A 115,343-nucleotide genomic window follows, 5' to 3' on the forward strand; every position below is an offset into this window, starting at 1 on the left:
AGGTGATGAAATGTTCAGTGCTTTGACCTCCGTTTGTACCCACTCCAGTTGCTCCGATAATTGGAAATTTCAAAGTAGTCAGTTTGTTTGTGGCTGTCATGGATCCCGGTTTGCTACGGACGGATCAGTTGCGAACGGTCCAGCTAATTCTCCATTGACTTCCTATTCGACCATGCTGCAGGATGATATTTTAACGATCATGAAATAATCCTATCATGAAAAAGCTCTTTATCATATTCTATTTGGCCTTTTTAGGAAGTACGCAAAAAGCCTTTTGCCAAGAATTTACTACTGAAAACGGTTATGCAGAGTTTCTTTCCCAAGCTTCGCTGAATGAATTTACGGGAAAGTCAGACCAGCTCAATGGCTTGGTAGACCTGGATAAAAACTTGGTGGACTTTTATATAGATCTGAATACCTTGAAAACGGGGATAGGATTGAGAGATAGACATATGAGAGAGAATTACCTGGAAACCAAAGATTTTCCCTATGCAGAGTTTACAGGAAAAATTAAGGAGTTGGATGAAAAAATGATCAGTTCATTTGAAAAGGGGCAAAAAGTAACAGCGGTGGGGAAATTTAAAATTCACGGAGTGGAAAGGGAGATGGAAATCAAAGGGGAAATCATGCACGATGAGGAAAAAAACACCATGCATTTGAGCGCAAAATTTGAAGTCCTGCTAGGGGACCATGATATAGCGATTCCGAAGGTGATGTTTTATGAGTTGTCAGAAAAACAAATAGTGACCATTAATGCCCGTCTAAAGAAATAATCAGAATCATGAAAACTTTATTGTTAATATTATCCTTATTGTTAGCAACTTTTACAGCTAAAGCCCAGCTGGAAAGAAAACCTGCTGAAGCAAACAAGGACGTGGACCTCATCTTTCATGCCCCCAGACATATAAACTTGCTGACTGTTGAGCCCATAGAGAAAAAAGGTTTGCATCTGGCCATAATGCATACTTTTGGGACATTGGATGGAGGTTTCCAAAACTTTTTTGGCCTTGACTATGGTGCCAATATCATGATTGGTTTTGAATATGGAATGACTGATAAATTCTCCTTGGGACTCTCTAGGTCGAGTTTGGATAAAGTATATGATTTATATGGTCGCTATCATTTGATAAGTCAAAGCTATGATAACAGTCGACCCATTTCGATAAGCCTGATGGCAGGTGCAGGAGTTAACACTTCTGATTATAGTTATATAGAAGATACTGAAGTTTCATTCGCAGATAGAACCAGTTATAAGGCTCAGATAATGTTTGCCAGAAAGTTCAATGACTGCTTTAGTTTCCAGTTAAGCCCAATGATGGCTTATTTCATCAGTCCATATGAGTTCTATCAATTAGAAGGAGATGAAAATTTGTATTTGTCTATAGGGCTTAGTGCCAAATATAAGGTGACAGGAAAATCCTCCTTGACATTGCAGTATATTCCTAATTTGAATAATGATTTAAAAAGTAATTTAGGTATTGGGATAGATGTGGAAGCCGGCGGTCATGTCTTTCAAATGTACTTCGTTACCAGTCAAGCACTGAATGAACAGTATTTATTGGCTGGAGGCAATGGAAGTCCTGGAGAACAATTTAGACTTGGATTCAATGTTAATCGCATATTCGCCCTTGGGAAGCGGTGATAAAGGATTGATTTTTTCAAACCCGACAATATGTAGCCATTCGTCTTCCCGGCTTTCAGTTTCAATATAATTATTTTGCCTGGCAAATTCCCTTACCTTTTGGAGAAGAGAAGTTTGATTGGGGTAGGCATGTTGGCTGTACTTGTATATGAACAAAGTGAAATTTTGGGGGGCATTCAAATAGGGTTGGGCCTTAAATTCTTCTAAACTCATTGCCCTTTTTTTTGGGGATAGTTCTCCTAGGATGACTTCTTGGCTATCACAAATAAATTGATGGCTGATCAAAGGTGAATTATGATCGCTATTTTCAATATTTTGGATAAATGCTTCTTTAAAGTGAGGGTAGTTTTTTAGGTCAGATTGATTATTAGCTGCCAGGAAAACAGGGGAAATCATCAAAAGCACCAAGCCCACCAATCGAAATCTGGATTCCAGAAAAGCCAGGCAAGAAGCGAAAAGGAAATAATAAATCGCAATATTCCACTCCATTAACGAAAGCGCGACAAATCCCCCGAAAGCTATCCATAATGAACAGAATTTGTTCCAGAAAAAATTATCCAACCAACGGTAGTTTTCAAAAGCGATATTTGCCGATAGCAAAGGGATCAGAACGATCAAATGCCTAGGGTTAAGGTGAAGGGGATTATAATAAGAGAAACTGGTGCTCATAAACCAAAAACCAACAACCATGCAGATGGTACATAGGGAAAAGATGATAGGTAAGTCTCTTTTCGTTAAGAATGCTCTGACGATTGAAGGGGTGGATAGGATGATCCAAATCCAATAGGTGCGTTCTACAAAGGTGGTAATAGGGATGAAAGTTAACCGCTCCAACATTATTAGCCAGCTTTTATCAAAATAGCTATAGGGAGAGACATAGTGTCCTTCTTGAATACTTCGAAATCTAAAAAAGGCATCCTCAAACTTCCACTCAAAGTATCCTAAATATAAAATGGCAAATAAGGCCATGAAACTGAAAAAGTATATATAAAAGCTTTTACCATTATCCTTTATATAATCAAATAACATCAACATAAAGGGAAATGGTGCTAGGTAAATAATGGTTTCCTTGGTGCAAAATCCCACAAAGAAGGCCAGTGCCATTAATAATCCTGATTCAAGAGGGCGTTTAAATCTGGAGTAAGCTGAGAAGGGAATTAATGCGGTCCAAAATAAAAGTGGGGAATCTGGGTACACTTTGGGGAGGAAATGCAACAAATATATATTGGAAATAAAGAATAATACCAACCAAAATTTTGCGGATGGCTTTGGCATAATGCTCCATAGAAGGATCAAAGCTCCTATACAATAGATCAGGCTGGACAGTGAAGCAATCCGATCATTGAAACCAAAAATAAAAGTGAGGAGTCCTGATAATAGGTATGCGCCCCATCTGAAAGTGAAATGCTCTCCAGTTAGCACATCATTTCCCATCCAGAAATTTTGACCATAAATGATATAAGCCACATCATCACTGAAAGTAATTCCATCATAAGCGAAAAACCAATAGCCTATCAAAAGAAGGATACCTACAATAAGGTAAGTGTTAGGCTGGTGGAGCTTTATACTTTTTTCCATAAACTTTTAAACCCTCATTACTTTGAGGATCACTTCTTGGTGAAAAATTGACAATTTGTGTCTTTAATGTGTGGAGTTGAAATCTTAGACGTAAATTGCTTTCTGAAATTTAACTTGTCATGGCTAAAACAAAAAGTGTTGAGCAACAAAAAATACTAAGGGTTTTCAAATTAATCAATTTACTACGGTCCAATATAGGTAAACCTGTTGGCCGGCTTGCAGAATCCTTGGGTACGGATAAAAGAACAATCTATCGCTATTTCAAATTATTGGAAGAACTGGGGTTTCAGGTAGAAAAGGAGTTTGGCAAGTTTAAGATCGTTGATAGAGTGGATCAGCATAAGGATAGTTTTTATGGTACCTTTACTGATGATGAAACTGCTTTTATAGCTGATTTGTTGAGCAAAAATGGAAAGAAGAACCTTTTGAGGGATTCTATTCTTCAAAAGGTCCACCACCGGTCTGATTTTCAACAAGGGGTCAGCAAGCTGTTTAATGCCCATTTGGGGACTTTTGTGGATGAATTGGGGGAGGCCATAAAAAACAAGTTTCAGGTGCTGTTGAAAGATTATTATTCCCTAAGCAGTGATTCAGTGAGTGATAGGCTGGTAGAGCCTGTGGCATTTACCAGCAACTTTGAATCCGTTTATGCTTTTGAAGTTTCGAGCAAGGAGATGAAGCTTTTTAAACTGGAAAGGATCAGTGAAGTAAGGATTAGTTCGCGGAAGCATGTTTATGAGGTTTTACATGAATCTTTGGAGCAGGGATTATTTGGGTTCACCGGAAAAGATCGCTTCCATGTAAAACTTAAACTTTCGAAAAAGGCCTATCAATTGCTTATGGAGGAACATCCTGATGCCAAACCATATACTTATTTAAAGGAAAGAAATCAGTATTATTTCGAATCAGAAATACCAGAATTGCCCGGAATTGCCAGGTTTATTCTTGGATTGCCTGGTGAAGTTGTGGTGGAAGAAGGAGAGGAGCTAGCTCATTACCTTCGAGAGCAATTAAAAAAGGCTGAAAATATTTTCTCAGCCTTTGAATTGAAATAAACTGTGGTAGTTTATTTTAGTTGGATCAGTTTAATCGTTTTATTATCAACATGTCGGAAGACGCCACCCACATTTGCATTGGTATTTAGTGCAAGACTCAGATCGTCACATAAGGTGGTACACTCGATGTCTATTTCTCCCAACAAATTATAACCAATATCTTCATTGCCAAGAACCAGGTTGGCAGGGTTGAAGTCAGTAGATTTTAATGGAAGTTCAAAGGTTGTGCCAATACCAATAGGCTCCTTCGAATTTTCTGAAATAAATGTGTATTTGATATAGTGTAAACCGGTGTCGGAATTAAAAGCTTCTTCCTTTCGAATTCTTAAATCATAATTATAACCTAATTCATAGTCAAAACCTGAAATGGCATCCATAGGGATAGCGGTCCATTCATCAGTCGCTGCTTGATCACTGAATTGTACTCTTAGCCATAATGTGGGATTATCCGCTTCATTGTTTTGAATGATGGGGAAGTGTTGGACCTTAACATTTTCTTCCTTGATGGGCGTCTCGTCCAGGCAGGAAGTAAACAGCAGTGTACAAATCACCATCAGGCAGGCTGTAATTATACTGTTTTGACGTATTAGGGTGAAAAAACTAATCATAATAAATAAATGAGTTGGTTTAATAAAAGAAGTGTTTTTTGATAATTCGCTTTTCTACAATAAAAATGCCATTAAATCGAAACTGAGTTTATTAATAAAAAGCTTTTACCCCTGAAAGTGTTTTTTGACCATCGCCTAGAATGTTTTTCAATTGACTATGATAAATTTTTATCTTCGGTCCTTAATCAATTAGTTTTTATGAAAAGACCAATCACTTTCATTTTAGCATTGCTGTGCATGTGTGGATCATTAACTGCACAGGAGCTTTTAAATTCAGACTCTACTTCTACTTCTAAACATCAATTAAGCATCAAGGGTAAAAATGTTCCCTACACTGCTACGGTTGGAACTCAGCCTGTTTGGGATAAAGAAGGCAAAGAAGTGGCTTATTTGTTTTATACTTATTATGAACGCACTGATATTCAAGATAAGACCAAAAGACCGTTGGTTATTTCCTTTAATGGCGGCCCAGGTTCAGCTTCCATTTGGATGCATATCGCCTATACTGGTCCAGTTCTTTTGAATATTGATGATGAGGGTAATCCTGTTCAACCTTATGGAGTGAAAGACAACCCTCATTCTATATTGGATGTGGCAGATATTGTTTATATCGATCCTGTTAATACCGGTTATTCGAGAATCACTGATAAAGAAGCCGATCGTGCGCAGTTTTTTGGAGTGAATTCAGATGTTAACTACTTAGCCGATTGGGTAAGGACCTTTGTGAGTAGAAATAACAGATGGGCATCTCCAAAGTACCTGATTGGAGAGAGTTATGGCACCACCAGGGTGTCTGGATTAGTCAATAGGTTACAGAATAGTCAATGGATGTTTTTCAATGGAGTGGTGTTGGTTTCACCAACAGACTTGGGCATTGATAGAAGCGGTCCAGTAGCAGCTGCCAATTATTTACCTTATTATGCTGCCACAGCCTGGTACCATAAAGCATTGGAGCCAACTTTACAACAAAGAGATCTTGACGAACTATTGCCTGAAGTGGAAGAATTTACCGTAAATGAGTTAATTCCTGCCATGGTAAAGGGCGGCTTTCTTGAGATGGAAGAAAAGAAGGCTCTAGCGAAGAAAATGTCCAAGTATTCTGGATTAAGTGAGAAAGTATTGTTAGAGCATAATTTGGCTGTTCCTACCCAGTTTTTCTGGAAAGAACTCCTTCGTGATCAAGGATTAACTGTGGGCCGTTTGGATAGTAGGTATAAGGGGATTGATGGGTCCGATGCTGGAAGCAGTTTTGATCACGACCCTGCCTTAACCGCCTGGAACCATGCTTTTGCACCTGCTTTTAATCATTATATGATCAATGAACTTGATTTTAAAACTGATTTGAATTATTTCCTTTTTGGGCCAGTCCATCCGTGGGATAGAACAAGGGATAGAACAGGCGAAAATCTTCGTTCAGCGGTTGCGCAAAATCCATATTTGCATGTGATGATTCAATCAGGTTATTACGATGGTGGTACGGACTATTTCAATGCAAAATATTCAATGTGGCAAATGGACCCAAGTGGTAAATTAAAGAATAGGCTATCATGGAAAGGCTATAGAAGCGGGCATATGATGTATTTGAGGTCTGAAGATTTGGAAAAAGCCAATGAAGATATCAGGGAATTCATCAAAAAGTCTTTGCCAAAAGATGGAACGCCTGCTCGCTATTAGTGACCGTTTGAATCATTGATAAGACTGAATAGTTACAGAGAAGGAAAGGCCGGGAATTTACCCGGCTTTTTCATTATAAGCTTTTTCAAAATCTTGTAAACATAAAGTGGGTTCTTTAAACCCCATAAAATCACCTAGCATACGATAAATGTCGGCTTTGCTTTTCCCCGTCTTTCTTAGACCTTGAATGGATGTGGCGCCCTTGGATTTGGAAAGCTTTTTGTTTTCAGAATGCATGATCAATTGGTGGTGCATAAAAGTGATATCTGAGAAATTATTGGCTGGCAATAAGCTGGAGAGATAGGACTGGGCAAGACTGGAATCCAATAAGTCCTGGCCGCGAACAATTAGGTCGACACCAAAACTGATATCATCAATGACAGATGCTAGCTGATAGGCTGGCAAACTTGTCTTTTTCCTCACCACAAAATGGCGCATATTATCGGGAAGCAAGGAACTGTAAAATTCCGATTCGAGCGATTTAAACTTAATTGAATGTCCGTTGGTGATCAAGCGCCAGTTAATATTTTCTGCTTTGAGATCTAATCCTCTTTTAAGGCATGTTCCGGGGTATTGGGCATTGGGACTGATTTTAGCAATTTGCTTTCTTGAACATTCACAGGCAAAAAGCAATTGTTTTTCATTTAACCACTCCAAGGCTTTTTGATAACTTTCCAAACGGTGAGTTTGGGAAAATTCTTGATAGAACTCTTTCTGGTTCTTCGGTCCTAGGTCCCAAGGTATTTCTAAGAAATTCAGCGTGGCAAAAATGTCTTCAATAAAATCTTGTCTTACTCGGCTTTGGTCAAGATCATCTATCCGCAACAGGATTTTGCTTTGGTGTTTTTTTGCAAGGGAAGAAGTTATCAAAAATGATAAAATATTGCCTAAATGTAGGTATCCACTAGGTGTGGGAGCAAGCCTTGTTAGCTGGTATGTTGCTTGGGTTTTGGGCATAGTAATGGTTACTAAAATAAGAAAGTATCCTTTATCCAACACGTTTAACCGATGAAATATTGAAGAATAAAAGCATAGTCAAATGAAATGGTAAAGGGTGGTTTTTTTATACGAAGCATGTTTTTTTATAATCCCTTTATTAATAAGTAGTTGCGGAAGGGGTTTGTCGTGGAATTATGATTAACTTCCTTTATCAATCATTTGCAAAGATTTCTACAAGTTCGATAAAGTAGTATATGGCAGAATAATTGTTGCTGGTTGAACATTGAACAATTCAATTTTTAGGAATCAACGATAGTTGAGAAAAAATAAATCATTTTAGAAATGGATAATGAACTTAATTTGGCCGTATTGATTGATGCGGATAATATACCCTCTTTTTATGTCAAAGAAATGATGGAGGAATTGGCCAAGTATGGTAATCCCACTATCAAAAGAATATATGGGGACTGGACGCAGCCCCAGTTGGCCAAATGGAAAGCTGTGTTATTGGAACATGCGATTACTCCCATGCAACAATACAGCTATACCTCAGGTAAAAATGCGACAGATTCGGCGATGATCATTGACGCAATGGATATCCTTTATACAGAAAAGGTGAAGGGTTTCTGCTTGGTATCCAGTGATAGTGACTTTACTAAATTGGCTACTAGGCTAAGGGAAGCGAACATGAAGGTTTTTGGAATCGGAGAGAAGAAAACTCCGACCCCTTTTATTGCTGCTTGTGACAAGTTCATTTATTTGGAAATACTTAAGCATCAGGAAAAAGAGGATAAAATCGAGGTGGCCAAAGAAAGCCTTGGGGTGGAGAAAATTACTCCAAAGGTTATTCGCTTGATAGCCAACACCATTTCCGACTGTTCCGAGGACGATGATGGTTGGGCTTTTATGGGAGATTTGGGGAACTTGCTTCAAAAAAAGCAGCCCAATTTTGACTCAAGAAATTATGGGTTTCAAAAACTCACACCAATGATCAGTTCAATCAGTAAATTTGAAATAGACCAAAGGGAAAGTGGTAGAGGGAAGCATAAATTGATATATGTCAGAAACAAAAAATAGAAATGACTTACTGTAATCAGTAAGCCATTTCCCTTTTGTAGGATTGTAAAACTAAACTAATTATTGATTCCTATATTGCCTTGTCCGACAATGGTGCCCAATTGATCCGCACTCAAGTGAACATTAACATACCCATCTATAGTCATCAAGTCTGAGTAATTCAATTCATCACCTGAATCCAGCATTTCTACATTTGTCATACTCATTCCCGTAGTGCCGTCCACAGGATTAAATGAGAAGATAATAGGTCCTCCTTCAGCTGCTGAATTAGCATGTATATGGGCTGGATGGCTTCCTCCATCAGGTGTTCCGTCCATTGAGATGGTAGCTAAAGCAAATCCATTGACCCTTTCAGCAAATGTAATGGATCCACTAATACCTGGTACATCTTTTTCATTTAGCATATAGACTTGGGTATTTCCAGTCAATTCGTTTTGCCCAATATCTCCTTGTGCAACGATGGTTCCAAGCTGGGCAGCACTTAGATGAACATTGACATATCCGTCCACATTTAAAATATCTGCATATGGCATTGGATCTCCGGCATCAGTTTGTCTGATGGTGGTCATGCTCATTCCTGTGGAGCCATCAACAGGATTGAATGATACGACAATTCCACCACCTTCAGCAGCTGTATTGGCATGAATATGTGCAGGGTGACTTCCCCCATCAGGAGTACCTTCTAAATTTATTGTTGCCAATGAAAGCCCATTTGCCCTTTCCTGAAACTTGATAGATCCGCTGATTCCAGGAACAATTTTTTCTCCAAGACTGTAGGTCTTTTCATTTCCGGTTAATTCATTTTGTCCAATATCTCCTTGAGCGACAATGGTCCCAAGCTGATCAGCACTGAGATGAACATTTACATAACCATCATAATTTAGTATGTCATCGTACTGCAGGTCATTACCGTCATCAGTTTGTCTGATGGTGGTCATGCTCATTCCTGTCGTTCCATCTACAGGATTGAAACTCACGGCTATTCCACCGCCTTCTGCAGCTGTATTATAATGAATATGAGCTGGATGACTTCCGCCATCAGGAGTGCCGTCTAATTGAATAGTAGCCAAGGTATAACCACTGATCCTTTTCTTGAAAGTAATGCTACCACTTATTCCAGGGACTGCTTTTTCTCCCAAACTGTAAATTTTAAATTGGTCGGTTAATTCATTGATACCTATATCTGATTGTGCTACAATAGTTCCAAGATCTCCTGAAGAAAGGTGGACATTAACGTAACCATCCATATTGATAATTTCTTCATATGATACAGGCATTCCTTGATCATTTTCCTCGATGACGGTGGTGCTTAAGCCTGTACTTCCATCCACTGGGTTGAATGAAATAGCAATTGGGCCACCCTCCGCAGCAGAGTTAGAATGTATATGCGCTGGATGACTTCCCCCATCTGGCGTCCCATCAAGGCTTATGGTCGCCAAAGTGGAACCATTTACTCTTTTCTGGAAGGTAATGGTTCCTGATATCCCTGGAACGGCCTTTTCTAATAAATTGTAGGTTTTAGAATCACCCGCTAAAGCATTTCCTCCCATATCTCCTTGGGCAACTATGGTACCTAACTCACCATAACTCAGATGTACATTAATGTATCCATCAAAATTGATTAAAGAGTTATAATTGATGGATTGACCATCATCACGCTTATTTACCAAAGTAGTACTTACACCAGATTCCCCATCTACGGGATTTAGCGAAATAGCAATATCACCACCTTCAGCAGCAGAGTTAAAGTGTATATGTGAGGGGTGAACCCCGTTTGCAGGGGTGCCATTTAGGACTAAAGTTACTTTGGTGTAACCATCCTCACCTTCTTCAAAAATTGCAGAGCCGGTTACTCCGGAATTGCCAATTTCCAAAAGTGGGTAGGTCATTTTTTGACCTGTCAGTTCCAGTGCTTCTATGGGACTTGTATCATCGACACAAGAAAAAAGTCCTGTCAAACCTAATATCATTATCCATTTAAAAAGATGTAGCGGGATGCGCTTTTTCATTTTTGTATTGGTTTTGGTTAAAAGAATATATGTTGTAATAAATTAATAACATATGGAAATGGTATTTGTTTAGTTTTGATGTTTTTAAACTTAAAATGATCCATTAAATTGCAGAAATTTTAATGGTGAATAGGGAGAGAAATATTAGTTTGACCGTTAATTGGCATCTTTTTTGGGAAATTTTATACGAACAATTTTAAATCAATATGTTGAAGAGAATATCAATTTTGCTTTTGGCAGGAGTAGTTTTATATGGATGTGCTACAGTGCCACTAAGTGGTAGAAAGCAATTAAGTCTAGTAAGCAATGAAGAGGTCTTACCGATGGCTTTCCAACAATACAATGAAGTAAAAACAGAAAGCAAACTGCTAACCAATACAAGTGATGGTGCGAAGGTTCAAAGGGTAGGAAAACGTATCGCTGCTGCAGTGGAAACCTATCTTAATGATAATGGTTACGGAGATATCGTGGAAGGTTTCGAATGGGAATTTAACCTTATTCAAGATGATCAGGTAAATGCTTGGTGTATGCCAGGTGGTAAAGTGGCATTTTATACGGGAATCATGCCTATTTGCCAAGATGAAACAGGGGTTGCAGTTGTTATGGGGCACGAGGTGGCACACGCTATCGCCAGTCATGCTAGGGAAAGAATGTCTCAGGGGTTAGTTGCTAATGGATTACTGGGAGGTATGCAAGTCGCCATGGGGCAAAACCCAACCTTGACCGAAGCGATTTTTATGCAAGCAGTGGGTATGGGGAGTCAAGTCGGTATGCTTAAATTTTCGCGTGACCAGGAACTTGAATCGGATCAATTGGGGTTGATCTTTATGGCAATGGCAGGTTATGACCCTAGAGAGGCGCCTGTTTTCTGGAAAAGGATGGAAGCAAAATCTTCTGGTGCTGCACCACCTGAGTTTTTGTCTACTCACCCAGGCCCAGACAGAAGGATTGATGAATTGAATAAACAAATGCCCGAGGCATTAAAGTATTATAAACGGTAATTTTAGGATAAATTTTGATTGAAAAGACTGTAACCTGAATTTAGGTTACAGTCTTTTTTTATGATAAATTTTAGTTGTTGACCAACTCTTTACATTCGGATCCAAGCTATTAAAAAAAATCAGCACTAATTTTTAGGTTAAAATCTATTGATTTATGAAGTGAATGATAAGGTGTTTTATATTGATGATTTTGTGTATAAATGAATGTTTTTATTTTTAAAGTAATATTATTAATGATAAAACATGGTTTTTTTTGTGAAAAAAATAGAATAAAATTATTTATTATTATATTATTTTTAGTTAATTTTTTTATAGTTAAAACATGACAAAAGTCTTGTTTTCAGTTTCTTTTTCTCATGTTTTTACTTATGCATGGGATGTACATTTGTTTAGTATTTAAGCAATAGACGTTTTCAACACCATAACAATTTTATTATGAAGACAGCGAAATCAGTGATCCTACTTGCATTATTTCTGGTGGTAGGACTTCAGGTAAGGGCTCAGGATAGTTATACTTTGTCTGGACCTCAGGAATTTAAGGTCGAGGGTACTTCTACCATTCATGATTGGGAAATGGTTGCCAAAGATGGCTTAAAGGGAAGTATGGATGCCACGGTAAATGGATCCGAAATAGCTTCTATCTCATCATTGAAAATAAGTCTTCCGGTTGAAAGTTTGAAGAGTGGAAAGTCAGGAATGGATAAGAATGCTTATGAAAGTTTAGATAAGAAAAAGAATCCAACTATTCTCTATGAATTAACCAGCGTGGATCAAATTGACAATGGTAAAATAAAAGCTAAGGGCAAATTGATTATTGCGGGAAGTTCTAAGGAAATAATGATGGAAGTGAATTATAAAGTGAATAATGGGACAGTAGCCTTTGACGGTGCACAGGATATCACTTTCGCTGATTTTAATATTGATCCTCCAACCGCCATGTTTAATACCATTAAAACAGGTAATGAGTTGAAGTTATCATTTAAAGCTCAATTTCAACCTAATTGATAAATCAACAAACACATATCAAAGCAAAAAGCCATGAATACTATGACAAAAAGCATTAATTATGCTATTCTATTCTTTGCGGTATTATTTTCAGGTACCTCTTTGGTACAGGCCCAAAAGTCTTTACAGTATTATAGACCAGATAATAGCTACGGACTCCATGTTTTTGAGACCAGTAAAGATTCAGTTTCTACATTTGAAGGACTGAGAGTGAAAGTGGGCGGTGATTTTGCCCTACAATTTCAGGGGATTAATCAGGAAAATAGCCTAGACAACTTGGTAGACCTTGGGTCTAACCTTAACCTTCCTACCGCTAATTTAAACTTAGATGTTCAATTGGAAGATGGTGTTAGGATGCATCTGAGGACTTATCTTTCTGCAAGACACCACTCAGAGGCCTGGGTAAAAGGAGGTTATTTGCAATTAGATAAACTAGACTTTGTTTCTGAAGGATTTCTTGAGGGATTGATGAAATATGCTACAATCAAAGTAGGTATGGATGAGATCAACTATGGTGATGCGCACTTTAGGAGAACGGATAATGCCAGGGCTATTTTCAACCCATTTGTAGGGAATTATATTATGGATTCCTTTACTACAGAGGCTTTTGCAGAGGTGATGTTGCAAAATAGTGGATTCCTTGCCGTTGTTGCCATTTCCAATGGTAAGCTTAATCAATCGGTGGTAGTCAATGACAATTCTGACAATAAACTTTCGTTTTATGGTAAGGTAGGTTATGATAATTATCTTACTGAGGATTTGAGATTTAGATTGACTGGTTCATGGTATACCAACCAAGGGATGACTACTGGTAATTCGCTATATGGAGGTGACCGTGCGGGTTCTAGGTATTACAGTGTTCTGCATACTGTTGAGGATGGTGGATCTGATTTTGAGGGTCGTTTTAATCCGAGATTTAATCAACTCACTGCTATACAAGTTAACCCATTTGTTAAATTCAAAGGTTTGGAGTTTTTCGGAATTTATGAACTAGCTATGAACAGTGAGGATGAAGGTGACGGCCAGTTTACTCAGCTTGCGGGAGAATTGTTATACAGATTTGGTTCCCGAGAACAATTGTACTTCGGTGGAAGATATAATAAAGTGAAAGGAGAATCAAATGCCAATGATCCAACTATATCTATAGAAAGATTCAATATTGGAGGAGGATGGTATATGACCAAAAATATTGTTGCTAAAATTGAATATGTGAATCAGAAATATGACGGATTTGCAGCAGATTCTAAATATAATGGTGCAAAATTCGATGGTTTAAATATTGAGGCAGCGATAAGCTTCTAATCATTTATGATCTGATAAATATAGGAAGGGTATCGGGTAGGCCGGTACTCTTCTTTTGTGTTGGTAATGGTTGGAATTAATTAAACACGGTGTATCATGTTTAAATTACTTGCATTTATTGGTGTTCTTCTTTTGGTTGCCGCACCTAAGGAACCAAAAGTAATCATGTGGAATATCCTTGAGGAAAGTGAATTGGGTATTGCAGGAACTACCAATGTCAATAGCTACTATTGCATGTCAGAAAATTATTTCGGAGATGATAAAATTTATGAAAGATATTCAAATGAAGGTCAGGTCAGCTGGAGCGGAAAGATAAGAGTTCCAGCAAGAAGTTTTGATTGTGCGAATAATATTATGACCAAGGATTTTCAAAGTACCATTAAGGCTGATCAGCACCCATATATTGGAATGGAGTTTCTTCATCTTGAAAAAGTAAAAGGAGAGGATAGTGCTATTAGTGGTGAGGCAATTGTTACCTTGGTTAAGGTGCAACAAAAAATTAAAATTGATTGTAAGATGGAAAAGTTGGATAATGGGGTTTTGAAACTGGAAGGGGATCACACATTTTTGTTCTCTGATTTCGGTCTTGAGGCGCCCAAAAAGTTTTTTGGGGCTATTAAAGTAAAAGATCAAGTAACCGTTGAATTCAAATTATTTTTAGAATCTGAGTCTTCGAACACCATTAAAGGGAACTTATTATGATAAAAGTCATCTTTTTTTAATAGGTTTATAATATAGCTTTGTGATGTTAATTAATTTTTAGGTTCATGACAATAAAGAATACACCATGTGAATTATGCTTAAGCCGTAAATTTTCCATGTTTTCAGGTTTATCTGATGAACATTTATGCAATTTATCGGACAGCAAAAATTTGATTTCCCATAAAAAAGGCCAAATGCTGTTTTATGAGGGTACTAAACCTTTGGGGGTTTTTTGTGTAAGCTCAGGCATTGTAAAAGTGTTTAAAACGGCATCTAATGGTAAAGAGCAAATTATCCGATTAGTCCAGAAAGGAGACTTTCTTGGTTATACATCGTTGTTGGGTGAAGAAGCTTATTTGAATTCAGCTACCATTGTTGAAGATGCAAAAATCTGTTTTATTCCCAAGGAAACTTTTCTTAAGCTCATCGCTGAGGACAACAATTTTCACAGAAGGTTGACCAAGGCGGTTTGTCAAAATCTGGGATTAATGGAAGAGAAGCTAACTGATGCTACCCAGAAGACCATTAGGGAAAGGTTGGCTTTTACCTTGATTAAATTGTCTGACTCTTATGGTGTAGATGGTGGTGAGAGCAGAAAAATTGATCTGGTATTAACTAGAGAGGAAATAGCCGGTTTGGTAGGTACTGCTACTGAAACGGTAATTAGGTTGCTTTCTGAATTTAAGAAGGACAGTCTGATTAAGTTTGAAGGCAAAAAGATCATCGTTTTAGATAGAAAAGGATTGGCCAGGTTATCTGATTTTTATAATAATTGATCAAATCATTCCGTATTTATCAAAAACAAAAGCCCAAACAGACGTTTGGGCTTTTGTTTTTATATGATTTTTATCAGGTTTTGGCTTTTTAAATGTCATAATTCCTCAGCCAGAAGCGGTATAAATTTGTCTTAAATCTATAATTGATTACAGATGAAAGGCAACATTCATAATTACCTGGAAATACCTACTGATATATTGGCTCCTATATATGACCAAAAGATTCAGGGGGACTTTTTTGACCGTAGATTGATAGAGGGAGTTTTGAATCAAGAAGAGAAAGACATTTATATGATAATGGCCAATTTGCCAAAAGTCTTGGATTGGTTGCATGGACAAGATCAACCACAGGTCCTCGAGAAAAGACCCTGCGCTATTCCATTATTATTGTTTGACCAAGATCTGTCATTTGATAAACTCCTCTTTCATTATGATGGAACTCCTGATTCTGCCGATATCATACAAGGGTTTTTGGAAAAATTCGAACTGCATATAAAGAGCAGTCAAGCCACCATCATTTCTCCAAGTTTTATTCCTAAATCAAAACTTCAAGAAGAGCAAGCCTTGATTCAACTCATAAGAAACTATACTGGTGAAACCAGTTTTATAAAATTCAATTTTAGGAAAATTGGTGACTTCTGGTCTTATGCTACCAAAAACAAATCCACCATGCTAGTAACTTCCAAAGCTTATCAAGCTGATTTGGCTAAAGTCTTATTTCATTTTTATAAAGGTGGATTTTGGTATGATAACTTATCATTTTATCTGGCTTAAAAATATAAAATATTATATACTAATATTTTAAAATAGGATTCATTATAGTTAAATTGATACAGAACCACCAATGAACATGAAGGAAGTTAAACAAAAGGATCGTACTTTGTGCTTCCACTGTGGAGAACAGTGTTTGGATGAATCCCTTCGCTATGATGAAAAGGATTTTTGTTGTCCAGGCTGTAAGCTGGTTTATGAAGTATTGAATGAAAATGGCCTTAGCAGTTATTATGAGTATGGTGAAAAGCCTGGCGTAAAAAACGACAACAATAATAAATCAGCCAATCGATTTGATTACTTAGAAGAACCTGAAGTAATCCAAAAATTAATAGACTTTCAAAACGAAAAGGAAACTCATATTTCCTTTGATATTCCAGCAATACATTGTGCCTCCTGTGTGTGGTTATTGGAAAACCTTCATAGACTTAATTCGAATATTTTTGAATCTCGGGTGGATTATGTAAAAAAAGAGGTACACATCAAATTCGTACATAATGCTCTAAGTCTGAAAGAGCTGGTGAGGCTATTGGCTAAGATAGGTTATGAGCCGAGTATTCAACTAGATGCATTGGAAGAAAAACCCAAAAGAAGGGTAGACAGGAAACTGATTTATAAGTTGGCAGTAGCTGGATTTTGCTTTGGCAATATGATGTTTTTCAGTTTGCCTGAGTATTTCAGTGAAGTGTCATTATTGGAAGAGAATTTTAGAGGCCTTTTTGTCCAGCTCAATTTAGCCTTGTCACTTCCTGTTATATTTTATTCAGCAACAGATTACTATAGGTCTGCATGGTACTCTCTGCGTTCTGGTCGTGTTAATATGGATGTTCCCATAGTCATGGGGATAATTTCTCTGTTTGTTTATAGTCTATACGAAGTAATTGAGCTGGGGGAAAGCGGTTATTTCGATTCTATAGGGGGGCTATTGTTTTTTCTATTGATCGGGAAATATTTTCAGCAAAAAACCTATGACCGTCTTGCTTTTGACAGGGATTATAAGTCCTACTTCCCATTGGCTGTAACCCGGTTGGGGAATAAAGGGGAAGAAGTTGTTTCGCTTCCTAAAATAAAAGTAGGGGATACCTTGAAGATTCGTCATGGTGAGTTGATTCCAGCGGATAGTTTGTTACTGGAAGGGGAAGCCCGAATTGATTATAGTTTTGTGACAGGGGAGGAAGTGCCTGTTTTTGTAAAGAAGGGTTCTTTAATTTATGCAGGAGGTAGGCAGCAGGCAGGAGCCTTGCTCCTAAATGTGCAGAAAGCCCCTTCCCAAGGTTATTTAACTGATTTGTGGAACCAAGATAGTTTCCAGCTTGGAAAGCCCAAGGAACTGGAATCATTGGCCAATGCCATTAGTGGAAAATTCACATTGGTGGTGCTGATGGTGGCTTTTGGTGCACTAGCTTTTTGGATTCAAACGGATGTTTCCATGGCGGTGAAAACTTTTACCAGCGTTTTAATTGTGGCCTGCCCATGTGCATTGGCGATGTCCACCCCTTTTACCTTAGGTAATACTTTGAGGGTTTTTGGTAATAGGAAATTTTATTTAAAAAACAGCCATGTGGTAGAGCAACTGGCAAAAGCAGATACCTATATTTTTGATAAGACAGGAACGCTTACAGATCCAGCTGCAGCAACAGTAAACTATATCGGATTTTGCTTGGATGAAGAGAATAAATCAGTAATCAAAGGCATGGTCCAGCATTCCATGCATGCCTTAAGCAGTCGGATCAATGTATGGTTGGGGGAGATCAAGCCTGCTTATGTGGAGGGAATAGGGGAGCTTCCTGGAAAGGGTATTGAAGCTATTTATAATGGAAAGATAGTGCGAATAGGTTCGGCCAAGTGGTTGGGGATTGGCAATATTAGAACCAAAGATTTTGGTAATAGGATTTACATCTCCTTTGATGGAGAAGTAAAGGGATATTTTCATATCCAAAGTGGATTGAGGAAGGGTGTGGAAAGATCCATGGATCAATTGAAAGATATGGGCCAAGTTCACTTACTGTCCGGTGATCAGGACCATGATCGTGAAAATCTTCAAAAGGTATTTGGGGCAGCGGTGGAGATGAATTTTAACCAAAGCCCAAAAGAAAAGTTGCAATACATCAAATCATTGAACGATAGAGGGAATAAAACGGTGATGGTTGGAGATGGATTGAATGATGCAGGTGCCTTGCAAGAAAGCAGGGTGGGGATTGCAGTAACCAGTCAATCCACTCATTTTTCTCCTGCAAGTGATGCTATTATGGATGCCGATGTAATTGGCCAGTTACCTCAGTTTATAGCGTTGGCAAAGGAAAGCAGGAATGTGATCAAGGCAAGTTTTGTGCTCAGCTTTCTGTACAATATTGTTGGGATCAGTTTGGCTGTTCAAGGCCTGCTTAGTCCTGTTATTTGTGCGATTTTGATGCCACTGAGTAGTATTTCGGTGGTGGTATTTACTACAGTGATGATCAATTATCTAGCGATGAGAAAAGGAAGTAAAAATAATTATTCATGGAAGTAATATTCATTTTGATCGGGGTGAGTTTGGTTTTGGCTTCTAGCTTTTTGTTCCTGTTTTTCAGGGCCATGAAGAAAGGCCAGTTTGACGATACTTATACCCCTTCGGTAAGAATTCTATTTGATTCACATAAAAACAAAAAAACGGTTAAGCCTAAACCGTCACCTAAAACCAAATAAAGTATGTCAGATGTAATACTAGAAAAGTTCAGTTACGATAATAAAATCGTAAAGTACTTTGGAGCAGCCACAATAGTTTGGGGCTTAGTCGGAATGCTGGTTGGGATATTGGCAGCCATCCAGCTTTTTCTTCCCGAAGCCAATATGGGAAACCCTTATACCACATTTGGGAGGATTAGACCGCTACACACCAATGCGGTAATATTTGCCTTTGTGGGAAATGCCATTTTCGCCGGAGTGTACTATTCCATGCCTCGATTGCTGAAGGCCAGGATGTGGAGTGATGCACTTAGCTGGATCAATTTCTGGGGCTGGCAGTTAATTATCCTTGCTGCTGCGATTACCCTACCATTGGGCTTGACCACTTCAAAGGAATATGCCGAATTGGAATGGCCTATTGATATTGGGATTGCTGTAGTGTGGGTAGCTTTTGGTGCCAATATGATCGGTACATTGCTTAAGCGAAGGGAAAGACATATGTATGTAGCCATTTGGTTTTATTTGGCCTCGTTTGTAACCGTGGCGGTTTTACATATATTTAATTCTTTGGCCTTGCCAGTTTCGTTTTTCAAAAGTTATTCGGCATATGCAGGTGTTCAAGACGCCTTGGTTCAATGGTGGTATGGCCACAATGCGGTGGCTTTCTTCTTGACTACACCTTATTTGGGATTGATGTATTATTTCCTTCCCAAAGCAGCCAATAGGCCAGTTTATTCTTATAAGCTTTCTATCGTTCACTTCTGGTCCTTGATCTTTCTGTATATCTGGGCTGGGCCTCACCACCTTTTGTATACTGCTTTGCCCAACTGGGCGCAGGTTCTCGGGGTAGCTTTCTCGGTGATGTTAATTGCTCCATCTTGGGGCGGTATGGTCAATGGACTATTAACGCTAAGAGGTGCTTGGGACAAAGTAAGAGTTGACCCAGTACTTAAGTTTATGGTTGTGGCGGTTACAGCCTACGGTATGGCCACCTTCGAAGGTCCTATGCTATCATTGAAAAATGTGAACGCCATCGCGCACTATACTGATTGGATCGTTGCACACGTGCATATTGGCGCCTTGGGCTGGAATGGCTTCTTGACCTTTGGTATGCTTTATTGGTTATGGCCTAAGATGTGGAAAACAAAATTGTATTCTACTAAATTAGCAAACACCCACTTCTGGTTGGGTACTTTGGGGATTGTTTTCTATGCCTTGCCTATGTATGTGGCTGCCTTGACCCAAAGCTTGATGTGGAAAGAGTTCAATGAGATGGGAAGATTGGCTTATCCTAATTTCCTTGAAACAGTTCTTGAAATTGTTCCAATGTATATGTTGAGGGCATTCGGTGGTGTGCTTTACTTGGCCGGGGCCATAGTGATGGTTTATAACCTTGTCAAAACATCTAAAATCGGCGTTTTCCAAGCAGAAGAGCCAGATGAGGCACCTGCGCTTAGCAAGTTTGTACCTAAGAAAGGTGAATACTGGCACCATGCATGGGAGAGAAAACCAATCTTCTTTACCATCTTGGCTACAGTGGCCATTCTTATTGGAGCGGTGATAGAAATTGTGCCCACCTTGTTGGTGAAATCGAATGTGCCAACCATCAGTAGTGTCCAACCATATACTCCGCTGGAATTGCAGGGTAGGGACCTCTATATTTCACATGGTTGTGTGGGATGTCACTCACAGATGATTCGGCCTTTCAGATCTGAAACTGAGCGTTATGGAGAATATTCCAAAGCTGGTGAATTCGTTTATGACAGGCCATTCCTTTGGGGATCAAAACGAACTGGGCCTGATTTGCACAGGGTAGGAAAGAAATATCCAGATAGCTGGCATTATCACCATATGTTAGATCCAAGAACGATGTCTCCTGGCTCTACCATGCCTGCTTACCCATGGATGATTACCAATACCATGGACCATTTAGATGTTCCGGATAAAATTAGAACCATGCAGCAACTCGGGGTACCATATCCAGAAGGTTATGCTGATGAACAGGCCTTGAAAGATCTGCACGAACAAGCCCAGGGAATCGCTTCCGGACTTTCAGATGCAGGTGTAGAAGTAAGGCCAGATGCTGAGATTGTGGCCCTGATCGCCTATTTGCAGAGATTAGGAACGGATATTAAGAAAACGGATGCCCCGACATCAGAAGAAAGTATCGCCAAATAACCCCGAAAAGTCATGAAAAAGGAAATTTTAACTTCTATAGAGAACGTGGAGATTTATCCCATTTTGTCTTTGCTCATTTTTGTGCTGTTTTTTATCGGTGTTGCTTGGTGGGTGGTGAAGGCAGATAAGCAGTATATAGATCATATGAAATCCCTTCCAATGGAGGATGATAACCCAAATTTTGCGAGCCATGAAAAAAACTAAAATAGTATTATTGGTGTCTTTGTTGGCACTTAGTTCTCAAACAGTAATGGCCCAGGAGGCTGAGAAGGGATTATTTGAGACCTTAGGGGATATGGATAGCAGTCAGCTGACCTTGTTGATCATCATTATGGTGGTTCTTGGATTGATGGTGCTCCTGATGATTCTACTGATCTATCTGACCAGCTTTATAGTTGCTTTGCTTAACAAGGAAAATCCTGAAATGGCCAATGAGCCAAGCTGGTGGGATAATTTTAAAGAGAAATTTGTTACAGGAAAACTCAAGCCAATTGAGGATGAAGAGGAAATATTATTGGATCATAGCTACGATGGTATTGTAGAGTTGGACAATTTTATGCCACCTTGGTTAAAGTATGTGTTTTACGGAACCATATTATTTGCGGTTGTTTATTTGGTGAACAATACCAATGTAGGATTTGGTAAATCACCTACAGAAGAATACCAGGTTGAATTGGAAGAGGAAGCGATTGCAGCTGAAGAGCGAAAAGCTTTAGCATTGGCTTCGATTGATGAAACCAATGTAGCTCTTGACCAATCGCAGACCATATTGGAAATGGGTGGGACCATATTTCAGAATAACTGTGTCGCCTGTCATGCTTCAGATGGAGGTGGTGGTGTAGGGCCAAACTTAACAGACGAATTTTGGCTGCATGGTGGAAGCATTTCAGATGTGTTTACCGTTATTAAATATGGAGTTCCAGAAAAAGGGATGATTCCTTGGCAGGATCAGTTAAGTCCGGAAGAAATTCAGCAAGTAGCGAATTTTATTCTCTCTCTGGAAGGAACGACTCCGACCAACCCTAAAGAGCCTCAAGGTGAAAAATATGTCCGTGAAGCCGAAGGTGAAACTGGAGGAGAGGAGACTGCTTCAGATAGCTTACAAGTTAATGGCTAAATAATAACAGGGGCAGTTGATACTGCCCCTTACAAAAAACAGAACGATGTCTCAGGATCAGCAAAATAAATCAGAAGCTTTTAGAGATTCCCTTTCCACGGTAAAGGATGATGGGGGAAGGAATTGGGTATATCCCAAAAAAGTGAGCGGTTTTTTTTACAAATGGAGAACTTATGTTTCCTGGTTGCTATTGGCCATTTTATTTGCCGGTCCATTTCTAAAGATTGGTGGAAAGCCATTTCTTTTACTGAATATTTTCGAAAGGAAATTCATCATATTTGGACAAGTCTTTTGGCCTCAGGATACCCATATTTTGTTGTTCCTGTTGCTAATATTTTTTGTCTTTATCATACTGTTTACCGTAGTTTTTGGAAGGGTGTTTTGTGGCTGGGCATGTCCTCAGACCCTGTTTATGGAGATGGTGTTCCGTAAAATTGAGTATTGGATTGAAGGGGATGCCAATCAGCAAAAACGTTTGAATGCCCTGCCTTGGAACCAGGAAAAAATATTGAAAAAGGGAGGGAAGATGACTTTATTCTTGATCATCTCCCTTTTGATTTCTCATTTGGTTATGGCCTATCTTATAGGAGTGGATCGAACCTTGGAAATAATAAGTAGTCCACCTTCAGCTCATTTGGCTGGCTTCATAGGTTTAATGGCCTTTACAGGGATCTTTCTCTTTGTGTTTTCTTGGTTTAGGGAGCAAGCTTGTACGGTGGTTTGTCCTTATGGAAGACTACAAGGAGTTTTACTGGATACCAATTCAATTAATGTTTCCTATGATTATCTTAGAGGAGAGCCAAGGGGGAAAATAAATAAAAAGGAACCTGAGAAATCAGCTAAAGGTGATTGTGTAGATTGTAGTTTATGTGTTCAGGTGTGTCCTACAGGGATAGATATTAGGAACGGTGTGCAAATGGAATGTGTCAACTGCACAGCATGTATAGATGCCTGTGATGAAGTGATGGTGAAGGTGGATAGGCCCAAGGGCTTGATTAGGTATGCTTCTGAAAATAGTATAAAGGAAGGACATCAAAAGCTGATTACTCCGAGAGTGATTGGTTACGTAGCTGTTTTGTTGATTCTGGTAGTGGCTTTTGTAGGTTTGCTTATGACCAGAACAGAAATGTCAGCTACTGTCACGCGTTTTAGAGGGATGACCTATCAACAAAGAACCGATGGTCAAATAAGCAATCTTTATGAGGTCACTTTCATTAATAAGACCTTCGATGCTCAAAATGTGCAGATAAAATCATCCAATGATAAATTTATTGTGGAGGCCAATGATGAGGGTAATTGGACATTGGATGGTCAATCTAAAGTTGAAGGAAGGTTCTTTCTGGTGATCGATGCCAATGAGGTAACTGAAATTAATCAGGAAGTGGAATTATTATTACTTCAAAATGGTGAAGTAATCGATGAAATCAAAACGAATTTTATGGCGCCAATGCCAAAATAGGATTATTTAAAATCATAAGATTATGAACTGGGGAAATTCGATTGTATTGGTATTTGTTTTATTTGCAGCCATTGTTTTTACCATGGTGGGGATTTGCATCAAACAGGATGATATCCATTTGGTCACGGAACAGTATTATGAGGCTGAGATCAAGTATCAGGAACAAATAGAAAAGGTTTCCAATGCTGCATTGTTATCTGAAAAAGCAATGAACTTTGATCCCTCAGAAAAATCGTTGAATATCCACTTGGAAGATGGGGTGAAAGGTACGGTTTGGCTTTTTAGACCTTCCGATGCACGCTTGGATCAGAAAATAGATTTTGAAATTGATCAGACGGATAATAAGAAGATTAGCCTGAGTAAATTGGAGCGAGGCTACTGGAAAGCAAAAGTCGCTTGGTCCAATGCTGGAAAGGAATATTTTGAGGAGCTAAAAATCACGCTATAATGATTTGGACAGCATTTCTTTTGGGATTTTTGGGTTCTTTTCATTGTCTTGGAATGTGTGGCCCGATTGCCTTGGCAGTATCAAGCTCCGATAAGCAAAAGGCTGTTATGAAAAAAGTTTGGTACAACCTAGGGCGAACAGGTACTTATGCCATTTTAGGATTGCTAGCTGGTACTATCGGTTTGGGCTTGGAGTTGGCAGGATTTCAACAATGGGTTTCTATTGGTCTTGGAGTTTTGATAATTCTTTTTGCGTTTATGTATAAAAAAAGCGAAAGAGCTTTGGCAAAAGGAGGGGCTTATCAGTTTGTGGCCAAGGTCAAAAGCGCTTTGGGATATTGGCTGAAAAAAGGAGGTTCGAAGGCCTTTTTTATGACCGGCTTGGTCAATGGCTTTTTGCCCTGTGGAATGGTGTATATAGCCGTATTAGGGTCTATGGCCATGGCAGGACCAGTAGAAGGTGCTATTTATATGGCTAGTTTTGGAATGGGCACTATTCCTTTATTAATGGCTTTGATGCTAAGTGGAAATCTATTCAGTGCAAATTGGAGAATAAGGCTGTTTCGGTTTATGCCTTATTTTGCCATATTCATAGGTTTATTGTTTGTTATAAGAGGCTTGGGTTTGGGAATTCATTTTTTAAGTCCTGCATTAGAGGTCTTCGACCCTTCAAGTGGAATTCCCGCAAGTATGACCATTTGCAAATAATACGTTGTATTGGTTTTACAGCAATAGGCTGTCGATTCTTTTAATAGCTTTTACCGATAGATTTTTATTTGGATATTGTTTTTATTTTTTTGATGTCAATCCTTTTAGTGGAAATATTTTGTGTTTAATAGTTTTTTATTTCATAGTAAGGATATGTGTCTATTTTTCGGTATATAATCGTTTAATTATTATAAAGGGTGAAATATTTAAATGTTGACGCAACCCTTTCAGAGTATGTCTTGTATAGGCAAATGAACCATTTCTGTTGTGAACTACGAACCGGACCAAAGGCTGATTAAGGGACTCCTGAAAAATGATAGAAAGTCCCAAGAACTGTTGTATAAGCAGTTTTACAGTTATGGTATGAGTGTTTGTCTACGTTATACGAGTAATAGAAATGACGCGGTGGAGGTATTGAATGATAGCTTCATGAAGGTATTTACCAAAATCCAGCAATATGATGAGCAATACGCTTTTAAGACTTGGTTCAGGAGAATTTTGATCAATTCATCCATTAATCACAATAAAAGCAAATTAAATAACCATCATGCTTTGAGCTTGGATGAGGTAGTGGAAGTAGAAGACAAGCAGAGCAGTATCATTAATGAACTCTCTTATGAAGAGTTGATAAAACTTATACAAAGCTTGTCTCCAATGTACAGGACTGTATTCAGTTTGTATGTAATTGAAGGCTACTCGCATCTTGAAATAGCGGAATTATTGGGAATTAGTGAAGGAGCTTCGAAGTCCAACCTTTCTAGGGCAAGATTGAATTTAAGGGAATTACTAAAAAGGAATCATGAAAAAAGACTGGCTAAATATGAGCGATAAGGAGCTGGATGATTTCTTTAGAAAGGGCTTGGATGAGCCTGAGATTCCTTTTGTAAAGGAGGACTGGGACAAGATGCAAGAAAAGATGATGCACTTGCCCGGAAATAGGAAAGCGGGAGGATTCTATCGAAATAAGTGGCTTTTAGTTGGCTTGGGATTGGCGTTGATTGGTGCATTGAGTTGGTGGGGGATTGGTGCTTTTGATAAGTCCTATCCACAAGGAAATTCCAATGAAATTGAACAGGAGGAGAATCAGGTAATACTAGAAAATCCTTCCGGTACAGAAAAGATGACTTCCAAGCAGGATCAGGGAATTACGAATGCTGATGAAAACAAGGAAGATGGTGGATCTGACCCAATAGACCATAGTGGAAATTCAAATGGAATTTCAAGCTTGCAAACTAAAAGCTCTATCCATGAAATGGACAGATCAAAAGTAGCAACAGATGAACCAGATGATTCATATTCTCGAAGGAATAATGGGGATTTGATTGTGGGTTCTATAAATAAGTCATTGCCAGTATTTGAGCAGGATAAAGAATTGGAACTGGTATTTGATATGGAGGATGATGGGGTAGTACCTGTCAAGAAGTCAAAAAGTAAGATTTCACAGAGATGGAGTTTTTCATTATTACTTTCTCCTGATGTCAGTGCCTTAAAGCTGAAAGAAGTAAGGGGAGTGGGGACCAGTGCGGGAATAAATATTGAATATTATTTTCTGCCTAAATGGAGTCTAAACTTGGGTGCTTTGTATGCTTTTAAGACCTATGAGACCAGTGATGGCTATCAATTTTCCTATCCAAGTTCAAAGCCCATCACCTGGCTGGAAGGAGATTGTTATGTGTTGGATATACCTCTTAATATCAGGTATTATGCAATAAATAGCCCAATGGACAGATGGTATATCAGTTCTGGATTGTCCTCTTATCTAATGCTGAAGGAGAAATATCAGCTGGTAAATGGTTACAGTTCCTACTATCCAAATTATGAAAACCTGGAAATTAGAAACAAAAACCAGCATTATTTTCAGGTCCTCAATATAAGTATGGGGTATGAAAGAAGACTTTCGGAAAAGCTATCTATACAGGTTGAGCCCTATTTGAAATTACCTCTAAAAGGGGTGGGCGAAGGGCAGGTAAGTCTTAAGAGTGCAGGAGCACTGATAGGCTTAAAATATAATTGGTAGTGTATTAATAGATAATTGGTTTTAGAAAAATGGTGACTTGCCTTTTACCCCAAAAAATGAGGGAAAATGGCAGGGTGGAAAAGTATTGCCTAATAGTTATTGAAAATATTTAAAAATAAAGTCATGGAAAAGTATATGAAGTTTTGGTTGTTGGGGATGATATTACTGCTTGCTGCAGGAATGGTTGCATGTAATGATGATGATGATGACCCAATCCCACAAGTGCAGAAAAAAGTCTATAATTTAAATGCTGTAGGAGAGTCTGGGGTGTCAGGTACAGTTACTTTCACCAGGCAAACTGATGGATTTACCCTAATAGAAATTGACTTGTCTGGTACTGCTGCGGGAAATTCTCATCCCTCACATATACATGCCAATTCAGCAAGTGAAGGTGGTGGTATAGTGATAGATTTGATGAATGTAGATGGTGCCACAGGAGAAAGCAGTACTACTGTCACAGAAAGAAATGATGGAACGGAGATTACTTATGAGGAATTGATTGCATTTGACGGATACGTGAATGTTCATCTAAGCGCTTCAGAGTTGTCTACATTAGTTGCCCAAGGGGATATTGGCAGTAATGCAACCGGGACATCCAATAATGGAAATGGTGGAGGTGTCCCTTACTAGCCGATAGTATGAGGGGGCAGTAAGGGTGCATTTCTGTCCCCTCTCTTTTTAGAATCAATATTTAATATAAAATCCATTAAAATGAAAAGTTCAAAAATCTTATTAATTAGCTGCATGTTATTGGGAATGTTGGCTTGTGGAAGTGAAAATGAAGATGATATCATGCCTAATAATCCAAGTGCAGACCGATGTGATGATAATGAGGCGACCTTATCAGGTGAAGTATCTACAATAATTGAAAATAATTGTGCCATTTCAGGATGCCATGTGGCAGGAACTGGTAGGGTGGATTTAACTGTAACATCCAATATTATTCAAAATGCTACTCAAATCAGGAGTTATACAGAAAGTGGCTTTATGCCAGAAGCAAGTTCCGGTTTGACATTGACACAGACCCAAAAGGATGATATATATTGTTGGGTGGCCAATGGAGCTAATAACAACTAAAGAAATTTGTCATGAAAGCTTATTTAATTGCCTTAATGCTTTGGTTGATTGCCTCTCCACTATGCGGTCAATCATTTCGAACGGTATCTTCTGAGGTGAGCTTTTTTTCGAGTGCTCCTTTGGAAGATATTAAGGCTAATAATGAAGAAGTTATTGGAGTGTTCAATGCTGACAAAGGTGCCATTGCCTTTGTAGTTCAGATCAAGGGTTTTCAATTTGCTAAGTCATTGATGCAAGAACATTTTAATGAAAACTTTATGGAGTCAGAAAAGTATCCCCGGGCTACTTTTGAAGGTAAAGTGTTGGACTATAATTTAACTGAATCTGGTGAGCAACAAGCTAGGGTTGAGGGGACAATGACTATCCATGGAGAAAGTCAAGAGATGGAAGCAACGGGGACATTTGAAAAAAGAGTGGATGAAATTATTATGAAAGCTATTTTTCCAATAAGCCTTGAAGATTATAATATTTCCATACCTAAAATCCTGTTTCAAAAAATTGCAGAGGAAGTGGAGGTCACCGTTCAATTTAAATTCAAAGAAGGATGAAAATTTTGAAAGTAGTAATTTTAGTTCTAGTTACGGTTTTTTTAAGTTTTTTTGATCAAATGGCCTCTGTAATGGCGCAGGATAGTTTGTTGGACCAGTTAAAGCAAGATGTCCAGCCAATGGACAATGTTGTGTTAGGGACATTTAAGGGAACCCGATTGATCAATGGCCACACTATAATGACCAGGGGGGCTGGGAATCTTGATTTTATGATATCCCATCGTTTCGGTAGGTTGAATTCTGGAGCCTATAATTTTTTCGGCTTGGATGAAGCGAATATTAGGTTGGGGCTGGAATATGCATTTACCGATCGTTTGACGATCGGTTTGGGAAGGAATTCGTTTCAAAAAGTCTATGATGGTTTTGCCAAATATAGTTTTCTCCGTCAGCAATCAGGTGTCAGGAAAATACCAGTTTCCTTGACGTGGTATTCCAGTACGGCTGTCAATACTTTTAAAAGGCCTGAATTACCTTTGAACTTTCAGAGAAGGCTTTCTTATGCTCACCAATTATTAATGGCCAGAAAGTTTTCTGAAAGGGTTGCATTCCAATTAATGCCAAGTTACGTACATCAAAACTTGGTGCCAACTGAGGAGGATAAAAATGACCTTTTTGCCTTAGGAGTGGGAGGGAGTCTCAAGCTAACTAAGCGGACCTCGTTGAATTTGGAGTATTATTACCGCGCAAACCCCAATGAGAATGACGGATTATACGATGTTTTTGCCATTGGTTTTGATATAGAAACTGGAGGACATGTTTTTCAACTCCATTTGACCAATGCTCAGGCCATGACAGAAACAGGCTTCATCCCTGGCAGCAGTGGTGATTTTTGGGATGGTGATATCCATTTTGGATTTAATATTTCTAGATCATTTCAGCTCAAAGAGAAGAACAAATCATGGTAGTTCCTAATGAATATTTGATTTGATATAAGAATCCAGATTATGTTTAGTAATTACTTCAAGGGGAAAGAGTTCTAGTTTTGGAGTCTCTTTTTTGAATAACAGGTGATTGGCCAAGTGATAAATCCCCCTGCTTACTTGTCTATTTGGATTTTGATTGATGAGAAAGTTAATCTGTTCGGATTTTAATAATTCTATATTTTCCTTCAACAAATCATACCCTACAATACAGATGTTAGGAAGTTTGTGTTTTTTGATAATATTGGCGGTTAGTTTGGCACCTGAGGAAGTCGGAATGAATAAGCCTTTGATATCATTGGATTTAATAGCTTCTATTAATTTCGATTCAAATGACTTCATATCATCACCCTCGATAATAATGGATATGACTTCCATCTTACTAGATTGGTTTTTACTAAAATAGTCCCTAAATCCCCTTTCTTTTTCAATAAAGTGAACAGAGTGCTGGACTTTTTCACTAATGTGCAGGATGGCAACTGTACCAGATTGTGCCTGTGTGCATAGGTCAATCAGTGAAGCTCCCAGCCTGCCACTTTGGTAGAGGTTTTGTCCAATAAAGGCTAATGGTGAAACTCCGTCAATCATGGTATTGAAGTGCACATAGGGTATTCCCTGTTTTTCAATTTCTTTAAAAAAATCCAAAGCTACATTGAGGAAAATAGGGGCGCTGATAATGGCATCAGGTTTGTTATCCAAAACATTATAGGCTGCTTTTTTAAATGACTCTTCATCATTTAATTTAAAGAAATGGGTTTCGATTTGCATTTGGTAGGGTTGCCATTCTTTCTTTGAGGCCTCCAGACTGTCCAAAGAAAGTTTCCAGTAAGGATCTTCATCTGGATGAGGAACCAGCACATCAATTCTATTGGTCTTATTTGAGCCTAGGGTTTTGGCGAGAAGATTTGGGGTGTAGTCGATTTCTTTCAAGATTTTCTCCACCTTTTTACGGGCTACATCAGAAACTTTGCCTCTTTTATGAATTACCCTGTCTACTGTTCCAACTGAAACACCAGATAATTTGGCAATGTCCTTAATCCGAATTGTTTTATTCTTCTCCATTTAAGTATAAAGCTGATTTGGAATATAATTAGCTATATCCCGAACAATTTAATGACTTTTTTCCAACTGACAGCAAAATAAATCGCCTGATAATAGGTATTACTGGAAGTTGAATTACTGAATTGTTAACAACAATTTTTATTTACAATCAAAAACTCAATCAAAAGGCTATAAAGATGAGTAATATTTAATAAATCTTAAAATAACGTGGTTTTCATATAATGTTAGTTTATTGTTTTTGTTTTAATGTGTGCGCAAACAAATATAGTGTGTGCGCAAACATTTTTAGAATTTTTTTTGAAACAATGAAATATATCTCTACTTTGGTGCTGTTAAAATATTTTAATAAGTGTTAAATGAAATGTTAAATTATTGTTTTTAAATAAGTAGTTAGGTTAGTATTTTGATAATCTAAAATCCTTATACAGACAATAATATGTGTTTCTGGTTACTGGTTTGTTCCAGTTTTAAAATCTTCATATCACACTATGGAGAGGAGTATTTAAAAGTAATTGATGCGTAATTGAGAATATCTCAATGGAAAACTCTTTCATCTAAACAATTAAATATGAAAAAAATAATTACCCACAAGGCAAAACCTAATTTGCTTTTTAAAAGGAAAGGCAAGCTCTTGGTAGCACAGACTATGCTATTAGGAGGTTTGGCGTTTTCTGGTTATGCTTCGGCGAGCGTATTAGAAAATGCTCCAATCTTTAATGATGCTATCGGTATCAACAAAGCTGATATCAAAGTAAAAGGGACAGTAACGGATAGCAATGGAGAACCATTGCCTGGTGCTGCCGTTACCATTCAAGGAAAGAGCGTTGGTACCATTACTGATTTAGATGGTAAATTCACCCTGGACGTACCTGCCAATTCTACTTTGGTGGTTTCTTTTCTAGGATTTACCTCGCAAACGATTGCAATCGGTAACCAAACCGAGTTTAATATTGTCCTAGAAGAGGAAGCTGCTGCTCTTGATGAATATGTAGTTACTGCCTTCGGTATGGCCAAGGAGCAGAAAGCGCTTGGTTATGCCACCACTACCATTAAATCAGATGAATTAGTTAAAGTAGGAACACCGAATTTAGCTACTGCTTTATATGGTAAAGCCCCAGGTGTTAGAATTTCTAGCGGTGCCGGTGGAGCTACTTCTGCGGTTAATATTCAAATCCGTGGTGTGAATTCAATAACCGGTAAAAATCAGCCTTTAATCGTATTGGATGGTGTGCCTATTCGAAATGAGGAGGTAAGAAATAATGACTATTGGAATGACCAGCGTTTGAGAGGTAATGGCCTATTGGACATCAACCCTGCTGATATTGATAATATCTCTATTTTGAAAGGTGCATCAGCAGCGGCTCTTTATGGTTCTGAGGCTGTAAACGGTGTTGTTTTGATTACTACCAAAAAGGGTAAAACAGGTGATAAAGGCATGAGTGTTGATTTTAGTGCCAATTATACAATGGATAAAATCGCCTATTTACCAAGGTATCAAAATGTAAGAGGACCAGGTATGCCGTCTCGTATTCAAGATCTAGGACAGTCAGAAGATGGTTTTAATTATACTGAGGATGGTCAGCGAACTGTTCCAAATACGACTACTAACTTCGGTCCCGAGTTTGACGGCAAGCCGATGCTAGCTTGGGATGGTATTTCTAGACCCTATGTTGCACAAGAGGACAATTATGCTGCTTTGTTTAATAATCCGGTGAGTTCTCAGGTGAACGTGGCTATTTCCAATGCTACAGATAAAGGAAACTTCCGTCTTTCCCTGACCCGTCAGGACAATGAGGCTTTGAGTTTGAATTCCAAGAACAGTAAGAATATTGTCAACCTTAATTCAAGCTATAAGGTAAGCAAGAAGGTTAAGACGGATTTGATGATTAATTATATTAATCAAAATACCAAAAACAGGCCTTACTCTATTGATCGTATGATCAATAACTTCAGCGGTATGATGAGTCGTTTTGATAATGGTGCTTGGTATTTAGATAAGTACCAGACAAGTAGGGGGTACCGTTTTGTCACAGGAAATGGTGATAGTGCAACTCCTGATGAAAATATTACAGGAAATGGATTTTTGGCTGATATTGCTGATTATGCATGGAGAGTTAATAGACATCAGTATTCAGAAAAAAGTAATCGTTTGATCGGAAGTTTGACTAATCATATCGATATCACGGAAGATTTGAACCTGAGAGCCCGTTTATCTACTGATTTAACGAGCCGTTATTCTGAAGATGCGCGAGCTACTGAGAGAGCTTTGGACTTTGGTCCTTCTGGTTCTTTTGGAATGGAGACAGAATTGTTTAGTATTCTTTATGGTGATGTGATGTTGAACTACCGTAAAAAACTGACAGAGGAAGTAACCTTACGCGCGATGGCAGGTTATACAGCCAGGACAGAAAGTTATAATAGTATCAGTAGAAGTACTAGTGGTGGTTTGACTACTGAAAATCTTTTTGATATTGTGGCTTCAGCCAATATTCCTAATAATAGTTCTACAAGGACTCGTAGAGTAATTGATGCGGCAATGGGTACGGTGAATTTGGATTATAAAGGTGTATGGTTTGTAGAAGGTACCATCCGTAGGGATAGGATTTCTACTATGAATCCAAACAATAACACTTTTGTGTATCCCTCTGTTAACTCCAGTTTTGCCATTTCAGATGCAATTACATTGCCTGAGTTTATTACCTTCTCTAAGTTGAGAGGTTCTTGGGGTATCGTGGGTAACTACCCTGATATTTATAGAGCGAATATAGCTTATAACCAAAACTCTTTGGGTGAGCAGCAACCAGGTGGTTCCAATGTTCTTTATACTATTATGCCTTCAGCTTTTGGTAATGATGAGATCAGACCGGAGCAAAAACATGAATTTGAATTTGGCTTGGATACAAGGTTCTTTAACAACCGTTTTGGATTAGATATCTCTTACTATAATGCGCAAATCCGTGACCAGATTTTGCCTTTGACCTTGCCTTCCTCTTCGGGTGCTCGTTCCATTTTGACCAATATTGGTACCTTAAGAAATACTGGAGTTGAGGTTTCCTTAAACGGTGCCATTGTTGAAACTAGGGATTTTGGCTGGAATGCGGTATTTAATATTGCCAAGAATGTTAATAAAGTAGAGAAGTTGGCCAATGGCGCTACTGAATTATTGCATGCAGACTATGACGGTAATGCGGCTCAACTTCGTTCTGTAGTTGGTAGACCAATGGGTGATTTCTATGCTCGTCCAATCGCAACTGATGACAATGGAAACAAAATCGTTCAGCCAAACGGTTTGTACAAAATTGATGATCAAAATTGGATTCAGGTAGGTAATGCAATGCCAGATGCCGTTGGTGGTTTTATAAATGATTTTAGGTATAAAAACTTCAACTTCTCAGCTGTAATGGATTTCCAGATTGGAGGTAGTGTAATGCCAACTGGTATCAACTGGATGATTAGCCGTGGTTTGACTGAGGAAAGTTTGAACTATATGAATGAAGAAAGAGGTGGTCTTGCTTATTATCAAGATGAAAATGGACAAGGTGTTCAAGTTCCTCATTCAATGGCGCAAGGACCTAATGGAGAGACAGTTTATCACGATGGTATGCTGATGGATGGAGTTACTGCCGATGGAGCTCCTAATAGCAATGTAGTTTCTCAGGCCTATTATTATTGGAATACCTATAACTGGGGAGGTCCTCAATATAGCCAGTCTAGATATGAATTATATATAAAAGATAATGATTATGTGAAAATGAGAGAGTTAAACATTGGTTATACATTGCCAAACCATATCACTTCGAAACTCGGTGCATCTAATGTGAACCTTTCCGTATTTGGAAGAAACTTATTCTTCTTGTATAGAAATATCAAAGATTTGGATCCAGAGGTGTTGACAGGTGGTTCCAGATGGGAGCAGACATTGACCAGTGCAGGAACTAACCCAGCTACCAGAACTTATGGTGTAATGTTAAGAGCTAAATTCTAAAGCTAGTCTAAACTATTTCATTAACAAAGACATGAATATCAATCGATTATTAATAGGAATATTTCTGATAGGCAGCATGGCAAGTTGTTCAATTTCAGATTTTGAAGATAATTATACAGATCCTTCCAAGGTTGCTGAGACTACAGTTGGGAAACAGTTTACTGGAATGATTTATTCAAACCGCTTATATGTATTGCCCGGATATAGGGATTACTTTGTGGTAAATAGAATCACTTCAAGTAGATATTCCCAAGCGATAGGTTGGGTGAATGGTGAAAACCAATATGTGCCGGGTTCTGCTGCAGTAGGTGAACGCTGGGATGTTTATTATGATTTTATGGCTCAGTATAGGGAACTCCAAAAGGTTTATGAAGATCTAATTGATACTGACAAAGAGAATAACCGTTTGTTTGTGATTGCGGCCACAACTTATTTTTATGATCGCACCCAACAGATGGTAGATCTGTACGGAGATATTCCATGGAGTGAAGCCGGTATGCTAAGTACTAAGGAGGGCGATTATCCTAATTCTTACCCTAGCTATGATAACGCAGAGGATATCTACACCAAAATGTTGGATGATTTAGCTGCTTTTGCAGATGAGTTACCCAACTTGGAGGTAAAAGATGCAATTAAAGGTGTGTTCAAGACCCAAGATTTGGTGAACCGTGGTGATATTAATCTTTGGGTGAAGTATATTAATTCATTAAGATTGAGAATGCTAACCAGGGTAAGCGGAAACAGTGCATTCAGTACAAGAGCTAATACAGAAATAGCAGAAATATTGTCCAATCCTTCAGACTATCCATTGGTAGATGATAATGATAGTAATATTCTTTTCAAAATCCACTCTTTGGGTACTTTGATGGGGGTAAATCAATTCCGAAACGGTTTGGAGAGCTGGAATGGAAATATTGCAGGCAAGGCCATTGTTGATCATATGGTGATTAATCAAGATCCAAGATTACCTTATGTGTTTGAGCCAGGAGAAAAAGCTGATGGGGAATATATTGGGCTTGATCCCTTAATGAATCCAACTGACCAGAATGCGGCAATTGAAACCTTGAGATTGTCTATTTATAATCGTTCTACGGTTAGTAGAAACCAATACTTTCCAGGTGTAATTGTTACTGCTGCCGAGGTGCATTTGATGGCTGCAGAATATTATCTCAAGGAAGGACAGGATGCAATGGCCAAATCTCATTATGAAGAGGCAATCAAGCAGTCAATTGGTTTTTATGAGTATTTAAGAAGTATTACAAACAACACAATCGCAGCTGCTCCGGTGGTTCCTACAGAAGAGTCAATTAACACTTATTTGGAAATGGAGCAGGTCTCTTGGGATGCAGCCACTAGCGTGGATGAAAAATTGACTTTGATTGCAGAGCAGAAGTGGTTACACTATAATGTGGTGCAGCCTAACGAAAACTGGACGGAAATCAGAAGACTTAAGAAACTTGATCTTGATTTCTGGGTAGATAACTCTAACCAGCAAAGCACTCCTCCAAGTCGCTGGATGTATCCGGGGTCTGAGCAGACGTATAATACAGACAATTATGCTAAAGTTCAAGGTGAGGATAAGCTAACGAACAATATATTCTGGGATGTAAACTAAGATAGTTTATCTCACTAATAATTTGAGTTAAAATTGTTTGGGAACAATTTAGGCCGTACTGACAGGTGAAACTGTTTGGTACGGCCTTTTTGTTTGAACATGTTTGAATAAATGCCTGAAAGGGTTGTTGCTTAATTTTATCGGTTGTTGTTAATTTATTCTTGGACTGGACAGGGTGTCAAAAAAAGCCGCTGGTTTTATCCGGCGGCTTTCTTTTAGGATTAAAAATTAAAAGTAAAGTATAATTACTTTGTTTGATTGAAAAAAGTGAAACAGTAAGACTAATGTACAATAAAATTTTAAAAAATAAAATACCGTGATTAGGGTATTTTTTGGATTAAACTGTAAATAAAATGCAGAAAAGTAGAATGGCTATGGATAAAAATTTTGGGTAAATTGCTATAACGTTTTACTTGTTCTTAAATAGGCCTAGAAAAATGGCAAGTTGTTGAATAAGAAATTGAGAATAAAAGAGCCATGCCTTCTAAAAAAATTAAATTATTGTATTTTTGCACTAAATAGAAGAATAAGACACATGTTTGATAATCTTAGTTATAAATTAGATAAAGCATTTAAGACCCTTAAAGGGACGGGTAAAATCACGGAGATCAATGTTGCCAGTACGGTAAAGGAGATCAGAAGAGCCTTGATTGATGCTGACGTTAACTATAAAGTAGCCAAGGAAGTTACCGATACTATTAAGACGGAAGCTTTAGGTAGGGATGTGTTGATCTCTGTTTCTCCAGGGCAATTATTAGTAAAGATCACTCAGGAAGAGCTGACCAAATTGATGGGAGGCAAAAAGGAGGATATCAACCTTAGTGGAGATCCTGGTGTTATATTGATTTCTGGTCTTCAGGGTTCAGGTAAAACTACCTTTTCTGGAAAATTGGCCAGCCACCTTAAAAAACAGGGAAGGCAAGTATTGTTGGTAGCCTGTGATATTTATAGACCTGCGGCGATTGAGCAGTTGAAAACTTTGGGTGAGCAAATAGGTGTAGAGGTATATGCTGAGCCGGAAAATAAAAATGCCTTGGACATTGCATCTAAGGCCATTGATTACGCAAAGAAAAACGGTAAGAAAACCGTAATCGTCGATACCGCTGGTCGTTTGGCAGTGGATGAGCAGATGATGAATGAGATCTCCGAATTAAAGGAGCATCTTAATCCGGCTGAAACCTTGTTTGTAGTTGACTCAATGACCGGTCAGGATGCTGTCAATACTGCAAAGACCTTTGATGAGCGATTGGACTTCAATGGGGTGGTCTTGACCAAATTGGATGGTGATACCCGTGGTGGTGCGGCCATTTCTATCCGTCACGTAGTAGATAAACCAATCAAGTTTATTTCTACTGGTGAGAAGATGGAAAACTTGGATGTCTTCTATCCTGACCGTATGGCTCAGAGAATCCTTGGTATGGGGGACGTTGTTTCATTGGTAGAGCGTGCCCAGCAGTCTTTTGATGAGGATGAAGCTAAAAGGATCAATGCTAAAATCCGTAAAAACCAGTTTAACTTTGATGACTTCCTTTCCCAACTAGAGCAGATCAAGAAAATGGGCAACTTGAAAGACTTGATGGGGATGATCCCTGGTATGGGCAAAGCAATCAAAGGATTGGATATTGATGATGATTCCTTCAAGCCAATTGAAGCTATTATTAGAAGTATGACACCTTTGGAACGTGAGAATCCAGATGTGATTGATGGAGGAAGAAGGAAAAGAATTGCTAAGGGTAGTGGAAGGTCTATCCAAGAAGTTAATAATTTGATGAAGCAGTTTTCTGATATGAGAAAATTGATGAAGCAAATGAATAAAATGGGTGGTGCCCAACGTGCCTTGGGTAATTTGATGCCTAAAGCTGGAGGAAGGAGATAAGTAAGAAAGAATATAGCAGATATAAAAAAACAGCCCATATAAGTGGGCTGTTTTTTTATGGATAATTATTTCCCATCTGGAAGAATATATCTTTAAGATAATAGCTAAATGATCTTTAGGAAAGGATTTTTAGATTACTTTAATGGATAACCTAGCGGTGTATTAAACAAAATCCGATTACCATTAGAAATAGCTTCTAATGGTAATCGGATTTAAAGTAAGTCTTAAGCTTCTACCTTTCCAGAAAGCTTGGCCACTTTCATGATTTCATGAAGATCATCATCAGTGATTTCCTTCTTGAGGTCCGCATGCTCCAAGAACAATTGATAAACTTCATCCAACTGTAATTTGGTCAAGGTGTAACCTATTTTGTGGGCACGGAATGCTAATGCAGCGCGACCACTTCTAGCGGTAAGTACAATCATTGATTCGTGAACACCTACTTCTTCCGGATCAATAATCTCATAGGTTTCTCTGTTTTTAATCACACCGTCTTGGTGGATTCCTGAAGAGTGGGCAAATGCATTAGAACCAACAATTGCTTTGTTCGGTTGCACGATCATTCCCATTCTTTCTGAAACCAATTTACTTACTGGGTTGAGCAGCTTTGAGTTGATATTGTTATATACGTCTAATCTTGGGTGTTGCTTCATGATCATGGCAACTTCTTCAAGGGAAGTATTGCCTGCTCTCTCGCCGATACCGTTGATAGTACATTCTATTTGTCTTGCTCCATTCATTACGGCGGAGATGGCATTGGCTGTAGCCAATCCAAGGTCATTGTGGCAATGGGCAGAAATGATTACATTTTCAATACCTACGACATTGTCGGAAAGGTATTTGATTTTTGCGCCATATTCATCTGGTAAGCAATAACCAGTGGTATCAGGGATATTAAGCACAGTAGCTCCTGCTTTGATTACAGCTTCGCAGACTCGGGCAAGGTATTCATTATCTGTTCTACCCGCGTCTTCAGCGTAGAATTCAACATCCTCTACGAACTTTTTGGCATGCTTTACCGCTGCCACAGCTCTTTCGAGGATTTGATCTGGAGTACTTTTGAATTTAAATTTTATATGTGAAGGTGAGGTTCCGATTCCCGTATGGATTCTTGGTCTTTTAGCGTATTTAAGGGCTTCAGCGGCCACTTCTATATCCTTTTGAACACCTCTTGAAAGTCCGCAAATGATGGGTTCTGATACACTTTTAGAGATTTCCACAACTGATTTGAAATCCCCTGGACTGGAAATAGGAAAACCAGCCTCAATTACATCTACTCCGAGCTGCTCAAGTTTTTGGGCAATTTCGATTTTTTGAGGGGTGTTCAACTTACAGCCTGGGACTTGTTCTCCGTCCCTTAGGGTGGTGTCAAAGATCAGTACTTGTCGTTTATCCATAATGTGATGTTTTTATCTAAAATCTAAAGTAGAATCTAATGATTTGAATATAAATTGTATTAATTATATTTGTCCAATGTTCAATCTTGTAATATCTAACGTAATAAACTGAAAAACAGTTTGTTATATTGAAAAATGGTATGAAGTTAGAAAGAGGAAAAGATATTGTTTTTAATTTGATTAAATCTTTGAGCACTTCAGAGAAGCGTGGGTTCAAGCTTTATGCTAAACGCTTTGGAGCGAACGAAAATGCCAAATTTGTGAAACTGTTCGATATCATGGATAAATTGGAGGTCTATGATGAGGTTTACCTTCTGAAAAAAGCCCCCGTTACCAAGAAACAATTGGCCAATATGAAGGCGCATTTGTATAAGCAAATCTTGGTCAGTCTAAGGTTAATCTATGCTGATCAGAATGTGGAACTACAGTTGAATGAACAAATTGATTTTGCGAGAATTTTATACAATAAAGGGCTATACCAACAAAGTTTAAGGTTATTGGCCAAAGCCAAACATATAGCTGAAAAGTATTTTTTAGATACTATAATGTTAAGAATAGTGGAGTTGGAGAAGGTGATAGAGTCCCAACATATTACTAGAAGTATGAGAGATAGGGCAGAAGTTCTTGCAAATGAAGCAAAGAACTTGGTAAAAAGTGCCTCGCAGAAAAATTCATTTAGTAACCTTTCTTTGCAATTATATGGGCTTTATCTCAAGGTAGGACATGTAAAAGATGAATTCGATCGGAAGCTAGTGGAGGCTTATTACCTGAAAAATATGCCTGAATATGATCTGGAAGAGCTTAACTTTTATGAGAAACTTTATTTGTTTCAGGCGCAAGTTTGGTTTTACCATATTTTACAGGATTTTCCTTTGTGTTTTAGGGCCGCGCATCGCTGGGTCGGTCTGTATGATGAGCATCCCCATATGAAAAAGGTGGCTACTGGAAATTATCTAAAAGCCTATCATTATCTGTTGGATACCTTGTTCTATTTACAACATTATGATCGGTTTACAGAAGTCTTTGAACAGTTTAAAGACAGCTTAGAAAATGATGATTTCAAGATGGATGATAACTGTAGGGTTTTGGCATTTCTCTATTATTATTCCAATAGTATTAATTATCATTTTCTAACAGGTGATTTCAGTGCAGGGGTGAAATCAGTTATCCCTTCTCTTTTGAAAGAAATGAGTTTATTGGAGGATAAATTGGATGTACACCATGTCATTGTTTTACATTATAAGATAGCCTGTTTGTATTTTGGAGGGGGAGATAATATCAAAGCAATCTACCATCTAAATGAAGTGATAGACCATAAAGGTGATGGTTTAAGAGAGGATCTACAATGTTTTGCCCATATCCTAAAACTCATTGCCAGCTATGAGGAGGGAATGGATGATAATCTTGAGCATCAAATAAAAACTGTCTATAGGTTTTTGATAAAAATGCAGGATTTGCACTTGGTACAACAGGAGATGATCAACTTCGTCAGGAACCTTAATAGAATTTACGATTATCAGTTAAAGGCGGCTTTTGTTGAGCTTAGGGATAATTTGATCCAATATGAAAATCACCCCTATGAAAAACGCGCCTTCTTATATTTGGATATCATTTCATGGTTGGACAGTAAGATTCAGGGAAGGCCTGTTCAGGAAATAATCAAAGAAAAGTATCAACAGAAAATGGTGCGGGAAAAATAAGCTTAATTCCGAACGTAGCTAGGCTAGCTTATTTCTGTAGATCAAGCCAATTGGGGATAGTTTAAACTTTAGTGGGAATATACAATCCATTTGCCAAATGCTTTTTCATGTTGATAATATTTAGTGATATAATTCGGGTGAACCGTTTTGAGGTCTTTTTTCATGACCAATAGATAGGATTTTTGGTGCTTGGCAATTGAAATGAATCGTTTTTTGTCTTCTTTCTGATTGAGATTTAGAAGGTTTTGCTTCCAAAATTGGTCTTTCTCAAATTGGACTTCGCGGTCGGCTGTGTAATTCCCATTATTTAGGGTAATGATTCTGCCATGGAAATAAAAAGGAGCTGAATTCAATAGGTGGTTATACACCATTATTTCCTTTTTTTCACTAGGATCCTTGGACTCTATATATACCGCCAAATCTTTTATGGAGTTGATATTGGAGTTGTTTTTCTCCAACAGTAAAGAACTAACCAATAAAATAGAACAGCCAAAAATAAAGGCAAAAATGGCAGTTTTTTGACTTGAATCGGTTTTCCATTTAAGTTGGATAATTAAGAGTATTATTACAATTGAAAAGGTTATCAGAATTTCACTTGTTGGGATGATAAATGGAAAACCATTTTTTAAATAAAAATATAGTGTCAGGCTGGCCAATAACAAAATGATAAACCAAAAGGTAAAGTTGATATAATGGAGAATGACAGGCTTTGCCCTACTGATCATACTTGAAATCAATAATGCAATCATCCAAAAACAAGGAAGAATATATAAGGGTAATTTAGTTTGGAAGAGCGAAAATAAGAGGAATATGGTTGTTGCGCTAAAAGCAATTACTTTTGTGCCATTATTTTCTTTTTTCGGAGGCAAACTTTTATTCCTTTTAAAGATTAAAGGCAACCAAGGCAGTAAGACACCAATTAAAAAAGGAAGGTAATACCATATTGGCTGACCTCTGTGAAAAGTTTTCCTTATTGCCCTGTCCAATAATTGTCGGTTAAAATAGTAACTAATCAGTCCTTCTGTATCTCTTTGCACAATTAGAAACCAAGATACTGTAAGCATTATGAATAAGGCAAGTCCAATTATTAAATGTCGGTTGATCTTTAACTTTTTATTGTAGAATACATGATAGTATATCATGAAGGGAAATACAAATAGGATGGCGACGGGTTTGGTTTCCATAGCTATACCCAAAAAAAGAAAAGCAAGGTAAAGAGCCCAGACTTGTGTGTTTTTTGCTTCATAGACCAGCCAAAAAAAGATAGACGTCATGATGAAGGTGGTTAGGTAGGCATCAGTTGTTAGATTCCTTCCTGAAATCAAAACGATCGGAAAAGAAAAGTAGATCAGTACTGCAAAGAGGGCTTTTTTTTTGTCGAGAAGCAACATGTCACCAATTAAGTAAACCAATAGCATTTGGATGATAATGGCAATAGGAAGAAAAAATCGAGCTCCTATCTCTGAAATCCCAAAAATCTTATAGCCAAAGGTGGTAATATAATAGGTGACCGGAGGTTTGTGGTAATGATGGATACCTAGCAAATTGGGGTGGATATAATCCCGGGTTTCCACCATTTCTTTCCCAATTTCAGCATATCTGGCCTCACTGGTCTCCATTAATCCCCAGCTTCCTAAACGAAAATAAAGGAAGAATAGTGCTAGACAAAGAATTACCAAAAGCTTACTACTTTCAGCCATTTTACTAGTTGAAATAAAGGTTGTTTTATTGTTTTAATATAGTTATAAATATTTGAAAATTAATGTTTTATGATGTTTTGGTTAGGGCTGATGATGAGTGAAATTGTTATATGGGAAAATGAAGTTATATGATTTTATTCCCTGTTTCATGCCACTCACCAAATACCTTTATTGCATCTTCATTAGGGAGATGTTGCATTGGGATTTTTCTGTCCTGAGGAGGGAGTGGTAATTCTTGATAAATAAAGTCATCATCAAATCCGGCATCTGAGGCTTGTTGACGCGTGTTGGCATAAAAGACATGTTTGGGTTTGGCCCAGTAGATAGCACCTAAGCACATTGGACAGGGCTCACAGGAAGTATATATTTCGCAGCCCTCAAGTTGGAATGCCCTTAAATTTTCACAAGCTTCCCTAATGGCTACGACTTCTGCATGTGCAGTGGGGTCATAAGTGCTGAGTACTTGGTTGTTGCCTTTTCCAATGATAATGTCGTCTTTAACGATCACGCAACCAAAAGGACCTCCTTTACCACTGGTCATACCTTCTCTGGATAAATCAATGGCCACTTGCATAAAAGATTTTTGTTTCTCAGTCATGTGTATGGTATTAATAATCTGGATTTGTTTGTATAGTAAAATAACTTTAATCCTATAAGAAAAGAAATTCCTAAACCAAGATTAGTAATTTTATCCAATCCACTTGTTTACAAATTGCAGAAAGTTTTCTTTATAGTTTTCACTGACTGTAATTGTAGTATTATTGATGTTAACAGAGTTTTTTGTGATGGAGTGGATATGATCCAGAGAAATAATATAGGATCTATGGATTCTCATAAATTGATTTTCAGGAAGTATTTCTTCCATATTTTTAAGGCTGGTTAAAGAAAGCAATGGAGAGGATTTTTCTGCCAAATGAACCTTGACGTAATCCTTATACCCCTCAACGTATATGATGTCTTTTAGCATTACTTTCACCAGCTGATATTCCACCTTAATGAAAATGTAATTTTGTGGGGCATTTTCTATGGAGCCAACGGACTGCGATAATTTGGATTCAAAGAATTGGTAAGCTTTGGTGCATGCCTTTAAGAACTCTTCATAACTAAAAGGCTTTAAAAGATAATCCATAGCATCCACCTTATACCCCTCTATGGCAAACTGGTTATAGGCTGTTGTGAATATAATTCTAGGGCTATTATCATGTTGTTTACTGCTTAGGACCCTGGCCAATTCCATCCCAGAAAGATCAGGCATTTGTATGTCCAAGAAAATGAGATCAACTTCATGGCTGTGTACAAATGCAAGGGCATCAATGGCATTTTCAAATTTGGCTTCTAAAGACAAGAAACTGGTCTGTTCAATAAAGCTACAGATAAGATCAAGTGCCAATGGCTCATCATCTACCGCTATGCATTTGATTTTCATGCCAGATTGATTTTCAAGGTTACACGATATTCGTTTTCAGGATTTCGATCATCAATGGACAATTCATATTGTTTATTATAGAGCAAAGAAAGTCTCCTTTTAGTATTGTTTAGACCAATTCCATTAAGGTGGCTTTCAGGGCTATTGAGGTTTTTAGGGATGATTTTATTACAGGTTTTTAGAATGAGCTCATTCTTTAGTTGTTTTACACTGATATAGATCTGACTATCTTGCTTAGAGCTAATTCCATGCTTAAAACAATTCTCTACGAAAGGGAGGAATAACATAGGAGCAATTACTTTGTCTTCTACGGTCTCTTGGATGTCAAGCTCCACTTTTACTTTTTGTGAAATTCTTAATTTCATCAGCTCAATAAAATCTTTTATAAAGTTGATTTCCTTACTGAGCAATGTTTGGTCTTTTTCGGTCTCATAGAGTACATATCGCATCATTCTCGAGAGTTTGTGCAAGGCAATACGTGCTCTTTCTACATCAATATTGGTGAGTGAATAGATATTATTAAGGGTGTTGAAAAAGAAGTGGGGGTTTATCTGGGCCTTAAGGTAGGATAGCTCAGAATTAATCCTTTGCTGATCTAGTTGCCTCCTTAGCGCCTCGTCTGACTGCCATTTTTGTACAGCCGCAACACTGGTACTAATGCCCAAGCCAAGAAACAAAACCAATAGGATGAAAATATTGATAAACTCTTTCTTTTTTACATATGGTTTGCCATCGTCAGGATGGAAAGCCCTGTGCATTAATTCGGGAAGATTTATGCTATTTTCAAAATATTGGATCAAGTACATCAGTAGGAAACACAAACCGATGCTGAGAATAATAAATAATCCAATTTTACCATTGTAGAGTATTTTTGGGACTAGTACATCCATATTGAAATAAAATAGGCCTACCAAAAGGGTGAAAAACAATGCCTGTCGCCACCAGAACTCTGTAGGGAGTGTGGTACTCCATGAAAGGGGCCCCAATAAAAATAAGGTAGCAGCCACTACTGCCCAGACCAAAATATGGATTAGGAATGATATGTTTTTACGAAAAACGGGTAATTGATTCATGCATTTTGCTACTTTCTCTATCTAAACATAAAACAATCTTCTTAAAACATGAAATGCTAATCTGCCAATAAGAAGTATTTACCCATGAATATGTCCTTTTAGTCCATTAATTGATTATTGGGTTTTGGAATAAACCATTTATCTATTGAATTAGCCTATTTGTCGATAAAGTACCCTCTTCTATCTATCACTTTTTTTAATGCAAATATTTCAATCTACTTTAGTTTTGAATAGTGTCCATAAGATGCTCCCCAACCACCAATTATTGTTATACAACTTTACCATATAATCTTAATTTCATGAATTCTTTATTAAAAACTTTGGGTTTTTTAGGCTTGATTTTGATTTCAATCGGGCATTTAAGCCATGCACAAACTACCATTGATTCAAAAGAAACTAACTACCAGATCTCCGGAACAGTGGTGGAGGCATCATCTGGAAAACCGGTAGCCTATGCGACAGTGATGCTTTTGGAGTCAAATGCTGATAAAAACATTTCAGGTGGTGTTGCTGATGATGAAGGTAAATTCTTTATTACGGGGTTTAAACCAGGGGACTACAAGCTGAAAATTAATTTTGTAGGTTTTGCTCCATATATCCAGGAAAACTTGCAGGTGAAGCCTGGGCAAAAGTTGATCAATTTGGGAAATATCAATATGGAAGAGGAGTCGGTTTCTTTGGCCGAAGTAACCGTTCAGGGGCAACGTGAATTGATCACCGAAAAAGTGGACAGGACCATTTACAATGCTGAAAATGATAAAACCACAGTTGGTGGCGATGCTACAGATGTACTTAGAAGAGTTCCAATGTTGTCTGTTGATTTGGATGGGAATGTATCTATGAGAGGCAGTAATAACTTGGTGGTTTTGATTGACAATAAGCCGTCTACCATGTCTGCAAGTAGCATTGCTGATGCCTTGAAACAAATTCCAGCTGATGAAATCAAATCAGTGGAAGTCATCACTTCTCCCTCTGCAAAATATGACGCTGAGGGATCAGGAGGGGTGATCAATATTGTAACAAAGAAAAACAATTTACAAGGAGCCTCCCTAAGTATAAATACCAGTGCAGGAATGAGAGGCTCCAATTTAGGACTTAATGCGAGTGCCAGAAAAGGTAAGTGGGGATTTTCTTTAGGTGGGTTTGGCCGTACCGGGTATAACGTAAAAGGGGGATTTGAAAATACCCAGTCAGTGATCAATGCTGATGGATCCATCAATAAAACCATTCAGAGTTCCGATACTAGGAATAATATGTTGATGGGGAGATATAATTTCGGGGCCGACTATGAGATTGATAAGTACAATTGGTTGGCAGCATCGGTGAATTTTGGAATGTTTAACTTCAAAAGTAAGCAGGGGAATTTGTTGACCGAAAAGTATTTAGATGAGGCTTTGGAAAGTGCTTTGATGAGAAGGGTAAATACTGATAACTTATCCAATACGGTGGATGTGAGTTTGAATTATACCAGGACTTTTGAGAAGCCACAAAAGGAATTCAGTATTATGACCCTTTACAGCCGTAATAACCGAACCAACAATTTTATTCAATCTTTATTGGATGAGGATTTTGACTTGGTGGAGCAAAGGATTAAAAATGATAACCTCAGCAATAATCAGGAATTTACGGTGCAGGTAGATTATGTCACACCAATTGGAAGCGGAGATGATCAAATTCTGGAATATGGGGCAAAAAATATCATGAGGAAGGTGACGAGTGATTATGCCTATTTTGTGGCAGAGGGATCGGATGGCGAGTATGAAGAAAGTGATGATGCACAGTTTTCTAATGAGTTTAATTATGACCAAAATGTGTCGGCGGCCTATTTGTCCTATACTTTGGGCTTTTTGGAACACTATACAGTAAAGGCCGGTGCAAGGTATGAGTACACCACTATAAATGCAGATTTTAAGACAGGAGAAAATGTTGCCGAAATTCCTTCATACGGCGTATTGGTACCAAGTGTGAACCTAAGCCGAAAATTGACCAACGGGAATATGGTAAAGGCCGCTTATAATAGAAGGATTCAAAGGCCTTCATTAAGGTACTTAAATCCAAATATTCAAGGATCCAATCCAAGTCAAATTACGCAAGGTAATCCGCTTTTGAACCCTGAGTATACGGATAACTATGAATTGTCTTACAGTACCTACTTCAAAAGTGCAAGTGTCAATCTTTCCAGTTTCTTTAGAAATTCCAGTGGTTCCATTCAGCCCGTCCGTAGTGTTTTGGAGGATGGTGTAATCTATACTACCTATGAAAATATTGGTGTTGAGAAAGCCTATGGTTTGAGCTTGTTTTCAAACTTGAATATATCCAATAAGCTATCTTTCAATGGAAGTATCGATACCTATTATACAATTATAGATAATAATATTGATGATCCTCTCTATAGCGCCTCCAATGAAGGGTTTGTAGTTAGCGGAAGGTTGTTTGGTAATTTTAATATTACTGATACTTGGGTGGTACAGGCCTTTGGTTTTGCAAGAGGAAGAAGGGTGAATTTGCAAGGTTATAGCTCTGGATTTGGGATTTATGGCCTGAGCTTTAATAAGCAGTTCAATGAGAAAAAGGGAAGTATTGGATTTGGAGCGGAGAATTTCTTGACTCCTGAATTCAAGATGAACAATGAAATCAAGTCCAATACTATTTCTCAGCAAAGTACCAATATCATGCGTAATATGAACTTTAAAATTAATTTCAGTTACCGCATTGGAAAAATGAGTGTTAAAGATAAACGTAAGAAAAGATCTATAGAAAATGAGGACCTTAAAGGTGGTGGAGGTGATAATGGAGGAATGATGGGAACTCAATAAGATTATTATGTGGGTTTATTAAAAAGAAAAGCACATTGGATTCCAATGTGCTTTTTCTTTTATAAAGTATTTGATGCTTACCAGCCTGTATTTTGCGGCAGTAAGTTTTCATCTATATTAATTTCATTTTGAGGAACTGGCCACATTAGAAGCTTGGAGTCATAAACTCTCTCATGTCCAATGACGCTAGTGACATTTTCCATGGATGCTTGAAGATCTGCTGCTCCATATCTAAGGATGTCAAAATAGTAATGGCCTTCGAAAGCAAGCTCTAATCTTCTTTCCTTCTTGATGGCAATTCTCAATTGATCTTTGGTTAAACCGGCAGGAAGATCATCCAGTCCAGCCCTGTTGCGGATTTTGTTTACCGCATCATAAGCAACAGAAGTAGGGCCATTCAATTCGTTTTCAGCTTCAGCGAGGTTCAATAGAATTTCTGCATATCTAAATACAATGAAGTTGGCATCCCCATCATCTGTTATGGTAGGGTCTTCTATCACTCCTTTTATCAAGGCGAAACCAGTTTCAGATCTAATTGGATCGAAAGCCTCTCCTGCAAATGTTTGTCCTTCTTGGAGTATGGTAATGTCTTTTCTGATATCACCAGCTTCATATACATCTACTAATTCCTGAAGAGGAGAATATGGTGGAGTTCCAAATGCTGGTATTGCCCCAGAGCTAGCATTAAAAGCACTTCCTACCCCCCCAGTACCGGTTTTACCTAAGAATTGTACCTCAAAGATTGATTCCGTACTGTTGTTTTCCAATGCTGGCAAGAACATGTCTTTGTAGCTTCCTGTTGGCAATAGGTCATATCCTAAGGCGGTAACTTGGTTTGCAGCTTGTATGGCTTCACTATACTGTTTGTTGTATAGATGAACCCTTGATTTCAGTGCTATTGCTGCACCTTTTGTGGCTCTACCTAGATTAGAAGGACCATAAGAATCAGGCAGGTTATTTATAGCAACATCTATATCCGAAAGGATCTGAGTAAGTACCTCAGATTTTGGATTTCTACCTACAAGTGATTCTTCTACAGTTTGCTTTGTTAAAACCAATGGAACATCTCCGTAAAGGTTGGTCAAGTGGAAGTAAAACAAAGCCCTTAAGAAGGAAGCTTCACCCAAAATTCTGTTTTTGGTGTTTTCTTCCATTTGAATTTCTGGAACATTTAGCAAAACTTCATTGGCCCTAACAATGCCTTCATAAGACTTTCTCCAGAAATTGAGCGGCCAAACACTGGATGCGTCAAAGCCTCTACCTTCACTGATCTCTAGGTAATGGTTATAAGACCACTGTGAATAGGCATTATCAACCAATGCATCAGAATGTCTCATAAAGTCCCTATACATCTGATTATGGGCAAGGACATTGTAAACACCGTTGATAGCCAAAGTGGCATCATCGCTAGTTGCCCAAAATTCTGGAGCACCGATAGAGTTAAGCGGATAACGTTCTAAATCAGCACATCCCAGGCAAAGCGCAGTCAGAATAAATGCAATATATTTTTTCATCATTTTCACTTTTGAGATTTAGAAGGAAAGATTAACACCCATGGTAAAGGATTTAGCTTGCGGGTAGCTGTCATTAACGTTGTTAAAAGTAACCGCATCTTCAGGATCAAATCCATCCACAAACTTAGTGAATGTCAATAGGTTTTGTCCTGAGATATAAACCCTTGCATTGGAAAGACCGAATTTAGCAATGGTCTCAGTAGGTAGGGTGTAACCCAATTCAACGTGCTTCATTCTTAGGTATGAAGCATCTAAGATCGCAGCACTGATAGCTGGTCCAACAAATAATGAATTGTTGTATTTGTAACCCGTTGCTACTCTTGGTATATCAGTGTCAGTGTTTTCTGGCGTCCATCTGTCCAGAAATGCAGTTGTCAGGTTGCTGTAGCCTCTCAAGCCATCAGTTCCATAAACTCCATTCTCAACATCCCTACCCAATACGCCTTGGAATAAGACGCGGAAATTAAAGCCTTTATAATCGGCTGTTAAGGTCATACCAAATGTGTTTCTAATATTGGGGTTACCAATGATCACACGATCATCAGAGTTAACTACTCCATCTCCATTGGTATCTTCATAGATATAGTCACCAGCACTTACCAGAGAACCTCCAGGTTGGGTACCATAAGTTTCTGCGTCTTGTGCTTCTGCATCAGACTGGAAAATACCGGTAATGATGTGCCCATAGAAAGAGTTGATCGGATAACCTTCCTTGGTCAAAACCTTATTTGCTGAAAGGAATTCCTCGTCTAGTTTCAGAACTTTATTGTCATTGTGTGACCAGTTTCCAGAAATGGAATATTCGAATTCGCTGCCTATGGTTCCATAATAGTTTAGGGAAAATTCATAACCGCGGTTCTCCACTTCACCTTGGTTTTGAACCGGTGGAGCAAGGTTACCCAATGTGGCCACCACAGGAGGGCTTAATAGTACATCCAGGGATTTTCTTACATAGTAATCCGCTGTAAGGGAAAGTTTGTAATCAAACAATGTCGCATCTAATCCAATATCAGAAGTTTGTGTAGTTTCCCACTTGACATTTGGATTGGCCAAAGCCCTTGCTGCAGCTCCACCTACCAATGAATTTCCAAAGACGTAAGGTTGGTCAAGATTGATGGTAGCAATACTAGGGTAGTTACCAATGTTTTGGTTTCCAAGTTGTCCCCAGCTGGCTCTTAATTTTAACTCATTAACATCTTTTAGGCTAGCCATGAAATTTTCTTTGGCCATATTCCAACCAACGGAGAATGATGGGAAAGTACCGAATCTGTTGTTTTCACCGAATCGGGAAGAACCGTCATAGCGAATATTAAACTCAGCTAAATACTTTCCTTCATAGTCATAGTTTACACGACCAAAGAATGATTCCAGTGCCCATTCACTAGCATTACCAGCAACACTTGGGTTCAAAGAGGCAACGTCCAATTCTGTCAGAAGACTATTATTGTAGCCTTCATTAGATGCGGAAAGAAAGTCTTGTCTATATGCTTGGCTGGTATATCCTAACATTCCACCTATTGTTGATTTACCAAGTGTTTTGGTATATCTACCAGTTAGTTCAAAAGTTGAGGTAGTGCTCAACAAATCAGTTTCGCGGTATTCTCCAAGACCATTAGAGTTGAAGATGCTTTCGCCATCAGAAACGGTCATTTTGCTTCTGAAGAAACTTTGCTTTCTATCTTGTACATATACCGAACCATTGGCACGGAATACCATGTCTTTTACAGGTTCTAACTCAAAGTAAAGGTTAGGCGTAGCTCTATAATATTTGGTATTATTATTCCCCCCATATTTAGCTAAGCCAATAGGATGGATGCCACCATCAGTTCTTCCCGCTAATACTACGTTACCAGATGAGATATAGCCATTGTCATATCTAAGTGGGTTAAGAGGTGCCTTTCTGATCATATCTCGGATAAGCTGTGTAACCCCATAACCTGAATAATTTGGTTCATTGCTGTCGGTCAAACTCCCAGAAATATTGAAGCCGGTTCTTACCATATCAGAAATTTTCACATCCACATTGGACCTGAAGTTATATCTTTTTGAATCTGTTTCTATCACGACACCTTCTTGGTCCTGATATCCTGCAGAGAACATGTATTTTACATATTCAGTACCACCAGTTACCGAGAAATAGTGGTTTTGAAGTGGAGCACCTGTACGGTATCCATCTTCAAAGAATCCCTTTGTAGAATATCTTGAATCACCACCATTTTGGAAGAGATCCAATTCCTCTTGAGAATAAACTTCAGATTGGCCTATATTGGTCTGTGCTTCGTTTTTCAAACGAGCAAAGTCATAAGAGCTTAACATGCTGGGAGTAGTGGTAGCATTTTGGAAAGCAATGTATGAGTTGATAGATACTTTAGGTTTTCCGGACTTTCCTCTTTTGGTTGTTACCAAGATCACACCGTTTGCAGCTCTGGCACCGTAAATGGCAGCTGAAGCTGCATCTTTCAATACAGAAAAACTTTCAATATCATTTGGATGCACATCATTTAAGGTAGACTGCACACCGTCTACCAATACCAATGGAGCTGAATCGCTATTTTGTCCATCTACAGATGTTCTTACCGTACCGATACCCCTAATTTGGATGGTAGGTGCATCATTACCTGGTTGGGCTGAACCTTGAATTAACTGCACTCCGGATACTCGCCCTGATAGGGCGTTGGCTGCACTTGTAACACTTTGGCTACCAATGTCCTCGGTGGATAAAGTGCCTACAGCTCCGGTTAAGTTTTTCTTCTTTTGCGTACCATAACCAACAACAATTACCTCGTCTAAAGAGGCGCCTGTTAATGCTACGTCGATGACACTGTTGCTCCCAACAGCTACTTCCTTGGAAGTATACCCTATAAAACTGAATACTAATATGGCATTATCAGCAACGGAAAGGGAATATTTCCCATCCATGTCCGTTACAGTTCCTGAAGCTTGGCCTTTTACCAGAATATTTGCTCCTGGTAGAGGCTCACCTGATTCTTCATCAGTTACGGTCCCAGTGATCGTTACATTTTGTGCGAATGTAATACTGACCACAAAGAACGCAATGAGTGTAAATAGTTTTTTCATAAGCGTTTGTTTAGTTAATTAAATTGAATACAAGAGTATTTGTGCAAAATGTTGGTGATTTGCTTTTTATGATGTATTAAAGGTTATTTTCGGTGGGTACGTTATGCCTTACTCGCTTCCTTTCAGAGATGTATGAATTATATGGGAACGAAGCATTTTCTCTTGTGGATTATTAGGGTGTAAGAGAATATTCATCTAAATTATATAAATTAGGCCATTTGGACAAGCAAAACTATATAAAAAAAATAACTTTTGTTATTTAGTGTGTTTTTGGTTATTAGTTTTGAATCCTTTTGTTTTTAGTATTATAAGACTTGTTTATTAAAAAGATACAGTTATCATGTTTTTCTGTTGATAAAAAAATGAGCAAAAAAAAGCGGTCAATGCATGCATTGACCGCTTTAAATATTTTAAGCTGCAAAGATTACTTTGCGTAAGTAACTTGCTTAACAGCTTCAATCGTTCTTTTTACATTTGGCAAAGTAGCCTCAATATAAGTAGGAGAATAACTCAAAGGAATATCCATAGAATTAACTCTCAATACAGGGGCATCCAAATGATCGAACATGTTTTTCTGAACATTGAATGCGATATCTGTAGCTAAAGAAGAAATTGGATTGGCTTCTTCAACCACAACGCATCTATTGGTTTTCTTAACCGATTCGTAAACAGTAGCGTAATCAATTGGCCTCACAGTTCTTAGATCGATTACCTCTGCCTCGATTCCATCTTTAGCCAATTCTTCAGCAGCTTCCAAGGCTACTTTCATGATTTTACCAAAAGAAACAATGGTTACATCTGTCCCTTTTCTTTTGATATCGGCTACTCCGATAGGAAGTAAGTATTCTCCTTCTGGAACTTCTCCCTTATCAGAATACATCAATTCAGATTCCATGAAGATAACTGGATCGTCATCTCTGATAGCAGCTTTTAACAATCCCTTTGCATCATAAGGGTTACTAGGAACTACTACTTTAAGACCTGGAGTATTTGCAAACCAATTCTCGAAGTTTGAAGAGTGTGTAGCACCAAGTTGACCGGCATTACCAGTAGGGCCTCTAAAAACGATAGGCACATTGTACTGACCGCCTGACATGGCATACATCTTAGCAGCTGAATTGATGATTTGGTCAATAGCTACCAAAGAAAAGTTGAAGGTCATAAATTCGATGATAGGTCTTAGACCGTTCATACCGGCGCCAACGCCCAAACCAGCAAAGCCAAGTTCTGCGATAGGAGTATCATATACTCTGTCCGGTCCGAATTCATCCAACATACCTTGGGTCACCTTGTAGGCACCGTTGTATTCAGCCACTTCTTCACCCATGAGAAACACGTTTTTATCGCGTCTCATTTCTTCGCTCATGGCCTCTCTTAATGCTTCTCTAAATTGTATAATTCTCATTTTTTAGCCAAAATTTTCGCTTGTAAAAATAGAAAGTAATCCTTCAATTACCAAGTTCTAAATGGAATTAACCAATAATTAGAAAATAAACATTCCTAGGCCATAAAAACGGTTTTAACATTCATGAATTCTTTGATTCCATTTTCAGCTAATTCTCTACCATAACCTGATTTTTTTATACCACCAAAGGGCAGGTGAGGGTTGGAGGCGACCATGGAGTTGATAAAAACAGCACCCGATTCGATTTCCCTGGACAGTCTGTTGGCTTTTTCAGCGTCATTGGTCCACAGTGCCGAGCCCAATCCAAAATCAGAATCATTGGCCAAGGCGATGGCTTCTTGCTCATCTTTTACCTTAAATACAGAGGCGACTGGACCAAATAGTTCTTCACTATAGGCAGGCATGCCAGGACTCAGGTTACCTAATATATAAGGTTTGAAATTTGCCTTTCCTTTATCAGGACCACTGCCTTCAAGAATTACATCGGCACCTTGGTCGATGGAAGACTTCACCTGTTGGTAAAGTTCCTCTGCTAGATCTGGTCTGGCCATGCAAGCATATCCTGCATTTTCATCCAGGGGCTCACCGGCCTGGTAATTCTGGATTTGCAATTTAAACGCACTGATAAATTGATCATAAACTGGTGCTTCAATGATAAAGCGTTTTGCAGCTATACAGCTTTGACCAAAATTGATCATTCGGCCCTTTGCAGCTGTTTTGGCTGCAGCTTCGATATCTGCATCTTTGAGAACAATAAATGGATCACTGCCTCCAAGTTCCAAAACAGTTTTTTTGATTTGTTCCCCAGCTTGAGAAGCAATGATTTGTCCAGCTTTTTCACTACCAGTAAGTGTGACGGCCTTTACTTTTGGATGTTTTATGACTTTTTCTACTTTTTGGGAACCTATAATCAAAGTCTGAAAAACCCCATCAGGAAAGCCAGCTTCAGCAAATACCTCTTCAATGGCCAAAGCGCATTGGGGTACATTTGAAGCATGTTTCAGTAAACCTGTATTGCCAGCTGTTAAGTTGGGAGCTGCAAATCTGAATACTTGCCAAAAAGGGAAATTCCAGGGCATGACAGCCAATATTACTCCCAAAGGATCATAAACGACTTTTGCTTTGTTTCCTTTAGGTAGATCAATGGGTTTATCAGATAAAAAATCTGCGGATTTTTCGGCATAGTACTCACAAACCCATGCACACTTTTCCACTTCTGCTCGAGATTCTGAGATTACTTTTCCCATTTCCAGGGAAATGGTTTTGGCATATTTTTCCTTGTTCTTTCTAAGTACTTCCCCGGCCTTATGCATCAGTGAGCTTCTCTCAGCTATGCTCTTTCTTTTCCATTTTTGAAAAGCATTTTCACCCTTATTGATGATTATATCTATATCATTTTCAGAGTGCTCTTCTATTTCCTTAAGTAATTCGCCCGTATATGGATTTATGGATTTCATGGATTAAAATTTTTTATTCCTAATTTAATTTCAAAAATCATTTGCACTAATTAGAGCAGAAACTGTTCCTAAGTCATGTGCAATTTGGAATTAATCTTGGGCGGGAAGTTTTGTTCCAAAACCAAATTGTATTTCTTTGTTTTCAGTTTCAAATTTCATTCAAGAAGTAAATTTAATCATATTATTTATGATAAGAGTAGCGCTGATTTCTGATTCACACAGTTATATAGATGAAAAAACTATTGCTCATTTAGAAGATGTGGATGAAATCTGGCATGCAGGGGATATTGGTGCAGAAACCGTAATAGATGCCCTTCCCAAGGGAAAGACTCTGAGGGTTGTTTTTGGGAATATTGATGATAATATGGCAAGGGAAAAGTATCCTGAGGAATTGGTTTTTGAAAAAGAGGGAGTCAAGGTGATGATGATACATATAGGAGGGAAGCCTCCAAGATACGCAAAAGGCGTAAGGAAAAGAATCAAAGAAGTTCGGCCCAGTATTTTTGTTTGTGGCCATTCCCATATTTGCAAGGTTGAATTTGATCATGAGCTCGGATGTATTTATATGAATCCAGGTGCGATTGGAAACCACGGCTTTCATCAAGTTAAAACCATGTTGAAATTTGATTTGGAAGAGGGGAAACCAAAAAATCTAAGGGTCGTAGAATTAGGGAAGCGTGGTAGCTTGAAATGATTTTTCTGGTTTTTTGGCATAATAAGGTATGGTGCTTTACGAGGAAATAGCTTTCTATGAGATGAATGCTTGGCTTAAAAAGGTCAAGAAGAATCCTTCTATCATGAATAGGATGGCCAAGGGAGTACAACACAAAATCAATGAAATTATTCCTGATAAAATTCATCAGGCCATTACCTATGCTATTGAAAAAATGGTGAAAGGGGTGCTCTTTGGTTCTACTTATATTAATACAAAGATTCCTGAAACTATTCCTTTTGAAGGAAGGGAGCTAAAGATTAAAAATAAGATTAAATGGTATCAAAGAACCGCTTCTGTAGAGGGCGCCGTTACAGGTGCTGGAGGAATTTTGATGGGGATGGTTGATTTTCCTGCCTTTCTGGCCATAAAGATGAAGATGCTTTTTGAAGTTGCCTCCATGTATGGTTATGATGTAAAGGATTTTAAAGAGAGAATTTTTATTCTATATGTATTTCAATTGGCTTTTTGTAGCCAACAAAAGAGAAAAGAGCTGATAGAGGTGTTGGAAAACTGGGAAAGCTTTAAGAAAACATTGCCTGAAAAAGGAGACAATTTTGATTGGCGTACCTTCCAGTTGGAATATCGTGATTATATGGATTTGGCTAAGCTGGCGCAGTTAATTCCGGTTGTTGGTGCTGGAGTAGGAGCTATCGCTAACTGGCAACTTACTGATCATTTGGGCAAAACAGCCATACAGTGTTACCGTTTGAGGTATTTTGAAAAGAAGGAAGCATTGGATTAGTCTGCTTAAAATCCCAAAGTATAAATAGAAATGGCTGCCCACATGGGCAGCCATTTCTATTTATCTATTATTGAAATTCCTCAATTTTATCTGGGTGAACTTTCTTTTAGTATCCAATGGAAAGTCACCTTTCATCATCCAGTCATAATAATTAGGTTCCTCTTGAAGGACTTTTTCCACTGGTTTACCTTTGTGCTTGCCAAAATTAAAGCATTCCACACCTTCATCATTGAAAATGAACCTTCCCGCAAGGTCTACCATTTTTTCATTGATCAATGAGTGGATTTTCTTCATATCATTTTCAATGATTCCTAGTTTGTTTCCCTGAAGGTCAATCGCCTCTTCATTTTCATATCTTTCCACCTGAGCTTTGAATACTTCATAAGTGGCAATGGTGTCAGCCTCAGCACTATGAGCATTTTCTAAGGTTTTGCCGCAATAAAATTTATAGGCTGCCGTCAGGTTTCTTTTTTCCATCATATGGAAGATTTTTTGGGCATCTAGTAGATTTCTCTTTTCGATGTCAAAGTCTATCCCTGCCCTCAAGAATTCTTCCACTAAAAGTGGAATATCGAATTTAAGCACATTGAATCCTGCCAAGTCAGCACCATCAAGAAACTGGTGCAATTCTTTGGCTATCTCCTTGAAAGTAGGGGCATCTTTAATGTCCTCATCATAAATTCCATGAATCAAAGAAACCTCCTTTGGAATAGGAATGGTAGGATTGATTTTCATGGTTTTTATTTCTTCTTTACCGTTTGGGTGGATTTTTACAAAGGAAAATTCCACTATCCTGTCAGTAGAAATATTTATTCCAGTGGCTTCTAGGTCAAAAAATGCTAAAGGAGTTTTTATGTTTAAAGTCATTTGTTTTTTATTTGAAAATTAGGGCTGCTATCAGAGAAAAGCCCGATAATCGTAAAAGGTACATTTCTATTTTTCCTCAAAGATAAGATATTAGAATTAAAATTACGGTGCCTGATTGTACCTCTTTGTAATTTATCAAGGGAATAGAGAAATAGTATGAATTTGGCGAAATATGCACTTATATTTGTCTCTCAAATTTCACCGCTTCCTTTATGTTTTATAAGAGAATAATAAAGGAAATGGTATTAAATGGGTAATAGATGAAAGTAACAGGGCACTTAAAACTTTATTAACGAATATGTTAATAGGGTGTGAATAAGTTGTTTAAAATCTTTGGTTTAAAGGAACTACATTTGTTGTTATGGCAGAAGGAAATACTACTGGAAGAGAAAGATCATCTTTTAGGCGAAAAAACGGTGCAGAAAAAGGTTTTGGGGTAGGTGTCGGGAAGATACCACCGCAGGCCATAGATTTGGAAGAAGCCGTTTTAGGCGCCTTGATGCTGGAAAAAGAGGCCATCACAGCGGTGGTGGATATTCTTAAACCAGACAGTTTTTATAAAGACGCACATAAAGAGATTTATGATGCCATCCTTCAGCTTTTTAATGAAAGTGAACCGATTGACTTGCTTACCGTAACCAATAAATTACGTAAAAACGGAAAGTTGGAAGTAGCTGGGGGAGCTTTTTATATCACTGAACTTACTTCCAAGATTTCTTCTGCTGCCAATATCGAATATCATGCTCGTATCATTACCGAGCAGGCTATGAAACGCCATATGATCCGTATTTGCTCTGAAATCCAGTCAGAAGCATTTGAGGAAACTACTGATGTATTTGAGCTTTTGGATACAATGGAGCAATCCTTGTTTGAGATTTCTGAAAACAATATCCGTAAAAACTATGCGGACATGAAATCCATTATGAGGGAGGCCATCTCGGAACTAGAAGGTAAAAAAGACCTTTCAGATGGTTTGACTGGGGTGCCTAGTGGGTTTACTGCATTGGATAGGGTTACCTCTGGTTGGCAAAAATCAGATTTGGTTATTATCGCAGCCCGTCCTGCCATGGGTAAGACAGCCTTTGTGCTTTCGGTACTTAGAAATGCTGCTGTTGACCATAATCGTCCAGTAGCGATTTTCTCCTTGGAGATGTCAGCTGTACAGTTAGTAAACCGTCTTATTTCTTCGGAGGCTGAGCTGGATTCAGAGAAGATCAAGAAAGGGAACTTGGCGGATTATGAATGGGAACAGCTGATTCATAAAACCAGTAAATTGTCCTCCGCTCCATTATTTGTGGATGATACTCCCGCACTTTCTATTTTGGAACTTCGTGCAAAATGTAGGAGACTTAAGGCCCAAAGTGATATCCAGATGATTGTAATTGACTACCTTCAGCTGATGTCAGGGGATTCCAAGGCCAGTGCCAGTGGAAACCGTGAACAGGAGATTTCAAGTATCTCTAGGGCATTGAAAAAGATAGCCAAGGAGCTTGAAGTACCTGTGATTGCACTTTCCCAGCTTTCGAGGGCTGTGGAAACCAGGGGTGGAGATAAGAGACCGCAGCTATCGGATTTGAGGGAATCAGGAGCGATCGAGCAGGATGCCGATATTGTAATGTTCCTTTACCGTCCTGAATATTACGGTATCAATGAGGATGAAGAAGGAAATAGTACCTTGGGAACTGGTGAGGTAATTATCGCAAAGCATAGGAGTGGTTCTTTGGAGACCGTTAGGCTTCGATTCATAGGTAAGTATACCAAATTTGCTGATTTGGAACTTAATGTGCCATTCCAGCCTCAAGCTCAGGAAGCAATGTATGGGAATAAGTTCCCAAGCGAAGCTGGTGGAAAAGGATTTGATGACAGCAATATGATCAGGATCCAAAGTAAAGCTAATGGACCTGATGAGGATGATTCTTTTCCGGGAGGATTAGGAAGCAACGAACCTGCACCATTTTAATAAGTAACTGAAATTTTTATAATAATTCATCAAGTTAATAACTGCATTAAAATGAAAGCCCTTGTTCTTGATCAAAATACTTCATTTGGAATTAAAATAAGCGAAGTGCAATTAGCTGCCTTAAAGCCCCATGAGGTTAAGGTGAAATTGCATGCTGCTGCGTTGAACCGAAGGGATGAATGGTGCCGTCAAGGAAGATATCCCAATATTAAGAACGGCGTGGTGTTAGGCTCTGATGGAGCCGGAGTGGTGGAAGCAATTGGAGAAGAAGTTGATAAAGATTGGTTGGGGAAGGAAGTGATCATCAATTCTGCTAATTACTGGGGTGAAAATCAGAAGGTCCAATCAGCTGATTTTCAGATTTTGGGAATGCCTGCAAATGGCACCTTGGCTGAATATGTACAAGTGGATGTAAGTAGATTGGCAATCAAACCTGCTCATATGTCATTTGAAGAAGCTGCAGCATTGCCCTTGGCAGGTTTGACAGCTTATAGGGCTTTATTTTATCATGGTCAGGTCAAGGCCGGTCAAAAGGTTTTAGTGACTGGTTTTGGTGGGGGAGTGGCACAGTTTGCTACCCAGTATGCTATAATTGCTGGAGCAGAAGTCTATGTCAATAGCAGCAAGGATGATAAAATCAGTAAAGCGGTTGAGCTAGGAGTAAAAGGAGGCTTTAACTATAAGAAAGAAGGCTGGCTTGATGAAGCCAAAGGAATTACTGGAGGTTTTGATTTGATCATTGATTCAGCAATGGGGCCAACTCTTCCTGATTTGATTGGCTTACTGATTCCCGGTGGGAAATTGGTGTTTTATGGTGCTACTTTGGGAAATCCTCCAATGTTGGATGCTAGAAGGGTTTTTTGGAATCAACTGACTATTCAGGGCACTACCATGGGAAGTGACAAGGATTTTAGGGATATGGTAGATTTTGTCATCAAAGAAAAAATTAAACCTGTAATAGATTCAGTAAGACCATTGGAGAGAGTATTGGAGGCTTTTGAATTGATGTCAGCAGGTAACCAGACAGGTAAGATTGTGGTAAAAATCAGTTGAAAAGGAAATGGCCTTAGTCCAAATCATTTTCAAAAATGAAATTTTGATAAGCATTTTTCAGTTCTCTTAGGGCATGCAGGTTATTTTGCTTTTGAGCCAAGGCAATTCCGTTTTTATAGATTTGCTGGGCTTTTTCGATCTTTTCCATGTCTGCAAAGAAAGCAGCAGCATGAAAGTAGGTAGGGAGGTATTCAGTATGGTCTTCTAGTAATTTGCCAAAATATTCAGCAGCTTTTACGGAATCAGCATTCTGATATTCCAGTGCCAGGGCGTAAATATTGAATGGGTTGTCAGGTTCTTCTTTTACAAATTCCAATAGCTGCTCAATTCGGGATGATTTACTCATAAAGCCCTTAGTTTTTTCGTGTTAATAATTTATTCCAACTTAATTATTGTTGGGCAAAAATAGCCGTTTTCAATCAGTATTTAATACTTAGCGAGAAATTAGGAGAGACTTTTGTGCTTTATTCTAGTGCGAATACTCAACGATATTGGCTTTAAGGTTATCGTATGTTTCTGATAAGATACAGTTTAAGCTAAAAATCGGCGTTTGGACTTAAATTCAGTATAACTAGAAATTATGGAGTATAGCCAAAATCAATTGGAATCGTATGGGTAATAAAAGACCTTTTTTTGTATTTTTGGTCATTCCAAAAACATGGTTAAATTGGTGTTTTGGAGAATTGGTAAAAATAGAAAGATTAATATTGCTGTTCATTTAAGTTTTTCATTTTTGACGGCTAATATTTTTTGCATGAAACTTGTTCAGTTGGAGCAAGGAAGATTAACGTATTTAATAGAAAATAAAATTATATATATGAAAATTCTGGTTTGTATTACCCACGTCCCGGATACCACATCTAAGATTCAGTTTACTGATAATAACACCCAATTTGATAAAACAGGGGTACAGTTCATAATAGGTCCTTATGATGACTATGCATTGGCCAGAGCCGTTGAGCTCAGGGATCAAACAGGAGGTAGTTTGACAGTATTAAATGTAGGAGAGGCCGAAACTGAACCTACTTTGAGAAAGGCCTTAGCCATAGGTGCTGATGAGGCTGTAAGAATAAATGCTTTCCCTTCAGATTCGCTTTTTGTGGCCAATCAAATTGCCCATTATGCTAAAGAAGGAAATTATGATTTGATTTTGATGGGTAGAGAGTCGATAGATTTCAATGGTGGTATGGTCCATGGAATGGTGGCTGAAATGCTTGGTATTCCATCAATCTCTCCAGTGATGAAATTAGAGATTGAAGGGGATGCAGTAAAAATGGCCAGAGAGATAGAAGGAGGTAAAGAGCATTTGGAGGCAAAACTGCCATTGGTTGCAGGATGTCAGGAGCCAATAGCAGAGTGGAAAATCCCAAATATGAGAGGGATTATGTCAGCTAGGACTAAGCCACTAAACGTGGTGGAGCCAATAAGTGATGGCGTGGCTACTAAGACAGTATCCTATGAGCTTCCACCTGCCAAAGGAGCTGTGAAACTCATTGACAAGGATAATGTTGAGGAGTTGGTTAAACTTTTACAAAACGAAGCTAAGGTGCTTTGATTTCCTGAATTTTAAATAAGAACAGAATGTCAATTTTAGTATATATAGAGCATGCGGAAGGTGCTATCAAAAAAACTTCTTTAGAGGCGGTTTCCTATGCTAAAGAATTAGCGGCCATAGAAGGTCAAGATGTTGCAGCAGTAGCATTGGGAACCATTGAAGAGTCAGCTTTAAGTCAAGCTGGAACTGCTGGCGCATCAAAGGTATTGCATGTAAATGATGAAAAGTTAAATGCAGGAGTAATCCAGGCCCATGCTGACGCAGTAGCTCAGGCTTTTGAAAAGGTAGGTGCACAAACCTTGATTTTGGCAAAGTCTTCTCTTGGTGATGCGGTAGCAGCGAGGTTATCTGTTAAATTGGAAGCAGGATTGGTATCTAATGTGGTTGCACTGCCAGAAACCAATGGAGGTTATAAGGTAAAAAGAAGTATCTATACAGGTAAAGCTTTTGCCTTTTCGGAGATTACCACTGATAAAAAAATATTGGCTGTTAAGAAGAACGCTGTTGCACTCAAGACTGATGGAGCTTCGGCAGCCGTGGAGGCTTTAGAGGTTAATTTACCTGAAAGTGACTTTGCCGCAAAAATTACAGCAACAGATAAGGCTACAGATGAAATTTCATTGCCAGAAGCTGATATTATTGTTTCTGGGGGAAGGGGACTTAAAGGTCCTGAAAATTGGGGCTTAATTGAGGATTTAGCTAAGGCTATGGGTGCGGCAACAGGGTGTTCCAAGCCAGTTTCTGACAGTGGATGGAGACCTCACCATGAGCACGTAGGACAAACAGGAGTAAAAGTTGCGCCAAGTTTATATATAGCAGTTGGAATTTCAGGCGCTATTCAACATCTTGCAGGTGTTAATGCTTCTAAATATATTGTGGTGATCAACAAAGATCCCGAAGCACCATTTTTCAAGGCGGCTGACTATGGTATAGTGGGAGATGCATTTGAAATTTTACCAAAGTTAACGGAGGCTGTAAAAGCACTAAAGTAATTAGCTAGTGGAGAATACTGTAGAATTAGAAATATTAGGTTTGTCCTCAAATCATTCCCAGTCAGGATCATTTACCTTGGTCATGGGAGAAATAACTGGAACCAGAAGGCTTCCGATAGTTATTGGAATGTTTGAGGCCCAGGCCATTGCTATTGAGATTGAGAAAATCGTTCCAAATAGGCCGATGACCCATGATTTATTTAAATCTTTTGCTTCTAATTTTAATTTCTCGGTAGACCATATCCTGGTTTCAGATATGCGGGAAGGTGTTTTTTATGCGAAAATAGTCTGTAAGGATAATAGCAAGACTGTTGAGATAGATGCCAGACCGTCAGATGCTATAGCGATAGCTGTCAGGTTTGATGCTCCCATTTATTGTGAGAAGAAGGTGATGTCTGAGGCTGCTATAGAATTTAACGAGGAAGAGGAAGCGAAAAGTGAAAAGGAAAGCTCCACCAATAAGCCTAAAACCAGTCCCGCCCAAGCTCAGAAACATGAGGCATTGAAGGACTTTAGTCTAGAAAAGTTGAATCAAATGCTGGAGAAAGCAATAAATAGTGAGGATTATGAGCGGGCAGCCAGGATTAGGGATGAAATAAATCGTCGAAATTAAGCATGTATAACCTGAGGAATTTTTCTCAGGTTTTTTTATTTCCTATCTTCTTAAATAATTTACCTTTTGGCTTTATATTTTAATTAGGCGAGCGTATTTTAAGGGGTTTTCAAGCGGATTTTTATGGAATATATTCGAGGAATAATAGGAGTGATAGCCTTGCTGGCTGTTGCATTGCTTTTTTCAACTAACAGGAAATCGGTGGACTGGCGACTAGTAGGCATTGGAGTTGCTTTACAAGCGATTTTTGGATTTTTGATCACCAAGGTTGAATTTGTCGAGAGCTTGTTTGCAGGTATAAGCGGAGCTTTCGTGAAACTCTTGAGCTTTGCACAGGCAGGAGCTGTTTTCTTATTTGGGGATTTGGCTACAGATTCATTTGGGACCATATTTGCCTTTCAAGTACTACCTACAATTATATTCTTTTCTACCGTGTCAGCTGGTTTATATTATCTTGGGGTGCTTCAAAAAATAGTATTTGGAATAGCTTGGGTTATGTCCAAAACGATGAGGCTTTCAGGAGCGGAAAGTTTGTCTGCAGCAGGGAATATTTTCTTAGGCCAAACAGAGGCTCCATTATTGGTGAGGCCCTTTATCCCTTCAATGACCAAATCAGAACTGATGTGTTTGATGACTGGAGGTATGGCTACTATAGCTGGTGGGGTATTGGCTGCTTATGTTTCTTTTTTGGGAGGAGATAGTGTGGAGGAGCAAAGCCGGTTTGCTTCTTATCTTTTAGGAGCAAGTATCATGAATGCTCCTGCTGCGATAGTGATGTCCAAAATCATCATTCCAGAAACCAACAAGGAAGGGCTAAATGATAAGCTTCAGGTGAGTGATGAGGAAATGGGCGTGAATTTAATAGATGCAATGTCCATAGGTGCTGCAGATGGCTTGAAGTTGGCACTAAATGTTGGGGGAATGTTATTAGCATTTATAGCCGTGATTGCCGCCTTTAACTATTTGTTAGAAGGAGTAATAGGGGATTGGACTGGTATCAATGCATACATAGCGAGTTCTACTTCCGGGCAGTTTCAGGGATTTTCTCTGGAGTATATTTTAGGACAAGTATTTAGGGTGTTTGCCTGGCTGATGGGAGTGGAATGGCAGGATACGCTTCAGGTAGGCTCTTTACTGGGACAAAAAACAGTAATCAATGAGTTTGTGGCCTATTCAGGTTTGGCCGAAATGAAAGAGGCAGGTACCTTAAGTATCAAGTCCATTGTGATTTCTACTTATGCACTTTGTGGCTTTTCTAATTTTAGTTCTATAGCGATTCAGGTGGGAGGTATTGGGAGCATTGCACCGAATCAACAAGGTGCATTGTCCTTATTGGGTATGAGGGCTTTATTAGGTGCGACTTTGGCCTGTATGATGACTGCAACAATTGCAGGTACTCTTTTTGGCTAATAGTAGCGGAAGTTGACTAAATTTAAACTATATATGATATAAATAGGGGCAAGAAAAAAGGTTAGCTTATTTAATGAGCTAACCTTTTTGGGGAATAAAATGTATTAATCTTCTGAGATTACAATTTTTTCAATTTTATCACCAGCCTTGATTTGATCAATTACATCAAGGCCTTCTACTACTTTACCAAAACAAGTATGGTTTCTGTCTAGGTGAGATGTATTGTCTCTACTATGGCAAATGAAAAATTGAGAGCCTCCAGTATTTCTTCCAGCATGGGCCATGGATAATACACCTCTATCATGATACTGATTGTCACCATCAAGTTCACAGTTGATTTGGTAACCAGGTCCTCCAGTTCCATTTCCTACTGGGCATCCTCCTTGGATTACGAAGTTAGGAATTACTCTGTGGAAAGTTAGTCCATCGTAAAATCCTTTCTTAGAAAGGGTTACGAAATTTTCAACTGTGTTTGGAGCATCTTTCTCATAGAACTCCACTTTCATTGTACCTTTTTCTGTGATTATGTCAGCTGTTTTCATGAAATCTTTTTTGTGCAAATATACTAAAACTTGGCTTTTGAGGAAGTTTGATAAATGTTTTTATGATGTAAAGAAATAATGGAAAAGTACAAAACGCTTTATTTTGGCTTGCAATTTGATTAAATTATAGATAATCAAATTATTTAATCATGGATAATCGAGAAAAATTAAAAAAAATGGATAGGGCGCTGAGGTTGTTGGAAGATTTGAAAAACAGTCAAGTGGCTTTGATCGAAAAATCCTCACAGCTCCAGTTGGATGCAATGGAGTTTAACTTTTCAAATATGGAAAAAAATATGGGAGATTTGTATTCTCGGTATAATGATTCCTTAGATATGTTAAATGAGGAACTGGAAAGATTTGAAATTAGAAGGAATAAGTTTGAACGAGAAAATGGTTTGGATAAGCCTGAGGAATAAATGAAGCAGGCCGGAATTAGTATACCGGCCTGCTATATTATTTAGACTTTGGGAGCTCCCGAAATTATTTCATTGGAGGCATAGTCCATATATTGCTTGAAGTTGTTTTGGAAAGCTTCGGCCAGTTCACGTGCTTTTTGATCATAGGCCTGTTGGTCTTCCCAAGTATCTCTTGGGTTTAAGATTTCATCTGGAACTGTTGGACAGCTTTGAGGCATTGCTACCCCGAAAATGCTATGATGTTCAAATTCCACATTGTCTAATTTGCCTTCCAATGCTGCAGTGATCATTGCCCGGGTGTATTCAAGTTTCATCCTTTTACCGACCCCAAATGCTCCACCGGTCCACCCGGTATTAACCAGCCAAACATTTACTTCCTGGTCTTTCATTTTTTTGCCCAACAGGTCAGCGTACTGGGTAGGGTGTAAAGGTAAAAAGGCCGCGCCAAAGCAGGCAGAGAATGTAGCTTGAGGTTCTGATATTCCCATTTCTGTACCTGCGACTTTTGCGGTATAACCTGAAATAAAATGGTACATGGCCTGGCCTGGATTAAGTTTTGAAATAGGAGGAATTACTCCAAAAGCATCCGCTGTTAGAAAGAATATATTTTTGGGGATGGTTCCCAAAGGTGGGTCTATAGCGTTTACTATATGGTTTAAAGGGTAGGCAGTCCTTGTGTTTTCTGTGACATCACGATTGGTATAATCAACAGTCCTGGTCCCAGGAAAGAATCTTGTGTTTTCTACAATTGCTCCGAATTTAATTGCATCCCATATTTCAGGTTCTTTTTCTCGAGTCAAGTCAATGACTTTGGCATAGCATCCTCCTTCAAAGTTGAAAACGCCATTATTGGTCCAGCCATGTTCATCGTCTCCAATTAGTTTTCTATCAGGATCGGCAGAAAGGGTAGTTTTTCCTGTACCGGAAAGTCCAAAAAAGATGGCAGTATCTCCTTTTTTGCCCATATTGGCTGAACAATGCATGGATAATACTTTTTCCTCTTGCGGAAGAATATAATTAAGCACAGAAAAGATTCCCTTTTTGATTTCTCCTGCATAAGCTGTCCCTCCAATTAAGATAATCCTCTTACTTAGGTTAAGAATTGCAAAGTTCTTATCTCTAGTTCCATCTGTTTCAGGGTTGGCCTCAAATTCGGGAGCACAAAGTATCGTGAAGTTAGGCTCAAACTCCTTTAGATCCTCTTTATTAGGCCTTAGAAACATATTATAACAAAATAGGTTATGCCAGGCGAGTGTATTATAAACCCTGATATTTAGTTTATAGCGAGTGTCTGCTCCAGCATATGCGTCTCTTGCGTAGATTTTTCTACCTTGCATATGCTCAAGCATTTTCTCATGAAGATTGTCAAAATGCTCCCCACTGATAGGTATATTGATGTTCCCCCACCAAACAGTGTCTTTGGTGAGTTTGTCTTTAACAATATATCTGTCCTTAGGAGACCGACCGGTGTATTTTCCGGTGTCGGCCATGAGACCACCTACATCTGTGAGTGATCCTTCATTGTTGGAAAGTGCATGTTCAACCAACTCAGAAGGGCTAAGGTTGAAATAAAAATGCTGTTTGTCCATCCATTGAAATTCCATCAATGGGTCTGAAAAGGTTTTTGTTGGGCTAATCATAATTCTTTAAAGATATTTGGGTTACACATGGTGTTTTGTGTTAAAACAAATATAGCCTAAATAAGTAGTAAAGTGCCTAGGATTACCCTAAAATCTTTGTTTTCAATCGATTTCGAAGGGGTTTTTTGAGGAGGTGATTATACCTTATTTATAGCGGGTCGATAGTGCGATTAATTGAAATGGTTTTCTTTTTTTAGTCCTAAATCGATTAATGATATGTACAATTAGCCTTTGATTTCTTATACAAAAAGAAAAAATCTCTTATCATTGCATTATCTAAAAATATTTTCAGAAAATTAATCCCAAATGATAAACGAAGTGAATAACGATCCTGAAATGGATAAAGGCTTTGATGGGCCTTCCTTATTTGGCCATCCAAAAGGCCTGATGACCCTGTTCTTTACAGAAATGTGGGAGCGTTTTAGTTACTATGGAATGAGAGCGCTGCTGATACTGTTTATGACAACTGCAGTAATTGATGGGGGGCTAGGCTTTGATGATAAGACATCAGGAGCAATTTATGGACTTTATACTATGGGTGTTTATCTTTTGGCATTGCCAGGAGGTTGGCTGGCAGATAGGCTGTTTGGATTAAAGAGGTCGGTTTGGTATGGAGGTATCATTATTGCTTTAGGGCATTTTACCATGGGAATCCCTGGGATTCTTTCATTGATGGAAGGAAATCATGGACCAGCCACAGCTTTAAGTCCTTTGGATACTACTACCTTCTTTTTGGGACTTATTTTTATTGTAGTTGGGACAGGGCTGCTCAAGCCCAATATCAGCTCCATTGTTGGTCAGCTATATCATGAAGGAAGCTCTAAGCGTGATGCTGGGTTCTCAATCTTTTATATGGGGATTAATATCGGCGGATTTATTGCGCCTATTATATGTAGTACTTTTGCAGAAATAGACTGGCATTTGGGCTTTGGCATTGCCGGGTTTGGAATGGTCTTGGGCTTGATTCAATATAGACTTACATCTTTCACTTTAAAAGGGAAGGGAGATCTTGCAGAACCTCAAACTTCTGAGGAAGTAGTAAAGCGTAAACGATTGGGTAGAGGGTCATTCTTTACAGTTTTGGCAATTGGAGCAATATTATTAATGATGTTTCAGGGAATTATCCCAATTGATGCTACTGCCATTGCAGAAGCTTCCTATACTGTCATTGCTATCGTAACGGTCTTATTTTTCGCTTATGTAATTATATTAGGAGGTCTTAATGCTGATGAAAAGAAAAAGGTTGGCGTCATAGCAATATTGTTAATGTTTTCTGCCTTGTTCTGGTCTGGATTTGAACAGGCTGGATCTACATTAAACTTGTTTGCGGAGCGATTTACAGATCGTACAGTTTTAGGCTGGGAAATTCCAACAGGTTATTTTCAATCTGCCAATTCGATGTTTATTATCATCTTTGCACCAATTTTTGCTGCCCTTTGGGTGAAATTGGCCAAGATGCATATGGAGCCTAGTTCTCCTCTAAAGTTTGCTTTTGGTTTGATTTTGCTGGGAGTTGGCTTTTTGGTGATGGTTTTTGCTGCTAAAATAGCAGCATCAGGAGATCTAGCCGCCCCGTCTTGGTTATTATTTACTTATTTGTTCCATACTTTTGGTGAATTGAGTTTAAGCCCTGTAGGTTTGAGTTTGACCACTAAATTGGCGCCAAAGAAATTCCAAGGGCAAATGATGGGAATGTGGTTCCTGTCTGTTGCTTTGGGGAATTTGATTGCAGGCCTGATTGCTGGTGAGGCCAGTGGGGAAACAGAGGAGGCTTTGATCCAAATGCCTGATCAATATTTTATGATTGTAATGACAGTAGTGGGAGCAGGTGTTTTATTGATAATACTTACCAAGCCAATTAGGAAACTAATGGGTAATGTTCGATAGTTAATCAAAAAGAAAGGCAGTCAATAATTTGACTGCCTTTTTTATGTCTTATATTAAGCGACACTATACTTAATGTTCTTTTTTTCCTTTGGAAAATGTTTTTCTAACGTCAATGGAAGAAATTCCTGCACCTAAACCAATTAGGATACAAACGATCAACAAAAAGATTTGAGCTCCAGAACCAAGTGGAGAGCTGAATATTTCTAGCAACATGATGATGATGTTTAGTTGATAAGTCTAATTTTGACGCAATTTAACACCTCGAAATTATTGGACAAAGATTAAGCTAAAAAAAAACGAGCTTAACCCCATGTCAGGCAAGCTCGCTATTAAGAATAATCAGTCAATTTCGTCATCGAAATCACCATAATCGGCAAAGTCTTCCTCAATGTCGTTCTCATCGAACTTCATCAGGTCTTCATCGATCAAATCCTCATCGTCATCAAAATCGAAGTTATCTTCTTCTTCAAATTTTGAAGTGAATTTGTCATCTTCCTCGAAGTCGTCAAATTCATCATAATAGCGTTCTGTTTCTCTTGCCATGGTCAATTAAATTAAGTGGAAGGCAGGATTTTTAATGCTATTTACAATAAAAATTAAATTAATTCAAGAGTGAATTAATTGATCATAAAAAAATAATTGAAAGAATAATTGTTATTGGTTAAGTGTTTGGTTTTAAGGTGAATAGGAGGAGTTAGGCTGTTTGATTAAAAATGGTGTGTATGTATTTAGATATCAATGGTTTGCTCAAGTATTTTTTTACATGGGCATAAGTATAGGCCTTGTTAATATCTCTTTTATCCACCGAGCTCGAAAGGATATATATTTCAGCATTGGTTTTGTCACAGGTAAAATTTTCTAAAAAATCCCAGCCATTCATCTCTGGCATATTCAAATCAAGGAATAAATAGTTTGGATTGATCATATATATTTTTTGAAGGGCCTCTTTGGCTCTTTCAAACTTAAAGATTTTGCAAGGCTTTTTGATGTATCTAGCAATTAAGCTTTCTGTTACAAAGGTGCTGATTGGATCATCATCGATTAATACGATTTTTATCATGTTATGCAAAATACCTTGTTTGAAATATATAAATATATATGTAAAAGTAACTATTTTTTTTGCATCCCAATACAAATTCGGATATAATTTTCTGTTTTTTAGGTGATTTTTTTATGAAAAATATGGGTTCGTTCTTGATTTGATGCATATGTTTTTGATTTTATGGAGTTTATACCGGTGTATAATTTCTATGGCTTTGATTTAATTTTGAACCAATTAAAATGAATTTTGAAATAATTATAATGTATTTTATTTGTTTTGAACAGGTAGAAATTTTAACTTAGTAGAAGGTTTGTAATAAACTGGTAATCAATTATTTATGTGTGTATTTGAGTGGTTGGGAAACGATTGTGAAAGGATAAAATTCGTGTATGAAAGGATGTTTATTAAGGTAAATACTGTTGATTGGTAGTTTTGTTTTGATGTTGTGTGACGTTAATCATCATCGTGTTTTGTTCATCCTAATTGGATGAGGGTATATTTTGTAACAGTCAATTTTTAAAGTAGTATTTATGAATAGTACCAATAGATTTGTCTCAGGAATTTTCTTTGTATGGGATGTTATAACCCTGGGGTTAACTTTCCTTTTGTCTATTTATTTGAGTAAGGAAAATGGTGTACAGTCAGTGGATTGGTTATTGTTTTTTGCACTAACTTCTCTCTGGTTTATAATTGTCATATGGAGGAAACTATACCTTTATGAATACAAGGGGGATTTTTCGAGTAGGATTTTCAATTATATCAAGGCTAGTGCAATTTTAGTAGTACTTTTTGGACTAATTTATCTGGTATTTACTTTTCCGCCTACCTTTAGAAAGGTCGTGATCTATTTTTCCGTTGGATTTCCACTTATTGGGATTACAACGAACTTTATTATTTTAAGTATTATCAATCGCATCAACCAGAATGGAAATGGGCAGAAAAAGGTGTTGGTTACTGGAATAGGTGAAGTGCTTAATAAGGTCAATTCTCACTATAAGGTTAATTCTCATTTAGGATATGAAGTGCAGGGGCTTATAAAGTATAAGAGTGATAGTTTATATACTAATGATGGTACAGAAGAATATGTAAGTGATGTTGCGCATATGGGAGAGTATATGGAAGCTAATCCTGTTGATGAAATTATTGTTGCATTGCCTGTTAAATGTTCTAAGGAAATAAAGGAAATTCTTAAAACCGCTGATTACCATGGGACGCGTGTTAGATTCGTTCCAGATTACGGAAATATTTTGGGAAAAGAATATAAGGTGATACGGCATGGGGGAATTGATATGGTGAATGTTCGTCAAATGCCGCTTGATAATAAATGGTCCTTCCTTTTTAAGGAGTGTTTTGACTGGGTATTTTCCAGTGTTGTACTGATATTGTTATTGCCTGTATTTGTTGTAATAGCTCTACTAATAAAGCTGGATTCCCCAGGACCAGTGTTTTATTGTCCTATTAGAATTGGGCAAAGAGGTAAGCCTTTTAGGGTTTTTAAATTTAGAACCATGAAGACCAATGATCATACAGGAAAGTCATCTACCAAGTTTAATGATCCAAGGATAACCAACTTAGGTCGGATCTTAAGGAAGTATAGCATAGATGAACTACCGCAGTTTGCCAATGTTTTTATGGGGCATATGAGTGTGGTAGGTCCTAGGCCTCATAGGAGCTTTTTAAATCAGGATTTTCAGAAGAAAGTAGATAAAGCTATGGTAAGGCATTATTTTAAGCCTGGCATAACAGGTTGGGCCCAAGTTAATGGTTGGAGAGGTCCTACCGAAACTTTCGAACAGAAAGAACAAAGAATAAAGCATGATCTTTGGTATTTGGAAAATTGGTCGGTACGATTAGACCTGAAAATTATTTATCTAACAATTTTTGGTAAGAATACTCACAAGAATTCCTTCTAATATAGAAAGTGTGGAATGTGTGTACTTCCACACTTTTCGTTCGTACCCACTCGTTTTTAGTACGATTGTTTAATATGTAACTTATATAAGTGCTTGTTTTTCAGTGTGTTTATGTTTTTAAATTATTTTTTATCATTGAACGGTTAATAAAAAAATTAGATTATCTGCTTCTGCTTTATTAAAAAGTATTTCTACAGAGTGTGTATTTGATTCTACACTTTTTCTTTCGTTTTAATTAAATTTTTGGAAATCACCGTGAATTTTTTTCGATTCAATTTTTTATTTATATAATTATATTTTTTTTCATGTATTAATGTAGGTCGTTTATTTATGATTTTTAACCATTTGTATTAGTTTTTGTTAAATTATTGGTTTTCAGATGTTTCACTGGCATGGTTGTTGGCTAGTTGGGAAACCGAAATCATCCAAAAGATTTTCCACTGAAAGAAAGGTAATCGATCTGTAAATCAGCGGTTTTCTTTCTGATTCGAAATCAAATTGCCCTGTATAATTTGAGCTACTGAAAGATGTGGCCTGGCATTTCCATGCCTTTTTGGAACCCAAATTACAATTGAGTAAAAAGTAGATAATAACCACCTAATTAATATTATAGTACCCAACCTTAAATAAATCAATATTTAAACTAAAAAACACGAATGAAAATCACTAGTAACTCTTTAATATGTTCACTTATATTTTTCCTAATTGGTTCTGAGCTTATGTCCTGCAATATGACTGATTTGGAAAATGATAACATTGAAGAGGGGGAGGTCCAGTCTCTTAAAGGCTTTACATCTTCATCAAATATACTTTTCCAAGAATCATTTGAAGACAGCAATGCTTTTTCATTTGCTCAAAAAGAATTGGCTGAAGATTATTCATTTGCTGTTGCTACATATCCGGTTTTTGAAGGTGAGAATTCTGGTCGTTTTGAATTAAACGATTATGATCCTATGGTTGCCAATGGGACAAGGGCAGAGATAATGTTTCCTGCTTTGGCCCAGAAGGATAACTGGTATTCTTGTAGTGTATATATTCCATCCAAAGACTACAGGGGAGATAGTAATTATGATATCATTAGCCAATGGGATCAAGGCAATGGAACAGGTTACTCAACAATTATGCTAAAGATAAAAAATGATCGGTTTTTTATGAAAAGTGGGCTGACAATAGAGGAGTCAAAAGAGTATGATATTGCCAAAGTGCAGAAAGATGCATGGAATGAATTTGTGTTTCATATTATTCACTCTTCAGACAATGATGGTCTTATAGAGTTGTGGTTGAATGGAGAGAAAGTACTCAATATTGAAGGTGGTAATATGGACAAAAAATATGAACTGCCTAAATGGAAGATCGGCATTTATAAAAAAGCTTGGAACGGAAACAAAACGACAAATACAGATAGGAGAGTATTGTTTTTTGACAATGTAAGATTGGGCAATCAAAATGCCAGCTTTGAAGAGATGACCCTACAAAAAGGTCATGCTGGTAGCCTTGATCCAAATCCAGAGGAGAAAGGGGGCGATGGAAATGCAAAGTCCCCAACTTTTCCAGATCCTTTTAGATCGGAAACGGAATTGGAACAAATCATATAACAAATCCCATAGCTGTAAATCTAAAATTAATTCAACTCCATCAGTTGAATCAGGGGAGACCTTGGCCCTAGAATTATGAGGAGAATAAATTCTGAAGAGAAAAACCATAAATAATTTATTAAAGCAAACTAAAACACGAAAAGTTAAAAATTAAATGAAAATCACCAAGAATCATTTGAAAAGCTTAATTGCCCTATCACTAATAGGGACTTCCATTACTTCATGTAATATGATGGATATGGAAGAAACCAACCTTGAAAGTACGGAAATTCACAGTGCCACCGGTCTTTCCACTTCTCCAAACATTGTATATCAGGAGACATTTGAAGGAAGCAATCCTTTTTCTTTTGCCACCATGCAATATGCTGAATCATATGGGTTTGGCGTAGCTAAAAACCCTGCCTTTGAGGGAACTTACTCAGGTCGATTCGAGCTGAACGACACTGATGATGAGGCATCAAGCGGAACAAGAGCTGAGGCATTGTTTCCAAGAATGTCAGAAAAAGAAAGATGGTATTCATATACACTTTATCTTCCTTCAGCTGATTACAAAATCGATAGAATTTATGATATCATTAGTCAGTGGCATCAAGGTTCTGGTACTGGAAGTCCAACATTGACATTTAGGGTAACCAATGACCGTTTTGAATTGGAACATGGTGACCAGTCAAGTACTAGGAAAAAATATGACCTTGGGCCAGTAAGTAAAGATCGTTGGATTGATGTGGTATTCCACGTTGTCCATTCATCTGGATCTGATGGACATGTACAAATTTGGTTGGATGGCAATAAAGTCATTGACTTGAAAGGTGGAAATATGGACAGCAGATATGATTTGCCAAGATGGAAGCTAGGAATTTACAAAGATGACTGGAATGGTTCTGAGACTACAGATTCTAAGAGAAGAGTACTTTTCTTTGACAACGTAAGATTAGGTAATAAAGATGCTTCCTTCGATGAAATGACTTCAATGGGAGGATCTTCAAATCCTATCACTGACCCGGAGGAAGAAATTGGAAGTGAGATTTTACCAGGTGATGGATCAGGAAATGGTTTGGTATTGATCAACACTTCTACGGATGAGGCTGTAGGAACCTTCCATAACGGAGCAATTATTTCTGCAAAAGACCACAGGTTATCAATTGTTCCCAACTTTGGCGCAGATAGCCCCTCAGAAGTGAAGTTTGAATTGAGTGGAGCAGCTAGCAGAACTTCTTCAGACAATACTGCCCCATTTAGCTTGAATGGTGATGATGGTAATGGCAATTACTGGTACGGTGAAGGTATTTATGCTGGTGATTATCAATTGAAGGTAACTCCTTATTATAACCAAAATGGTGTTAAAGTAGCTGGCGCTTCACTTACATACGGCTTTACCATCACTGATGGAAGTGAGAATGCAATATTAGATGCAGGAACCGTAATTGAGAATCCAGTTTTGCCAAGTACTCCAGAGGTTAATATTAGTAGCCTTAGCCTAATCAATACAAGCAATGACAAGGTTATTGGTGATTTCAGCTCAGGAGCAACTATCACTGCTAAGGATCACAGATTGTCGATTGTTCCGAACTTTGGTTCAGAAAGCCCTTCAGAAGTGAAGTTTGAATTGAGCGGTGCAGATAGCAGAACTAATGTAGATGCTGCTGCTCCATTTAGTATGAATGGTGATAATGGCAATGGCGATTTCTGGTATGGAGATGGTTTGTACCCTGGAAGTTATGAATTGACAGTTACTCCATATTTAGAAGTAAATGGAAGCAAAGTGGCTGGTACTCCTAAAGTATTTCAATTCTCTGTTGTAGAAGGCAATACAACAGAAATTAGCTAGAGATTTAATTCTTTCAAAATTTAAAGAGGTGATGGATCAATATATTTGATTTGTCACCTTTTTTTGAGTTTAAAAAAATAGGGAACTAAAGAATCTATAATAATTTAACCCTAAAATCGCTAAATCAGAATTGAGAGGCTAGGTTAGGTCAATAAACAAACAAATTGATTAAATAGCTACTCAAGATTCAATATATAGAATCAAAATAAATTTTAGGTGTCTATCCTAAATCGAGTATAATTTGTTTTAGGCAGTTTATTTATTCCTTTTTGGAAGAAGATAGACTGTTTTTTGTTTGCAGAGGATTTTTGTCTATGTGTTTGTTTATCAGTAGTTTGATTGAAAATCGTTATATTGTAGTAGGATTATATTTAAGACTAAAGTGATTAGGTTATTTATTATTTTATTGATTTGCTCCTGTATGGAGACTGACTCCCAGAATCAGCTAGGTAGATCTGTGGGGAATGGGAATAATTTTTATGGTGTATTGCCCCCTTTAATTTATGAGGAAACTTTTGAAGGAAATTCACCTTTGCGCAATATACACCAACAGTTCGCTGCTGATTATTCATTTTCCTTGTCAACGGATCCTGTTTATAAGGGGAATTTTTCTGGAAGGATTGAACTTAGAAGTACCGATAGAATGGTAGCTAACGGAACTCGTGCCGAGGTGCTTTTTCCTGAGCAGTCAAATCTTGACCGTTGGTATTCATTTGCAGTCTATTTCCCTGAGGCAACTTTTGAAAAAGATAGTTTTAGGGAGATTATTAGCCAATGGCATCAAGGAGGGGCAGGAAGTCCCCCTAACTCACTTCAAATTGAGAATGATAAATTAATTTTCGAGTCCATCGGAAAAGATAATAGGCATAAAGACCATTTGATAGCAGATGTTCCCAAAAACAAATGGGTTCACTTTACCTTTCATATAGTTCATGCGCCCAATGATGAGGGGAGGGTTTCAGTTTGGATGAATAGGGAACTAGTACTTCAATTGGATGGGAGAAATATGAAAACGGGATATGGCAGTCCGAGATGGAAAGTTGGGATATACAAATGGAAATGGAATGGGACAAAAAACACTGATACTTCAAATAGAGTCCTTTTTTATGATAATATCAGGATTGGAAATGAAAACTGTACCCTTCAGGAAATGGTTGAATAAATTGAAATGGTTTGATGTACTATGGAGTTAACGTTCCTGAATGAATATTAAATAAAAAAGGATGCTTGATTTCATAATCAAGCATCCTACATTTATCTGGTTGCTGCTTTTATACCTATAATATCGTAGAGATTGGGCTGCTTGAACCAATCTTGGTTATCTTTTTTTGTTTCAAGTGTTTACATTTTTTGATTCATTTTCAAATTTATATTCTGAATAGTCGGCCTTTTTGTGGAATAAACTGTACCTGACTTTGTCCCTCATAGGTTGCCAAATTCCTACCATTCTACAAATATTTTCAGCCATGGTTGCGCCCTCCAAAAAAGCGAATCGAGGTATTTTAAGGGGACTCAATAAATGTTGCTTTTTGATGAAAGAGGGTTCGCAGGTGAAAGCCAATTTGTAATTTAGTTGTGAAAGAAAATATATTTCCCTAGTGGTAAAATCTCCGTTAGGATAGGCAAATGTGGTTATGGGTTTTCCCGTCCAGCTTTCCAGTTTTTCCTTGGATAATTTTAACTCTTCAAATGATTGTTCATATGAACAATTTGGCAAGATAGGGTGGCTATGGGTATGAGCCCCAATATGGATATATGGTGATTGGGAAATTCTTTTAATCTGATCAATATCCATTGCCTCTCTACCGTAAATATCTGGTTCCTGGATTTGATTAATAAGATCTAGCCTTTCCGAATTTGGAATCTTTTTCAAATCTTTTACATCTGGGATAATTTTAGGGTTAAGCCGATTGGCACGGATCGCCTTTGGCCACCAGTATTTGCCATTTTCCACAGCTTCAGTTGCAACAAAGATACAGACAGGGATACGGTATTTATTAGCCACTTCTACAATATTGACTTCGTTGTTCTTCCAGCCATCATCTACAGTGATCATAATTGCTCCCTTGGGAAATGGCTTTTTATTTTGGACAATCAATAGAAGGTCCTCAGGAGAAATAAATTGGAAATTATGTTTTAGAAGCCATTTTATAGCATCCTCAAATTCCTTTTTACTGGGATCATGGAAGTAAATAGTGAGGATATGTTCTCCTTGCATGGATTTTTGAATAGCATTTTTTACAATACCGGTTGCCATAAGTCCATTTGCAATGGACCATTTAAAAATATTGTTCAAATTAGGTTTCATAAAGCGTTTTATTTGGGCTATTTGTTTGTTCTATAAAAGTGCATTTTTCCTAAAAATCATTCCTTTCGATCTTTTTGAATAGGAGAATTAGGAACCGTGAAATTCAAAACAATTTGCTGTAGGTATTTATGGTTGGTGTGAATCAACAAGTCTTTGCCACTAATATGTTTCAGTGAAATGAGCTTTTTTATAAACAAGTGAACGTTCTTTTTTGAGCCGTTTTCAAAGTAAAAATCTTGTAAGATACCATTGAGTTTAGACTGGTTAATCTTTGCTGGTGGAATTTTGCTTGATTTTAGGTTATTGGTAAACCAAGCTAGTACAGAGAGTTTATGATTATGAACGAAGGTCCAAGATTCTTGGCCTTCTTCCAATTTTTTCATACAATCCATCAAGAAAGCTTGCTTAGGCAATGGTTCATGTGTGGAATCATACATGAGTAAATCATTTAGGCAATTTTTTCTAATCTCGATTATTTCATCTGGGTCGTTTTTATTTTTAATTACGAATGTTTGGTATTCAGTTGAATAAATTAAGCTTTCGTAGGTTCTTTTAATATGGTTTATTGGATTTTGCATTAGTAAGTGCACCCATTTATTCTTTAGGAATCTAAATTGAGCTTTGTTTTTTCTTTGTTTTGTCTCATCAATACCCAGTTTGTTCAATAGGCTTTTTGCTTGATTATAGGCCTTGTTTTTTAATTCATTTAATTGAACTTTAGAAGGGCTTTGAATGGATAATTCATAGGCTTTTTTAAATTCACTGGCCAAACCACTTTTATATGGGTCAGCTCCAGGAGTCAGATCAAATACCTCGAACATTTCCTCTTTTAAATTTTGGGCCAGCATCAAAAAATGGATTATTCCTGGCGAATGTTTAGCGTAAAATGGTGAGTGGGTATTTATTCCCTGTAGGTGTACCCAGCCCTTTCCCTTTACTCCTACATTGGAGGCGATGATTTCCTGATCCAATTTAAATAAGGAAACATGTAAAAGTCCCTGATTGAAAAGTTCCAGGATAAAGGCCTTTCTATTTGGATCTTCCTGAAAAAGTAAGCGGTTATAAACAGCCCCTTTTCTAAAATCACTTTGTACGATCAATTCATCAATGATATTAGTAAAAACCTCATGATTACTAATGTTTTCAAAATTCAGCTCACCCTGACGTTTTAATCGATTGATCTTTTCCCTCTTATTTTTTTTCTTGATTTCTATATAGGGCTTTTCACTTTTTGTACAAAGAATTGGATGTTTATGGACTTTGATATGACTTCTTTTCAACCAATAAGAATTAGTGGAGAAATCTTCTATTGGACTTCCTTCTGGTAAATATTTTAGCCAAAGCCTTGAAGGTGAGATGGTATTCCAAAGTAATTTCAAGGATTGGTCTAAAAAGTCTTTACAGTCCGATGAATGATAAACCCATACTTGGTATTCAGCTTGGTCTGCCCCTGCACCTATAATAGTATTTTCTTTATCCAAAGCCAGGGTGAAAAATCCATCAAGTAAGTTTTCCCGACTTTCCAAAATCAGTATAGGTAGATAATCATCTTTATATAATTGATACCAAGTATTTACAAACTCAAATGTTTGAAAGGCAGTGGCCCATGGACAATCCTTTACCAGCTGGTTCCATTGCTTTTTGATTTCTGTATTGGAAAGCCAGTTTAATGCATCTTCACCTGATAGTAGTGCTATTTTGGGTACACTGTTGGATATTGTGTGTGGTGTTTGGCTTATTTGTACCTTTTCTTCAATCATATTATAATAATTAAATTTGAAAGAATTTATTAAGGATTAGAAAAATGGAATCATGTCATTCTAGATTATTTGGCATCACTACCTCATCTACCGCTTCATTAGATTTAATGAACTGCTCTAATATGGTAAAAAGCTGATCTTGTATATCCGGTTTGTTTAGGATATAATGGTCTATTACTGCTTTTGATGGCCCAGTTGTCTGTCCCTTGTTCCCTTCGTTTTTGGTTTCCGGCTGTAGGATGTTTACCCAGGCGATGAATAACAATCTATTATCCTGTGAAATAGAATAGGAAACCTGCCCATTATCATACCTGTTTAGAGCATCCTCCAAAAACTCCCACCTAGTAAGGGTTGTATTAGTCTGCTTGTAATTTAGAAGGTCCTCCAGATGATTTACATTAAATGAAAAGTGACCGTTAATAGTATTACTATTTAATCGGTTTTCTTCCGAGGAAACTTTGGTTTTTGATCCATTTTTTGAAGGAATAAGAAAGTATTTATATTTGTTTTTGAACAAATAGATATTCTTTTCAACCTGAAGTTTAACTTTTTGAGGTATTATTCCTTTTTTATAGAGCCAATCGTATAAGTTTTTCCTAGAAGCTCTTTTTAACTTGAACAGCTTATTATCAGTGACCACTAATTCATAGGTTGTATCATAATGGGTTGCGAGCCGATCCTTGTATGGATCATTTCCAGGTGTTAGGTCAAATGCTTCTATATTGTCGAAGGAATATTTTTTAGCAAGCATATATAATTGCACCAGACCTGGGGAAAATTTGGAATAAAATGGAGAATGTGTGATTAAACCCGCTAGGTGGATCCAGCTTTTATCTTTCATGGAAATAATAGCAGCCGTAATTTTCTTGTTCAGGTTTAAGGTACTTACATGAAGAAGCCCATGGTCAAATAGTTCCTTGAGAAATTCTGATTTTTGATGGTCTTCCCGAAATTAGTTTTTGTTAAACAAGGCGCCTTGCCGGAAGTCATACTGTATGGCCAGAAAATCCAATAGATCTGAGAATTGTTTGGAGTCTGTTATGTCTTCCAGCTTTAATTCACCAGCTCTGTTAATTCTATTATACTTGGCTTTTAGGTGTCTTTTTCTCAATAAATTAGGGAATTCTGGATGGTTGGGACCAATTAAAGGTCTTTTAGAACCCTGAATGGTTATTCTGTTCTTCCAACTATTAGATTCAAGCCAGTTTAGGGGGACGGTGGGAGGAATATACCTGAATATGACCTTACATTTGGGGTATTCCTTCAAAAGTAGCTTTAGGGCTTCTTTGATAAATTCTTTATTGTCAGGTTCTGTTAACCAGACCTGATATTCTGCATCAAATTTACCTGCCCCGATAATTTGAATATTTCTATTTTTTTTGGCATCCTTGATTGGGATGGCGAGGTGAACCATTCCGGTAATTTCATCGGATTGTTTCTCCATTATGATCAGGGGCTGAAAATCTTCTTGGTAGGTATTATACCAGGAAGTGATAAATTCACGACGTTGAAAGACGGTTGACCATGGGCAAACTTTATACAGATTGTCCCATGCATTTTGAAAATTACAGTTTGAGAGAAGTTCAAAAGCTTCCTTTCCACGATAAAGGTTGAGGGAAAGGATTTTATTTTTTGAATCCATTCTCTCCATGAAAATGGATGGTTGATACATAAAAATTAGAATTTAAATAACTCATGATTTGAATCAATAAGACCTTAGGGATAAGGCGTATTCCAAAGTATTGACCAACTCTTTTGTCACCAATACAATTTGGTCCAATTCAGTTTTAGGTAAATTAGGTATCACTTAGTTGAAAATGATTTTTAGTTTTTCTACCAAAATACTTTTGCAGTTTCCTCAGGCTTCTTGGAAGGAATATTTATTTGAAAGATAAAAGAAGTAAATTCCTGAGGTTTTGAGTTAAGCGCCTATTGGGAACAGGATAAGCTCACTTATGTATTTGAACCTATTTAAATTATTGAATATTCAGGTTAAATGGTTAGTTGGTTGATCTTCAATATAAACTGACGATTTTTTAGAGGGTTATAAGATTTTTAATTTTTGTTATTTCAATTTTGCCTATAAAATTACCAGCAAAGGCCTTCATAGTTGGGCAAATCCTTTAGTTGATCCACTCTTACTAGGTCAATTACCTTCGTTTTATTTTCCAGTGAGGATAGGTAAGGTTGCGGGTCAAAATTTTTGTGATTTACAATGACCACATCTGCTTCATCAATCGCTTGACCTAAATCCGTGGAGAGGAGTTCTGATAAATGGGGTAGCCTTTCATTGATATAGGCTTCATTGGCACCTATTAATTTTGAAAGTTGTACATTTTCATCATAAATACTGAGGTGATAGCCTTTACCAATCAGTGTTTCTGAAAGGTCTACGGAAGGACTATATCTCAAATCGTCAGTGCCTTCTTTAAAACTTAGTCCAATCATGCAGATTTTCTTTTTTCCAGCATTTTCAACAATAGTATATGCTCTTTTTTTCTGATTTTCATTAGATGGTGAGATACTACTTAAAACAGGTGTCGTAAGATAATTATCATGGCCAAGGGTTACGAGACCTTTTAAATCCTTTGGTAAACAGGAGCCTCCATATGCATATCCAGGTTTAAAATAAGTGTTGGATATATTCAAATGCTTATCCATACAGAAAAGTGACATGACTTTATGGGAATCGATCTCCAGAGCCTTACAGATATTGCCCACCTCATTTGCAAAGGTGATTTTCAAGGCATGAAAGGAGTTATTGACATATTTGATAAGCTCTGCTATTTTGATATCTGTTATTTCTACTGGCGCCTCAAGCTGCTCGTAAAGAGAGGCAACAGTGGCCATAGCTTCTTCATGGTCACCGCCTATAACTGTGACAGCTGGATGGTAATAATCCTTGACAGCAGAACCTTCTCTAAGAAATTCAGGATTGGAAATGACTGTGAAATCCTTGCCCCGGTTTTTTTGGGAATATTCAGCAATTATTTCACCAACCTTATGATTAGTGCCGGGCAGAACGGTACTCCTTATGACTACAATATGAAAGCTGTCCTTCTCTTTTAATGCCTCCCCAATTCCCTCAGCAGTTCTGTAAATATAGGACAGGTCAAGGTGACCTTGGGGGGAAGAGGGAGTTCCTACACAAATTATGCTTATATCAGTATTGTTTATAGCCTCATCAACGCAGGTGGTCGCATTGATTTTTCCGTCCTTATGGGCCTTATGAATAATATGATCAATGTCTTTTTCCAAAATAGTTGCTTGCCCTTTGTTAATTAAACCCACTTTGAATTTATTAACATCTACACCTGTAATTTGATGTCCATTTTGAGCAAGACAGCCTAGACTAACACATCCTACATAGCCTAATCCAAAAATTGAAATATTCATAATTAATCTCTTTTATAGTGTTGTATTTTTTCTTTCATAAAATCTACCATATCGCACCAGCCATGCAAAAGCTCTTCTCTTACCTTTAACTGTTTTTCCTGATCAAATGGGCTGGATAATGTCTTATTAAGATAACCTAAGGCTGTTTCTCCAGGCAAATGCTGTAAAAGCCCCATATCCATTAGTATTTGATTTGCCCTCATGGTTCTGATTCCGCAATAGACACTGGGAACTCCGAGCATGGCACCTTCCCTTGCCATACTGTCTCCAGAGGAAATCACCAATTTGGAATAGTAGATCAGTGAGTGTATGTCTTCTACCGGTTCTTGTAGAATTTCCCAGTCTTTGGGGTATAAGTCTATCTTACTTTTGTCTTCAAGGGAAAGTATAACTTTAGCGTTGGGCAATATATCTTTTGAAAAGCTTTGTATTATATCTGCCTGTTGTCCATAATAGTTGAAGGACTTATTACTTACCTCTCTAATAAATACATATTCATGGGGTTTTAGGCTTTGTTTTTTAGGTATACTTGGGTCTGGTGTAAACCTTTTTGGGCTTAAATAACTCCATTCCTTAAGGCAATTGAAGGTGGAAACCTTTCCATTAGCCTCTACAATAGGAGGGAAGAATAATTGATTGGAAAGAATTTCATTGATCTTATTGACTTGACCTCTTTCGGGATCGTCATAAAATTGAATGATAGGGGTGGAGGTAAGTTTACAGGCCATGGCCAGTGGAATACTACTAGCGGCAATACAAATTGAATAGTTGTTTTTGTTAATTAAGGAAAGAAAGGATGCAGTCCTTTTAAGATTTCCATTCCATATTATGGACCATCTTGTTCCTTTGCTGCTTCCTACTGGAATAGGTGTAAAATCTGGGTATTCGGCCTGGATTATTTTGGGAAGTTTTCCCCTCTTCAAATAACAAATGGTTACTTCCATTCCTTCCTCCTTCAACTCTTTGGCAAGGGCCTTAAATAAGTTGAGTTGGGCAGGATGCTTTATGTCAATCAACAACTTCATGGTAGTTTGTATTAGTAGTTTTGGAGGTGCCAACTTTAAATTCCTTTTTGGAAATAATTGGCTATAAAAATGTAATTCGGTCTGGTATTGATTTAGTTGATGGGACAGAAATTAAAATTTCTGAAATTGAAAGATCAGCCCTTATTGACCTCGTAGTAAATTTTATTTATTTTTTGGGCAATCTGTTGATTGTCAAATTTTTCCAAAATGGGGTTTCTATTCCTTATGCGTAGTTTTCTCTCTGATAGGTATTTGAGATAATACACGTAATCATCTACGGTTTTGGGTACAATAAAACAGTTGTCTACCTTCTCACAGATAAATCTAATGTCACCTACATCATTGGTAATTACTGGCAATGAATTTAAAATGGATTCTTTGATCACTTGAGGACTGCCTTCCATATGGCTACATAATAACATGACATCAGCAGCTTGCATTAGCTGTGTGATTTGTTCTCTATGATAGCCTTTAAGTTCTATGAAAATAACTTTATGAGGGCACTTCTCTGTAAAATGGTTGATTACCTTAAACGCAAATTCCGGATCCTTTTCCTTTCGGTCAAAACTTGAGGAAAACAGAATGATAAAATCATCATCTCCCCAGCCTTTTTCCTGCCGGGTCATTTTTCTGAAGTTCAGTTCTATTTGTGTGTCAATGCCGCAAGGAATTATGGAATAATTCTTATGGAAAAACTTAGACATCTTATGGGAAACAAGGATGTTATGCGCCGAATAATTGGCGGCAAACAAGGAGAAAATTCTCTCACTACCCTTATTGATGTCACTCCCATGAAAAGTGATAATCACCTTTACTTTTCCCAAGGCCAGTAATCTAGCAATTACCACAGCTATGGCAGACAAACCATAATGAACATGGATAATTTCTACTGAATGGTTTTTTACACTTCTATAAATGGAAAAGCTGGATTTGATATATCCTAAAAGTCCGCCCTTATTGATTAAATAATGTTCTATTTGATGACCATAGTGCTTGGAGAGAATATTGGCCTGTTCCTGTATAAAAGGGTGGGGGTTATTGGTTTTTGATCTACTTACATATAGGATTTTCATAGTTTTAAGAGACGATTCTAACTATTACTTTGGATGTATTCAGATTTATTGAAAACTGTCCTGCTGGTATTGTCCTTTTTTGAAAGGGCGATTTTACTGCCAATACATTCTTCATAAATCTTTATAAAACCTTTGCCCATTTTATCAATGGAAAAGTTTTTCTCGATGACTTTTCTTCCAAAATCACCAAACCTTTTACTCTTTTCTTTATTGTCAATAAGCTCGATTACCATTTTTGAAATTTCTTCTGCGGATTGATTAGTAATGAGATATCCATTCTTATTATTGAAAACCAATTCTTTGGTTCCTCCAGCATCATTTGCGATCACCGGTTTGGACAGGGCCATATATTCCAGCACGGAATTTGAAATTCCTTCTCCGTGCACTGAGGTATTAGAAAACAACATTCCAATATCACTGGCATTTACAAGGTCCTCAACATCTTCTATTCTCCCTGGATAAATGATTCTAGGATAATCAATGGACGCTTCAAGAATCTCTGAATAAAGCGGGTTTACAGAATAGTCATGTGCCCCAACACCAATAAAAGTGATATCTTCTCGTATGGAGGTAACTATTTTTGCAATTTCCAGAAATATCTTATGGTTTTTGTTGGCAGAAAAAGAAGCCGACATTATCACCAGATAGGGAGTATATACTTGGTATTTTGCCCTGACAGTATCTCTATCAGGAAGGTTGGTGAATCTACTGCAACTAACACCATTGTAAATGACTTTGCATTTATTTTTTGGAGGATTATATGCATCTATTCCTGCGTATGAATTGGAAAGGATCAGTTTCGAAAATTGGAAATTGATTTTATTGATCAGGTTATCCATAAAGGATATGGAACCTTTTGGAGGTGCTGAAGCAATTTGGCTATTGATCAATGGGATTTTCAAGCCAATTACTGCTGGTAAAGTATATAAAGTTTGTTTGGCTCCCCAAGTATGGATTACATCAGGTTTAAACTCTTTACACAACTGGTAGAACTTGGGAAGAATGTTTGGCTGAAATCCATTTCCTTCAGGATTCAGTATTTTAACTGGAATTCCCAATTCAAGGAATTGTGGAAAGTGAATTTTCTTGATAGTCATTACCAACATCAATTCAATATCGGTTTTGTTTTTCAAGAAAGTGAGAAGTTCCAATAATCGGCGTTCTTTTCCACCAGCCAGCAAACTGCCGATGTAAAACATTATACGGTTGTTGTTAGAATTTTTCATAGTGGTATGGTAGTCAGTTTTATAGATGTTTGGTTTAGCTTTAGAAAATCTAAGGTTTAGCCATTTAGTGACAGCTTTGTGGGGAGGTAAAGAATATTCGTTTGATAGTTTGACTATCCACTTCTGGTGGATTCCCTTAAGTAAAAAGGGAACGTCTTTGATATTAAGAATCTCAGCCATTCTTATTCTGTGGTTTCCTCCAGTTCCAAGGCATAATTTCCCCTTTCTTGTGATATGGATTCTTATTTCGTTGAGATCAGGGTTGCCTAATTGTTTTTGAGTGAGGTAACCTCTTTTTTTCATCGATTTGTAAGCTTTTTTTAGACGTTTAAAATATTGAGCTACATCCTCCTCGTTTTTGCAATTTTGGGCAAGACCAATTTCTCCATTTTTTATGAGATAGATCATATCCCTGTATTGTGGGGTTTTTTTATATTTTTTTTTGAAAAGAAATAATTTTCGAACAGTTTGGTGTACTTCCCATTTCTTCTCACGTTTTGAGACTTTTTTATGAATAGATGGTAATGGGTGAGTAATTTTTAAATCCCAATCATCCACATGGATCCATCTGCCATAAGGAGGGTATTCTAGGCTTGCCTGTATATTAATTTGGTCTATGGAGGTCCAATATATCGGAGGCCTTAATGGAGGCGGTAGCCACTTTGCCTGAATTTCAATGGGCAATTTTAGCCATACCGTAATTCTATAAATTAATGTAAAAGGGAAATGAATTATTGCCCATTTTGAATGTGCCAGAAACTTTTTTAAATACCTCACTTATATTTCCTAAGTCTTTATGAATGCGATAACAATCCTGTCAATTTGTTGGCGAGAACTTTATAGTTATGGTTTTCTGTGACATAGTTAATGGCGTTATCAGACATCCGTTTATATTTTTCAGGAGTGATTTCTGCTAGTTGGTTACTTAGTTTGTTGGCATCTTTATAAATTATACCCAGTTGATGGGTACTAATAATTTCGTCTGGGTTGACTTTCTCTGTTGTAAGTATGGGCGTACCTACAGTCATTGCCTCTAGAAAGGTATTGCTAAAGCCTTCATAGTGAGAAGTGTTCAAAAGGAATTTTGCTCCCTTTAGGAAAGGGAGTACACCTCCTCTATCGATAAAGCCCAAGAAGGTAACATTGGGCATCGTTCTTAATTTTTTTAAATATAAAAGGGTGGTATCATCGACTTTGGAGGATTCTTTCCCAGCAATACAGAAATGGTAATTATCAAGTTTGTTGGCTATTTCATAAAGCAACTTCAGGTTTTTTTGAGCCTGAAAGATTCCAAGCCACGCTATATACTCTCTTCCTTCTAACTTTGCTACTTTAGCCTTGTTAGTTTGAAAAAGAATTGGATTAGAGATTTTAAAGGATTTGACTTTAGGGTGTTTTTCTTTAATAGCGTTTAATTGGAAATCGTTTTGACAAAGTATCACATCTGTCATTCCCAATCCTTTATGCATAAAATACCCATGAATAGGTGAATGCATCTTATTAAACCTTTCATCCAAAAAGTAATCATTGGAAATTCTTGAGATAAATTTGATTCCTAATTGCCTACAAATAATTCCCATCAGGAAGCTAGTCCACCCAGGTACACTCTGGTATACATAATCAGGGTTGATCTTTTTTATTTTTTTATATAAATCCGGAAATCGGTAATAAATCCATCTTATCCAACGAATACCCTTTTTTTCGTCAAACGTAGAGATCAATTTGAGGTTTTTAGCCTCCAATTTCAATTCACCGCCTTTATTCAGGTCAGTCATAATAAAGACTTCATGTCCAGTCTCTTCTAAACCTTTTGCCCAACCAAAAGCCTGAACTGCAGCACCTCCGGAAGGTTTTTCATTTTTCAAAATGATGTTGATGATTTTTGAATCTAAGAACAAAAAGCGCATACCTTGATTATTTAATGTTCCCGACATAATTAGTTTGGCTAGTTTGGTAAAGTTGTTTCATGGGTGATTTCTTTTTTTTGTGATTTTCTTCTGACTTTTCCCATAGGTAACATAAGCACAAGGGTCATCATGAACATATTGTCCACCTGAGTGTATCTACCCGTAATTGTATAGACTCCAAATACCAACCCGCAAAAACAAACAATAAGGAAGTCAGTGCTTGATTTTACTCTCATTAAAGCTTGTACAAAAGCGGTGGCAATCATGGCCAGGTAAAGGAATACGCCTATTATACCTGTGGAATGAAAAATATTAGTCAGGTCGCCGTGCAGGGAGCGTTCTCCAAAGGCCCCCTTGCCGTAGTTTCCACGACTATCGAAGAGGCCATAACCCAGCCAAGGATCGTAATCATAAGTGACAAAAGTATCCTTGTAAAGCATTTCGTATTCGAAGAAGCGTTTTTCTTCAGCGAGCTCTCTTTCATCAAGCTTCCTGAGCTCAACTCGATGGATGAACTCCTCAATAAAATCGGTGCTAAAATATATGAAGGCTCCAGCAAATATGCTGAGTAAAATAAAACCAACTACCTTTTCGACTTTCCCCCTAAGGACCAAAATGATTAACATGGTGACGATAGACATGGCGCTTAGGCCCATTGCAGACCTCCTTAACGAAAGCATGATAAAACTCAGTGCAACAATGAATAGCAATAAATCTAAAGGTCTATTTTGACTGGTCAATCGGTAAACTGTCACAAAGAAGGCAAATGCAAGAATATTGAAAAAAGTGGTGTCCTGATTACCGAATAAAATACCACTTTTGATCCCATACATTTCTGTGGGGGCAAATCCACTTATTGTAGAAGCAAGGGCATTTAGTACAAATAATATCAATACAATTATAGCTGACCGATATAATTCCTTGAACAATTCTGGTCTAGAATATTTTTTATAAACCTCAACTGTCAAAGGAATAAAAATAAACAGGGAAATGACCGAAAACATATAGGGTCTAATAAAAACGAAATCGGTAGTTTTATGCAAAAGAAATATATATAGTATGCCGAGAATCAAGGCAAATGGGTTGTTCTTAAAGAAGGACGGATGATAGTGTATTACCTTACCTATTAGCAAAAGGTTTAAAAGATAATTTAAACTCGCTGGGGCTATAGGATCAATCATGAAATAGGCATAAAATACTACAGGCAGATAGAAAAGGATTTTATCGTCCTTGTATATCAGCAGATATATGGAAAAGCCATATATCGCAAACTCTATAATATGGAAGAACCAATTGATCATGATAAATCGCTAAGGATGGTTTTTACCTTTTCCACATTGTATTTAATAGAATTCCTACCATCTATTTTATAAATTTTAACCCCTTTTAGTTCAGTTTTTTTGATAAGCCGTTTTATAAGCTTACGCCATTTTATTGTTTCGATTTTGAGTTTTTCATCCTCAAGATCAATTTGGGAAGCAATCCTTTTAGACCGATTTTTTATTCTTTCTATGATAATATCAATGGGCTTAACATGGATCCATATCATGGCCTTGGGAAGTTGGATCAGGGATAGGTAATCATCCAAAACCGCATCTATTATTCTTTTTTCAGAATGGACTAAGAAGGATTTTTGTAAAAAACCTTCATCCATTACACAGGGGATTCCATTAGCATGGTCTTGGATAACTTGATAGCGGCAAAAATCCCTATAAAGAAAAAATGCAGACCTAAACCTTTGGCCTGGGTCAGCATTAGCCTCAAATTCAGTATTGGATAAATGCTTCCAGAAAAAATTACTCAGCTCCATATTGTCATGGGCAAATTGAATCCCTTTATTGGTCGGGAAGGATTGATGGTTTTTAATATTTAAAAGGCGCTTTAATAGATTAATGGATCTTTTGGTAACTCTTTCAGCTCTGCTTTTTCTTTGATCAATCAATGCCTCCAAATGAGTCCAATTTTGCTTGCTGTTCCAATCATTGCATAACTCTTTGAAAATAGATGATTTTCCTACTCCAGGTACACCTATTATTTGAACTATGTTGGGATGGGGGTTCATCTTTATTTATGAAAGATTGTTCCAGATTTCATTTTTTATATTTAATAGTACCTTGTCATAGGGCATGCTGGTGTCAATTTCTATGACCTTGGCATTTTTAAAGGAGATATTATCAAGCTTATCGCATTTCTGTTTGATCATTGCCGGGTTGTGAGATGATTTCCTTTGGATAGCTATTTCAGGACTTACCATTAATTTGAATATCATATCCGGCTCCATTTGTTCAATTTTTTTAAATAGCGACAATTCTTTTGTTGATTTTTCTGTAGGTACCCCATTTTGAAGTTGTGGGCCATCATGCATTCCATACACATTATTCTGAGGAAAGCGGTCACAAATAACCAAACTTCCACCTTCCCTTATTTTATTTGCCTGATGAAGCATGTCGATTTTCTTTTGGGGCAACATCAGGTAATAATAATCTCCCAATATTTTTCTTAGTTTTTTCGATAAAGTGCTTTTTGAATGGAGAAGATTGGAAAGGGAAAAAAGCACTTTATCATATGATTGTATAAAAGGGTATTTTCCCAAATAGAAATAATGTGTGTCCAACTTAAATGTGAGCCATTTTACAATGTCTTTACTTAAGGTACTTTTACCTGCACCATCACTTCCTATTAATGCTATTATTTTTCCTTCGGAATTGAGCTTCTTTTTAAATCTCATAGGAGAAAAGAAACGAAAAAAAAAAGAAGCTACTTTTAGGTAATAGGTATAGTAATAGGACTGTGCCAAGGAACTGATCCAGGATTTCCGGTAATGTGCTTTTACCTGTTTATAAAAATGTTTTGAAAGCCTAATTATCTCCTTTTGGTCACCTTCTAAACGTATTTTGTTTATTGTTTCCAAAAATCTCTCCGGCGTTTTAATTTGTAATTTTTCACAAGTTGAACTGAGTTTTTCATCCTCACATTGATGTAGTAGGCCAAGCAATTCTTCTAATCTTTTTTCAGGTACTTCAGGAGATTTGTTTAATCGTTTTTTTGGAGGCATTTTGGCCCAAACGCGAATGAAGAGTACTATTGATTCCAATTCAGGAATTGGAATTGGCCAACCTGAATTTTCGTCTATTTTCAAATGGGAAAAATACTCATCCAGCCAAGGCAGGTAAAGATGTTTGACATACTTTATACCTGTCACTATAGCATAATGAGTATGTAAATGAAGCAGATTCCCTGTTTCCTTATCAAAGCCCACCCAATCCTCTACATATGGGTATGCGTTCCATTTTGGGCTAATGGCCTTTTTGAACCGGAGTTTGTTCATTATTTTTTCAAAAGCTGGTTTGTCCTTGGGATCTACTAGGATTTCTATGTCAGATAGCCCTTCCAATGACTCCATTATATGCTGGTTCCCCTTCCAGTGTGCAAAGCGAATACCTTCTAGTTGCAAAGCTTCTAAAAGCAATTTTGACTGGTACGTAGGGATATTATCTGCCAAGATTAACTGAATTTTTTAAAGAACTTAATCTTTGAAATGATGTCCAAAACGACCTTTTTATTTTCACTGGAAACACCTATCCACCAGATTAAAAGTATACTGATGGGAAAGCTAATGATGATCATGAATACCAAGTAGTACCAACTGCTGATTTCAATCCATTGGCCCATATAACAAGCTAAGGAGAGTAGGAGTAGACTTGCGAGAATTGGTCTGAGAGACTTGAAGGTTAGCAAATTACTATGGTCATTTATTCTTTTTTTGATGACAATCGGATACCCAATTGTCAAAATCATCCTTCCCAAAATTATGCTTGCACAAAGGCCTAGAATGCTGAATTCTTTGACCAATAAAAAAGCCAAAAGAATTGAAATGGAGGCAGCAAGAAATGATAGTAAGACCTTGATTTCTAATTTTAAGGTCAGGTTAATGATATCACTATCCATTTGGAAGAATATATACTGTATGGCTATCACCAAAATCAGAAGGTTTTCTAAATTTCCTGCATAGTGCTCAGATCCCACCCAAAGGCTGATAAAGGATTGATTGAACAAAAGCACTAAGATTCCCAATGCACTTACCAATACCCAGTTAATCGTAATGATGGAATTTCTAGCACTCTGAACTTTTTCATATTCCCCTTTTCCAAATATGCCTCCAATCCCTGGAATGATGCCTGTTGTGATGGCAGAAACGATTCCTTTAATAGCAAATGAGGTGAACAAGGTCAGGGTGTATTTTGTGACAAAAACAGGTCCGATTAAGTATCCAAGTACAATTTTATCACTGTTATTGAGCATCATCTTGGTAACCATTAAGCCCATGAACCAGCCACTAAGTTTACCATAGGATTTTACCTTGGTTTTATTTGTCTTGCCAAAACCAAACCAAGGAACACTTTTTTTTACTATATAATAATAAGAAATGCCCAAAACCAGCGCGACAAAAACCTGAACGGACGCCAGGCCAATTAATCCAAATCCCATGGTAATTACTAAGACCTTCATCACTCCACCAACGGCAATAATACCTGCCCTTAGTCCCATTCGTTTAAAACCTAGGTTCATTCCTCTGAGGGAGGCTTCGAAAATATCAAATACCTTATGGACTACTAGGGTTAGGATTAATAATGAACATGTTATTCTAATCAGGTTGGAATAACTTTCATCCATATTGATAACGCTTGGAGCATACCAAATGACAATGCTTCCAACAATTAGCACTATGGGTAATATTAAAAGGGTAATTACAAATGCTGAGGTAACCTCACTTCTCAGGTCTTCATCTGAAGCTACGTCCCTTTTTTTAGAAACCGACCATTTTAATACTTGTGTAGCCCTGGTATCTGCTATGCCCGCATAACCTGTCATTTGGGTCAACATTTGCCAAATACCATATAAACTACTACCCAGGCCACTTACTATAAAGGGATTGACTACAAAACCAATGATCTGAACACCTACATGATCTATTATCTCGGTTAGAGAATTTAGGTAGGCATACTGTTTAAGGTTTTCCTTTGATTTCTTCGTAGTTGTAGTCTTGCTAATCACTTTATTATGTTTTGATATAGGAAAAGACGATTTATTAAAGACCTTATTTTCAGAGTCCATGGATTGTTTTAACTGGCTGATAATTAATATCTTTAGCTTTAATAAGAAGGTAGGTACAGCTTCGCCCGGTCAGTCCCAATGGTTGGTAACTTACAGGAAATGAACGTTTTGAGAGTTTTTTGTGAGCGGAATAAACTGTTTCTGATCTAACTGTTACCTTTATAAACCAACATTTCTGCTGGTCCTACCAATTAGCCTCTCAAATAGACTCCGTTTTCGATCTTCCTTATAATATCCATAGCCATATCCTCCATAGGTCAATTCCTTGCCTGAAACATCATTGATTACTGCGTAGAGATGTGGCTGGCCAAGTTTTCTTTTCAGTTTGTTGATTTCACTGATAAAAGAAATCTTACTGTAATTGTACCTTATCATGAACAAGGTTAAATCAACCAATTGAAGTATTTCTAGGGTTTCACTGACTAGTCCCAAAGGAGGAGTGTCCAGGATTACTACATCATATTTGGCTTGGAGTTCTCTAATTAAATTCTCAAAATGACTACTTACTAATAGTTCAGAAGGATTAGGAGGTATTGGTCCAGCCACAAGTATATCAAGATCTTTATATTTGGTGGTTTGAATGACGCTAGAAAGGTCACTGTTTTGCATGCTCAAATATGTACTTAGGCCTATATCATTTTTCAGTTCAAAATCCCCAAATATTTTGGGCTTGCGCATGTCACAACCGACCAGTATTGTCTTTTTGTTGTTTAATGAAAAGGTTGAGGCCAAGTTAATGGCACAGAAGGTTTTTCCTTCTCCACTTATGCTTGAAGTAAGGGCAATGGTTACTCTTTTTTCTTTGGGGCTTATGAAATGAATGTTGGTTTTAAGGGACCTAAATGATTCCGTTATTGCAGATTGAGGTTCGTTTAAAACAACTAGGTTGGATTTGTACTTGTTTCTACCTATTTGAGTAAGAACAGGTACGTTTAGCTTTTTCTCTACCTCATTAAGGTCCCTAATATTTTGATTAAACATATATGCCAGTGTAATTATGCTGAAAGGGATTACGATCCCGGCAATTAAGGCTATTATATAATTGGTCAAATAGGGTAGGGTAATTGGCGTTGAACCTGGACCTGCATATTCCACTATTTTGTTTGTAGTGGTGTTTGAGGCAAGAGAGATGGCTGATTCTGCCCTTCTTTGCAATAAGAAGGTGTAAATGCTCTCATTGATGGCGAATTGACGCTGAATTCTCAAAAGGTTTTGCTCTGTATATGGAAGTTTACTGAAATCAGACTCCATCTTTCTTATCCTGCTTTGTAGATCTGCAATTGCCTGATCAGTAGTTTTTCCAGCATTTTGTATGACTTCCCGGATGGATGAAGTGAGGTCCTTAATCTTTTTATTGACCTCTTTGACAGATGGGGATGCTTCCTTAAGGTAAACCATCAATCTAGACTTATCTGATTGTAGTTTGATTAAGTTGTCAATAAGCGTATTTAAAATAGGGTCATCAATACCCAGACCAGAAGGCATAACTATTTCATTATAATCTTCCTTGCTCAAGTAATCTTGTAGATTTTGATAATATTCCTTTTTGTATTGATGTTGGGCCAGCTCACTTTCCAAATTGGAGATTCTGTCAAACATAGAATTTCCCTCTGAACCAATATTGTAGGTTTTATGACTGCTTCTATAGTTTTGAAGTCTGTTCTCTATAAAACCCAAGGAGTCTGACACACCAGCTATCTGATTGTCAATGAAATCAACTGTATTGCTAGCCAATTTGTTTTTTTCCAATAGTTCATGCTCCAGATAAATTTCCATCAACTGGTTAAGGTAATCGATACCCTTTTGGGCATTTTTGGTGATGAGGGAAAGCCCCAAAATAGTTGAGTTGGGGTCCATTGGAAAAATCTGAAGGTTTTCTCCCGTATACTGTGCAACCAGACTATTTTGTGACCTGATTTTTATGAGATATTCTCCAGAAGGAGTTTTATATTTTTCATTTAGGGAAACCTTAATGCGCAAATCATCCACCTCCAACCATTCTCCAAAAGGAAACGCCTTCATCCTTAAAAAGGGCTTCGGGATCTCAACGGTCCTGCCAGTTTCTGGAGAATACCTATTATATAAATCCTCAGGGAGATCTAAAACATAGCTTGTTGGACTTTCCCAGGTGATATTGATTATTGTTTCAGTTAGCTGGGGGTGTTTCCAGTCCACTTCCACCTCAATGGGAGCCGACTTATAAACTTCTATGGGAATTTGTAAATCTGTACTATAGTATTCAACATCAAAATCCAATCTTTCCAGTGCTCCTCGAGCCATAGGTTTGGATTTCATCGTAATAGACTCATTGGACATTTGATCACCGGAATATCTTTTTCCTGTAGCTAATCCTGTTAGATCCAGAATACCCGCATTTGGATTGTCCTCTTTGATTAAAAACTTACTTTCTACTTTGTATTGGGGTGTTACAAATTTGTTGGCAATAAATGCAGCAGCCAAGGCTACAATTATTGACAGTAAAAAATATGGCCAAAATTTAAAATAACGGAGCAAATAGTCCTTCGCATTAAATGACTGGACCTCTGCTTCCTCTAAATAGTCCTCTGATGTATTTTTAGGGATAAGTTTCATGACTGTTGTATTTTTTGCCCCTTGCCAGATAGAAGAATGTATTAAATGTTTCCCTTTTGGTTTTTAGGGTATTTGGAGTTTGGACTTTTATATACTTTCGATTCAAACATGGTTTTGCTTAGGATTTCAAATTGTCGCATTCCTACAGAATCAATGGTTTAATTTAATTTTTTGATCTTAAATATCCTATTTTTGTACATTAAAAAATGAATTATAAATACATAAAAAGGTAAAATATATTGAAAAAATATGTTTTTACCCTAATAGCGACCTAAGCAGTTTTATTTATAGGATATTTAGTTAGGAATGCGTCAAGTGGACTAAAATTATGAGGTAGAATCATTGCCATAATTTTAATTTGAAAGCCCACTATACTTGTTCAATATTATCTTTTTCCATAGTGATTTGTTGAAGTGTTGAATGCCAAAGTTCTTTGTTCATATTAATGAATTGGTCAATTAAATTTTCCCTTTTTGAAAACTCACTTTGGCTCCAGTTTTCTATTAATGAAATCAGTTTATGATTAAATTCCTGCTGGTTGTCCTTTTCCAGTCGGATGCAATATTCGGGTATTCCAATTCGAGAAAAGAGGTCTCTACCCTTGCTTCTTGGTGTTGGATTTTTATTGTACCGTTCTACATTAATTACCAGGGTGTTTGAAAGCTTCATGGCAAAGATGGAACTATGAAACCTGTCTGTAATAAGTATATCTATTTTGCTAAATAAGTTGATATGGTCAATTACAAAATCCTCGTAAATATGAAGACTTTTTCTTCTGTCAATAAACTGGTATTGATCGGAGTGCTCCTTTAATAGGTTAGTAATGTCTTGAATTATTTTGTCGTCTGTGATTTCAATAAGGACCACTTTTTTCTTCAGTTTGCTGCTTTTGTTGGTCTTTAGTTTGATGTCCTTTTCAAAATCATATAGGAATGTTGGATCAGATATCTTATCGAGATCTTCCACTCCAATTTCCTTGAGTAGGTCATAGGTGACACTATCCCTCACCAAGACTTTTTTATAGTCATTTAACAAGCTGCCTAATACATCTTTTTTGTTTAGAAACTCTGATTCATGAGTGAGAGGGTCTACTGAGGCAGAAATGGAAACTTTTTTAGCCTTTATTTCGCCAGGAAGGAAATATATATGAGGTAGTACATTCCCCAATTTTTCTGAATGCATCCAGACAGTATCACTGCCTGTGAAGATATAGTCATATGCCTGGTCATTGATATATTGGATTTGCTTATTCAAATCTTCATGTTCGCAAAGTTTTGAAACGGCAAGGTGTTTATTCACGAACTTCCTAATTGAATTATACTTGGCGAATTTTCGGTATCTGAAAAATGGAGGTTTAACACTGAAAAATCCTCTTTCAACTTTCTCCCTGTTGGCTGGGATTAAGTTGATGATTTCCACTTTTGCCCCTGGAAATCCCTTTATTAGCAAATTAAAGACACAAAATGCTTGTATCACAGACCCAGGGTTTATGGAGTAATGGAAGGTTAAAATGCCGATTTTCATAATCAATTGGTTTTTAAAGAATAATAATATCCGTCCCAGCTTCCGATATATATATCACCGGATTGATTGATGACCGGAACAGACAATATCTTATTGTTTTCAAATTGCCAGATGATTTCAAGGTCCTGATTTAATTTGATCAGTCGTCCACTACTTGTGCCATCCTTGGTAGAAAGCAAAAGGTTGTTTTCACCATCAAGAGTGGGGGTGATCCAAAGGCCCCTGCTGACATTATTAATTTGTTTACTTTTTATTATTTCTCCTTTCGAAGTATTTACCTTATAGATATATCCCTGGAGATCACAGAAAAATATGGTGGATCCATCTCTGGAAACGGCACAGGAGCCTCTTATTGCACCTGTAGATATTTCCCATTTGATGTTCCCTTGTGAATCAAGAGCGCATACCAGGCCTTTACTTTCTCCTTTAGCAAAGAAGAAGTAGACTTGCTTTTTGATATGGCACACAACAGGATTGCCCCAGGGCTCCCAGAAAAGTTTTATTTTCTTTTTCCAGTTGAGTTTCCCTTCCTTGGTGAAGCAATGGGCATATCCTCTTCTTGACGCACAATAGATATGGTTATCTTCGTCTATGGCAACTCCTGAAAGCTGGTACCTTGGAAATCCTAAATCATATTGCCAAAGGGTTTTTCCTTGGGCATCCAAGCAGTGCAGTCCTGTACCAAATCCAGTTATGAAAATTCTTCCATCTGTGTAGTTGGGGGAGCTCCAGGATTTATAGACTATGTTTTTCTTCTTTTTAATATCATAGGTAAATGGGAAATGTATTAGGGAGTTTACTTTCTTGCTGTTTTTAAGCCGTCCCTTTTGAATAGAGAGGTTTTTTTGCCACAATAATTCTCCGTTTAAGTTGATGCAATAGAAATACCCATCTCCTCCAGCAAAATACACCTTGTCTTCCAGTAGAAGGGGGGAGGAATATATTTTTTCTTTTGTCAGAAAGGACCATCTGATATTTCCATCCTTATCAAGGGAGTAAAAATTTCCACTGTGTGATCCAAAATATAAGTTTCCATCCTTATCTGTTACTGCTGTGGATTCTGCTCCATATATGGGATTGGTATTCAAAAACCTTTTCCAATTAACAACAGGAGTTTTATTTCCTGTGATAAAATCTTGCTGCGCATTTCTGTATTTATTGAAAAGAAACATATCAATAATTGTTAAATCAGTTGGCGTTGGAATAAGGCTATTTACTGGACTTAATTATCAACTCTGGTTTAATTAGGTTTATATGAGTTAGGTATATATCCCTTTTTTTGAGAATCAATTGGTGGCAGTGTAAACCAGTAGGCCTACAGTGACAAGGCTAACCAATAATTGGAAGGTTTGGATTAATGTAGCTCCCGTGCCCAATTCTCGTACTTTCATAGGTTCCACATAAATAAGGTCGTTTGGCTTAAGGAAGTAAAACTCAGATTCCATAATGTCCTTGTTATTAAGGTTGATGGTATGGTTTTTTGATCCCTCAGGGTATTGTCTTATTAAATGTACTTGGTCTCTATTGGCATAAATGGTTAGGTCTCCAGCATTGGCAATAGCTTCAAATATGGTAACTCGGTTTTGTAAAAGGGTGTATTTTCCAGGTCTCAGAAATTCCCCCAAGGCACTGTACCTTATTCCTCCCAACCTAACACGTACAAAAAACTCATTAGCTACAATGTATTCTCTTAGCTTTTCCTCAATAAGCAGCTTAGCCTCTTTGGTGGTGAGCCCAACCAGGGAAATCTCTCCAATCAATGGAAGTTCGACCATGCCATTATCATCAATAGAATAACCTTGTAGGAAAAATACATCCCCACCACTCATAAGTCCACCACTGGCCATTCTACTAGTTGTAAGGGCATTTGGATCACTAAAAATCATATTTATTTCTGGACTCGTGGTTCTTATGGAAATATCCACCACGTCATTGTACAATAAATAGTAATCTTCAACTTTATGTACTACTTGTTCCCCTTGTCTCGAAACGAATTCCTCCTTGCCTTCATCTTGCAGATAGATTACCTTCTTATTGGATATGCAGCTGAATACACAAATTGAGAACAAAGTAATTAGCACTAATATTTTTATAGGTTTCATGCTTTAATATTTCAAAATGATCAATTAGGTAAAAAGTGAAAAGTTTGATAATCAGATAAATGAAAGATTAAATATAGACTATAAAAATCTATTTACCCATTTAAAACCATAAAAAATGAATTGTAAATACAAAAAAAAGTTTTTTAAAACTAAAACATGTAAAAAATAGCTTGTATTGTAATAGGCGGTAAATTATTATAGCCCCATATTTCCTTCAAAAGAATTAAGTTAGGATTAGCTGGTGGCTGAAAATTTCTTTCTTACTTTTGTGAAGTTAAATTTGAAATGTTCTAAAATGTCCCGACCTGATTTTGATGATATTTTTATGGAGTTGGCCGTTAACTTGGCCAAAAGGTCCCATTGTATAAAAAAACATGTGGGAGCAGTGTTGACAAAGGAGACTAGGATTATTTCGATAGGTTATAATGGGCCTCCTTCAGGTACACATAATTGCGATGAGGAATTTCCAAAAGAAGGTTGTAGCAGAGACAGTAAGGGAAGCTGTTCCCTGGCTTTACATGCAGAACAAAACGCCATTCTTTATGCTGTTAAAAACAATGCATCAGTAGAGGGATCAACCCTGTATGTTACCCTTGCACCTTGCCTTGCCTGTGCAAGGATCATTTATTCGATGGGCGTAGCCAAGGTTATCTATATGTATTCTTATGCAGATTATAAAGGACTGCCTTCAGATGAAGGAGTGGATTTCTTAAGGAAATTTGGTGTTAAGGCGGAACAATATGAGAAAGAGATAAGCTTTGAAGATAATTTGATTTAAATAAAATTAACTTCTGGGCTTAGTAAAATATTGAATTTCGCCTGAATATCCTTTTGAATTTTCTCTGCAAGGGCCTTTATAGTTTCACCATCTCCATTTCCATAGTTGACCAAGACTAGTGGTTGCTTCTTATGTACGCCTATGTGGCCGAAGGTTTTGCCTTTCCAACCTGATTTTTCTATCAACCAAGCAGCAGGTACCTTAACTCCGGTTTCCTGAGAGTATCCAGGAATGTCCGAATATTGCTTTTTTAATTCTTCATATTGCTCAAGGGCAATTGTTGGGTTTTTAAAGAAACTGCCGGCATTTCCAATTTCTTTAGGATTAGGAAGTTTACTTTCTCTTATTGAAATTATAGCATCACTTACAGCCTTTATGCTTAATTGATCTTCTTTGATGCCCATTTCCTTTAAGGTTTCATGGATAGCTCCATAACTAATATTGAAAACAGGTTTTTTTGAAAGCTTAAAGGTTACATGAGTAATTACATAATTGTCCTTCTCCTTATTTTTAAAAATACTTTCTCTGTAACCAAAATTGCATTTTTGCTGATCAAATAATTCTGATTTTAAGGTGTTTCTGTTAATCGCCTCCAAATGATCAAATACTGCCTTGATTTCTACCCCATAGGCACCAATATTTTGCATGGGAGACGCCCCTACAGTGCCAGGGATCAATGAAAGGTTTTCCACGCCTGCCCATTGATTTTGAATGGCTTTTAACACAAATTCATGCCAGATTTCCCCAGCACCCACTCTTACCCAGATATGCTCATCATTTTCTTTAGTGACTTCAATTCCATTAATATCGATTTTGACCACTAAGGCAAAAACATCTTTGGTGATCAAGATATTGCTACCTCCTCCCAAGATAAATAAGGGGAGGTTTTTATACCTTGAAAATTCAATGGCTTCTATTAATTCTGCCTTGGATTTTACCTTGGTGAAAAACCGGGCTTTTTTATCAATTTGAAAAGTATTATATGGTTTTAAAGAAATGTTTTCTTGTATCTTCATAGGAGATTATTGGTTGAAGTAGCTGTGGCTTTCTTTTTAGAATTATAACGCCCACAATTATTCTTCTGCGAATTAAGTAAGATTTTAAGCAATAAGAAAGTGATCTGCTTCAGGAAAATGAATTAAAGCAATTTATGAAAGAAATGGTAATTAATGGGGTCCGAATAAGACCTGGTCAATCCATCAATATTGAAATAGCCATTGCCAGGCTACCTACTCACACATTGATTGATCTGCCTGTTTTTATAGACAGGGCCAAGGATGATGGCCCAACAGTTTTGATAAGCGGCGGAGTACATGGTGATGAAATGAACGGGATAGTGACTGTAAAAAGGATGCTAGAGGAAGGACTTTTTAAGCCAAAGAGAGGCACCATAATTTATATTCCGCTGGTTAATGTCTATGGGTTTTTGAGTAATAGTAGGACTTTTCCAGATGGGCGTGACTTAAATAGAAGTTTTCCAGGGAGTAATAAAGGATCTTTGGCATCACAGATTGCGTATATACTCACGAACCAAATCATCCCAAATATTGATTTTGGTATTGATATGCATACTGGTGGAAGAATGCTTTCCAATTATCCCCAAGTAAGGGTGGATTTTAAGGATACCAAAGGGTTGGAACTGGCAAAGGTATTTGGAGCTAAGTTTATTATCAATTCAAATCACATTGATAAATCATTTAGAAAAGAGGCATTTAAACTTAAAAAGCATATTTTAGTTTATGAGGGGGGAGAATCAATGAGATTGGATGATCTTGCCATTGATGAAGCTATTTTGGGAACGAAAAGGGTGCTTGCTCACTTGGGAATGATCGATAGGGAAATAGATCAAGGAGAGTATATTTTGATGAAAGAGAGTTCTTGGACAAGAGCAAAAATGTCCGGAATATTTACACCTATTGCCAAGGCAGGAGAAGCAGTGAAGAAGGGGCAGGTGTTGGCTAAAATATCCGATCCATATGGACAGGTTAAGGTGTCGGTAAAAAGCGGGTCAAATGGTTATATAGTTGGGGTAAATAATTCCCCGGTAGTAAATGCTGGAGATGCTATTTTCCATATCGGTAAGGGATTGTAAGGCATGTTGCAGAAAAGGTTAAACAAAAGCAATAGATATTAATTTTGGAATAGCTCAATCATGACTTTTGAAAAATACAAACAAGTACGGGATTTAACCATACAGTTATGTTCGCATTTGGAGACAGAGGATTTTGTGGTTCAGGCCTCAGACCATGTGAGCCCCACTAAATGGCATTTAGCGCATACTTCTTGGTTTTTTGAAACCTTTGTTCTCAAAAAGTATTTGGCAGAGTATAAGGAGTTCCATCCTGATTTTAGTTATTTTTTTAATAGTTATTATAATGCCGTGGGTGAGCGTACGGCTAGAAATCAAAGAGGTTTAATGACCAGGCCAAGTGTGGAAGATGTTTTTGATTATAGGGATTATATTGACGAACGAATGCAGCTTTTACTGGGTAGACAGTTGAATGAGGAAATTGAGCAAGCAATCGTACTAGGGCTGAATCATGAACAACAGCACCAGGAATTGTTAATTACAGATTTGAAGTACAATCTGTGGTTGAATCCATTGTATCCTGCTGTTCTAAACATAAGGGAGTATTCGGCTCAAAAAAGCCGGGGATGGCAAAAGATCAATGAGGGCTTATATTCCATAGGATTTGAAGGGGAGGGATTTTGTTATGATAATGAACAGGGAAGGCATCAGGTTTTTTTAGAGGAATTTTCCATTTCAACCAATCTGGTGACTAATGGTGAGTACCTTGAATTTATTAAAAAAGGTGGATATCAAAATCATGAGTTTTGGCTGTCAGATGGCTGGGCCTGGGTCACTGAAAACCAGCTTTCACTTCCCTTATATTGGAAAGAAATACAGGGAAAATATAAATGCTATACCTTGGATGGATTAAAAGACTTGGACTTTAATGCACCAGTTACTCATGTGTCCTTTTATGAAGCTGCTGCTTATGTAGAATGGGCTGGTTATCGGTTGCCAACTGAGGCAGAGTGGGAGGTTGCTTCAGAGAAGCTAAATTGGGGCGACAGATGGGAATGGACCAATTCGGCCTATTTGCCATATCCAAGATATCAAAAAGCAGCTGGAGCCATTGGAGAGTACAATGGTAAATTTATGGTCAATCAAATGGTGCTTAGAGGAGCTTCGGTGGCTACTTCTGCAGGGCATTCAAGAAAGACATACAGGAATTTTTTCCACCCGCAGTATAGGTGGCAGTTTACAGGAATAAGACCTTGTCAAAAATAATTATCAAAAAATGGAATTTATTTTAAATAAGGAAAGTGAATTTGCGCTGGATGTTCAATCTGGCTTAAGTGCCCCAAACAAATATTTGTCCTCCAAGTATTTTTATGACCACAGGGGAGATATGCTCTTCCAGCAAATTATGCAACTCCCGGAATATTATCTCACCAGAACCGAGTTTTCGATTTTAAACCATTTCCATCCCTCCATTTTAAGCCCAATTTTAGATTTAAGCCAATCATTTAATCTGGTAGAAATGGGAGCTGGGGATGGCCTGAAAACAAAAATCCTGATTGAATATTTGCAGGCCCAAAATGCAGATTATACTTACTATCCCATCGATATTTCAGGAAATGCTCTGAGCCACTTGAAGGAAAGCTTGGAAAACAAGTTTGACGGGATTCAGATTCGACCGATAGAAAATGTTTATAGAAAAGCCTTGAAGGAAAAACTTTGGAATAATGATCGTCCTACTCTCCTGCTCTTTTTAGGCGCTAATATCGGTAATTTCGTTCTTGAGGAAGCTAAAGAAATATTGCAATTACTAGGAAAGGCATTGTCAATAGGTGATTATGCATTGATAGGGTTTGATCTCAAAAAAGATCCAGAGTTGATTCTAGGAGCTTATGATGATAGCCAAGGAGTCACAAGGGATTTTAACCTCAATGTCTTGAACAGGATAAACAAGGAATTAGGAGGGAATTTTGACCTGAGTAAATTTAAACATTGGCCAGTTTATAATCCTGTCAGCGGGGAATGTAGAAGTTATTTGGTTAGTTTGACTGACCAAGAAGTTCAGCTTGAAGCTTTGGCGGAAACTTTTCACTTTAAAAAGGCTGAGGCTATTCATACTGAGGTGTCCAAAAAATACGATAAGGATGAATTGAGTACTCTTGCGGAAGAAAGTGGCTTCGAAATCCTTAATAATTTTCAGGATGATCATGAATTTTTCACTGATAGCTTGTGGAGAAAAAGGTGAAATTCAATTTTGAATTTGAAATGATTACCTTCGGTCCCTCAATAGAATGTTTGGAATTAATTCATGAAAAGTAAACCATATACCTACTTATTTCGGGTACAATATTTAGGCTTTCGTTATCACGGTTGGCAAAAACAGCCGGGGGTGAAAACCATTCAGGAAATGTTACAAAGGGCCTTCAAGGGGGCTTTGGGCATAGAAGAATTCAATATTCTAGGATCAGGAAGAACAGATACAGGCGTGTCGTGTCTCAATGGAGCTTTCGAACTTTTTTCTGCTGAGCCCATAGATAATCTGGATAGAACTGTCAAAAGCTGCAATGCTTTCTTACCGGACGATATTAGATTGCTTTCTGCCAAACAGGTTGGGCCTCAGTTTAATGTTATCCAAGACGTGATTGAGAAGGAGTATCGATTTTACTTTTCGTTTGGAACTAAGCCCCATCCGTTTTCAGCCCCTTATACGGTTGTTTTTCCAGAGAAATTGGATGTCCCACTGATGAAGGAAGGTGCCAAGTTGTTTGAAGGAGAAAACGACTTCAGGAATTTTTGTACCAAACCAAAACCGGAAACTGTTTTCAAAAGGTTTATTGATTTGGCTATAATTGATAAGATAGAAACATCTGATGGGTCATGGGAGTTGAGTGAGCCTAGTTTCTGTTTTAGGGTACGGGGAAAAGGTTTTCTCAGGAATCAGGTGAGGTTAATGATGGGGGCTCTTTACGATTTGGGAAAGGGGAAAATAGCCTTAAGCGACTTAGAAGAGGCCTTGAAAGGTAAATTGGAAATAGGGCCATTAAGTAGAAAAGCTCTTCCAACAGGGCTGGTATTGTACGATGTTATTTACGAAAAATAAGAAAGGCCCTCATCAAAAGGGCCTTTTCTGTCAAGTTTATCAATCTTTATTCGAAGAATTTTTTCAGTCCTTCAATTTTCTTCGCCAAGGATGCTTCTACAGCTCTGTAAGCCTCTCTATTTGGAAAGTGTTCATTAACGGAGATATAATATTTGATTTTTGGTTCAGTACCAGAAGGTCTTGCTGAAATTTTGCTTCCATCTTCAAGGTAAAACTGAATTACATTGGACTTATCCAATTCTAGTTCCTCAGTAGTACCTTTTTCAATATCGTACAACTTGCTTTCTAAAACATCAATGACTTTGGTTACTTTAATGCCATTTATGGTCTCTGGTCTGTTGGTTCTGAAACCATGCATTAACTGCTGGATTTGCTCAGCACCATCCTTGCCTTTTTTAGTAACTGATATCAGGGATTCCTTATAAAAACCGAATTTTTGATAGATTTCGGCCAAAACATCAAATAAGGTCATCCCACGCTCTTTGTAATAAGCTAACACTTCTGCCAGCATAGCACAAGCTGAAACACCGTCTTTGTCCCTTACAGCGTCTCCAACCAAAAAACCATAGCTTTCTTCTCCGCCACCGATAAATTCTTTTTTACCTTCAAGTTCTCTGATTACCGCTGCTATATTTTTGAACCCAGTAAGTACTCTATAACAAGGAATACCAAATCCTTTACATATTTCTTCAATCAATTCTGTGGTCACGATGGTATTTACCATAAATTGATCACCAGTAAAATGACCTCTTTTGCTCCACATGGTGAGCAAATAGTAGGTGAGGAGTGTTCCTGTCTGGTTTCCGTTGAGCAGTTCAAATTCTCCTTTTTCATTTGGTATAGCAGCTGCATACCTGTCTCCATCAGGGTCGCAAGCAAGTACTAATTCCGCATTCACTTCTTTTCCTAATTTAAGTGACAAGGTTAATGCCTCCGCTTCTTCTGGGTTTGGATAAACCACAGTGGGGAAGTTTCCATCAGGTTCAGCCTGCTCTTTTACCACATGGATATTTTCAAAACCAAAGGTTTTAAGGGCTGCAGGAACCATTTTACCAGAAGCACCATGTATGGGAGAGAAGACTATGCTCATATTCCTTTGATTCAGGATAGCTTTTGGAGAAAGGCTGAATTTTTTGATGTCATTCAGATAGCTTAGGTCCATTTCATGACCAATGTACTCGATCAGGCTTTCATTTTTGTCCCATTTAACCTCATCTATAGATTTGATCTTTTGAACTTCCAAGATGATGTTTTTGTCATGTGGAGCCACTATTTGTCCACCGTCTTCCCAATAGGCCTTGTAACCATTGTATTCTTTTGGATTGTGTGATGCAGTGATCATTACTCCACTTTTACATCCATAATAGCGAATAGCATAGGAAAGCATAGGAGTAGGGCGCATCTCCTTGAAATATTTCACTTTTATACCATTTGCTGAAAGCACATTGGCAGTAGTGTCAGCAAAGAGCGTATTGTTGATTCTGGAGTCATGGGTGATGGCCACCTTTATTTCCTCACCTGGAAAACAAGCCAGAAGGTAATTGGCCAAGCCTTGAGTCGCCATTCCTACCGTATAGACATTCATTCTATTAGAACCGACACCCATTACACCTCTAAGGCCACCTGTTCCAAATTCTAAATCTTTATAAAAAGAATCAATGAGTTCTGATTGATTTTCAGCCTCTATTAATGCTTGGATTTGGTTTTTTGTTTCTTGGTCAATGTTACTATTAAGCCAGCTTTGGGCTTTGCTAATTATGGATGCGTCTGTCATGATTTTGTAAAAAGCTTGAAATGAAAATCTAATTTAAGCATAAAAGCGATTATTGCCACTTGTAAAGAAAGCTTTAGCCTAAAAAGTGATGATTCTTTAACTTTTAAGCTAAACAGAGTGGAGGGTTACAGGTTGCCTCTCAATTCTTGCTCCCTTTCAATGGCCTCAAAAAGGGCTTTAAAATTGCCCTTACCAAAAGATTTGGCGCCTTTTCTTTGGATGATTTCAAAGAATAAAGTGGGTCGGTCTTGAACTGGTTTGGTAAAGATCTGGAGCAGATAGCCTTCATTGTCTCTGTCCACCAATATGTTAAGGTCTTTAAGTGGCTTGAGGGCCTCATCTATTTTTCCCACTCTAGTTGGCATCTCTTCATAATATGCAGCGGGAACTTCAAGGAATTCAACGCCTCTTTTTCTAAGTTCACCAACAGTCTGGATAATATCATCTGTTGCAATGGCTATATGTTGGACTCCTGGGCTATTATAAAAGTCCAAATATTCTTCTATTTGTGATTTCTTCTTGCCTTCAGCAGGCTCATTGATGGGGAATTTGATATAACCATTGCCATTGGAGACTACTTTTGACATTAGGGCTGAATATTCAGTTGAAATATCCTTGTCGTCAAAAGTGACCAGTAAGCTAAAGCCCATAACTTTTTCATAAAACTCTACCCATTTGTTCATTTCACCCCAACCCACATTTCCTACACAGTGATCAATGTATTTGAAGCCAACAGGCGTGGAGTTATATCCGCTTTCCTTACTCTTATATCCAGGAAGAAAGGGACCGTTATAGTTTTTTCTTTCCACAAATGTGTGGATGGTTTCTCCATAGGTATGGATGGAGGCAATTTTTACTTTTCCATGTTCATCTTCCAAAGTTTGTGGTTCTTCAAAAGACTTAGCTCCTCGAGAAGTGGTTTCCTGCCATGATTTTTCAGCATCATCTACCCATAGCGCCAAAACTTTTACACCATCACCATGTTTTTTGACATGGGCAGCAATTGGGTGGAATTCATTTAATGCACTTGTCAGTACAAGCCGGATTTTACCCTGACTCAACACATAAGAGGCACGGTCCCTCATTCCTGTTTCTGGACCTGCATAAGCAATTAGGGTATAACCAAAAGCATATTGATAGAACAAAGCTGCTTGCTTGGCATTACCTACATAAAATTCGACATGGTCTGTTCCGTTTAGAGGAAGAAAATCAGTTTCCATAGGTTATTATATTTTGGGTTTATACATTCATAGTATTTATCAAATATATCATTTTAAACGAAGGGCTTTTCTAACCAATAGGATTATCTACCTGTTTCACCAATGAATTTACTTAATGATTATTGATTTTTTTAACTGCTTTGAAAAACCTTGGCAGACTTTTTTTATTTTTGTTTTGATCGTTCTATTGATATAAACAATGGTGACAGTGTTTTCTATTAAAACAATAAAAGGCAAATAGAAGATCTGGAATAGGTAATAATTAGGTGGAAAGCCTTTTGCAAGAGAAATATCCTCTTGGAAACTCCTTAGGGATTATCTACCTTCATATTTAAATTCAAAATCAACAAAAAATAATGGACTTAGATAAGTTAGACAAAGACCTAACCGCTATTGTAGAGAAAAGAATAGAGTTGAGTAAATTGACTTATGCAGACGACAATTACGATGATATCGAAGAGGAGATGCATGATTTAGAAGATGATTTCAACGAGGAGTATGGCGATGCCCTTGAGGGGGAGTTGGAAAAGATTTATGACAAGCTGGATTCTGATACTGATATTTTGTTGCCATCTGCTTATTTGGCCAATAAGTATATTCCTATGCTTCCAGATGCCAGAGGTATTGTTTCATATGAAGTAAAAGGTAAAGAGGGAGTGCCTATTGAATCAGAGCAATTTGATGGTCAGGATGTAAGAATTATCATTGTCCCTAATCCAACCCGTTTTGTGATGCAAATCAATGGAGTTGCGATGAAGGATCTATGGAGATCGAGATAAATTACCTAGGTATATATAAAAAAACACCCCAAATAAATTGGGGTGTTTTTTTTTCCAGTAATCTATGTTTTTTGATTCAGGTAAAGCCTAATTTATTTTTTACTTTAAGGAGGGTGTTTTGAGCTATTTCTTTGGCTTTTGCTTCACCTTCAGCTAGTTTGCTGTCTAGTTCATCCAGATTGTTCATATAATAGTCAAAGGTTTCTCTTTCCTTAGCATATTTTTCAGTGATCAGATCCAATAAGGCTTTTTTAGCATGCCCATAGCCAAAATTGCCCCCAAGGTATTTTTGTCTCAGTTCCTCCGTTTGATCCTTATCTGCCACAAGGCTAAATAATTTAAACACATTACAAGTGTCAGGATTCTTAGGTTCTTCAAGCGGGGTGCTGTCCGTTACAATACTGTAGATATTCTTCTTTAACTGTTTTGGAGGAAGGAAGATGTCAATATAATTATTGTATGATTTGCTCATCTTTTGGCCATCAGTGCCAGGAATGATCATTACTTCTTCATTGATCCTTGCTTCTGGCAAGGTAAGGATTTCTTCTTCTAGCTTAGCGTTGAATGATGACGCTATGTCACGGGTCATTTCCAAATGCTGCATTTGATCTTTTCCAACAGGAACGATGTCTGCATCAAACATAAGAATATCAGAAGCCATTAAAACCGGATAAGTAAATAATCCTGCATTGACATCAGAAAGTTTGTCTGATTTATCCTTAAAACTGTGGGCATTTGCCAACATAGGATAGGGGGTAAAGCAGCTAAGGTACCAGGTCAATTCAGTGATTTCCGGAATACGAGATTGTCTGTAAAAAACTGTTTTGCTAATGTCCAGTCCAAATGCGAGCCAGGCAGCTGCTACTGCATGTACATTTTCTTTTCTTTTTTCTCCATCCTTAATGGTGGTTAGGGAGTGAAAATCAGCTATAAAAATGAAAGATTCGTTATTGTCTTTTTTTGTAAGCTCTATTGCGGGGACTATTGCTCCAAGGATATTTCCCAAATGTGGCCGCCCTGAGCTTTGAATTCCTGTTAATACTCTTGCCATCAGTCAAATTTTTGTCGCAAATTAAAGAAATAAAGACAGAATTCGCTTGAATTTTACCGTTATTTGTAACTATGAGAAATATTGGATTGACGTTAATTACCTTATTGTTTTTTCTTTGTTTGACTTTTGTTGTTAGTGCTCAGGGACTTGTCACCAATCCCCTGATGTGGGAAAGAAACCATGCGGAATTAGGAGCAGTGATGGAGGAGCATGGGCAAGTTAATACAGCTTTCTACATGGTCAATAATGGGGAATCACCAATAATTATTGAGGAAGTGTTGACCGATTGCGGTTGCACTACGGTTGATTTTGAAATAGATACACTTTATAAAGATGATATTGGTGCTATTAAAGTTGCCTACCAGCCTACCAGTTTTGGGGGGAGATTTGAGAAAAAGGTTTTGGTGAAAACCAATATTAACCCGCTTGGAGATACCTTGTTTATAGCAGGTAATAATATCCCTTATCCATCCAATGTTGCTTCTTATTACGATTACAAAATAGGGGATTTAGGTTTTAGGTTTAGCTCCATCAATATGGGGAATGTCTTTACCAATGAGCCCAAAATCAAATATGTGGATTTTTATAATTTCAAGGACCTTCCAATTACCTTGGACCATAATGAGATGAACCTCCCTGAACATGTTAAAATCAATATGGTACCAGCCATTGTACCGGCAAAATCAAGGGGGCTTCTAGCTATACAATATGATGGGGAGCTAAAAGAAGACCTTGGCTATTTTGATGAGACAGTAACATTTAATATTGAGTCAAATAGTAATGAAGGAATAGACTTGAGGTTGTTGACCACAGTGCATGAGTATTTTGCTCCGATAGCTAAAAGCGAGGTCAATGAAGTTCCACATTTGGCCCTGGCTGAAGTAAATATTGATCTGGGGAAAATATCAAGCAAGAATCTAGTGTCAAAGAGTGTGAAAATAACCAATACAGGAAGGCAAGCTCTTAATATCAGAAAAGTGATTACCAATTGTGATTGCATGGTTTATGATTTGCCTACTATGGATTTGGAACCAGGGGATCAGACGGAATTAAAATTTACTTTTGACCCAAAAGGAAGGTTGGGGATTGACCATAAAATGATTACTATTTTCAGTAATGATCCAAGGACCCCAACCAGGACAATCATTATTAAAAGCCGGATAGACTAAATTTAGAAATACCTATTTGAACGCCTGTATTCCCGTAATTTCTTGACCAAGGATAAGAAGATGAATGTCATGGGTTCCTTCATAGGTGATTACGGATTCAAGGTTCATCATATGTCTCATAATTGGGTATTCACCGGTGATTCCCATGCCACCATGTATTTGCCTAGCCTCTCTGGCAATTTCCAAGGCCATAGCTACATTATTTCTTTTTGCCAAGGAGATTTGGGCCGTAGTGGCTTTACCTTCATTTTTAAGTTTTCCAAGTCTCCAAACCAAAAGCTGTGCTTTGGTGATCTCTGTCAACATTTCGGCTAGTTTTTTTTGTACAAGCTGAAAAGAAGCAATGGGCTTGTCGAATTGGATTCTTTCGTTGGCATATCTTCTGGCAGCATCATAACAATCCATTGCCGCACCTATTGCACCCCAAGCTATGCCATATCTAGCAGAGTCTAGGCATTTTAAAGGGGCACCCAATCCAGATTTCCCGGGAAGAAGGTTTGATTTTGGAACTTTTACATTGTCAAATACCAATTCACCTGTACTGCTGGCACGAAGGGACCACTTATTATGGGTTTCAGGAGTACTGAATCCTTCCATTCCTCTTTCTACAATTAAGCCATGAATGCGGTCCGATTCATCCTTGGCCCAAACAATGGCAATATCTGCTTTTGGTGAATTGGAAATCCACATTTTGGCTCCATTCAATAAGAAGTGATCCCCCATGTCTTTGAAGTGGGTTTTCATTCCTCCAGGGTTAGAACCATGGTCTGGTTCTGTCAGGCCAAAGCAGCCCAATAATTCACCGCTTGCTAACTTGGGGAGGAATTTTTGCTTTTGTTCTTCCGAGCCGAATGCGAAAATAGGGTACATCACCAGAGAGCCTTGAACAGAAACAGTCGATCGCATTCCAGAGTCGCCACGCTCAATTTCCTGCATAATAAGTCCATAGGCTATATAGTCGAGCCCACCCCCACCGTATTGCTCAGGAATCTGTGAACCAAAAGCCCCTACAGATCCAAACTTTTTGACTATATCTTCTGGGAAATGGCAATTTTGTGCCCATTCCTCTATATAAGGAGAGATTTCTTTTTTGACAAAATCTCTTATGGACTGTCTGATCAGTAAGTGTTCCTCATCGAGTAATTCATCCAAAGCATAAAAGTCAACGCCTTCGAAAGGATCCTGTCTATGGGATGGGTTATTAGGGGATATTGACGACATATTCAGTTGCTTTATTGGGTTTTTAGACTGATTTTTGCACTTTGATTTATAATTATAGATTCTTAATTGTCTCCTATAATTAAGCAAGAAGTTTTATAAAAAACTAAATTACCTCCCTAAATATATAGCTATGAGCAAGGAGCAGCCATCCCAGGAGATCATTGAAAAAATCCAGTTATTGAACGAAAAGTATAAAGCATCTGGACAGGACATGCTTTCCTATTTGGAGGGACTCTTGTATGCTGATTATTTGACCTATTGGGATTATATCAACTTGGATACTCTGTTGACCCTGCAACAGCCAAAGACTTCCTTCAAGGATGAGAAGATTTTTATCATCTACCACCAGATCACAGAGCTATATTTCAATCTCATCATATGGGAGCTGGAACAGATTTCTGAACAAAAAGTCAGCAAGGCAAAGTTTATAAAAGAGCGGCTCAATAGGGTGATTATGTATTTTGACCAATTGATTTCTTCTTTTTCGGTAATGTGGAAGGGCATGGAAAGGGAGCAGTTTTTGAAATTCAGGATGTCTCTATTGCCTTCCAGTGGATTTCAAAGCGCCCAGTATAGGATAATTGAAATCATGTCCACAGAAATCCAATACCTGGTTAATGTGGAAGATCGAGAAGATTATATGGATATCAATCTGACCAGTGTGGACAGCTTGTTTGATATACTTTATTGGCAATTTGGGGCAAAGGAACTGGCAACGGGAGAACAAACGTTAACCCTAAAGACCTTTGATGAGAAATATGGTAAGCAGTTGAAGGAACTGATTATCAAATATAGGAAAATTAACCTTTGGAAAGTCTATCAGCATTGTCCTGATATAGATGAGGAATTGACCGAGTTGATGAGGGCTTATGACCTGAAGGCAAATGTTTTTTGGCCATTGGCCCATTACAAATCTGCCGTAAGGTATCTTCATAAGGCTCCAGCAGATATTGCTGCAACTGGAGGTACCAATTGGCAAAAGTACCTTCCCCCTAGGTTTCAGAAGGTGATATTTTATCCTGAACTTTGGTCTGAAAAGGAAAAAGAAGAGTGGGGAAAAGGCTGGGTGATGAAAGAAGTGTTTGGAGAAGAAGAGTAGGTTGGTGTGAAAGACTTTGTGCTTGAGTAAAAATTAGATAGGATTTAAGGATAGATACCTTACTATGAAAAAAGAAATACAACTTAGGTTAAGTCCTGAAGTAGCTTTTGATTCAGAAAACTTTGAATTGGCAGTTAAAAAGTCTCTTGGAATACAAGGAACGGATGACCGAATAGTTATACGTCAGGCAAAACGATCCATTGATGCAAGGGGTAAGCAGGTGAAAATAAATGTAAGTGCAGAGGTTTTTATCAATGAGGAGCCAAGCCCAAGGATTGCTGCGAGCAAGGATTATTATAGAAATGTTTCCAATTCAGACCCTGTAATTATTGTAGGTGCAGGTCCAGCGGGCTTATTTGCTGCACTGAGGTGTATTGAGTTGGGTGCAAAGCCAATTGTAATTGAAAGAGGGAAGGATGTAAGGGAAAGAAGAAGAGATTTGGCCGCTATCAATAAGGAGCATATCGTTAATCCAGAATCCAATTATTGTTTTGGAGAAGGTGGAGCAGGGACCTATTCAGATGGGAAGCTTTATACACGGTCCAAGAAAAGGGGAGATGTAAGGAGGGTGTTGGAAATATTGGTAGCCCATGGTGCCAGAGAAGATATTTTGGTGGATGCTCATCCCCATATAGGTACCAATAAACTACCCAAACTGGTGGCTGACCTGAGGCAAAGTATCCTTAATGCAGGAGGGGAAATCCTATTCAATACCAAAGTCACAGATTTTATCCTTGATGGCAATGAAATGAAAGGGGTTGTTACGAAGGATGGAGAAAAGATCCTAGGTCTTGGTGTAATCCTTGCAACCGGACATTCAGCGAGGGATATTTTTCATTTGCTAAAGGAAAAGGAAATATTGATTGAGGCCAAACCTTTTGCCCTTGGGGTAAGGGTAGAGCACAGTCAGGAACTGATTGATAAAATCCAATACCACTGTTCTGGAA

The 115,343-nt window shown here is 37.7% G+C and carries 96 protein-coding genes and 1 pseudogene (2 of these 97 running past the window's edge); 54 read left to right on the forward strand and 43 right to left on the reverse strand.

Annotated elements, in window-relative coordinates; genetic code table 11:
- The 3 genes in view from KMW37_RS05210 to KMW37_RS05220 are tightly spaced (at most 8 nt apart) and all read left to right on the forward strand, a layout consistent with a single transcriptional unit that may run on beyond the window.
- Nucleotides 1-208: the final stretch of a QcrA and Rieske domain-containing protein gene (locus tag KMW37_RS05210; RefSeq protein ID WP_215223561.1), read on the forward strand. The gene continues 296 nt to the left of window position 1, outside the view; 208 of the gene's 504 nt are visible here — the last part of the coding sequence; its start codon lies beyond the left edge, outside the window; it ends in the stop codon at nt 206-208.
- A gap of 7 nt (nt 209-215) precedes the next feature.
- Entirely contained in the window at nt 216-773 is a 558-nt protein-coding gene (locus KMW37_RS05215; protein ID WP_215223562.1) for a YceI family protein, read from the forward strand.
- Nucleotides 774-781: 8 nt separating this feature from the next.
- Nucleotides 782-1,642 carry a DUF5777 family beta-barrel protein gene (locus KMW37_RS05220; RefSeq protein WP_215223563.1) on the forward strand — a complete coding sequence of 287 codons (861 nt, stop codon included), beginning with the start codon at nt 782-784 and terminating at the stop codon, nt 1,640-1,642.
- Here the strand turns inward: KMW37_RS05220 and KMW37_RS05225 are convergent.
- Nucleotides 1,556-3,220, reverse strand: coding sequence for an ArnT family glycosyltransferase (locus KMW37_RS05225; protein WP_215223564.1), 1,665 nt, complete (start codon nt 3,218-3,220; stop codon nt 1,556-1,558). The two genes, KMW37_RS05220 and KMW37_RS05225, sit on opposite strands and share 87 nt — an antisense overlap.
- Before the next feature lie 119 nt (nt 3,221-3,339).
- Here KMW37_RS05225 and KMW37_RS05230 point away from each other — a divergent pair, with 119 nt between their 5' ends.
- Nucleotides 3,340-4,275 (forward strand): helix-turn-helix transcriptional regulator, encoded by a 936-nt coding sequence (locus tag KMW37_RS05230; RefSeq protein ID WP_215223565.1) that lies wholly within the window; start codon nt 3,340-3,342, stop codon nt 4,273-4,275.
- A gap of 11 nt (nt 4,276-4,286) precedes the next feature.
- On the opposite strand, the gene KMW37_RS05235 is transcribed toward KMW37_RS05230, so the two are convergent.
- Nucleotides 4,287-4,883: a DUF4377 domain-containing protein gene (locus tag KMW37_RS05235; RefSeq protein ID WP_215223566.1), complete on the reverse strand. Its 597-nt coding sequence runs from the start codon at nt 4,881-4,883 to the stop codon at nt 4,287-4,289.
- A gap of 198 nt (nt 4,884-5,081) precedes the next feature.
- On the opposite strand from KMW37_RS05235, the gene KMW37_RS05240 reads away from it, so the two are divergent.
- Entirely contained in the window at nt 5,082-6,557 is a 1,476-nt protein-coding gene (locus tag KMW37_RS05240; protein ID WP_215223567.1) for a S10 family peptidase, read from the forward strand.
- 57 nt (nt 6,558-6,614) lie between these two features.
- Here KMW37_RS05240 and KMW37_RS05245 read toward each other — a convergent pair whose 3' ends face one another.
- On the reverse strand, nt 6,615-7,556 hold the full coding sequence (locus KMW37_RS05245) for a glutamate--tRNA ligase family protein (RefSeq protein ID WP_317195552.1): 942 nt from the start codon (nt 7,554-7,556) through the stop codon (nt 6,615-6,617).
- A gap of 282 nt (nt 7,557-7,838) precedes the next feature.
- Between KMW37_RS05245 and KMW37_RS05250 the strand changes: the two genes are divergently transcribed.
- Nucleotides 7,839-8,573: an NYN domain-containing protein gene (locus tag KMW37_RS05250; protein ID WP_215223568.1), complete on the forward strand. Its 735-nt coding sequence runs from the start codon at nt 7,839-7,841 to the stop codon at nt 8,571-8,573.
- Nucleotides 8,574-8,629: 56 nt separating this feature from the next.
- On the opposite strand, the gene KMW37_RS05255 is transcribed toward KMW37_RS05250, so the two are convergent.
- Complete coding sequence (locus KMW37_RS05255; protein ID WP_215223569.1) at nt 8,630-10,582, reverse strand: CHRD domain-containing protein; 1,953 nt, start codon at nt 10,580-10,582, stop codon at nt 8,630-8,632.
- Nucleotides 10,583-10,788: 206 nt separating this feature from the next.
- Here KMW37_RS05255 and KMW37_RS05260 point away from each other — a divergent pair, with 206 nt between their 5' ends.
- The 20 genes from KMW37_RS05260 to KMW37_RS05355 all read left to right on the forward strand — a co-directional run bounded on the left by KMW37_RS05260 (nt 10,789) and on the right by KMW37_RS05355 (nt 29,259).
- The gene (locus KMW37_RS05260) at nt 10,789-11,583 is read left to right on the forward strand and encodes a M48 family metallopeptidase (RefSeq protein WP_215223570.1); all 795 of its coding nucleotides are present in this window, start codon (nt 10,789-10,791) and stop codon (nt 11,581-11,583) included.
- 435 nt (nt 11,584-12,018) lie between these two features.
- Nucleotides 12,019-12,588 carry a YceI family protein gene (locus tag KMW37_RS05265; protein ID WP_215223571.1) on the forward strand — a complete coding sequence of 190 codons (570 nt, stop codon included), beginning with the start codon at nt 12,019-12,021 and terminating at the stop codon, nt 12,586-12,588.
- A 42-nt stretch (nt 12,589-12,630) separates the two neighbouring features.
- Nucleotides 12,631-13,890, forward strand: coding sequence for a hypothetical protein (locus tag KMW37_RS05270; protein ID WP_215223572.1), 1,260 nt, complete (start codon nt 12,631-12,633; stop codon nt 13,888-13,890).
- Between the two features lie 96 nt (nt 13,891-13,986).
- Nucleotides 13,987-14,592, forward strand: a complete 606-nt coding sequence (locus tag KMW37_RS05275; protein ID WP_215223573.1) for a YceI family protein — start codon at nt 13,987-13,989, stop codon at nt 14,590-14,592.
- A gap of 65 nt (nt 14,593-14,657) precedes the next feature.
- A complete protein-coding gene (locus KMW37_RS05280) occupies nt 14,658-15,368 on the forward strand; it encodes a Crp/Fnr family transcriptional regulator (RefSeq protein ID WP_186756845.1) in 711 nt (236 codons plus the stop codon).
- A gap of 153 nt (nt 15,369-15,521) precedes the next feature.
- Nucleotides 15,522-16,142, forward strand: a complete 621-nt coding sequence (locus KMW37_RS05285; protein ID WP_186756844.1) for a hypothetical protein — start codon at nt 15,522-15,524, stop codon at nt 16,140-16,142.
- A gap of 76 nt (nt 16,143-16,218) precedes the next feature.
- The gene (locus KMW37_RS05290) at nt 16,219-18,648 is read left to right on the forward strand and encodes a heavy metal translocating P-type ATPase (RefSeq protein WP_215223574.1); all 2,430 of its coding nucleotides are present in this window, start codon (nt 16,219-16,221) and stop codon (nt 18,646-18,648) included.
- A complete protein-coding gene (gene ccoS / locus KMW37_RS05295; RefSeq protein ID WP_186756842.1) occupies nt 18,639-18,824 on the forward strand; it encodes a cbb3-type cytochrome oxidase assembly protein CcoS in 186 nt (61 codons plus the stop codon). Before KMW37_RS05290 ends, ccoS begins: the two co-directional genes overlap by 10 nt.
- Nucleotides 18,825-18,827: 3 nt before the next feature.
- Nucleotides 18,828-20,981: a cytochrome-c oxidase, cbb3-type subunit I gene (ccoN, locus tag KMW37_RS05300; RefSeq protein ID WP_215223575.1), complete on the forward strand. Its 2,154-nt coding sequence runs from the start codon at nt 18,828-18,830 to the stop codon at nt 20,979-20,981.
- Between the two features lie 12 nt (nt 20,982-20,993).
- A complete protein-coding gene (locus tag KMW37_RS05305; RefSeq protein ID WP_186756840.1) occupies nt 20,994-21,185 on the forward strand; it encodes a cbb3-type cytochrome c oxidase subunit 3 in 192 nt (63 codons plus the stop codon).
- Nucleotides 21,172-22,098, forward strand: a complete 927-nt coding sequence (locus tag KMW37_RS05310; RefSeq protein ID WP_215223576.1) for a cbb3-type cytochrome c oxidase N-terminal domain-containing protein — start codon at nt 21,172-21,174, stop codon at nt 22,096-22,098. Before KMW37_RS05305 ends, KMW37_RS05310 begins: the two co-directional genes overlap by 14 nt.
- 46 nt (nt 22,099-22,144) lie before the next feature.
- Entirely contained in the window at nt 22,145-23,557 is a 1,413-nt protein-coding gene (gene ccoG, locus KMW37_RS05315; RefSeq protein WP_215223577.1) for a cytochrome c oxidase accessory protein CcoG, read from the forward strand.
- Between the two features lie 22 nt (nt 23,558-23,579).
- The gene (locus KMW37_RS05320; RefSeq protein WP_215223578.1) at nt 23,580-24,005 is read left to right on the forward strand and encodes a FixH family protein; all 426 of its coding nucleotides are present in this window, start codon (nt 23,580-23,582) and stop codon (nt 24,003-24,005) included.
- The gene (locus KMW37_RS05325) at nt 24,005-24,712 is read left to right on the forward strand and encodes a sulfite exporter TauE/SafE family protein (protein WP_215223579.1); all 708 of its coding nucleotides are present in this window, start codon (nt 24,005-24,007) and stop codon (nt 24,710-24,712) included. Before KMW37_RS05320 ends, KMW37_RS05325 begins: the two co-directional genes overlap by 1 nt.
- Before the next feature lie 267 nt (nt 24,713-24,979).
- A complete protein-coding gene (locus KMW37_RS05330; protein ID WP_215223580.1) occupies nt 24,980-25,543 on the forward strand; it encodes an RNA polymerase sigma factor in 564 nt (187 codons plus the stop codon).
- A complete protein-coding gene (locus KMW37_RS05335; protein WP_215223581.1) occupies nt 25,512-26,729 on the forward strand; it encodes an outer membrane beta-barrel protein in 1,218 nt (405 codons plus the stop codon). The genes KMW37_RS05330 and KMW37_RS05335 overlap by 32 nt, the downstream gene beginning before the upstream one ends.
- A gap of 123 nt (nt 26,730-26,852) precedes the next feature.
- Nucleotides 26,853-27,359: a CHRD domain-containing protein gene (locus KMW37_RS05340; protein ID WP_215223582.1), complete on the forward strand. Its 507-nt coding sequence runs from the start codon at nt 26,853-26,855 to the stop codon at nt 27,357-27,359.
- An 81-nt stretch (nt 27,360-27,440) separates the two neighbouring features.
- Entirely contained in the window at nt 27,441-27,806 is a 366-nt protein-coding gene (locus KMW37_RS05345; RefSeq protein WP_186756832.1) for a 2-polyprenyl-6-methoxyphenol hydroxylase, read from the forward strand.
- An 11-nt stretch (nt 27,807-27,817) separates the two neighbouring features.
- Entirely contained in the window at nt 27,818-28,354 is a 537-nt protein-coding gene (locus KMW37_RS05350) for a YceI family protein (protein WP_215223583.1), read from the forward strand.
- Nucleotides 28,351-29,259 carry a DUF5777 family beta-barrel protein gene (locus tag KMW37_RS05355; RefSeq protein WP_246581351.1) on the forward strand — a complete coding sequence of 303 codons (909 nt, stop codon included), beginning with the start codon at nt 28,351-28,353 and terminating at the stop codon, nt 29,257-29,259. The genes KMW37_RS05350 and KMW37_RS05355 overlap by 4 nt, the downstream gene beginning before the upstream one ends.
- A 3-nt stretch (nt 29,260-29,262) precedes the next feature.
- Here KMW37_RS05355 and KMW37_RS05360 read toward each other — a convergent pair whose 3' ends face one another.
- A complete protein-coding gene (locus KMW37_RS05360; protein WP_215223584.1) occupies nt 29,263-30,336 on the reverse strand; it encodes a LacI family DNA-binding transcriptional regulator in 1,074 nt (357 codons plus the stop codon).
- A gap of 568 nt (nt 30,337-30,904) precedes the next feature.
- Here KMW37_RS05360 and KMW37_RS05365 point away from each other — a divergent pair.
- The 3 genes from KMW37_RS05365 to ffh all read left to right on the forward strand — a co-directional run bounded on the left by KMW37_RS05365 (nt 30,905) and on the right by ffh (nt 37,812).
- Entirely contained in the window at nt 30,905-34,321 is a 3,417-nt protein-coding gene (locus tag KMW37_RS05365; protein WP_246581352.1) for a SusC/RagA family TonB-linked outer membrane protein, read from the forward strand.
- A gap of 31 nt (nt 34,322-34,352) precedes the next feature.
- Nucleotides 34,353-35,936 (forward strand): SusD/RagB family nutrient-binding outer membrane lipoprotein, encoded by a 1,584-nt coding sequence (locus KMW37_RS05370; protein ID WP_215223585.1) that lies wholly within the window; start codon nt 34,353-34,355, stop codon nt 35,934-35,936.
- Nucleotides 35,937-36,471: 535 nt separating this feature from the next.
- The gene (gene ffh, locus KMW37_RS05375; protein ID WP_215223586.1) at nt 36,472-37,812 is read left to right on the forward strand and encodes a signal recognition particle protein; all 1,341 of its coding nucleotides are present in this window, start codon (nt 36,472-36,474) and stop codon (nt 37,810-37,812) included.
- 224 nt (nt 37,813-38,036) lie between these two features.
- Here the strand turns inward: ffh and KMW37_RS05380 are convergent, their stop codons facing one another.
- Nucleotides 38,037-39,209, reverse strand: coding sequence for a 2-isopropylmalate synthase (locus KMW37_RS05380; protein WP_215223587.1), 1,173 nt, complete (start codon nt 39,207-39,209; stop codon nt 38,037-38,039).
- 140 nt (nt 39,210-39,349) lie between these two features.
- Between KMW37_RS05380 and KMW37_RS05385 the strand changes: the two genes are divergently transcribed.
- The gene (locus KMW37_RS05385) at nt 39,350-40,909 is read left to right on the forward strand and encodes a hypothetical protein (RefSeq protein WP_215223588.1); all 1,560 of its coding nucleotides are present in this window, start codon (nt 39,350-39,352) and stop codon (nt 40,907-40,909) included.
- Between the two features lie 68 nt (nt 40,910-40,977).
- Here the strand turns inward: KMW37_RS05385 and KMW37_RS05390 are convergent, their stop codons facing one another.
- From KMW37_RS05390 to KMW37_RS05405, 4 genes are all read right to left on the reverse strand, one after another.
- Nucleotides 40,978-42,609 (reverse strand): ArnT family glycosyltransferase, encoded by a 1,632-nt coding sequence (locus KMW37_RS05390; protein ID WP_215223589.1) that lies wholly within the window; start codon nt 42,607-42,609, stop codon nt 40,978-40,980.
- Nucleotides 42,610-42,733: 124 nt separating this feature from the next.
- Nucleotides 42,734-43,207, reverse strand: coding sequence for a nucleoside deaminase (locus tag KMW37_RS05395; RefSeq protein ID WP_215223590.1), 474 nt, complete (start codon nt 43,205-43,207; stop codon nt 42,734-42,736).
- Between the two features lie 90 nt (nt 43,208-43,297).
- Entirely contained in the window at nt 43,298-44,035 is a 738-nt protein-coding gene (locus KMW37_RS05400; RefSeq protein WP_215223591.1) for a LytR/AlgR family response regulator transcription factor, read from the reverse strand.
- On the reverse strand, nt 44,032-45,108 hold the full coding sequence (locus KMW37_RS05405; RefSeq protein WP_215223592.1) for a sensor histidine kinase: 1,077 nt from the start codon (nt 45,106-45,108) through the stop codon (nt 44,032-44,034). The genes KMW37_RS05400 and KMW37_RS05405 overlap by 4 nt, the downstream gene beginning before the upstream one ends.
- A gap of 299 nt (nt 45,109-45,407) precedes the next feature.
- On the opposite strand from KMW37_RS05405, the gene KMW37_RS05410 reads away from it, so the two are divergent.
- Nucleotides 45,408-47,924 (forward strand): TonB-dependent receptor domain-containing protein, encoded by a 2,517-nt coding sequence (locus KMW37_RS05410; protein WP_215223593.1) that lies wholly within the window; start codon nt 45,408-45,410, stop codon nt 47,922-47,924.
- Between the two features lie 77 nt (nt 47,925-48,001).
- On the opposite strand, the gene KMW37_RS05415 is transcribed toward KMW37_RS05410, so the two are convergent.
- The 4 genes from KMW37_RS05415 to KMW37_RS05430 all read right to left on the reverse strand — a co-directional run bounded on the left by KMW37_RS05415 (nt 48,002) and on the right by KMW37_RS05430 (nt 55,378).
- Complete coding sequence (locus KMW37_RS05415) at nt 48,002-49,441, reverse strand: RagB/SusD family nutrient uptake outer membrane protein (RefSeq protein WP_215223594.1); 1,440 nt, start codon at nt 49,439-49,441, stop codon at nt 48,002-48,004.
- Between the two features lie 15 nt (nt 49,442-49,456).
- Nucleotides 49,457-52,516, reverse strand: a complete 3,060-nt coding sequence (locus KMW37_RS05420; RefSeq protein ID WP_215223595.1) for a SusC/RagA family TonB-linked outer membrane protein — start codon at nt 52,514-52,516, stop codon at nt 49,457-49,459.
- A gap of 424 nt (nt 52,517-52,940) precedes the next feature.
- Entirely contained in the window at nt 52,941-53,921 is a 981-nt protein-coding gene (locus KMW37_RS05425; RefSeq protein WP_215223596.1) for a pyruvate dehydrogenase complex E1 component subunit beta, read from the reverse strand.
- A 95-nt stretch (nt 53,922-54,016) separates the two neighbouring features.
- Nucleotides 54,017-55,378: an NAD-dependent succinate-semialdehyde dehydrogenase gene (locus tag KMW37_RS05430; RefSeq protein ID WP_215223597.1), complete on the reverse strand. Its 1,362-nt coding sequence runs from the start codon at nt 55,376-55,378 to the stop codon at nt 54,017-54,019.
- 187 nt (nt 55,379-55,565) lie between these two features.
- On the opposite strand from KMW37_RS05430, the gene KMW37_RS05435 reads away from it, so the two are divergent.
- Together KMW37_RS05435 and KMW37_RS05440 are read left to right on the forward strand one after the other, a co-directional pair.
- Complete coding sequence (locus tag KMW37_RS05435; protein ID WP_215223598.1) at nt 55,566-56,072, forward strand: metallophosphoesterase family protein; 507 nt, start codon at nt 55,566-55,568, stop codon at nt 56,070-56,072.
- 28 nt (nt 56,073-56,100) lie between these two features.
- The gene (locus KMW37_RS05440; RefSeq protein ID WP_215223599.1) at nt 56,101-56,835 is read left to right on the forward strand and encodes an EcsC family protein; all 735 of its coding nucleotides are present in this window, start codon (nt 56,101-56,103) and stop codon (nt 56,833-56,835) included.
- Nucleotides 56,836-56,895: 60 nt separating this feature from the next.
- Here the strand turns inward: KMW37_RS05440 and KMW37_RS05445 are convergent, their stop codons facing one another.
- Complete coding sequence (locus KMW37_RS05445) at nt 56,896-57,702, reverse strand: 3'-5' exonuclease (protein WP_215223600.1); 807 nt, start codon at nt 57,700-57,702, stop codon at nt 56,896-56,898.
- A gap of 361 nt (nt 57,703-58,063) precedes the next feature.
- Here KMW37_RS05445 and dnaB point away from each other — a divergent pair, with 361 nt between their 5' ends.
- Both dnaB and KMW37_RS05455 read left to right on the forward strand, forming a co-directional pair.
- On the forward strand, nt 58,064-59,662 hold the full coding sequence (dnaB, locus tag KMW37_RS05450; protein WP_215223601.1) for a replicative DNA helicase: 1,599 nt from the start codon (nt 58,064-58,066) through the stop codon (nt 59,660-59,662).
- Between the two features lie 51 nt (nt 59,663-59,713).
- Nucleotides 59,714-60,715 (forward strand): quinone oxidoreductase family protein, encoded by a 1,002-nt coding sequence (locus tag KMW37_RS05455; protein WP_215223602.1) that lies wholly within the window; start codon nt 59,714-59,716, stop codon nt 60,713-60,715.
- A 13-nt stretch (nt 60,716-60,728) separates the two neighbouring features.
- On the opposite strand, the gene KMW37_RS05460 is transcribed toward KMW37_RS05455, so the two are convergent.
- The gene (locus KMW37_RS05460; protein ID WP_215223603.1) at nt 60,729-61,061 is read right to left on the reverse strand and encodes a tetratricopeptide repeat protein; all 333 of its coding nucleotides are present in this window, start codon (nt 61,059-61,061) and stop codon (nt 60,729-60,731) included.
- Between the two features lie 471 nt (nt 61,062-61,532).
- Between KMW37_RS05460 and KMW37_RS05465 the strand changes: the two genes are divergently transcribed.
- The 4 genes from KMW37_RS05465 to KMW37_RS05480 all read left to right on the forward strand — a co-directional run bounded on the left by KMW37_RS05465 (nt 61,533) and on the right by KMW37_RS05480 (nt 65,285).
- Complete coding sequence (locus KMW37_RS05465; RefSeq protein ID WP_215223604.1) at nt 61,533-62,270, forward strand: electron transfer flavoprotein subunit beta/FixA family protein; 738 nt, start codon at nt 61,533-61,535, stop codon at nt 62,268-62,270.
- 26 nt (nt 62,271-62,296) lie between these two features.
- Nucleotides 62,297-63,262 carry an electron transfer flavoprotein subunit alpha/FixB family protein gene (locus tag KMW37_RS05470; RefSeq protein WP_215223605.1) on the forward strand — a complete coding sequence of 322 codons (966 nt, stop codon included), beginning with the start codon at nt 62,297-62,299 and terminating at the stop codon, nt 63,260-63,262.
- A gap of 7 nt (nt 63,263-63,269) precedes the next feature.
- Entirely contained in the window at nt 63,270-63,875 is a 606-nt protein-coding gene (locus KMW37_RS05475) for a bifunctional nuclease family protein (protein WP_215223606.1), read from the forward strand.
- A gap of 123 nt (nt 63,876-63,998) precedes the next feature.
- Nucleotides 63,999-65,285 carry a NupC/NupG family nucleoside CNT transporter gene (locus tag KMW37_RS05480; RefSeq protein WP_215223607.1) on the forward strand — a complete coding sequence of 429 codons (1,287 nt, stop codon included), beginning with the start codon at nt 63,999-64,001 and terminating at the stop codon, nt 65,283-65,285.
- Nucleotides 65,286-65,389: 104 nt separating this feature from the next.
- On the opposite strand, the gene KMW37_RS05485 is transcribed toward KMW37_RS05480, so the two are convergent.
- Complete coding sequence (locus tag KMW37_RS05485) at nt 65,390-65,827, reverse strand: peptidylprolyl isomerase (protein ID WP_215223608.1); 438 nt, start codon at nt 65,825-65,827, stop codon at nt 65,390-65,392.
- A gap of 149 nt (nt 65,828-65,976) precedes the next feature.
- Between KMW37_RS05485 and KMW37_RS05490 the strand changes: the two genes are divergently transcribed.
- The gene (locus tag KMW37_RS05490; protein ID WP_215223609.1) at nt 65,977-66,246 is read left to right on the forward strand and encodes a hypothetical protein; all 270 of its coding nucleotides are present in this window, start codon (nt 65,977-65,979) and stop codon (nt 66,244-66,246) included.
- Between the two features lie 41 nt (nt 66,247-66,287).
- Here KMW37_RS05490 and pckA read toward each other — a convergent pair whose 3' ends face one another.
- Entirely contained in the window at nt 66,288-67,850 is a 1,563-nt protein-coding gene (pckA, locus tag KMW37_RS05495) for a phosphoenolpyruvate carboxykinase (ATP) (RefSeq protein ID WP_246581375.1), read from the reverse strand.
- Nucleotides 67,851-68,192: 342 nt separating this feature from the next.
- Here pckA and KMW37_RS05500 point away from each other — a divergent pair, with 342 nt between their 5' ends.
- Nucleotides 68,193-69,773, forward strand: a complete 1,581-nt coding sequence (locus tag KMW37_RS05500; protein ID WP_215223611.1) for a peptide MFS transporter — start codon at nt 68,193-68,195, stop codon at nt 69,771-69,773.
- A gap of 69 nt (nt 69,774-69,842) precedes the next feature.
- On the opposite strand, the gene KMW37_RS05505 is transcribed toward KMW37_RS05500, so the two are convergent.
- The 3 genes from KMW37_RS05505 to KMW37_RS05515 form a co-directional block, all read right to left on the reverse strand.
- Entirely contained in the window at nt 69,843-69,986 is a 144-nt protein-coding gene (locus KMW37_RS05505; protein WP_215223612.1) for a hypothetical protein, read from the reverse strand.
- A 126-nt stretch (nt 69,987-70,112) separates the two neighbouring features.
- The gene (locus tag KMW37_RS05510; protein WP_215223613.1) at nt 70,113-70,316 is read right to left on the reverse strand and encodes a hypothetical protein; all 204 of its coding nucleotides are present in this window, start codon (nt 70,314-70,316) and stop codon (nt 70,113-70,115) included.
- A gap of 151 nt (nt 70,317-70,467) precedes the next feature.
- Nucleotides 70,468-70,833 (reverse strand): response regulator, encoded by a 366-nt coding sequence (locus KMW37_RS05515; RefSeq protein WP_215223614.1) that lies wholly within the window; start codon nt 70,831-70,833, stop codon nt 70,468-70,470.
- 512 nt (nt 70,834-71,345) lie between these two features.
- On the opposite strand from KMW37_RS05515, the gene KMW37_RS05520 reads away from it, so the two are divergent.
- From KMW37_RS05520 to KMW37_RS05535, 4 genes are all read left to right on the forward strand, one after another.
- Nucleotides 71,346-72,728: an undecaprenyl-phosphate glucose phosphotransferase gene (locus tag KMW37_RS05520; RefSeq protein WP_215223615.1), complete on the forward strand. Its 1,383-nt coding sequence runs from the start codon at nt 71,346-71,348 to the stop codon at nt 72,726-72,728.
- 656 nt (nt 72,729-73,384) lie between these two features.
- Nucleotides 73,385-74,323 carry a polysaccharide lyase gene (locus KMW37_RS05525; protein ID WP_215223616.1) on the forward strand — a complete coding sequence of 313 codons (939 nt, stop codon included), beginning with the start codon at nt 73,385-73,387 and terminating at the stop codon, nt 74,321-74,323.
- Between the two features lie 154 nt (nt 74,324-74,477).
- Nucleotides 74,478-76,151: a polysaccharide lyase gene (locus tag KMW37_RS05530; RefSeq protein WP_215223617.1), complete on the forward strand. Its 1,674-nt coding sequence runs from the start codon at nt 74,478-74,480 to the stop codon at nt 76,149-76,151.
- Nucleotides 76,152-76,572: 421 nt separating this feature from the next.
- The gene (locus tag KMW37_RS05535) at nt 76,573-77,313 is read left to right on the forward strand and encodes a polysaccharide lyase (RefSeq protein WP_215223618.1); all 741 of its coding nucleotides are present in this window, start codon (nt 76,573-76,575) and stop codon (nt 77,311-77,313) included.
- Nucleotides 77,314-77,484: 171 nt separating this feature from the next.
- Here KMW37_RS05535 and KMW37_RS05540 read toward each other — a convergent pair whose 3' ends face one another.
- The 17 genes and pseudogenes from KMW37_RS05540 to KMW37_RS05620 all read right to left on the reverse strand — a co-directional run bounded on the left by KMW37_RS05540 (nt 77,485) and on the right by KMW37_RS05620 (nt 100,179).
- A complete protein-coding gene (locus KMW37_RS05540; protein WP_215223619.1) occupies nt 77,485-78,459 on the reverse strand; it encodes a polysaccharide deacetylase family protein in 975 nt (324 codons plus the stop codon).
- 56 nt (nt 78,460-78,515) lie between these two features.
- Entirely contained in the window at nt 78,516-80,219 is a 1,704-nt protein-coding gene (locus KMW37_RS05545) for a GNAT family N-acetyltransferase (protein ID WP_215223620.1), read from the reverse strand.
- Nucleotides 80,220-80,274: 55 nt separating this feature from the next.
- Nucleotides 80,275-81,129: pseudogene (locus KMW37_RS05550) on the reverse strand (GNAT family N-acetyltransferase); the annotation flags it as partial.
- A gap of 42 nt (nt 81,130-81,171) precedes the next feature.
- On the reverse strand, nt 81,172-81,891 hold the full coding sequence (locus KMW37_RS05555; protein ID WP_215223621.1) for a GNAT family N-acetyltransferase: 720 nt from the start codon (nt 81,889-81,891) through the stop codon (nt 81,172-81,174).
- A gap of 416 nt (nt 81,892-82,307) precedes the next feature.
- Nucleotides 82,308-83,615 carry a UDP-glucose dehydrogenase family protein gene (locus tag KMW37_RS05560; RefSeq protein WP_215223622.1) on the reverse strand — a complete coding sequence of 436 codons (1,308 nt, stop codon included), beginning with the start codon at nt 83,613-83,615 and terminating at the stop codon, nt 82,308-82,310.
- A 2-nt stretch (nt 83,616-83,617) separates the two neighbouring features.
- The gene (locus KMW37_RS05565) at nt 83,618-84,640 is read right to left on the reverse strand and encodes a DUF354 domain-containing protein (RefSeq protein WP_215223623.1); all 1,023 of its coding nucleotides are present in this window, start codon (nt 84,638-84,640) and stop codon (nt 83,618-83,620) included.
- A gap of 134 nt (nt 84,641-84,774) precedes the next feature.
- A complete protein-coding gene (locus tag KMW37_RS05570) occupies nt 84,775-85,713 on the reverse strand; it encodes a glycosyltransferase (protein WP_215223624.1) in 939 nt (312 codons plus the stop codon).
- Nucleotides 85,714-85,730: 17 nt separating this feature from the next.
- Complete coding sequence (locus KMW37_RS05575) at nt 85,731-87,242, reverse strand: glycosyltransferase (RefSeq protein WP_246581353.1); 1,512 nt, start codon at nt 87,240-87,242, stop codon at nt 85,731-85,733.
- A 491-nt stretch (nt 87,243-87,733) separates the two neighbouring features.
- Nucleotides 87,734-88,873: a glycosyltransferase family 4 protein gene (locus KMW37_RS05580; RefSeq protein ID WP_246581354.1), complete on the reverse strand. Its 1,140-nt coding sequence runs from the start codon at nt 88,871-88,873 to the stop codon at nt 87,734-87,736.
- Nucleotides 88,874-88,884: 11 nt separating this feature from the next.
- Entirely contained in the window at nt 88,885-90,147 is a 1,263-nt protein-coding gene (locus KMW37_RS05585; protein WP_215223625.1) for an O-antigen ligase family protein, read from the reverse strand.
- Nucleotides 90,144-90,908: a hypothetical protein gene (locus tag KMW37_RS05590; protein WP_215223626.1), complete on the reverse strand. Its 765-nt coding sequence runs from the start codon at nt 90,906-90,908 to the stop codon at nt 90,144-90,146. The genes KMW37_RS05585 and KMW37_RS05590 overlap by 4 nt, the downstream gene beginning before the upstream one ends.
- A 6-nt stretch (nt 90,909-90,914) precedes the next feature.
- Nucleotides 90,915-92,348, reverse strand: coding sequence for a nucleoside/nucleotide kinase family protein (locus KMW37_RS05595; RefSeq protein WP_215223627.1), 1,434 nt, complete (start codon nt 92,346-92,348; stop codon nt 90,915-90,917).
- 2 nt (nt 92,349-92,350) lie between these two features.
- Nucleotides 92,351-93,901, reverse strand: coding sequence for a lipopolysaccharide biosynthesis protein (locus KMW37_RS05600; RefSeq protein WP_317195553.1), 1,551 nt, complete (start codon nt 93,899-93,901; stop codon nt 92,351-92,353).
- A gap of 219 nt (nt 93,902-94,120) precedes the next feature.
- Nucleotides 94,121-96,553 carry a GumC family protein gene (locus tag KMW37_RS05605; protein ID WP_215223629.1) on the reverse strand — a complete coding sequence of 811 codons (2,433 nt, stop codon included), beginning with the start codon at nt 96,551-96,553 and terminating at the stop codon, nt 94,121-94,123.
- 369 nt (nt 96,554-96,922) lie between these two features.
- Nucleotides 96,923-98,077 carry a polysaccharide pyruvyl transferase family protein gene (locus KMW37_RS05610; RefSeq protein ID WP_215223630.1) on the reverse strand — a complete coding sequence of 385 codons (1,155 nt, stop codon included), beginning with the start codon at nt 98,075-98,077 and terminating at the stop codon, nt 96,923-96,925.
- Nucleotides 98,078-98,079: 2 nt separating this feature from the next.
- Entirely contained in the window at nt 98,080-99,249 is a 1,170-nt protein-coding gene (locus KMW37_RS05615; protein ID WP_215223631.1) for an outer membrane protein assembly factor BamB family protein, read from the reverse strand.
- Between the two features lie 114 nt (nt 99,250-99,363).
- Nucleotides 99,364-100,179 carry a polysaccharide biosynthesis/export family protein gene (locus KMW37_RS05620; RefSeq protein WP_215223632.1) on the reverse strand — a complete coding sequence of 272 codons (816 nt, stop codon included), beginning with the start codon at nt 100,177-100,179 and terminating at the stop codon, nt 99,364-99,366.
- Between the two features lie 295 nt (nt 100,180-100,474).
- Between KMW37_RS05620 and KMW37_RS05625 the strand changes: the two genes are divergently transcribed.
- Complete coding sequence (locus tag KMW37_RS05625) at nt 100,475-100,957, forward strand: deoxycytidylate deaminase (protein WP_215223633.1); 483 nt, start codon at nt 100,475-100,477, stop codon at nt 100,955-100,957.
- Here the strand turns inward: KMW37_RS05625 and murB are convergent.
- The gene (gene murB / locus KMW37_RS05630) at nt 100,954-101,973 is read right to left on the reverse strand and encodes a UDP-N-acetylmuramate dehydrogenase (protein WP_215223634.1); all 1,020 of its coding nucleotides are present in this window, start codon (nt 101,971-101,973) and stop codon (nt 100,954-100,956) included. The two genes, KMW37_RS05625 and murB, sit on opposite strands and share 4 nt — an antisense overlap.
- 134 nt (nt 101,974-102,107) lie before the next feature.
- Here murB and KMW37_RS05635 point away from each other — a divergent pair, with 134 nt between their 5' ends.
- The 4 genes from KMW37_RS05635 to KMW37_RS05650 all read left to right on the forward strand — a co-directional run bounded on the left by KMW37_RS05635 (nt 102,108) and on the right by KMW37_RS05650 (nt 106,083).
- Nucleotides 102,108-103,049 (forward strand): succinylglutamate desuccinylase/aspartoacylase family protein, encoded by a 942-nt coding sequence (locus KMW37_RS05635; RefSeq protein ID WP_215223635.1) that lies wholly within the window; start codon nt 102,108-102,110, stop codon nt 103,047-103,049.
- A 60-nt stretch (nt 103,050-103,109) separates the two neighbouring features.
- The gene (gene egtB / locus KMW37_RS05640; RefSeq protein ID WP_215223636.1) at nt 103,110-104,252 is read left to right on the forward strand and encodes an ergothioneine biosynthesis protein EgtB; all 1,143 of its coding nucleotides are present in this window, start codon (nt 103,110-103,112) and stop codon (nt 104,250-104,252) included.
- A 10-nt stretch (nt 104,253-104,262) separates the two neighbouring features.
- Nucleotides 104,263-105,228, forward strand: coding sequence for an L-histidine N(alpha)-methyltransferase (egtD, locus tag KMW37_RS05645; RefSeq protein ID WP_215223637.1), 966 nt, complete (start codon nt 104,263-104,265; stop codon nt 105,226-105,228).
- A 63-nt stretch (nt 105,229-105,291) separates the two neighbouring features.
- Nucleotides 105,292-106,083: a tRNA pseudouridine synthase A gene (locus KMW37_RS05650; protein WP_215223638.1), complete on the forward strand. Its 792-nt coding sequence runs from the start codon at nt 105,292-105,294 to the stop codon at nt 106,081-106,083.
- 46 nt (nt 106,084-106,129) lie between these two features.
- On the opposite strand, the gene KMW37_RS05655 is transcribed toward KMW37_RS05650, so the two are convergent.
- Entirely contained in the window at nt 106,130-107,857 is a 1,728-nt protein-coding gene (locus KMW37_RS05655) for a phospho-sugar mutase (RefSeq protein WP_215223639.1), read from the reverse strand.
- 125 nt (nt 107,858-107,982) lie between these two features.
- Entirely contained in the window at nt 107,983-109,077 is a 1,095-nt protein-coding gene (gene hppD / locus KMW37_RS05660; RefSeq protein WP_215223640.1) for a 4-hydroxyphenylpyruvate dioxygenase, read from the reverse strand.
- 356 nt (nt 109,078-109,433) lie between these two features.
- Between hppD and KMW37_RS05665 the strand changes: the two genes are divergently transcribed.
- On the forward strand, nt 109,434-109,856 hold the full coding sequence (locus KMW37_RS05665; protein WP_215223641.1) for a hypothetical protein: 423 nt from the start codon (nt 109,434-109,436) through the stop codon (nt 109,854-109,856).
- 76 nt (nt 109,857-109,932) lie between these two features.
- Here the strand turns inward: KMW37_RS05665 and trpS are convergent, their stop codons facing one another.
- Nucleotides 109,933-110,907: a tryptophan--tRNA ligase gene (gene trpS / locus KMW37_RS05670; protein WP_215223642.1), complete on the reverse strand. Its 975-nt coding sequence runs from the start codon at nt 110,905-110,907 to the stop codon at nt 109,933-109,935.
- A 71-nt stretch (nt 110,908-110,978) separates the two neighbouring features.
- Here trpS and KMW37_RS05675 point away from each other — a divergent pair, with 71 nt between their 5' ends.
- Complete coding sequence (locus KMW37_RS05675; RefSeq protein WP_215223643.1) at nt 110,979-112,076, forward strand: DUF1573 domain-containing protein; 1,098 nt, start codon at nt 110,979-110,981, stop codon at nt 112,074-112,076.
- Nucleotides 112,077-112,088: 12 nt separating this feature from the next.
- Here the strand turns inward: KMW37_RS05675 and KMW37_RS05680 are convergent, their stop codons facing one another.
- A complete protein-coding gene (locus KMW37_RS05680) occupies nt 112,089-113,297 on the reverse strand; it encodes an acyl-CoA dehydrogenase family protein (protein ID WP_215223644.1) in 1,209 nt (402 codons plus the stop codon).
- A gap of 130 nt (nt 113,298-113,427) precedes the next feature.
- Between KMW37_RS05680 and KMW37_RS05685 the strand changes: the two genes are divergently transcribed.
- Entirely contained in the window at nt 113,428-114,396 is a 969-nt protein-coding gene (locus tag KMW37_RS05685) for a tryptophan 2,3-dioxygenase family protein (protein ID WP_215223645.1), read from the forward strand.
- A 64-nt stretch (nt 114,397-114,460) separates the two neighbouring features.
- Nucleotides 114,461-115,343, forward strand: partial view of an NAD(P)/FAD-dependent oxidoreductase gene (locus tag KMW37_RS05690; protein WP_215223646.1) — the 5' portion only. The gene runs 698 nt beyond the window's last position; 883 of the gene's 1,581 nt are visible here — the first part of the coding sequence; its start codon is at nt 114,461-114,463; the stop codon falls past the right edge of the window.

The sequence above is a fragment of the Echinicola shivajiensis genome, from assembly GCF_018642165.1.
Taxonomy (GTDB): Bacteria; Bacteroidota; Bacteroidia; order Cytophagales; family Cyclobacteriaceae; genus Echinicola; species Echinicola shivajiensis.

Coding starts and splice junctions, on each gene's coding strand:
- KMW37_RS05310 (WP_215223576.1), top strand. CDS start 21,172: ATGAAAAAAACTAAAATAGTATTATTGGTGTCTTTGTTGGCACTTAGT.
- KMW37_RS05455 (WP_215223602.1), top strand. CDS start 59,714: ATGAAAGCCCTTGTTCTTGATCAAAATACTTCATTTGGAATTAAAATA.
- KMW37_RS05580 (WP_246581354.1), bottom strand. CDS start 88,873: ATGTCGGGAACATTAAATAATCAAGGTATGCGCTTTTTGTTCTTAGAT.
- KMW37_RS05680 (WP_215223644.1), bottom strand. CDS start 113,297: ATGTCGTCAATATCCCCTAATAACCCATCCCATAGACAGGATCCTTTC.
- KMW37_RS05430 (WP_215223597.1), bottom strand. CDS start 55,378: ATGAAATCCATAAATCCATATACGGGCGAATTACTTAAGGAAATAGAA.
- KMW37_RS05500 (WP_215223611.1), top strand. CDS start 68,193: ATGATAAACGAAGTGAATAACGATCCTGAAATGGATAAAGGCTTTGAT.
- KMW37_RS05335 (WP_215223581.1), top strand. CDS start 25,512: ATGAAAAAAGACTGGCTAAATATGAGCGATAAGGAGCTGGATGATTTC.
- KMW37_RS05505 (WP_215223612.1), bottom strand. CDS start 69,986: ATGTTGCTAGAAATATTCAGCTCTCCACTTGGTTCTGGAGCTCAAATC.
- KMW37_RS05350 (WP_215223583.1), top strand. CDS start 27,818: ATGAAAGCTTATTTAATTGCCTTAATGCTTTGGTTGATTGCCTCTCCA.
- ccoN (WP_215223575.1), top strand. CDS start 18,828: ATGTCAGATGTAATACTAGAAAAGTTCAGTTACGATAATAAAATCGTA.
- KMW37_RS05625 (WP_215223633.1), top strand. CDS start 100,475: ATGTCCCGACCTGATTTTGATGATATTTTTATGGAGTTGGCCGTTAAC.
- KMW37_RS05620 (WP_215223632.1), bottom strand. CDS start 100,179: ATGAAACCTATAAAAATATTAGTGCTAATTACTTTGTTCTCAATTTGT.
- KMW37_RS05370 (WP_215223585.1), top strand. CDS start 34,353: ATGAATATCAATCGATTATTAATAGGAATATTTCTGATAGGCAGCATG.
- KMW37_RS05260 (WP_215223570.1), top strand. CDS start 10,789: ATGTTGAAGAGAATATCAATTTTGCTTTTGGCAGGAGTAGTTTTATAT.
- KMW37_RS05445 (WP_215223600.1), bottom strand. CDS start 57,702: ATGACTTTAAACATAAAAACTCCTTTAGCATTTTTTGACCTAGAAGCC.
- KMW37_RS05325 (WP_215223579.1), top strand. CDS start 24,005: ATGATTTGGACAGCATTTCTTTTGGGATTTTTGGGTTCTTTTCATTGT.
- KMW37_RS05235 (WP_215223566.1), bottom strand. CDS start 4,883: ATGATTAGTTTTTTCACCCTAATACGTCAAAACAGTATAATTACAGCC.
- egtD (WP_215223637.1), top strand. CDS start 104,263: ATGGAATTTATTTTAAATAAGGAAAGTGAATTTGCGCTGGATGTTCAA.
- KMW37_RS05530 (WP_215223617.1), top strand. CDS start 74,478: ATGAAAATCACCAAGAATCATTTGAAAAGCTTAATTGCCCTATCACTA.
- KMW37_RS05635 (WP_215223635.1), top strand. CDS start 102,108: ATGAAAGAAATGGTAATTAATGGGGTCCGAATAAGACCTGGTCAATCC.
- KMW37_RS05460 (WP_215223603.1), bottom strand. CDS start 61,061: ATGAGTAAATCATCCCGAATTGAGCAGCTATTGGAATTTGTAAAAGAA.
- KMW37_RS05470 (WP_215223605.1), top strand. CDS start 62,297: ATGTCAATTTTAGTATATATAGAGCATGCGGAAGGTGCTATCAAAAAA.
- KMW37_RS05420 (WP_215223595.1), bottom strand. CDS start 52,516: ATGAAAAAACTATTTACACTCATTGCGTTCTTTGTGGTCAGTATTACA.
- KMW37_RS05410 (WP_215223593.1), top strand. CDS start 45,408: ATGAATTCTTTATTAAAAACTTTGGGTTTTTTAGGCTTGATTTTGATT.
- KMW37_RS05240 (WP_215223567.1), top strand. CDS start 5,082: ATGAAAAGACCAATCACTTTCATTTTAGCATTGCTGTGCATGTGTGGA.
- hppD (WP_215223640.1), bottom strand. CDS start 109,077: ATGGAAACTGATTTTCTTCCTCTAAACGGAACAGACCATGTCGAATTT.
- KMW37_RS05480 (WP_215223607.1), top strand. CDS start 63,999: ATGGAATATATTCGAGGAATAATAGGAGTGATAGCCTTGCTGGCTGTT.
- KMW37_RS05250 (WP_215223568.1), top strand. CDS start 7,839: ATGGATAATGAACTTAATTTGGCCGTATTGATTGATGCGGATAATATA.
- KMW37_RS05515 (WP_215223614.1), bottom strand. CDS start 70,833: ATGATAAAAATCGTATTAATCGATGATGATCCAATCAGCACCTTTGTA.
- KMW37_RS05535 (WP_215223618.1), top strand. CDS start 76,573: ATGGAGACTGACTCCCAGAATCAGCTAGGTAGATCTGTGGGGAATGGG.
- KMW37_RS05510 (WP_215223613.1), bottom strand. CDS start 70,316: ATGGCAAGAGAAACAGAACGCTATTATGATGAATTTGACGACTTCGAG.
- KMW37_RS05655 (WP_215223639.1), bottom strand. CDS start 107,857: ATGACAGACGCATCCATAATTAGCAAAGCCCAAAGCTGGCTTAATAGT.
- KMW37_RS05220 (WP_215223563.1), top strand. CDS start 782: ATGAAAACTTTATTGTTAATATTATCCTTATTGTTAGCAACTTTTACA.
- KMW37_RS05390 (WP_215223589.1), bottom strand. CDS start 42,609: ATGGCTGAAAGTAGTAAGCTTTTGGTAATTCTTTGTCTAGCACTATTC.
- KMW37_RS05665 (WP_215223641.1), top strand. CDS start 109,434: ATGGACTTAGATAAGTTAGACAAAGACCTAACCGCTATTGTAGAGAAA.
- KMW37_RS05565 (WP_215223623.1), bottom strand. CDS start 84,640: ATGAAGTTGTTGATTGACATAAAGCATCCTGCCCAACTCAACTTATTT.
- KMW37_RS05585 (WP_215223625.1), bottom strand. CDS start 90,147: ATGATCAATTGGTTCTTCCATATTATAGAGTTTGCGATATATGGCTTT.
- KMW37_RS05525 (WP_215223616.1), top strand. CDS start 73,385: ATGAAAATCACTAGTAACTCTTTAATATGTTCACTTATATTTTTCCTA.
- KMW37_RS05610 (WP_215223630.1), bottom strand. CDS start 98,077: ATGAAAATCGGCATTTTAACCTTCCATTACTCCATAAACCCTGGGTCT.
- KMW37_RS05265 (WP_215223571.1), top strand. CDS start 12,019: ATGAAGACAGCGAAATCAGTGATCCTACTTGCATTATTTCTGGTGGTA.
- KMW37_RS05320 (WP_215223578.1), top strand. CDS start 23,580: ATGAACTGGGGAAATTCGATTGTATTGGTATTTGTTTTATTTGCAGCC.
- KMW37_RS05355 (WP_246581351.1), top strand. CDS start 28,351: ATGAAAATTTTGAAAGTAGTAATTTTAGTTCTAGTTACGGTTTTTTTA.
- ccoG (WP_215223577.1), top strand. CDS start 22,145: ATGTCTCAGGATCAGCAAAATAAATCAGAAGCTTTTAGAGATTCCCTT.
- murB (WP_215223634.1), bottom strand. CDS start 101,973: ATGAAGATACAAGAAAACATTTCTTTAAAACCATATAATACTTTTCAA.
- KMW37_RS05435 (WP_215223598.1), top strand. CDS start 55,566: ATGATAAGAGTAGCGCTGATTTCTGATTCACACAGTTATATAGATGAA.
- KMW37_RS05270 (WP_215223572.1), top strand. CDS start 12,631: ATGACAAAAAGCATTAATTATGCTATTCTATTCTTTGCGGTATTATTT.
- KMW37_RS05405 (WP_215223592.1), bottom strand. CDS start 45,108: ATGAATCAATTACCCGTTTTTCGTAAAAACATATCATTCCTAATCCAT.
- KMW37_RS05305 (WP_186756840.1), top strand. CDS start 20,994: ATGAAAAAGGAAATTTTAACTTCTATAGAGAACGTGGAGATTTATCCC.
- KMW37_RS05340 (WP_215223582.1), top strand. CDS start 26,853: ATGGAAAAGTATATGAAGTTTTGGTTGTTGGGGATGATATTACTGCTT.
- KMW37_RS05570 (WP_215223624.1), bottom strand. CDS start 85,713: ATGAAAATCCTATATGTAAGTAGATCAAAAACCAATAACCCCCACCCT.
- KMW37_RS05540 (WP_215223619.1), bottom strand. CDS start 78,459: ATGAAACCTAATTTGAACAATATTTTTAAATGGTCCATTGCAAATGGA.
- KMW37_RS05545 (WP_215223620.1), bottom strand. CDS start 80,219: ATGATTGAAGAAAAGGTACAAATAAGCCAAACACCACACACAATATCC.
- KMW37_RS05465 (WP_215223604.1), top strand. CDS start 61,533: ATGAAAATTCTGGTTTGTATTACCCACGTCCCGGATACCACATCTAAG.
- KMW37_RS05385 (WP_215223588.1), top strand. CDS start 39,350: ATGAAGTTAGAAAGAGGAAAAGATATTGTTTTTAATTTGATTAAATCT.
- KMW37_RS05290 (WP_215223574.1), top strand. CDS start 16,219: ATGAAGGAAGTTAAACAAAAGGATCGTACTTTGTGCTTCCACTGTGGA.
- KMW37_RS05605 (WP_215223629.1), bottom strand. CDS start 96,553: ATGAAACTTATCCCTAAAAATACATCAGAGGACTATTTAGAGGAAGCA.
- ffh (WP_215223586.1), top strand. CDS start 36,472: ATGTTTGATAATCTTAGTTATAAATTAGATAAAGCATTTAAGACCCTT.
- KMW37_RS05615 (WP_215223631.1), bottom strand. CDS start 99,249: ATGTTTCTTTTCAATAAATACAGAAATGCGCAGCAAGATTTTATCACA.
- KMW37_RS05485 (WP_215223608.1), bottom strand. CDS start 65,827: ATGAAAACAGCTGACATAATCACAGAAAAAGGTACAATGAAAGTGGAG.
- trpS (WP_215223642.1), bottom strand. CDS start 110,907: ATGGCAAGAGTATTAACAGGAATTCAAAGCTCAGGGCGGCCACATTTG.
- KMW37_RS05255 (WP_215223569.1), bottom strand. CDS start 10,582: ATGAAAAAGCGCATCCCGCTACATCTTTTTAAATGGATAATGATATTA.
- KMW37_RS05225 (WP_215223564.1), bottom strand. CDS start 3,220: ATGGAAAAAAGTATAAAGCTCCACCAGCCTAACACTTACCTTATTGTA.
- KMW37_RS05520 (WP_215223615.1), top strand. CDS start 71,346: ATGAATAGTACCAATAGATTTGTCTCAGGAATTTTCTTTGTATGGGAT.
- KMW37_RS05400 (WP_215223591.1), bottom strand. CDS start 44,035: ATGAAAATCAAATGCATAGCGGTAGATGATGAGCCATTGGCACTTGAT.
- KMW37_RS05685 (WP_215223645.1), top strand. CDS start 113,428: ATGAGCAAGGAGCAGCCATCCCAGGAGATCATTGAAAAAATCCAGTTA.
- KMW37_RS05345 (WP_186756832.1), top strand. CDS start 27,441: ATGAAAAGTTCAAAAATCTTATTAATTAGCTGCATGTTATTGGGAATG.
- KMW37_RS05280 (WP_186756845.1), top strand. CDS start 14,658: ATGACAATAAAGAATACACCATGTGAATTATGCTTAAGCCGTAAATTT.
- KMW37_RS05360 (WP_215223584.1), bottom strand. CDS start 30,336: ATGGAGAAGAATAAAACAATTCGGATTAAGGACATTGCCAAATTATCT.
- KMW37_RS05285 (WP_186756844.1), top strand. CDS start 15,522: ATGAAAGGCAACATTCATAATTACCTGGAAATACCTACTGATATATTG.
- egtB (WP_215223636.1), top strand. CDS start 103,110: ATGACTTTTGAAAAATACAAACAAGTACGGGATTTAACCATACAGTTA.
- KMW37_RS05425 (WP_215223596.1), bottom strand. CDS start 53,921: ATGAGAATTATACAATTTAGAGAAGCATTAAGAGAGGCCATGAGCGAA.
- KMW37_RS05415 (WP_215223594.1), bottom strand. CDS start 49,441: ATGATGAAAAAATATATTGCATTTATTCTGACTGCGCTTTGCCTGGGA.
- KMW37_RS05230 (WP_215223565.1), top strand. CDS start 3,340: ATGGCTAAAACAAAAAGTGTTGAGCAACAAAAAATACTAAGGGTTTTC.
- KMW37_RS05440 (WP_215223599.1), top strand. CDS start 56,101: ATGGTGCTTTACGAGGAAATAGCTTTCTATGAGATGAATGCTTGGCTT.
- KMW37_RS05380 (WP_215223587.1), bottom strand. CDS start 39,209: ATGGATAAACGACAAGTACTGATCTTTGACACCACCCTAAGGGACGGA.
- KMW37_RS05275 (WP_215223573.1), top strand. CDS start 13,987: ATGTTTAAATTACTTGCATTTATTGGTGTTCTTCTTTTGGTTGCCGCA.
- ccoS (WP_186756842.1), top strand. CDS start 18,639: ATGGAAGTAATATTCATTTTGATCGGGGTGAGTTTGGTTTTGGCTTCT.
- KMW37_RS05365 (WP_246581352.1), top strand. CDS start 30,905: ATGAAAAAAATAATTACCCACAAGGCAAAACCTAATTTGCTTTTTAAA.
- pckA (WP_246581375.1), bottom strand. CDS start 67,850: ATGGAATTTCAATGGATGGACAAACAGCATTTTTATTTCAACCTTAGC.
- KMW37_RS05215 (WP_215223562.1), top strand. CDS start 216: ATGAAAAAGCTCTTTATCATATTCTATTTGGCCTTTTTAGGAAGTACG.
- KMW37_RS05490 (WP_215223609.1), top strand. CDS start 65,977: ATGGATAATCGAGAAAAATTAAAAAAAATGGATAGGGCGCTGAGGTTG.
- dnaB (WP_215223601.1), top strand. CDS start 58,064: ATGGCAGAAGGAAATACTACTGGAAGAGAAAGATCATCTTTTAGGCGA.
- KMW37_RS05675 (WP_215223643.1), top strand. CDS start 110,979: ATGAGAAATATTGGATTGACGTTAATTACCTTATTGTTTTTTCTTTGT.
- KMW37_RS05560 (WP_215223622.1), bottom strand. CDS start 83,615: ATGAATATTTCAATTTTTGGATTAGGCTATGTAGGATGTGTTAGTCTA.
- KMW37_RS05650 (WP_215223638.1), top strand. CDS start 105,292: ATGAAAAGTAAACCATATACCTACTTATTTCGGGTACAATATTTAGGC.
- KMW37_RS05555 (WP_215223621.1), bottom strand. CDS start 81,891: ATGTATCAACCATCCATTTTCATGGAGAGAATGGATTCAAAAAATAAA.
- KMW37_RS05395 (WP_215223590.1), bottom strand. CDS start 43,207: ATGACTGAGAAACAAAAATCTTTTATGCAAGTGGCCATTGATTTATCC.
- KMW37_RS05575 (WP_246581353.1), bottom strand. CDS start 87,242: ATGAAAAAAAGAGGTTACCTCACTCAAAAACAATTAGGCAACCCTGAT.
- KMW37_RS05590 (WP_215223626.1), bottom strand. CDS start 90,908: ATGAACCCCCATCCCAACATAGTTCAAATAATAGGTGTACCTGGAGTA.